The 112,479-nt window shown below is 64.6% G+C and carries 103 protein-coding genes and 2 tRNA genes (1 of these 105 only partly in view); 43 read left to right on the forward strand and 62 right to left on the reverse strand.

Annotated features, from left to right (window positions below; genetic code table 11):
• Window positions 1-298 precede the first annotated feature (298 nt).
• A complete protein-coding gene (serS, locus tag AC1DQK_RS00005) occupies window positions 299-1,576 on the reverse strand; it encodes a serine--tRNA ligase (RefSeq protein WP_477866099.1) in 1,278 nt (425 codons plus the stop codon).
• A 372-nt stretch (window positions 1,577-1,948) separates the two neighbouring features.
• On the opposite strand from serS, the gene AC1DQK_RS00010 reads away from it, so the two are divergent.
• On the forward strand, window positions 1,949-2,329 hold the full coding sequence (locus AC1DQK_RS00010; protein WP_477866101.1) for a preprotein translocase subunit YajC: 381 nt from the start codon (window positions 1,949-1,951) through the stop codon (window positions 2,327-2,329).
• A gap of 143 nt (window positions 2,330-2,472) precedes the next feature.
• The gene (gene dksA / locus AC1DQK_RS00015) at window positions 2,473-2,934 is read left to right on the forward strand and encodes an RNA polymerase-binding protein DksA (protein WP_477866103.1); all 462 of its coding nucleotides are present in this window, start codon (window positions 2,473-2,475) and stop codon (window positions 2,932-2,934) included.
• 132 nt (window positions 2,935-3,066) lie between these two features.
• Here the strand turns inward: dksA and AC1DQK_RS00020 are convergent, their stop codons facing one another.
• Window positions 3,067-3,264: a YdcH family protein gene (locus AC1DQK_RS00020; protein ID WP_477866105.1), complete on the reverse strand. Its 198-nt coding sequence runs from the start codon at window positions 3,262-3,264 to the stop codon at window positions 3,067-3,069.
• 220 nt (window positions 3,265-3,484) lie between these two features.
• On the opposite strand from AC1DQK_RS00020, the gene AC1DQK_RS00025 reads away from it, so the two are divergent.
• Window positions 3,485-3,640, forward strand: coding sequence for a YdcH family protein (locus AC1DQK_RS00025; RefSeq protein ID WP_477866943.1), 156 nt, complete (start codon window positions 3,485-3,487; stop codon window positions 3,638-3,640).
• A 25-nt stretch (window positions 3,641-3,665) separates the two neighbouring features.
• Here the strand turns inward: AC1DQK_RS00025 and AC1DQK_RS00030 are convergent, their stop codons facing one another.
• The 3 genes from AC1DQK_RS00030 to AC1DQK_RS00040 form a co-directional block, all read right to left on the reverse strand.
• Complete coding sequence (locus AC1DQK_RS00030) at window positions 3,666-4,055, reverse strand: PilZ domain-containing protein (RefSeq protein WP_477866107.1); 390 nt, start codon at window positions 4,053-4,055, stop codon at window positions 3,666-3,668.
• 106 nt (window positions 4,056-4,161) lie between these two features.
• Window positions 4,162-5,334, reverse strand: a complete 1,173-nt coding sequence (locus AC1DQK_RS00035; RefSeq protein ID WP_477866109.1) for an acetyl-CoA C-acetyltransferase — start codon at window positions 5,332-5,334, stop codon at window positions 4,162-4,164.
• 85 nt (window positions 5,335-5,419) lie between these two features.
• Window positions 5,420-6,412: an alpha/beta fold hydrolase gene (locus AC1DQK_RS00040; RefSeq protein WP_477866111.1), complete on the reverse strand. Its 993-nt coding sequence runs from the start codon at window positions 6,410-6,412 to the stop codon at window positions 5,420-5,422.
• Between the two features lie 94 nt (window positions 6,413-6,506).
• On the opposite strand from AC1DQK_RS00040, the gene phaR reads away from it, so the two are divergent.
• A complete protein-coding gene (phaR, locus tag AC1DQK_RS00045; RefSeq protein ID WP_477866945.1) occupies window positions 6,507-7,073 on the forward strand; it encodes a polyhydroxyalkanoate synthesis repressor PhaR in 567 nt (188 codons plus the stop codon).
• Window positions 7,074-7,192: 119 nt separating this feature from the next.
• On the opposite strand, the gene AC1DQK_RS00050 is transcribed toward phaR, so the two are convergent.
• Window positions 7,193-9,253, reverse strand: a complete 2,061-nt coding sequence (locus AC1DQK_RS00050) for a S46 family peptidase (RefSeq protein ID WP_477866113.1) — start codon at window positions 9,251-9,253, stop codon at window positions 7,193-7,195.
• Window positions 9,254-9,331: 78 nt separating this feature from the next.
• Here AC1DQK_RS00050 and parC point away from each other — a divergent pair, with 78 nt between their 5' ends.
• Together parC and AC1DQK_RS00060 are read left to right on the forward strand one after the other, a co-directional pair.
• The gene (parC, locus tag AC1DQK_RS00055) at window positions 9,332-11,581 is read left to right on the forward strand and encodes a DNA topoisomerase IV subunit A (protein WP_477866115.1); all 2,250 of its coding nucleotides are present in this window, start codon (window positions 9,332-9,334) and stop codon (window positions 11,579-11,581) included.
• 60 nt (window positions 11,582-11,641) lie between these two features.
• A complete protein-coding gene (locus tag AC1DQK_RS00060; protein WP_477866117.1) occupies window positions 11,642-13,426 on the forward strand; it encodes a putative bifunctional diguanylate cyclase/phosphodiesterase in 1,785 nt (594 codons plus the stop codon).
• Here the strand turns inward: AC1DQK_RS00060 and AC1DQK_RS00065 are convergent.
• The 4 genes from AC1DQK_RS00065 to AC1DQK_RS00080 form a co-directional block, all read right to left on the reverse strand.
• Window positions 13,402-14,607 carry a CCA tRNA nucleotidyltransferase gene (locus AC1DQK_RS00065; protein ID WP_477866119.1) on the reverse strand — a complete coding sequence of 402 codons (1,206 nt, stop codon included), beginning with the start codon at window positions 14,605-14,607 and terminating at the stop codon, window positions 13,402-13,404. The genes AC1DQK_RS00060 and AC1DQK_RS00065 overlap by 25 nt on opposite strands.
• Complete coding sequence (locus AC1DQK_RS00070; RefSeq protein WP_477866121.1) at window positions 14,604-15,215, reverse strand: CoA pyrophosphatase; 612 nt, start codon at window positions 15,213-15,215, stop codon at window positions 14,604-14,606. The genes AC1DQK_RS00065 and AC1DQK_RS00070 overlap by 4 nt, the downstream gene beginning before the upstream one ends.
• Window positions 15,212-15,778 carry a DUF1285 domain-containing protein gene (locus AC1DQK_RS00075; protein ID WP_477866123.1) on the reverse strand — a complete coding sequence of 189 codons (567 nt, stop codon included), beginning with the start codon at window positions 15,776-15,778 and terminating at the stop codon, window positions 15,212-15,214. Before AC1DQK_RS00075 ends, AC1DQK_RS00070 begins: the two co-directional genes overlap by 4 nt.
• A 75-nt stretch (window positions 15,779-15,853) precedes the next feature.
• The gene (locus tag AC1DQK_RS00080; protein WP_477866125.1) at window positions 15,854-16,399 is read right to left on the reverse strand and encodes a GNAT family N-acetyltransferase; all 546 of its coding nucleotides are present in this window, start codon (window positions 16,397-16,399) and stop codon (window positions 15,854-15,856) included.
• Window positions 16,400-16,633: 234 nt separating this feature from the next.
• On the opposite strand from AC1DQK_RS00080, the gene AC1DQK_RS00085 reads away from it, so the two are divergent.
• Together AC1DQK_RS00085 and AC1DQK_RS00090 are read left to right on the forward strand one after the other, a co-directional pair.
• Window positions 16,634-17,395, forward strand: coding sequence for an SDR family oxidoreductase (locus tag AC1DQK_RS00085; RefSeq protein WP_477866127.1), 762 nt, complete (start codon window positions 16,634-16,636; stop codon window positions 17,393-17,395).
• Window positions 17,395-17,793 (forward strand): dihydroneopterin aldolase, encoded by a 399-nt coding sequence (locus tag AC1DQK_RS00090; protein WP_477866129.1) that lies wholly within the window; start codon window positions 17,395-17,397, stop codon window positions 17,791-17,793. The genes AC1DQK_RS00085 and AC1DQK_RS00090 overlap by 1 nt, the downstream gene beginning before the upstream one ends.
• Before the next feature lie 38 nt (window positions 17,794-17,831).
• On the opposite strand, the gene AC1DQK_RS00095 is transcribed toward AC1DQK_RS00090, so the two are convergent.
• Window positions 17,832-18,719, reverse strand: a complete 888-nt coding sequence (locus tag AC1DQK_RS00095; RefSeq protein WP_477866131.1) for a hypothetical protein — start codon at window positions 18,717-18,719, stop codon at window positions 17,832-17,834.
• 246 nt (window positions 18,720-18,965) lie between these two features.
• On the opposite strand from AC1DQK_RS00095, the gene AC1DQK_RS00100 reads away from it, so the two are divergent.
• The 4 genes from AC1DQK_RS00100 (at window position 18,966) to AC1DQK_RS00115 (ending at window position 21,472) form a co-directional block, all read left to right on the forward strand.
• On the forward strand, window positions 18,966-19,610 hold the full coding sequence (locus AC1DQK_RS00100) for an energy transducer TonB (protein ID WP_477866133.1): 645 nt from the start codon (window positions 18,966-18,968) through the stop codon (window positions 19,608-19,610).
• A gap of 81 nt (window positions 19,611-19,691) precedes the next feature.
• The gene (locus tag AC1DQK_RS00105) at window positions 19,692-20,414 is read left to right on the forward strand and encodes a MotA/TolQ/ExbB proton channel family protein (protein WP_477866135.1); all 723 of its coding nucleotides are present in this window, start codon (window positions 19,692-19,694) and stop codon (window positions 20,412-20,414) included.
• Between the two features lie 122 nt (window positions 20,415-20,536).
• Window positions 20,537-21,019 (forward strand): ExbD/TolR family protein, encoded by a 483-nt coding sequence (locus AC1DQK_RS00110; protein ID WP_477866947.1) that lies wholly within the window; start codon window positions 20,537-20,539, stop codon window positions 21,017-21,019.
• A 24-nt stretch (window positions 21,020-21,043) separates the two neighbouring features.
• Window positions 21,044-21,472, forward strand: coding sequence for an ExbD/TolR family protein (locus tag AC1DQK_RS00115; RefSeq protein ID WP_477866137.1), 429 nt, complete (start codon window positions 21,044-21,046; stop codon window positions 21,470-21,472).
• Between the two features lie 92 nt (window positions 21,473-21,564).
• Here AC1DQK_RS00115 and AC1DQK_RS00120 read toward each other — a convergent pair whose 3' ends face one another.
• Window positions 21,565-22,551, reverse strand: a complete 987-nt coding sequence (locus AC1DQK_RS00120; protein ID WP_477866139.1) for an adenosine kinase — start codon at window positions 22,549-22,551, stop codon at window positions 21,565-21,567.
• A 114-nt stretch (window positions 22,552-22,665) separates the two neighbouring features.
• On the opposite strand from AC1DQK_RS00120, the gene AC1DQK_RS00125 reads away from it, so the two are divergent.
• Window positions 22,666-23,598 carry an XdhC family protein gene (locus AC1DQK_RS00125; RefSeq protein ID WP_477866141.1) on the forward strand — a complete coding sequence of 311 codons (933 nt, stop codon included), beginning with the start codon at window positions 22,666-22,668 and terminating at the stop codon, window positions 23,596-23,598.
• Window positions 23,595-24,170, forward strand: coding sequence for a nucleotidyltransferase family protein (locus AC1DQK_RS00130; protein WP_477866143.1), 576 nt, complete (start codon window positions 23,595-23,597; stop codon window positions 24,168-24,170). The genes AC1DQK_RS00125 and AC1DQK_RS00130 overlap by 4 nt, the downstream gene beginning before the upstream one ends.
• 10 nt (window positions 24,171-24,180) lie before the next feature.
• Here the strand turns inward: AC1DQK_RS00130 and AC1DQK_RS00135 are convergent, their stop codons facing one another.
• The 5 genes from AC1DQK_RS00135 to AC1DQK_RS00155 all read right to left on the reverse strand — a co-directional run bounded on the left by AC1DQK_RS00135 (window position 24,181) and on the right by AC1DQK_RS00155 (window position 31,804).
• The gene (locus AC1DQK_RS00135) at window positions 24,181-26,676 is read right to left on the reverse strand and encodes an ABC transporter permease (protein WP_477866145.1); all 2,496 of its coding nucleotides are present in this window, start codon (window positions 26,674-26,676) and stop codon (window positions 24,181-24,183) included.
• Window positions 26,673-27,359 (reverse strand): ABC transporter ATP-binding protein, encoded by a 687-nt coding sequence (locus AC1DQK_RS00140; RefSeq protein ID WP_477866949.1) that lies wholly within the window; start codon window positions 27,357-27,359, stop codon window positions 26,673-26,675. Before AC1DQK_RS00140 ends, AC1DQK_RS00135 begins: the two co-directional genes overlap by 4 nt.
• Window positions 27,360-27,492: 133 nt before the next feature.
• Entirely contained in the window at window positions 27,493-28,962 is a 1,470-nt protein-coding gene (sthA, locus tag AC1DQK_RS00145) for a Si-specific NAD(P)(+) transhydrogenase (RefSeq protein WP_477866147.1), read from the reverse strand.
• Window positions 28,963-29,168: 206 nt separating this feature from the next.
• Window positions 29,169-31,481 carry an ATP-dependent Clp protease ATP-binding subunit ClpA gene (gene clpA / locus AC1DQK_RS00150; protein ID WP_477866149.1) on the reverse strand — a complete coding sequence of 771 codons (2,313 nt, stop codon included), beginning with the start codon at window positions 31,479-31,481 and terminating at the stop codon, window positions 29,169-29,171.
• Window positions 31,482-31,606: 125 nt separating this feature from the next.
• A complete protein-coding gene (locus AC1DQK_RS00155) occupies window positions 31,607-31,804 on the reverse strand; it encodes a DUF1192 domain-containing protein (protein WP_477866151.1) in 198 nt (65 codons plus the stop codon).
• A gap of 82 nt (window positions 31,805-31,886) precedes the next feature.
• Here AC1DQK_RS00155 and AC1DQK_RS00160 point away from each other — a divergent pair, with 82 nt between their 5' ends.
• Window positions 31,887-32,897, forward strand: a complete 1,011-nt coding sequence (locus AC1DQK_RS00160; RefSeq protein ID WP_477866153.1) for an NAD(P)H-quinone oxidoreductase — start codon at window positions 31,887-31,889, stop codon at window positions 32,895-32,897.
• A 69-nt stretch (window positions 32,898-32,966) separates the two neighbouring features.
• Here the strand turns inward: AC1DQK_RS00160 and AC1DQK_RS00165 are convergent, their stop codons facing one another.
• The 7 genes from AC1DQK_RS00165 to AC1DQK_RS00195 all read right to left on the reverse strand — a co-directional run bounded on the left by AC1DQK_RS00165 (window position 32,967) and on the right by AC1DQK_RS00195 (window position 36,914).
• The gene (locus tag AC1DQK_RS00165; protein WP_477866155.1) at window positions 32,967-33,566 is read right to left on the reverse strand and encodes a DUF4142 domain-containing protein; all 600 of its coding nucleotides are present in this window, start codon (window positions 33,564-33,566) and stop codon (window positions 32,967-32,969) included.
• Between the two features lie 76 nt (window positions 33,567-33,642).
• The gene (locus AC1DQK_RS00170; RefSeq protein WP_477866157.1) at window positions 33,643-34,374 is read right to left on the reverse strand and encodes a DUF72 domain-containing protein; all 732 of its coding nucleotides are present in this window, start codon (window positions 34,372-34,374) and stop codon (window positions 33,643-33,645) included.
• Entirely contained in the window at window positions 34,371-34,568 is a 198-nt protein-coding gene (locus AC1DQK_RS00175; RefSeq protein ID WP_477866159.1) for a KTSC domain-containing protein, read from the reverse strand. Before AC1DQK_RS00175 ends, AC1DQK_RS00170 begins: the two co-directional genes overlap by 4 nt.
• A 24-nt stretch (window positions 34,569-34,592) precedes the next feature.
• Window positions 34,593-35,045: a DUF488 domain-containing protein gene (locus AC1DQK_RS00180; RefSeq protein ID WP_477866161.1), complete on the reverse strand. Its 453-nt coding sequence runs from the start codon at window positions 35,043-35,045 to the stop codon at window positions 34,593-34,595.
• Window positions 35,046-35,058: 13 nt separating this feature from the next.
• Window positions 35,059-35,247 (reverse strand): hypothetical protein, encoded by a 189-nt coding sequence (locus tag AC1DQK_RS00185; protein ID WP_477866163.1) that lies wholly within the window; start codon window positions 35,245-35,247, stop codon window positions 35,059-35,061.
• An 8-nt stretch (window positions 35,248-35,255) separates the two neighbouring features.
• Window positions 35,256-36,077: an alpha/beta fold hydrolase gene (locus AC1DQK_RS00190; protein ID WP_477866165.1), complete on the reverse strand. Its 822-nt coding sequence runs from the start codon at window positions 36,075-36,077 to the stop codon at window positions 35,256-35,258.
• An 81-nt stretch (window positions 36,078-36,158) separates the two neighbouring features.
• Window positions 36,159-36,914, reverse strand: coding sequence for a TSUP family transporter (locus AC1DQK_RS00195; RefSeq protein ID WP_477866167.1), 756 nt, complete (start codon window positions 36,912-36,914; stop codon window positions 36,159-36,161).
• Window positions 36,915-36,989: 75 nt separating this feature from the next.
• Between AC1DQK_RS00195 and tgt the strand changes: the two genes are divergently transcribed.
• The gene (gene tgt, locus AC1DQK_RS00200) at window positions 36,990-38,150 is read left to right on the forward strand and encodes a tRNA guanosine(34) transglycosylase Tgt (protein WP_477866171.1); all 1,161 of its coding nucleotides are present in this window, start codon (window positions 36,990-36,992) and stop codon (window positions 38,148-38,150) included.
• Between the two features lie 200 nt (window positions 38,151-38,350).
• Here the strand turns inward: tgt and AC1DQK_RS00205 are convergent.
• The 3 genes from AC1DQK_RS00205 to cpdR form a co-directional block, all read right to left on the reverse strand.
• Window positions 38,351-38,425, reverse strand: a tRNA-Val gene (locus AC1DQK_RS00205).
• A gap of 90 nt (window positions 38,426-38,515) precedes the next feature.
• Window positions 38,516-38,683: a hypothetical protein gene (locus tag AC1DQK_RS00210; RefSeq protein ID WP_477866173.1), complete on the reverse strand. Its 168-nt coding sequence runs from the start codon at window positions 38,681-38,683 to the stop codon at window positions 38,516-38,518.
• A gap of 145 nt (window positions 38,684-38,828) precedes the next feature.
• Window positions 38,829-39,203, reverse strand: coding sequence for a cell cycle two-component system response regulator CpdR (gene cpdR, locus AC1DQK_RS00215; protein WP_477866175.1), 375 nt, complete (start codon window positions 39,201-39,203; stop codon window positions 38,829-38,831).
• 162 nt (window positions 39,204-39,365) lie between these two features.
• Between cpdR and AC1DQK_RS00220 the strand changes: the two genes are divergently transcribed.
• Entirely contained in the window at window positions 39,366-40,226 is an 861-nt protein-coding gene (locus AC1DQK_RS00220) for an N-formylglutamate amidohydrolase (protein WP_477866177.1), read from the forward strand.
• A gap of 278 nt (window positions 40,227-40,504) precedes the next feature.
• Here the strand turns inward: AC1DQK_RS00220 and AC1DQK_RS00225 are convergent, their stop codons facing one another.
• The gene (locus AC1DQK_RS00225; RefSeq protein WP_477866179.1) at window positions 40,505-41,278 is read right to left on the reverse strand and encodes a SapC family protein; all 774 of its coding nucleotides are present in this window, start codon (window positions 41,276-41,278) and stop codon (window positions 40,505-40,507) included.
• A gap of 50 nt (window positions 41,279-41,328) precedes the next feature.
• The gene (locus AC1DQK_RS00230; RefSeq protein WP_477866181.1) at window positions 41,329-42,786 is read right to left on the reverse strand and encodes an FAD-binding oxidoreductase; all 1,458 of its coding nucleotides are present in this window, start codon (window positions 42,784-42,786) and stop codon (window positions 41,329-41,331) included.
• Window positions 42,787-42,913: 127 nt separating this feature from the next.
• Here AC1DQK_RS00230 and AC1DQK_RS00235 point away from each other — a divergent pair, with 127 nt between their 5' ends.
• Both AC1DQK_RS00235 and AC1DQK_RS00240 read left to right on the forward strand, forming a co-directional pair.
• Window positions 42,914-43,366: a hypothetical protein gene (locus AC1DQK_RS00235; protein WP_477866183.1), complete on the forward strand. Its 453-nt coding sequence runs from the start codon at window positions 42,914-42,916 to the stop codon at window positions 43,364-43,366.
• 97 nt (window positions 43,367-43,463) lie between these two features.
• Window positions 43,464-44,885, forward strand: coding sequence for a DEAD/DEAH box helicase (locus AC1DQK_RS00240; protein ID WP_477866185.1), 1,422 nt, complete (start codon window positions 43,464-43,466; stop codon window positions 44,883-44,885).
• Between the two features lie 235 nt (window positions 44,886-45,120).
• Here AC1DQK_RS00240 and AC1DQK_RS00245 read toward each other — a convergent pair whose 3' ends face one another.
• Complete coding sequence (locus tag AC1DQK_RS00245) at window positions 45,121-46,713, reverse strand: phospholipase D-like domain-containing protein (protein WP_477866187.1); 1,593 nt, start codon at window positions 46,711-46,713, stop codon at window positions 45,121-45,123.
• Window positions 46,714-47,014: 301 nt separating this feature from the next.
• On the opposite strand from AC1DQK_RS00245, the gene AC1DQK_RS00250 reads away from it, so the two are divergent.
• Entirely contained in the window at window positions 47,015-48,958 is a 1,944-nt protein-coding gene (locus AC1DQK_RS00250) for a hybrid sensor histidine kinase/response regulator (RefSeq protein ID WP_477866189.1), read from the forward strand.
• 23 nt (window positions 48,959-48,981) lie between these two features.
• Here AC1DQK_RS00250 and AC1DQK_RS00255 read toward each other — a convergent pair whose 3' ends face one another.
• The 4 genes from AC1DQK_RS00255 to AC1DQK_RS00270 are packed head-to-tail and all read right to left on the reverse strand — an operon-like array spanning window position 48,982 to window position 54,305.
• Window positions 48,982-50,133: a glycosyltransferase gene (locus AC1DQK_RS00255; RefSeq protein WP_477866191.1), complete on the reverse strand. Its 1,152-nt coding sequence runs from the start codon at window positions 50,131-50,133 to the stop codon at window positions 48,982-48,984.
• A 46-nt stretch (window positions 50,134-50,179) separates the two neighbouring features.
• Window positions 50,180-51,703, reverse strand: a complete 1,524-nt coding sequence (locus AC1DQK_RS00260) for a hypothetical protein (RefSeq protein WP_477866193.1) — start codon at window positions 51,701-51,703, stop codon at window positions 50,180-50,182.
• A gap of 2 nt (window positions 51,704-51,705) precedes the next feature.
• Window positions 51,706-52,845 (reverse strand): glycosyltransferase family 4 protein, encoded by a 1,140-nt coding sequence (locus AC1DQK_RS00265; protein ID WP_477866195.1) that lies wholly within the window; start codon window positions 52,843-52,845, stop codon window positions 51,706-51,708.
• Window positions 52,846-52,877: 32 nt separating this feature from the next.
• Window positions 52,878-54,305: an oligosaccharide flippase family protein gene (locus tag AC1DQK_RS00270; RefSeq protein WP_477866197.1), complete on the reverse strand. Its 1,428-nt coding sequence runs from the start codon at window positions 54,303-54,305 to the stop codon at window positions 52,878-52,880.
• Between the two features lie 396 nt (window positions 54,306-54,701).
• Between AC1DQK_RS00270 and AC1DQK_RS00275 the strand changes: the two genes are divergently transcribed.
• The 7 genes from AC1DQK_RS00275 (at window position 54,702) to AC1DQK_RS00305 (ending at window position 63,259) form a co-directional block, all read left to right on the forward strand.
• The gene (locus tag AC1DQK_RS00275; RefSeq protein WP_477866199.1) at window positions 54,702-55,220 is read left to right on the forward strand and encodes a DUF4402 domain-containing protein; all 519 of its coding nucleotides are present in this window, start codon (window positions 54,702-54,704) and stop codon (window positions 55,218-55,220) included.
• 157 nt (window positions 55,221-55,377) lie between these two features.
• Window positions 55,378-55,875 (forward strand): DUF4402 domain-containing protein, encoded by a 498-nt coding sequence (locus AC1DQK_RS00280; RefSeq protein WP_477866201.1) that lies wholly within the window; start codon window positions 55,378-55,380, stop codon window positions 55,873-55,875.
• Window positions 55,876-55,914: 39 nt separating this feature from the next.
• The gene (locus AC1DQK_RS00285) at window positions 55,915-56,859 is read left to right on the forward strand and encodes a fimbrial biogenesis chaperone (protein ID WP_477866203.1); all 945 of its coding nucleotides are present in this window, start codon (window positions 55,915-55,917) and stop codon (window positions 56,857-56,859) included.
• Window positions 56,860-56,960: 101 nt separating this feature from the next.
• Window positions 56,961-59,582, forward strand: a complete 2,622-nt coding sequence (locus tag AC1DQK_RS00290) for a hypothetical protein (protein ID WP_477866205.1) — start codon at window positions 56,961-56,963, stop codon at window positions 59,580-59,582.
• Window positions 59,572-60,588 carry a DUF4402 domain-containing protein gene (locus AC1DQK_RS00295; RefSeq protein ID WP_477866207.1) on the forward strand — a complete coding sequence of 339 codons (1,017 nt, stop codon included), beginning with the start codon at window positions 59,572-59,574 and terminating at the stop codon, window positions 60,586-60,588. Before AC1DQK_RS00290 ends, AC1DQK_RS00295 begins: the two co-directional genes overlap by 11 nt.
• Window positions 60,589-60,612: 24 nt before the next feature.
• Complete coding sequence (locus AC1DQK_RS00300) at window positions 60,613-61,197, forward strand: 2OG-Fe(II) oxygenase (protein ID WP_477866209.1); 585 nt, start codon at window positions 60,613-60,615, stop codon at window positions 61,195-61,197.
• Between the two features lie 931 nt (window positions 61,198-62,128).
• Complete coding sequence (locus AC1DQK_RS00305) at window positions 62,129-63,259, forward strand: lysozyme inhibitor LprI family protein (protein WP_477866211.1); 1,131 nt, start codon at window positions 62,129-62,131, stop codon at window positions 63,257-63,259.
• Window positions 63,260-63,557: 298 nt separating this feature from the next.
• Here AC1DQK_RS00305 and AC1DQK_RS00310 read toward each other — a convergent pair.
• The 4 genes from AC1DQK_RS00310 to dapB all read right to left on the reverse strand — a co-directional run bounded on the left by AC1DQK_RS00310 (window position 63,558) and on the right by dapB (window position 65,548).
• Window positions 63,558-63,634: transfer RNA gene (locus AC1DQK_RS00310), tRNA-Arg, on the reverse strand.
• Window positions 63,635-63,676: 42 nt separating this feature from the next.
• The gene (locus AC1DQK_RS00315) at window positions 63,677-64,063 is read right to left on the reverse strand and encodes a hypothetical protein (RefSeq protein WP_477866213.1); all 387 of its coding nucleotides are present in this window, start codon (window positions 64,061-64,063) and stop codon (window positions 63,677-63,679) included.
• Between the two features lie 55 nt (window positions 64,064-64,118).
• Window positions 64,119-64,793, reverse strand: coding sequence for an endonuclease III (gene nth / locus AC1DQK_RS00320; RefSeq protein ID WP_477866215.1), 675 nt, complete (start codon window positions 64,791-64,793; stop codon window positions 64,119-64,121).
• Window positions 64,790-65,548 carry a 4-hydroxy-tetrahydrodipicolinate reductase gene (dapB, locus tag AC1DQK_RS00325; RefSeq protein WP_477866951.1) on the reverse strand — a complete coding sequence of 253 codons (759 nt, stop codon included), beginning with the start codon at window positions 65,546-65,548 and terminating at the stop codon, window positions 64,790-64,792. Before dapB ends, nth begins: the two co-directional genes overlap by 4 nt.
• Before the next feature lie 108 nt (window positions 65,549-65,656).
• Here dapB and AC1DQK_RS00330 point away from each other — a divergent pair, with 108 nt between their 5' ends.
• A complete protein-coding gene (locus AC1DQK_RS00330; protein ID WP_477866217.1) occupies window positions 65,657-66,220 on the forward strand; it encodes a DUF922 domain-containing protein in 564 nt (187 codons plus the stop codon).
• Window positions 66,221-66,262: 42 nt separating this feature from the next.
• On the forward strand, window positions 66,263-66,967 hold the full coding sequence (locus tag AC1DQK_RS00335) for an NAD-dependent deacylase (RefSeq protein ID WP_477866219.1): 705 nt from the start codon (window positions 66,263-66,265) through the stop codon (window positions 66,965-66,967).
• A 22-nt stretch (window positions 66,968-66,989) separates the two neighbouring features.
• On the opposite strand, the gene era is transcribed toward AC1DQK_RS00335, so the two are convergent.
• Window positions 66,990-67,883, reverse strand: a complete 894-nt coding sequence (gene era / locus AC1DQK_RS00340) for a GTPase Era (protein WP_477866221.1) — start codon at window positions 67,881-67,883, stop codon at window positions 66,990-66,992.
• Window positions 67,883-68,548: a ribonuclease III gene (rnc, locus tag AC1DQK_RS00345; protein WP_477866223.1), complete on the reverse strand. Its 666-nt coding sequence runs from the start codon at window positions 68,546-68,548 to the stop codon at window positions 67,883-67,885. The genes era and rnc overlap by 1 nt, the downstream gene beginning before the upstream one ends.
• A 62-nt stretch (window positions 68,549-68,610) precedes the next feature.
• Between rnc and AC1DQK_RS00350 the strand changes: the two genes are divergently transcribed.
• Window positions 68,611-68,790: a DUF4169 family protein gene (locus AC1DQK_RS00350; protein ID WP_477866225.1), complete on the forward strand. Its 180-nt coding sequence runs from the start codon at window positions 68,611-68,613 to the stop codon at window positions 68,788-68,790.
• A gap of 3 nt (window positions 68,791-68,793) precedes the next feature.
• On the opposite strand, the gene AC1DQK_RS00355 is transcribed toward AC1DQK_RS00350, so the two are convergent.
• The 9 genes from AC1DQK_RS00355 to AC1DQK_RS00395 form a co-directional block, all read right to left on the reverse strand.
• A complete protein-coding gene (locus AC1DQK_RS00355) occupies window positions 68,794-69,072 on the reverse strand; it encodes a hypothetical protein (RefSeq protein ID WP_477866227.1) in 279 nt (92 codons plus the stop codon).
• 54 nt (window positions 69,073-69,126) lie between these two features.
• Window positions 69,127-69,525 carry a flagellar export chaperone FliS gene (locus tag AC1DQK_RS00360; RefSeq protein ID WP_477866229.1) on the reverse strand — a complete coding sequence of 133 codons (399 nt, stop codon included), beginning with the start codon at window positions 69,523-69,525 and terminating at the stop codon, window positions 69,127-69,129.
• A gap of 32 nt (window positions 69,526-69,557) precedes the next feature.
• Window positions 69,558-71,186, reverse strand: coding sequence for a flagellar filament capping protein FliD (gene fliD, locus AC1DQK_RS00365; protein WP_477866231.1), 1,629 nt, complete (start codon window positions 71,184-71,186; stop codon window positions 69,558-69,560).
• A 110-nt stretch (window positions 71,187-71,296) separates the two neighbouring features.
• The gene (flhB, locus tag AC1DQK_RS00370; RefSeq protein WP_477866233.1) at window positions 71,297-72,436 is read right to left on the reverse strand and encodes a flagellar type III secretion system protein FlhB; all 1,140 of its coding nucleotides are present in this window, start codon (window positions 72,434-72,436) and stop codon (window positions 71,297-71,299) included.
• 3 nt (window positions 72,437-72,439) lie between these two features.
• On the reverse strand, window positions 72,440-73,222 hold the full coding sequence (gene fliR, locus AC1DQK_RS00375; RefSeq protein WP_477866235.1) for a flagellar biosynthetic protein FliR: 783 nt from the start codon (window positions 73,220-73,222) through the stop codon (window positions 72,440-72,442).
• The gene (fliQ, locus tag AC1DQK_RS00380) at window positions 73,219-73,500 is read right to left on the reverse strand and encodes a flagellar biosynthesis protein FliQ (protein WP_477866237.1); all 282 of its coding nucleotides are present in this window, start codon (window positions 73,498-73,500) and stop codon (window positions 73,219-73,221) included. The genes fliR and fliQ overlap by 4 nt, the downstream gene beginning before the upstream one ends.
• Before the next feature lie 123 nt (window positions 73,501-73,623).
• Window positions 73,624-74,418 carry a flagellar type III secretion system pore protein FliP gene (fliP, locus tag AC1DQK_RS00385; protein ID WP_477866239.1) on the reverse strand — a complete coding sequence of 265 codons (795 nt, stop codon included), beginning with the start codon at window positions 74,416-74,418 and terminating at the stop codon, window positions 73,624-73,626.
• A 142-nt stretch (window positions 74,419-74,560) separates the two neighbouring features.
• Window positions 74,561-76,729: a primosomal protein N' gene (locus tag AC1DQK_RS00390; protein WP_477866241.1), complete on the reverse strand. Its 2,169-nt coding sequence runs from the start codon at window positions 76,727-76,729 to the stop codon at window positions 74,561-74,563.
• 10 nt (window positions 76,730-76,739) lie between these two features.
• Window positions 76,740-77,963: a hypothetical protein gene (locus tag AC1DQK_RS00395; RefSeq protein WP_477866243.1), complete on the reverse strand. Its 1,224-nt coding sequence runs from the start codon at window positions 77,961-77,963 to the stop codon at window positions 76,740-76,742.
• A gap of 167 nt (window positions 77,964-78,130) precedes the next feature.
• Between AC1DQK_RS00395 and fsa the strand changes: the two genes are divergently transcribed.
• From fsa to AC1DQK_RS00415, 4 genes are read left to right on the forward strand one after another with little or no spacing between them, the layout of a single operon-like run.
• Entirely contained in the window at window positions 78,131-78,784 is a 654-nt protein-coding gene (gene fsa / locus AC1DQK_RS00400) for a fructose-6-phosphate aldolase (protein ID WP_477866245.1), read from the forward strand.
• 50 nt (window positions 78,785-78,834) lie between these two features.
• Entirely contained in the window at window positions 78,835-79,395 is a 561-nt protein-coding gene (locus AC1DQK_RS00405) for a DUF484 family protein (protein WP_340313229.1), read from the forward strand.
• Window positions 79,380-80,306: a tyrosine recombinase XerC gene (locus AC1DQK_RS00410; protein ID WP_477866247.1), complete on the forward strand. Its 927-nt coding sequence runs from the start codon at window positions 79,380-79,382 to the stop codon at window positions 80,304-80,306. The genes AC1DQK_RS00405 and AC1DQK_RS00410 overlap by 16 nt, the downstream gene beginning before the upstream one ends.
• Before the next feature lie 4 nt (window positions 80,307-80,310).
• Complete coding sequence (locus AC1DQK_RS00415; protein WP_477866249.1) at window positions 80,311-80,829, forward strand: GNAT family N-acetyltransferase; 519 nt, start codon at window positions 80,311-80,313, stop codon at window positions 80,827-80,829.
• Between the two features lie 72 nt (window positions 80,830-80,901).
• Here the strand turns inward: AC1DQK_RS00415 and AC1DQK_RS00420 are convergent, their stop codons facing one another.
• The 9 genes from AC1DQK_RS00420 to AC1DQK_RS00460 all read right to left on the reverse strand — a co-directional run bounded on the left by AC1DQK_RS00420 (window position 80,902) and on the right by AC1DQK_RS00460 (window position 98,142).
• Window positions 80,902-84,930, reverse strand: a complete 4,029-nt coding sequence (locus tag AC1DQK_RS00420) for a multiheme c-type cytochrome (RefSeq protein WP_477866953.1) — start codon at window positions 84,928-84,930, stop codon at window positions 80,902-80,904.
• A gap of 35 nt (window positions 84,931-84,965) precedes the next feature.
• On the reverse strand, window positions 84,966-86,876 hold the full coding sequence (locus tag AC1DQK_RS00425) for a hypothetical protein (protein ID WP_477866251.1): 1,911 nt from the start codon (window positions 86,874-86,876) through the stop codon (window positions 84,966-84,968).
• Window positions 86,876-88,882, reverse strand: a complete 2,007-nt coding sequence (locus AC1DQK_RS00430; RefSeq protein WP_477866253.1) for a heme-binding protein — start codon at window positions 88,880-88,882, stop codon at window positions 86,876-86,878. Before AC1DQK_RS00430 ends, AC1DQK_RS00425 begins: the two co-directional genes overlap by 1 nt.
• Window positions 88,879-90,282, reverse strand: coding sequence for a multiheme c-type cytochrome (locus AC1DQK_RS00435; RefSeq protein ID WP_477866255.1), 1,404 nt, complete (start codon window positions 90,280-90,282; stop codon window positions 88,879-88,881). Before AC1DQK_RS00435 ends, AC1DQK_RS00430 begins: the two co-directional genes overlap by 4 nt.
• Window positions 90,283-90,397: 115 nt before the next feature.
• On the reverse strand, window positions 90,398-91,834 hold the full coding sequence (locus AC1DQK_RS00440) for an aldehyde dehydrogenase family protein (protein ID WP_477866257.1): 1,437 nt from the start codon (window positions 91,832-91,834) through the stop codon (window positions 90,398-90,400).
• A gap of 99 nt (window positions 91,835-91,933) precedes the next feature.
• The gene (locus tag AC1DQK_RS00445) at window positions 91,934-93,583 is read right to left on the reverse strand and encodes an acetolactate synthase large subunit (protein ID WP_477866259.1); all 1,650 of its coding nucleotides are present in this window, start codon (window positions 93,581-93,583) and stop codon (window positions 91,934-91,936) included.
• A gap of 127 nt (window positions 93,584-93,710) precedes the next feature.
• Window positions 93,711-95,243, reverse strand: coding sequence for a cysteine--tRNA ligase (gene cysS, locus AC1DQK_RS00450; RefSeq protein WP_477866261.1), 1,533 nt, complete (start codon window positions 95,241-95,243; stop codon window positions 93,711-93,713).
• Between the two features lie 132 nt (window positions 95,244-95,375).
• Window positions 95,376-96,074 (reverse strand): hypothetical protein, encoded by a 699-nt coding sequence (locus tag AC1DQK_RS00455; protein WP_477866263.1) that lies wholly within the window; start codon window positions 96,072-96,074, stop codon window positions 95,376-95,378.
• Between the two features lie 40 nt (window positions 96,075-96,114).
• Complete coding sequence (locus AC1DQK_RS00460) at window positions 96,115-98,142, reverse strand: CHASE2 domain-containing protein (RefSeq protein WP_477866265.1); 2,028 nt, start codon at window positions 98,140-98,142, stop codon at window positions 96,115-96,117.
• Window positions 98,143-98,270: 128 nt separating this feature from the next.
• Here AC1DQK_RS00460 and AC1DQK_RS00465 point away from each other — a divergent pair, with 128 nt between their 5' ends.
• From AC1DQK_RS00465 to ettA, 3 genes are all read left to right on the forward strand, one after another.
• Complete coding sequence (locus AC1DQK_RS00465) at window positions 98,271-99,602, forward strand: DNA recombination protein RmuC (protein WP_477866267.1); 1,332 nt, start codon at window positions 98,271-98,273, stop codon at window positions 99,600-99,602.
• A 200-nt stretch (window positions 99,603-99,802) separates the two neighbouring features.
• Complete coding sequence (locus AC1DQK_RS00470) at window positions 99,803-100,522, forward strand: glutathione S-transferase family protein (protein ID WP_477866269.1); 720 nt, start codon at window positions 99,803-99,805, stop codon at window positions 100,520-100,522.
• Between the two features lie 270 nt (window positions 100,523-100,792).
• Window positions 100,793-102,472, forward strand: a complete 1,680-nt coding sequence (gene ettA / locus AC1DQK_RS00475; RefSeq protein WP_477866271.1) for an energy-dependent translational throttle protein EttA — start codon at window positions 100,793-100,795, stop codon at window positions 102,470-102,472.
• A 46-nt stretch (window positions 102,473-102,518) separates the two neighbouring features.
• Here the strand turns inward: ettA and AC1DQK_RS00480 are convergent, their stop codons facing one another.
• A complete protein-coding gene (locus AC1DQK_RS00480) occupies window positions 102,519-102,926 on the reverse strand; it encodes a hypothetical protein (protein WP_477866273.1) in 408 nt (135 codons plus the stop codon).
• A 69-nt stretch (window positions 102,927-102,995) separates the two neighbouring features.
• A complete protein-coding gene (locus tag AC1DQK_RS00485; RefSeq protein WP_477866275.1) occupies window positions 102,996-103,628 on the reverse strand; it encodes a carbonic anhydrase in 633 nt (210 codons plus the stop codon).
• Window positions 103,629-103,694: 66 nt separating this feature from the next.
• On the opposite strand from AC1DQK_RS00485, the gene lipA reads away from it, so the two are divergent.
• Window positions 103,695-104,633 (forward strand): lipoyl synthase, encoded by a 939-nt coding sequence (lipA, locus tag AC1DQK_RS00490; protein ID WP_477866277.1) that lies wholly within the window; start codon window positions 103,695-103,697, stop codon window positions 104,631-104,633.
• Window position 104,634: 1 nt separating this feature from the next.
• The gene (locus AC1DQK_RS00495) at window positions 104,635-105,120 is read left to right on the forward strand and encodes a type II toxin-antitoxin system RatA family toxin (protein WP_477866279.1); all 486 of its coding nucleotides are present in this window, start codon (window positions 104,635-104,637) and stop codon (window positions 105,118-105,120) included.
• Here AC1DQK_RS00495 and AC1DQK_RS00500 read toward each other — a convergent pair.
• Both AC1DQK_RS00500 and AC1DQK_RS00505 read right to left on the reverse strand, forming a co-directional pair.
• Window positions 105,057-105,593 carry a CinA family protein gene (locus AC1DQK_RS00500; RefSeq protein WP_477866281.1) on the reverse strand — a complete coding sequence of 179 codons (537 nt, stop codon included), beginning with the start codon at window positions 105,591-105,593 and terminating at the stop codon, window positions 105,057-105,059. The genes AC1DQK_RS00495 and AC1DQK_RS00500 overlap by 64 nt on opposite strands.
• A gap of 17 nt (window positions 105,594-105,610) precedes the next feature.
• Window positions 105,611-106,756, reverse strand: a complete 1,146-nt coding sequence (locus AC1DQK_RS00505; RefSeq protein WP_477866283.1) for a bifunctional 2-C-methyl-D-erythritol 4-phosphate cytidylyltransferase/2-C-methyl-D-erythritol 2,4-cyclodiphosphate synthase — start codon at window positions 106,754-106,756, stop codon at window positions 105,611-105,613.
• 87 nt (window positions 106,757-106,843) lie between these two features.
• Here AC1DQK_RS00505 and dusB point away from each other — a divergent pair, with 87 nt between their 5' ends.
• The 4 genes from dusB to AC1DQK_RS00525 all read left to right on the forward strand — a co-directional run.
• Window positions 106,844-107,845: a tRNA dihydrouridine synthase DusB gene (gene dusB / locus AC1DQK_RS00510; protein WP_477866285.1), complete on the forward strand. Its 1,002-nt coding sequence runs from the start codon at window positions 106,844-106,846 to the stop codon at window positions 107,843-107,845.
• Window positions 107,821-108,942 carry a two-component system sensor histidine kinase NtrB gene (locus AC1DQK_RS00515; RefSeq protein WP_477866287.1) on the forward strand — a complete coding sequence of 374 codons (1,122 nt, stop codon included), beginning with the start codon at window positions 107,821-107,823 and terminating at the stop codon, window positions 108,940-108,942. Before dusB ends, AC1DQK_RS00515 begins: the two co-directional genes overlap by 25 nt.
• Window positions 108,939-110,396 carry a nitrogen regulation protein NR(I) gene (ntrC, locus tag AC1DQK_RS00520; RefSeq protein ID WP_477866289.1) on the forward strand — a complete coding sequence of 486 codons (1,458 nt, stop codon included), beginning with the start codon at window positions 108,939-108,941 and terminating at the stop codon, window positions 110,394-110,396. The genes AC1DQK_RS00515 and ntrC overlap by 4 nt, the downstream gene beginning before the upstream one ends.
• 92 nt (window positions 110,397-110,488) lie before the next feature.
• Window positions 110,489-112,479, forward strand: the 5' portion of a protein-coding gene (locus AC1DQK_RS00525) for a sensor histidine kinase (RefSeq protein WP_477866955.1). The gene runs 262 nt beyond the window's last position; the window shows 1,991 of its 2,253 coding nt (coding positions 1-1,991); the start codon lies at window positions 110,489-110,491; its stop codon lies beyond the right edge, outside the window.

Here is a 112,479-nt window from a genome sequence, read left to right on the forward strand (position 1 = left end):
GGCCAGGGGCCACCGGCGGCGGCTCGACCGGCGCCGCGGCAGGCGGCGGGCTGGCCGGCGGCGTCGGGCGCTGCTCGCGCGGCGGGGGTGCTGGCGGGGCCGGACGATCAGGGGCTGGAATACAGGCCGATGTGAGCATCAGCGCAATCAGCGCAGACGTGGTCGAGCAACGGTTCAGCAATGCCATGCCGACCTGTTAGCAGCCTTGGACCGGCTTGCCACCCCGCCGCGCCGCTGCCGTCACAAAAAGCATGGTGGATCAGGATCGCGACCGGAAAACCGACCGCCAGCGATAGCCTTATGCCGGCCGCAGCTCCGTAATTCCGGCCATATAGGGCTGCAGCACCTTGGGTATCCGTACCGATCCGTCCGCCTGCTGATAATTTTCCAGCACCGCGACCAGCGTGCGGCCGACCGCCAGCCCCGAGCCGTTGAGCGTATGCACGAAGCGGGTTCCCTTCGCTTCACCCGAGGGCCGGTAGCGGGCGTTCATCCGCCGTGCCTGGAAGTCGCCGCAATTCGAGATGCTGCTGATCTCGCGGTAACGCGCCTGTCCCGGCAGCCAGACCTCCAGATCGAAGGTCTTGCGCGCCGTAAAGCCCATGTCGCCGGTGCACAGCAACATTCGGCGATAGGGAAGCTCCAGTGCTTCCAGGATCGCCTCGGCCGCCTTGGTCATCTCCTCATGGATCGCTTCCGACTGCTCGGGGGCCGCGATCGCCACCAGCTCGACCTTTTCGAACTGATGCTGGCGGATCAGCCCGCGCGTATCGCGTCCTGCCGCGCCTGCTTCGGAGCGGAAGCACTGGGTCAGAGCGGTGAGTTTGAGCGGCAGTTCCGCCTCGCCGAGGATCTGCTCGCGCACCATGTTGGTGAGGCTCACTTCGGCGGTGGGAATGAGCCAGCGGCCATCGGTTGTCTGGAACAGGTCTTCTGCGAATTTGGGAAGCTGCCCGGTGCCGAACATCGCCTCGTCGCGCACCAGCAGCGGGGGGATGACTTCGGTGAAGCCGCGGGCGGTCTGGCAATCGAGCATGAACGCGCCCAACGCGCGCTGCAGCCGCGCCATGCCGCCTTTGAGAACGGCGAAGCGCGCGCCCGAGATCAGCGCGGCGGCTTCGAAATCGAGTCCGAGTGGTCCGGCGAAGTCGGGATGCTCGCGCGCAGCGAAGTCGAAGCTGGGCGGGATTCCCCAACGGTGCTGCTCGACATTGCCGTCCTCGTCGCTTCCTTCCGGAATGCCGTCGGCGGGCAGGTTGGGGATGGCCGCCAGCGCAGCGTTGAGCGCCTGCTCGACCTCGCTGCCCTCGGCCTCGAGAGCGGGCATCTTCTCCTTGAGGATGGCGACCTCGGCCATCAGCGCCGACGCGGTTGCCTCATCCTTCTGGGCCTTGGCCTGGCCGATCGCCTTCGATGCTTCGTTGCGGCGACCCTGGGCCGACTGCAACGCCGTGGCGATGGCGCGGCGGCGCTCGTCGAGCGCCAGCAGCGCGCCCGAGGCTGGCGCCGCGCCACGGCGGGCGAGAGCTGCGTCGAAGCTGGTGGGGTCGTCGCGGATCAGGCGGATATCATGCATTGCCGCCCTATGGCCTCGAAGCAATATCCGCGCAACCGCCACGGGAGCGGAACCGAAAGCGACAAGGCGGGTCGATGTTGCATGGCCTCGCGACAGCGAGTCGCACTCCGGCCTGCTTGCAGCGCATTTAATCGAAACGGGAGGGAACCTATCCTCGCGTGTCGCGTCACTTTGCATATGTGTCTCTCGAATCACATAAGGAGTATGGATGTGACATTACGAACGGCTTTTCTGGCTGCGGCATTGCTTGCGGGCGCGGCTGCGCCGGTCTTGGCACAGGCAACGAGTGCAGCGCCTGCCGCCGCGGCTACCGTGACGACTGGAGCAGCGGTAACCGATGCCAATGGCGGTGCGGTTGGTACGATCGCCTCGGTGAACGGCGACATCGCGGTAATCGATACCGGCACGGTGAAGGCGAGCGTCCCGACCTCATCCTTTGCCAAGGGTGACAAAGGCTTGCTGCTCGGCATGACCAAAGTCGAACTGGAGGCAGCCGCGCAGGGCGCGGTGGCAAGCCAGCAGCAGCAGTTTTTGGCTTCCTTGAAGCCGGGCACCGTCGTGACCGATCAGAATGGCGGCGCGGTCGGCACGATCGAGGCTGTCGAAGGTGATCTGGTGACTGTCGCCACGCCGAACGCTAAGGCCAAGCTGCCCAAGAGCGCGATCGCCGCCGGCCCGAAGGGCGCAGTGATCGGCATGACCCAGGCTCAGCTTGAAGCGGCCGCGAAAGGAGCAGGCTCTCCGGCCGGGTGATCGCGACTGACAGCCCTGAAAATTCGACGCCCGCACATAGCTCCGCGCTTGTGTGCGGGCGTGGCGCTGTCTATAGGCCCGCGGGCGGCAACCGTGACGGCTAAGGAGCCGGGCTGTAGCCGAACGATAGGGCGGAGAGTCGCATGGCATCGTCGCTGAGTGACGTGTATAATGGTCGGGAACCCGTGAACGTGGCTGCAGATCTCGACGGTTACAGGCCTTCACCCGACGAACCTTTCATGAATGACCGCCAGTTGGCGTATTTCAAGACCAAGCTGCTCGGCTGGAAGGATTCGATCCTCAAGGAATCGGCTGGCACGCTTCAGCAACTCCAGGTCGATTCGCTGCGGGAGCCCGATCTTACCGACCGTGCGTCGAGTGAAACCGACTGGTCGATCGAGCTCCGCACCCGTGATCGCCAGCGCAAGCTCATCTCGAAGATCGAGGCTGCGCTACGGCGTATCGAAGAGGGCGAATATGGCTATTGCGAAGTGACCGGGGAACCCATTTCCCTCGGCCGTCTCGAAGCCCGTCCAATCGCTACCATGACGGTCGAGGCGCAAGAGCGCCACGAGCGCAACGAAAAGGTCAGCCGCGAGGAGTGAACCCCTCGCCTGTTGTTCACCCGCCAAATTCTGGCGGCGAGGGCTTCCATTGCGAGTCGATATCCGGGCTGCGGACTTCCGGGCAGGCCACTGACGTCCCCAAATCGACCTGCCGCAGCGCGTTGCGACGATTCAGGCGATGATATCCGGGATCAGCATGTCCTCGAGCAAAGCGATCTCGTCCTTCAGCCGCAGCTTGCGCTTCTTGATACGGGCGATCTGGAGCTGATCGATCGCTGGGGCGGCCAGCAGCGCCTCGATCGCGGCGTCGAGGTCGCCATGCTCCTGCTTGAGGATTTCGATTCGTCGCGCAATGACTTCACTGTCCAATCGACTCGCTCCAAACCCATACCAAGCGAAATGATTCTAGCGGTATAGCGGGGCTGCGCTCAAGCCCGTCGAAAGCCGACGCGCCGCTGCGGAACCAGGATTCGCGCGTGCCGCGGCCAGTCGTGTTCAAGTTCGGACGAGGCTTTTTTTTGGACGAGACAGCCGCTCGGAATCATGTTTTATTGGAGAGCCCAGTCGGAGATGAAAGGAGACAGTCTTGATGTTGACTACCCATTCTTCCGCAATGCTCGCCAAGCACGCCGGCATTGAAGCCCGTATCGCGGCGGAGTCGCGACGGCCAGCGCCCGATACCGTGCTCATCAGCGAGCTGAAGAAGCAGAAACTCCGAATTAAAGAGGCGCTTGCCCGCCTCTGAACAACGCCAGCTCGGGGATTGAGGGTCAGTCGATCCTCAATCCAGGCCGGCGGACCTTCCCGATATCGACGATCTTGCGCAGATGCTCGTCCGGGGCAGCGGCGGTGGGTCGGCGCGCTTTTTTCGGATCGATGGCTTCGGCGAAGGTAATGCCGATTCGCCCGCCACGTACCCAGACGATCTCTCCCGAGACGATGCCGACACCGCGCAGGCCGACCTCGACGCTCGCGCCAAGGTCGTAATTCACCTGCGCGTCCGCCATCAGCCCGGTCGACGACAGATTGCGCACTCGAATCGATTGCGTCTGGCGCGCATAGTCGCCCGCCGCCTTGATTGTCCCCATCAGCAGCAGTGAATCGCGCTGCCGCGTCCGCTTGCCGGGCAGGGCGCCGTCCTGTTCGATGGCGTCGGACATGAATTTCCCTCGGTTGTAACAGACCGCGGGATTAGACACCCGATTGATTGACGGCGAGTTAAACAGGGCCGCTAGCCCCCGATTACCTTTCCGTGCCGGCTGCAGCCTACCGCTCGATGCACATGGCGATGCCCATGCCGCCGCCGATGCATAGCGTGACGAGGCCTTTCTTCGCATCCCGCCGTGCCATTTCGTAGAGGAGCGTCGTCAGCACCCGTGCGCCCGAGGCGCCGATCGGATGGCCGATCGCAATCGCCCCGCCGTTGACGTTGACGATATCGCTGTTCCAGCCGAGTTCCTTGCCAACGGCGAGCGCCTGGGCCGCGAACGCCTCATTGGCCTCGATCAGGTCGAGGTCCGACAGCTTCCATCCCGCCTTTTCCAGCGCGAGCTTCGACGCGGGTGCAGGGCCGATGCCCATGACCGACGGATCCACGCCGCAGGTAGCCCAGCTCGCGATCCGCCCGAGCACGGGGCTACCGCGCGCCGCCGCATCTTCGGCGGTCATCAATACCAGCGCGGCGGCGCCGTCATTGAGGCCACTGGCATTGGCTGCGGTGACGGTGCCGTCCTTCTTGAAGGCGGGCTTGAGGCCCGACATGGCGTCTATGGTCGCGCCGAGCCGGATATACTCGTCGCGGTCGACGATCGTCTCGCCTTTACGGCTTTTCACTGCGACGCCGGCGATTTCGTCATTGAACCGCCCTGCTGCCTGCGCGGCTTCGGCCTTGTTCTGGCTGCCCAACGAGAACTCATCCTGTTCGGCACGGCTGATCTGATATTTCTCGGCCAGGTTCTCTGCTGTTATGCCCATATGATAGCCGTTGAACACGTCCGTCAGGCCGTCATGGACCATCGTGTCGACCAGCGAGCTGTTGCCCAGCTTCGTCCCGGCGCGAAGATTCTGCGCGTGGGCGGATCGCGACATGCTCTCCTGGCCGCCAGCGACCACCACCCGCGCATCGCCGCAGCGGATCGACTGGGCCGCGAGCGCAACGGCACGGAGGCCCGATCCACAGACCTGGTTTATGCCGAATGCGGTTGCCTCCTTGGGGATGCCGGCGTTCATCGCCGCTTGCCGTGCCGGATTCTGACCCTGACCGGCCGTCAGCACCTGACCCAGGATGGCTTCCTGGACATCGATTCCCTCGACGCCGGCTTGCGCAAGCGCTGCCTGGATTGCGACACGGCCGAGTTCGTGGGCCGGCATCGTCGCGAATGCACCGAGGAAGCTGCCGACTGCAGTGCGCTTAGCACCCGTGATGACGATATCGCTCATTAGTCGCTCCTCTCATTTGTGCATGTGCGAATGGCCGGCATGAACCAAAGGTGCCTGTCGCACTGAATAATCCGCGCGTCTCCTATCAGGATTTTTGCACCTGCGAAAGCCATGTGACCAAACGGCTCCACAGCGAATCGGGGGCCTTGCGGCCCACGATCATTCCCACATGTCCCTCCGCCAGGGCGACCCGTTCGCCGCCGGCCCAGGCGCTTTCCGCCGGCGTAATCCGATCGGTGGTGGAGGCGATGTTGAGCACCGGCACATCGAGCGCAGCGGGATTGATGATGCGGCCGCCGATCCGCCACAGGCCGCGGCCGCTGACGTTCTTCACCATCAGGTCTTCCATCAATTCGCGGCCCGCGGCGAGCGACATGGGCGGGCCGTCATTGGCCCAGTCTTCGACCGCCACATAATTCTGCCCCTCCGCGCTTGAAGGGTCCTTGTCGGCGAAATTCTCGAATTTGGCGACGGTGCGGGCCGGATCGATCCGCCAGAAAATTTGCTGCAGGATCTCAGCGGGGAACAGGCCTAAGGCGCGGGCGACAGGTTCGGCGGCCGCCCACAATTGCTGCAGGTCGTTTCGCGTCTGCGAAGGGAAACCACAGAAATCCCAAGGCGCCGCAATAAGGACGAGCGCCTTTGGTGGCCTGAGCACGGCAGCGGCGATGCTCATCGTTCCGCCGAGGCAATATCCCGCCAGGGCGGCGTCATCGCCGATCATGTCGAGCGCAGGCAGGACATAGCGTTCGACATGCCCGCCTACATCGAGATCCCGTTCGTCAGCATCGGGACAGCCCCAGTCAAGCAGCACGGGGTTCAGGCCGCAGCCCGCGAGCCCGCGCATCATCGAGTTTTCCGTGGTCAGATCAAGGATATCCGAACCATTGATCAGGGAGGGAACGAACAGCACGGGCCGTCCTTGTGCGCCAAAGCTGCGCAGCGAGACCCGGCCTATCCGGCCGATAATGGTAGGCGCGGCCGTCCGCGGCGTCCGCGGGGCGGTCTGGTACGACTTCAGCCCGGCCAAGGCCCTGCGCATTCTCGTCACGTCGCCCGCGGTTTCGTTGCGCAACATGTCGAGGAACAGCGGAAGCGGGCGCGGCCTGTGTTGCAGCGCGGCATGATTCGATGCTATGCTGCACGTGGATTTGGTTGGCAGGTGGGGTATCATGGCGAAATCATCGGACGGTTCAGGTACGGTCATCATCAAGAAATACGCCAACCGCCGCCTATATAATACGGAAACTTCGAGCTACATTACGCTCGATCATCTCGCCGCGATGACACGCGAGGGGCGCGATTTCAAGGTAATCGATGCCAAGACCGAAGAGGACATTACCCATAATGTCCTGACCCAGATCATCATGGAAGAAGAAACCCGCGGCCAGACGATGCTGCCCGTCAGTTTTCTGCGTCAACTGATCTCGCTCTATGGCGACTCCATGCAATCGATGGTGCCGCAATATCTCGAAGCATCGATGGACGCGTTCCGCCGTAACCAGACCCAGTTCCGCCAGGCGATGGAAGGCGCGTTTGCCGGCGGTCCTTTCGCCGAGATCGCCAAGCGTAACATGGAGATGTTCGAAGCGGCCGCGAGCGCGTTCAAGCCGAAGGGTGGTGCCGCTGGCGCCGCGACGGCCCCCGGCACGCCGCCGCCCACGCAGCCGCGCAATGAGGTGGAGCAGCTCAAGGCCCAGCTCGCGGCCATGCAGGAACAGATCGACAGGCTCAAATAGCGGCAGCCACCCCAGGCGGGCGGGGCTGCACCGCGACAGGGATGACATCGGCAGAGAGCAGCCGGTCGCTGCCCGCGAGGCCCGGCCGCTGCGCTAGCCCGCCCGACGGAGGCGGGCGATCAGTGTCCGCGCAGTTCCTTCAGCAGCGCCGGCGCAGGATAGACTTTGGTGAGCGCTTCCTGGACTGCGCCGGTCGAGACCACGACCGTGCGGTTGACGCTGGCATCATAGCCATAGGCGCCCCCCAGCGAATGGATGTTGCCGTCGAAGGCAGCCCCGATCACCGAGCCATCCGCCGCGATCACCGGCGAGCCGGAATTCCCTCCGATGATGTCGTTGGTGGTGACGAAGTTGATGACGCGCATCTTGTCGATCCTGCTTTCGGCCGCCGCCCATTTTGGCGGAAGGTCGAACGGCACTGACCCAGTCGCCCGTTCGTAAAGACCCCCGAAGACCGTGCGATCGGGTACCGTCTGGCCCTGGTAGGTCCAGCCCTGCACCGAACCATAGCTGATCCGCAGCGTGAAGGTCGCATCGGGATAGATGGCATCGCCATAGGCCGCGAAGCGGGCGAGCGAGAGCCGCGACTGCGCCGCCGTGACCGGCGCGTCATATTCGGCGCGGTAGCGCTGCAGCACGGCGCGAGCATCGGCATCGGTTGCGAGGACGAACCTGATCAACGGGTCGTCCGAGGCCTGTACCGCCGCCAGTCCACCATCGAGCAACGCCTTGCGCACCGCCGGATCGGCCAGCTTGGTGCCCGATACCAGCCGCTTGGCCAGCGCCTCGGGAGATTCCTTGCCGAGCAGCCGCTTGACCGCTGGAGCGTCGACCGTCAGGTGCTCGCGCGCCTTGGATAGCCATGTTCCGATCTCGAGCTCTTCGAGCCAGGGATAGAAGGGGCGCTCGTCGATCAGTTCCTTTTCCAGCAGCGGAAGGCGTGCGTCGCCATATTCCGGCAGCCGGTCCGCATTGGGCTTGGCGCGTTCCTGTGCCGCTCGGACGATGCGGCGCGCGTCGTAGAGAAGGTCCGAGATGGTGGCCCGGCGTTCGAGCCAGGTATAATCGTCGTAGAAGGTGCGATAGGCGGCGACAGCGTTGGCGACCTCGCTCCAAGGATCGCCGACCTTGGCGTTCAGTGCGGGATCGGTGCCGACCTTCGCGCGCAATGCCTGTTCGCTGGCCGCGAGCTTTCCCGAGAAGCCGCTATCCAGCAGCGCCTGCCATTGACCATAATAGGCCTTGTAGCTGTTTTCGAAGCCGAACAGCTGGTCCGATCCGGTGCGCGCCTTTTCGTCGTCGGTCGCCATCGCGCTGATCAGCCGACCACGCAGCTCGGACAGCAGCAGCTCGGTCGCGGGGAGGGCGGTGTCGCGCTGGAAAGCCATCTGCGCCTGGGTGTAGAGCCGCTGCGTGCTGCCCGGATTGCCGACGACATAGGTCAGCTCGCCGGCCTTGGGCGCCTGCGCGTTCCACGTCAGATGCGCCTTGGTCGCTACCGGCTTGCCATTCTCGTACAGGCGCAGGAACGCGGCATCGACATCGTAGCGCGGGAAGTTGAAATTATCGGGATCGCCGCCGAAGAAGGCTGCCTGGAATTCCGGCGCATAGACCAGCCGCACATCGGAATATTTGCGGTAGCGGTAAAGCTTGTACTGCCCGCCGCCGAACAGGGTTACGACCTGGCAGCGCTCGCGCGCCGCATCGGTGCAGCTCTGTTTTTCGATCGTCGAGATCGCGGCGTCGCGCGCCTTGGTGAACTCCGCGCCGCTGGACGTGCCGATCGCGTTCTGGACTTCGGGGGTAACATCGCTGATCGACGTCACAATCTCCGCCTGCTGGCCCGGGCATTTCAGCTCCTTGGGCTTGTCGGCGGCGACGAAGCCGTTCTTCATCAGGTCGTTGCCCGCCGTCGACAGCGCCTGGGCGCAATCCACGACGCAATGGTTGTTGGTAAGCACCAGCCCCTGCAGCGAGACCACCGAGGCCGAGCATCCGCCGGTCAGCCGCACCGCCGATTGCCGGACCCGATCGAGCCACGCCTGATCCGGCGCGGTGCCATAGGCCGACTTCACTTTCGCGGCGGGAAAGGCATCGAAGGTCCACATGCCTTCGTCGGCATGCGCGGCGAAGGGGGAGAGGGCGATGATGGCGGTGGCCGCAAGCAGGCTATGACGCATGGAGTTGCTCCGTGATATCGATGTGCTCCTTATCGTCACGTCCTTGTCCGATTGCCAAGCCCACCCTAATACCCAGCCATGACCGATCTCGCCGAGTTGCCCGACGACAGCATCCGCAACACTCCTTTCGATAGTGCCCTATCCGATCGCTATCTCGTTTATGCGCTGTCGACGATCACCGCGCGTTCGCTGCCGGATGTTCGCGATGGGCTGAAACCGGTCCATCGCCGGCTGCTCTGGGCGATGCGGCTGCTGCGGCTCGATCCCGCGTCAGGCTACAAGAAATGCGCCCGCGTCGTTGGCGACGTGATCGGCAAATATCATCCGCACGGCGACCAGTCGGTCTACGACGCGATGGTCCGCCTCGCCCAGACTTTCTCGCTGCGCTATCCGCTGGTCGACGGGCAGGGCAATTTTGGCAATGTCGACGGGGATAATGCCGCGGCGATGCGCTACACCGAGGCGCGGCTGACAGCGGCGGCCGGCGAGCTGATGGCCGGCCTCGATGAAGGCACCGTCGATTTTCGCCCGACCTATAATGGCGAGGAGGAAGAGCCGGAGATCTTCCCGGGCCTGTTTCCCAACCTGCTCGCCAATGGCGCCAGCGGGATCGCGGTCGGCATGGCCACGTCAATCCCGCCGCACAACGTCGCCGAGCTCGTCGATGCCGCGGTGCATCTGATCGACAAGCCCGAGGCCGAGACGGCCGAGTTGATGCAGTTCGTGCAGGGCCCGGACTTCCCGACCGGTGGCGTGCTGGTCGACAGCGCTGCGTCGATCGCCGACGCCTATGCTAGCGGGCGCGGCGCATTCCGCGTTCGCGCGCTGATCGAGAAGGTCGACGAGAAGGGCGGTGGATGGCACCTCGTCGTCCAGCAGATCCCTTTCCAGGTTCAGAAGTCGAAGTTGATCGAGCAGATTGCTGAACTCATCAACGACAAGAAACTGCCGATCCTGGCAGACGTTCGTGACGAGAGCGACGAGAATATCCGCATCATCCTCGAGCCGCGCAGTCGCACTGTCGATGCCGGTATGTTGATGGAAAGCCTGTTCCGGCTCACCGACTTGGAGGTGCGCGTCCCGCTGAACCTCAACGTGCTGGATGAGAATCGCACGCCGGGCGTGATGAGTCTCAAGGCGGCGCTTGCTGCGTGGCTCAAGCACCAGTTCGACGTGCTGGTTCGCCGGTCCAGGCATCGGCTTGCGAAGATCGCCGATCGGATAGAGCTGCTAGACGGCTATCTCGTCGCCTATCTCAACCTCGATCGCGTGATCCAGATCATCCGCGAGGAGGACGAGCCCAAGCCGGTGATGATCGCCGAATTCGGGCTAAGCGATCGCCAGGCCGAGGCGATCCTGAACATGCGGCTGCGCAGCCTGCGACGGCTCGAGGAATATGAGATCAAGAAGGAGCGCGACACGCTCGATGCCGAGGGCAAGGGGCTGGAGGCGCTTATCGAGAGCCCCGCGCGCCAGCGGACCCGGATGAAGCGCGACCTGATCGCGTTGCGCGACCGCTATGGGCCCGACACCCCGCTGGGCGTGCGTAGGACGACTCTGTCGGAAGCGGGGCCGGCGCGCGAAATCCCGCTCGAGGCGATGGTCGAGCGTGAACCGGTGACGGTGATCCTGTCGCAGCGCGGCTGGATTCGGGCGATGAAGGGCCATGTCGATGATGCCGCGCTTGCAGCGGTGAAGTTCAAGGAGGGTGACGGTCCGGCCTATGCGGTCCGGGCGCAGACTACCGATCGTATCCTGCTCGCTACCGACCAGGGCCGCTTTTACACGCTGCCTGCCGACAGGTTGCCGGGTGGCCGCGGTTTCGGAGAACCGGTGCGCCTGTTCGCCGACGTGGAGGCCGATGGGCGGATCGCGGCACTGCTGGTGGCAAAGCCCGGGGTCGAGTTGCTGCTCGCCTCGGCCGAGGGCAAGGGCTTCGTCGTGGACATGGCCGACGTCACCGCCGAAACCCGCAAGGGCAAACAGGTCGTCAACCTGCGTGAGGGCGGGCGCCTCAAGGTGATCCACCAGATCGGCCAAGCTGACGATTATGTCGCCGCGATCGGCGACAATCGCAAGATGGTCGTATTTCCCTTGGCCGAACTGCCACGCATGTCGCGTGGCCAGGGCGTGACCATCCAGCGCTACAAGGATGGCGGGCTTTCCGATGCGATCAGCTTCAAACTGGACGCCGGACTGAGCTGGACAATGGGTGGTGACAGCGGGCGGACGCGGAGCGAAAGCGATCTCACCCCGTGGCGCGCGGCGCGTGGTGCTGCTGGGCGAATGCCGCCCATAGGATTTCCCCGAGACAATCGTTTCGGCTGAGACTGCTTCTAAGCCTTTCGAAAGAGTGCGTTAACCCTGCGCTGCTAATGCGGTCAGACCATGCGGGCGGCCAAAACCGAGATCATCAAGACTCCCGAGCGGATCGAAGACCGCTCGCCATTGTCTTCGCACATGCTGCCCGTGGCGCTGCAGGAACTGCTCGCTACGCCGCGGACAGCCGCGCAGCAGGAGTTCATCGATACGCTCCCGATCGCCATCGCACTGATCGGTCTGGTCGACAAAAAACCTTTGATCCTTGCAAGAAACGTCGCATTTCTGCAGCTTTCGCAACGCCGTGGGGGATTGCCGGAAGCTGATGCGGCGCTCGATCTCTGCGCCGGCATCGCCTTGCCGCTCATGGCCGAACTTGCCGCCTTCCTCCATTCGGACGAGCGCGACCGGTCGCTCGACATGCAGGAAGGCGACGGAATCAGCGGCCGTCATTTCGCGGTTCGGCTGTCGCGGCTGTCGGTCGGCGAATCACCTGTTCCCCGCTGCATCATATCGCTGATCGATCGCACCCAGCAGGTCGAAGGGGAGCGGTCGCTGCGTTCGCAGATGATGCGCGACAGCCTGACGGGGCTTCCCAATAGGGCAGCATTTGCCGAGCATGTCGAGCATTCGATGGCGAACTTCGAGGCCGAAGGTCGTCAGTTCGCGGTGCTGCTGATCGACCTCACTCGCTTCAGCCGGGTCAATGAGGGTGTCGGTTCGCTCGCAGGAGATGAACTGATCATCACCGTCGCGCGCAGGCTGATCTCCGCACTTCGCGCAGGCGACCTGCTGGCGCGTCTGGCCGGTGATGAGTTTGCGGTATTGCTCAGCGTGGCTGACGATTCGTCTGAGGCGATGCGCGCGGCCCGCCGCATGATGGCGTGTCTCTCGACTCCGATCCGCCTCGGCGATCTCGAGATCAAGATCGACTGCGCGGTCGGCGTTGCGATGATGTCCACGACGATCGAAACGGTCGAGGACCTGATCCGCAACGCCCAGTTCGCGATGAAGCGAGCCAAGCATTCTGGCCGTGCCGAGATCTATCAGGCTTGCGACAGCACGGCGGCACGCCAGCGCTTCAGCCTGGAAACCGAATTGCGCCGCGCGATCGAGCGTGATCAGCTCCAGCTGGCGTATCAGCCGCTGATCGACCTTCACAGCAGCCAGGTCATAGGGTTCGAGGCTCTAGCGCGGTGGGACCACCCCGAAAAGGGTTGGATCTCGCCGTCCGAGTTCATTCCGGTGGCCGAAGAGTCGGGGCTGATCGTTCCGCTTGGCCGCTGGGCGCTACGCGCGGCGACCCGTGCGCTCGCCGAATGGGACCGGAAGGCGGGCGCCCCGCTGGCTGTCCACATGGCGGTGAACGTCTCCGCGGTGCAGTTCCACCGCGACGATGTCGTTGCAGCAATCAATGCTGCGCTGATGGAGAGCGGAGTCGCTGGCAACCGGCTGAAAATCGAGCTGACCGAAAGCTGCATCGTCGGTGATCCGGATCGCATCGCCAATATTCTTCGCGCGATCCATGACCTCGACGTGTTGATCGCGATGGACGATTTCGGCACGGGCTATTCGAGCCTCGCCTATCTTCAGAAGCTGCCGATCGACGTGCTCAAGATCGATCGCAGCTTCATCGCGCCGATGCTGCACGATCGCGACTCTGTGGCTATCGTGCGCGCCGTACTGGGCCTCGCGTCCGCGCTCGGCATGACCACCACGGCGGAAGGTGTCGAAACCCAGGAACTGGTCGAGACGCTGATCGGGCTGGGCTGCGACGTGGCACAAGGCTATTATTTTGCGCGGCCGCTCAAGGCCGACGATGCCTATGCCTATCTCTCCGCCCGCAGGGCCTGACGGACTTCCTCGGCGGCGATAGCCGCGACGCGCGCATTGTCGGGAAATTGCTCTGCCATCCAGCGCCGTTCGATCGCTTGCAGCGTCGCCGCGACACCTGGACCGGCGCGCAACCCCATCGCGATGAGATCGCCGCCGCCGATCGGAAGGCGGGGTCGCACCCAGCCGCGCAGCTGATCCAGGCCGAGCTCGTCCAGATCACGATCGCTGCGCAGCAGGATGTCGCTCGCGACTTCGGGGCCGAACCGGTAGGCGAGGTTGCCTGGCGTGGTACCGTCGTCCGACACAGCCTGCTCGAGGCGCCGCGCGGCAGTCTTCGAGAGCTTGAGCCGGCGGGCGATCGACGAGGCGATCACGGCATCCTGCGGCAGTAGCGCCCCCAATCGCCGCAACGGATCGCCGGCCACGCCCGCCGCCAGCTCGCGCGCGGTCAATCGGGTCAGCCGGTCCACGCCTTGCCGATCGACCTCCGGGACGATCGGCCTGAGAATTCCATTGTCGACCATCAGCCGGACCGTAGGGGCGGGATTTTCGCCGCCGAGCAACTTGAGCAACTCGTCGGCAATGCGTTCACGGGAAAGCGCCATCAGGTCGTTGGCGCGGGCGATGCAAGCGGCCAATGCTGCGGGATCGGGGTCGCCGGCACCGAAGCGCTCATGGAAGCGAAACAGCCGCAGGATACGGAGATGATCCTCGGCGATCCTTTGCAGGGGATCGCCGATGAAGCGGACTAGTCGCTTGGCGAGATCGTCGAGGCCACCGAAATAATCGTAGACCGTACCGGTCTGCGGGTCCGCCGAGAGCGCGTTGATCGTGAAGTCGCGTCGCGCGGCGTCTTCGCGCCATTCGTCGGTGAAGGCCACGGTCGCGCGACGTCCGTCGGTGGCGACGTCGCGGCGCAGCGTCGTCACCTCGACGGGTCCGGAGGGCAGGAGGGCGGTGACCGTGCCATGGGCTATGCCGGTCGGGATCGGCTTGAACCCCGCGGCGGCAATTCGACGCATGCTTTCCTCCGGGAGGAGCCGGGTCGCGCAATCGATGTCCTTGACTGGCAGGCCCAGCAACGTGTCCCGCACGGCGCCGCCGACAAAGCGGACTAGCGCTTCGTCGCCACCCATCGCTGCTATGAGGGCGTCCAGCCCCGCATTGCGCCGCCATGCCGCATCCGGCAGCGATGTCATGACGGCGAGCCGATCGCAGCGCGCAGCCGTGGCGCGAAGTCCACGATCAGGCCGGCCGTGACACCCCAGATTCGTTCGTGCGGCCAATCGATCTCGTAATAATGGTGTTCGATACCGTTGAAGACGGTCGATTTTCGCAGATGACTTGCCTCCGCGAGCAGAATGTCCAGCGGCACTTCGAACAGCCCGGCCACCTCTGCTTCATGTGGCCGCAGCTCCAGGCCTTCCGGGATTACGGCTATCACCGGCGTTATGAGGTAGCCTGTCCTTGTCACATGCGATCGGGTGGTGCCGACGATCTCAACCTGCTCGGGGGGGAGGCCCACCTCTTCCCAAGCTTCGCGCAGCGCCGCCGCTATCGGGCCTTCGTCGTTCGGATCGATTCGTCCGCCCGGAAAAGCGACCTGCCCCGCATGCGCACGCAGCCCGGCATCGCGCACGGTCATCAGCACGCGCGGCTGCGGGGCATCGATGATCGGTACCAGCACGGCAGCGTGCGACAGAGATGAGAGATCCTGTACCTGCTCCCCGATCCAGCCCGGAGCATGGCCGTCGCGCTCCGGGTGGGCGGCCAGGCTGTAGCGCAGCCGATCGGCGAGACTGCTCACTGCGCCTCCAGAACGAAAAACTCGCCTGCGCTCCAGATGCCCACCGGCTCGCTGCTCTCGTCCAACGCAATGTTGGCCAGCTCATAATAGACGGGACGGGCGATCAGGGCATCGAGGCCTTTTCGTACCCGGACATAGGGATGCGGCCCATCCGAGCGTTCGACCACTCGAAGCGGGTGCTCGGCGTCGGCGATGACAAGATCCCCGGTGTTCAGCCGGAACGCCAGCCGGCGATCGGGACCGGCTCCCTCGGCCTTCATCTCCACGGCGACGAAGGGTGCGTCATCGACGAGGATCGACAGCTTCTCGGCGGGCGTGACCAGCACGTAGCTATCATCCGGTTCACGCCGCAATATCGTCGAGAACAGGCGCACCATCGCGGGCCGGCCGATCGGCGAGCCTTCGTGGAACCAGGTGCCATCGCTTGCGATTCGCATGTGGCTGTCGCCGCAATGAGCGGGGTGCCAGCGGTCCACCGGCGGCAGACGGTTTTCCGCGCCAAGTGCGGCGATGTCGCTCAGCGACAGGCCGGCCAGATCGGGTGGTGGATGGCTCTCGGGCATGTTGGGCGATGTGCCGTCAATCGCAGCCCTGCACAAGGGGGCGATCGCAACCGGCGATGGCGTTCCGGAGGCGGCCTATTGCGCGGTTCTCGCGGTTTTCTGCAAACCGGGCACTGGCCCATACCGAGGGCCGAGGGCCGCGTGGCTGGGCACGGTCTGGCCCGGGCGCAGCCGTGCCAGCAGCCGATCGCGATCGACTGGACCCGGCAGCGTCCAACCCCGCGTGTGACGCGCGGAGAAGCCGAAGAACCGGTCATAATAGATCGCGTCGCCGATCAGCATCATCGGCTCGCGATCGTCGGCGTCTGCACGGGCAAGAGCCGCTTCGACCAGCTTGCGCCCGATCCCGTCGCGCTGGCGGTCGGGATGAACCGCGACGGGCCCTACCAGGGTCAGTGGCGTTACGTCGCCATTGCTCTCGGTCAGTTGCACAGGCCAGCACTGGATCAATCCCGTCAGCACGCCATCCTCGATCGCCGCGAAGCTGAGTTCCGGGATCGGCTCGGCGGCGTCGCGCAGGCGGTAGGCAGTGCGCTGCCGGCGCCCGGGGCCGAAGGCGAGGTCGAGCAGGGCGTCGATATCGGAGGTGCTAACCGACGCAATGGGTACGAGCTTGATCAATGTAGCCGGGATCCTGGGTCTGACAGGGGCGGCGTTTAAGGTCCAAAGCCGGCCGCCGCAATAACGGTGATCGCGGCCCGGCAGAAGCAGGCCGCCGTTCCGGTGAGATCGTGTTTTCCCCATCTTCTGTGGATAGCTTGTGGATAAGCCCGGGAGAGCGGGCGCTTCGAAGCCGGATCATATCATGGTCGTTCGGCTTGCCCGATTTTCGGGCAGCGCCTATCGAATGCCACCATGACACCCGAGTTCGGCCCCCGCAGGACCGCGATCGTCACCGGTGCTGCAAGGCGGATCGGTGCGGAAATCGCCAAGGCGCTCTTCGCGGACCGCTGGGACATCTTGATCCATTACCGCGACTCGGAGGCAGAGGCGCAGGCGCTCGCCGCCAGTTTGCCCGGAGCGCGGACCGTTCAGGCTGACCTTGCCGCGGCCGACGGGGCCGAGCGCGTCATAGCAGCGCTGGAAGGCATGCCGCCGCCCGCCCTGCTGGTGAACAGCGCGTCGGCCTTCGTCTATGATGCGCTGGACGATTTCTCGATCGAGAACTGGGACATGCATATGGCCGCCAACGTGCGCGGACCGGCTCTGCTGTCGCGGGCATTCGCCGCAGTCGTGCCGGCAGGTGCGGGCGGACTGATCGTCAACATGCTGGATGCGAAGCTATCCCAGCCGAACCCCGACTTCTTCTCCTACACCGTTTCGAAGATGGCATTCGCCGGCTTCAGCGAATTGCTGGCCCGCAGCCTGGCCGGTCGAGGCATACGGGTGAATGCCATCGCACCGGCAGTCACGCTCGTCTCCGGTCCGCAAAGCCGGGAAAATTTCGAAATGGTTCATAGCATGAATGCGCTTGGGCGAGGCGTGGAGGTCGGCGAGATCGTCGCCGCTCTGCGATTCCTGATCGCGGTGCCGACGATCACTGGACAAACGATCACGCTCGACGGGGGGCAGCGCTTCCTGGGCCTGCCACGCGACGTCCAGTTCATGGAGCTCTGATGGATATTGCCTCGCTCGACGGCCTCGTGCCCGAACACCTGTTGCCGCGTACACGGCGGATCATATTGCGCGATTTGGCGGTGCCGGTGGATATCGGCTTTCACGATTTCGAAGTCGGCAACCCGCAGCGCGTGTTCGTTACCGTGGAGCTATGGCTGGACGACGACAGTTTTGCTGCGGTCGACGATGTCGCCGCTGCCTGGGATTACGACTTCCTCCGATCGGAGATTCTGCGGCTCGTGGAGGGCCGACGTTACAACCTGCAGGAAACGCTCGTTCGCGAAATTTATGCGCTGGTCGCGGCGCGCGCAGGAGTTCGGGGCCTGCGGATCGCGACAAGCAAGCCGGATGTATACCCCGACTGCAGGGCGGTGGGAGTGGAGCTGAGCTCCTTCTGATTCTCCCGAACATGCAGCAGCGCAGAGGGAGTAGCTCATCATTTTCCGATGGTTCGGTCGCAGGTGCCGAGCTGCTCCCGCACGAAGCCATAGTCCTCGCGGACTGCCGCGGCGTCTCCTTCCGACAGCGCTGCAACACTCGTATCGGGAAGGCGCGAAGGCAGGAAGCAGGCGAGCCGATACCACAGCAGGCTGTCCTTGGCCGGCGCGCGGGCGCTGTCATCGACCATTTCACCTAGCGCTACCGCCCATTGCGGCTGCTCCGCCGGGCGCCGCAGGATCGACAACGAGATCGGCCGGTTGTCCCGGGTGGTGAGAAAAATTTGAGATTCGCTTTCGCCGGGAATCGCACCGGGTACGTGGAAGGCGCTTCCGATCCCTGTGACGATCGGCGGCGCAGCGGGTGAAATTGCCTCCGTCAGGATCGCTCTAAGCCGCGATTCGTATGTTTGCGTCCAGTCGAGCTGTGAATAAGGCGAAGTGAGCCGGAGCTCGAGGGGGCGCCCGGGAACGCGGTCTGCGAACAGGATGAACCGGCCTTTCTTCAACTTTGGGGGCCTGCCTCCGGCATCGAGCGGTACATCGACGATATAACTGACCGTGCCGGGCATACCATCGACGCCCCGGAGAAGAATCATCGTGGTCGCCTGAACAAGAAATCGGGCTCGACCGGCAGCCAGTCCGGGCGCCAAGGCGCCTTTCAGTCGCTCCGATTTGACCACTGAAACACCTGCCACAATCGGCGCCGTCAATGCCAGATCGGCCAGGTCAACGTAGGAAAGGCCCGTATTTACGGGGCGGAAAGGCGATGCCGACGCGCTTGGCTGTGCCACTGCCGGCATGATTGGAAGCGCCACGCAAGCAGTCGCTAAAGCAAAGGCCATGCCAAAACTGGTCCGGCGGCGGCGGTCATCCAGCAGATCCATCAGTGCGATCCTCGTTTCCGCATGTTCACCCCTCTCAATAGCGGCGAAGCAGTGGGGGAGGAATGCCCGAAAACCAAGCTCCATGGCGTTTCGCTTATTGCGTCGGGCGAACTGTCGCGATAAGGACACACCTCCGCTAAATATCAAATCAAGTTGTGGCGGGTAGGGGCCGGGCACCAATGGATCGCCGTTGGTGAATTTCCGGCCTTTTGCAGGCTTATGGATTGGAGGGAGTGTCGTTCCTTAATGGCTTATGCTGATCAATCGATGAGCACCCGCAAGGCGGTGTCGATCGCGCTGGTGATTCTGCTTCATGCGATCATCGGGTACGCGTTCGTCACCGGGCTTGCGTATAACGTCGTCAAGAAGGTGGCTCGCGACCTGAAAACCTTTGACGTTGATGAAGAGGCTCCTCCGCCCCCGGATAAGCCGCCGCCCCCGCCCCCTGAAACGAAGATCGAGCCGCCGCCCGTCGTGGCGCCGCCGCCGATCGTTCAGGTGCAGGCGCCGGTCGCTCCGACTATCGTGAATGTTCCGGTCGCTCCGCCGCCGGTAATCCACGCAACTGCGCCGCCGGCTCCGCCGACCATCGCGCCCGTGCGTGCAACGCCGAAGGGGAACTTCCAGTCCCTGATGTCCACTGATGACTATCCTTCGGCTTCGCTGCGCGCGAACGAAGAGGGCACGGTGGCCTATAGGCTCGATGTCGGCGTCGACGGCAAGGTTACCGGATGTACGGTCACGTCCAGCAGCGGCTTCCCGCGGCTCGATCAGACGTCCTGCACGCTGCTCCAGCGGCGTGGGCGGTTCAATCCGGGCAAGGACTCGTCGGGCAACCCGACCACGAGCGTGTACAATGGTCGGTTCACCTGGAGAATTCCGAAGGATTGACCTTCCGGCGGAGCGGGTCCTCGCGACCGGCTCCGCCTGACACCCATTGCAGAGACAGTTTCAGAGAAGGAAATTCAGTTTATGGCTACTCCCGCAGCCGCAGGTTCCAACCCCTATGGCCTCATGGCCGCTCTCGAGCAGGGCGGTACGATTGCATGGACGGTTTTCATCATCCTCGTCGTGATGTCGGCGGCGTCCTGGTACATCATGTTTACGAAGCTGCTCGAGCAGCAGAAGATCCTGAACCAGGGCAAGCGCGCCCGCGCCACCTTCTGGACCGCGCCCAGCCTGCGCGACGGCCAGGCTAAGCTCGAGAAGAACTCGGCCTATCGCCAGATCGTCGACGACGGCCTGATCGCGCAGGACCAACACACCAAGCTGACCGACCCGGTCGATCAGCATGAATGGCTGACCGGTTCGCTCAGCCGCAGCCAGGCACTGGTAAACTCGAAGCTCGGCAATGGCCTCGCGGTTCTCGCGACGGTCGGTTCGACCTCGCCGTTCATTGGCCTGTTCGGTACCGTTATCGGTATTTACCGTGCGCTCATCAAGATTGGTGCTGCCGGTCAGGCTTCGATCGACGCCGTCGCCGGTCCGGTCGGTGAGGCTCTGATCATGACCGCGCTCGGTCTCGCCGTGGCCGTTCCGGCCGTCCTCGGCTACAACTGGCTGATCCGCCGCAACAAGGTGGTTGCAGAGCAACTGGCGGCCTTCTCGACCGATCTCCATGGCTACATGGTGTCGGCCGGTGCGGTGAAGCCCGCCACGAAGGCGGCTGCTCCGGCGCCTGCCGTCAAGAAGTAATCGGCGGACGGACGGCGGCGGGCGCACGCTGCGCCCGCCCCGTTCCCGAGGAAGTTATGGCCCGGAAACGGCGCGACGCGCCGATGCTCCGATACGCCGCCAAGTAGATAGGATTTGTGCCGATGGCCATGAGTGCGGGCCCCGCCGAAAACGACGCCCCGATGTCGGACATCAACACGACGCCGCTCGTCGACGTCATGCTGGTGCTTCTGATCATCTTTCTGATCACGGTTCCGGTCGTGATCCAGACCGTTCCCGTCAAGTTGCCCAATGTGGTGTTCGAGCCCACGACGACCAAGCCGGAAAATGTCGCACTGACCGTGCGCGCTTCCCCGAGCGGTGCCTGCCAGGTTTACTGGGGCCAGACCCCCGTGACCGCTCAGGAACTGATCGATCGTGCCGTCGTGAAGCTGCGCAAGGAAATCGATCGCCAGGGTGGTCCCAATGCCCCCGGTCTCGAATTGCCTGAGGTCCACATTCGCGGTGATATCAACACGCCCTATCGTTGCATCGGGGGCGCCGTGTACAACATGCAGCGCGCTGGATTCACCCGCGTCGGCTTCATTTCCGAGCCGCCGGCGGGCATGGTCCACGAGCGTATCTGATCTCGCTTTCGAGGAGTTTTAGTCATGGCAATGGCCGCAAGTACGACCGAAGGCGAGCCTATGATGGACATCAACACCACGCCGTTGATCGACGTGATGTTGGTGCTGCTGATCATGTTCATCATTACCATCCCGATCCAGACCCACGCTGTGAAGCTCGATCTGCCGGTCAATGACAACAACAGCAATCCTCCACCGGTCGATCCGGTGAAGAACAAGGTTGTGGTCACGCCGACCGGTGAGATTCTCTGGAATGGCAGCCCGATCGATCTGGTCCGGCTTCGGCAATATCTGGACATCACGCAGACGATGAACCCGATCCCCGAGCTGCATCTGCAACCCGATGCGCAGGCACGATATGTGCTGGTGGACCAGGTCTTGGCCGTCACCAAGCGTGCGCAGGTCGAGAAGATGGGTTTCGTCGGTAACGAAGCTTATGGCGGCGCCTTCTAAGGCCGCTGCAACAGTCTGAACAAGGAAAGGGCGGCCTCTCCGGGCCGCCCTTTTTGTTGGATGCTGTCGATGCCGACGCGGCGAGTGACGGCTCAGGCCAGTCCGGCATATTCCCGCAGCGGTGTTTCCGGACGGGCGCCGAAGTGCGAGATCACCTCGGCCGCCGCCAGGCCGGCGATGCGGGCGCATTCGCCGAGCGGCAGATCCCGGGTCAGCCCGTAGAGAAAGCCTGCGGCATAGAGGTCGCCCGCGCCTGTCGTGTCGACCACGCGCGCGACCGACGCGGCCGAGCTGCTGATCCGATCGGTGCCGCGCACCACCACCGAACCCTGGGCGCCGAGCGTGATCGCTGCAAGATCGACCATCCCGCTCACTTCGGCCAGCGCTGCCTCGATGTCATCGGTTTCGAACAGCGCCAGCAACTCCGCCTCATTCGCGAACAATATGTCGACTCGGTTTGCGACGAGATCGAGGAACGCCTCGCGATGCCGCATCACGCAGAAGGCGTCCGACAGCGAGAGCGCCACCTTCCGGCCCGCGTCATGGGCGATGTCGGCGGCACGGTGGAACGCGTCCTTCGCGTGCGGCTCGTCGTATAGATAGCCTTCGAGATAGGTGATCCTGGCGGAGGCGACCAGCGCCTCGTCGATGTCTGCCGCGGTCAGGTTCACGCAGGCACCGAGATAGGTGTTCATCGTCCGCTCGGCATCCGAGGTGACGAAGATGATGCAACGTGCCGTGGCGGGCCCGTCCGAGGCCATCGCGGTCGTGAAGCGCACGCCTCCGGCCAGCAGGTCGTGCCGGTAGGCCGCACCCAGTTCGTCGTCGCGCAGCTTGCCGATATAGCCGCAGGCCGCGCCTAGGGATCCCAGGCCCGCAATGGTGTTGCCGGCCGATCCGCCCGACGCGCGGGTGGCCGGGCCCATCGCGGCATAGAGCCGCTCGGCGGTGGGCTCGTCGATCAGGGTCATTCCGCCCTTGGCAAGCTGGTGCTGGTCGAGGAAATCGTCCTCGGCATGGGCGATCAGGTCGATGATCGCATTGCCGATCCCGACGACGTCGAGGGTCGCTTCGGTCATTATGTGCCCCTGCGCTGGGCGGGTGCGCCCGTGAAGAAATTGTGGCAAAGCCGGCTGCTCCATGCCGCGCGCGATCCGCGCGGGCAAGTCCAACTATGACTGAATGGCCGCCTCATGCTCGACGAACTCGGTGATCTCCTGTGCAAGGCCCGCGCCTGGGTCGGGGAGGGCCACGGCGTCGCGATCGCTACCGTCATCGAAACATGGGGATCGGCGCCGCGGCCGCGCGGCTCCCATGCGATCATCCGGGACGACGGATTGTTCGAGGGCTCGGTCAGCGGCGGATGCGTCGAAGGGGATGTCATCGTCGCGGCCCGGGCGCTGATCCGGTCGGGCGGGGGGCATGAACGGCACGACTATGGCGTACAGGGTGACAATGCCTGGGCCTTCGGCCTCGCCTGCGGCGGCAAGATTTCGGTCCTGATCCAGACGATCGACGCCGAGCATTATCCGCCCGGGCTGCTCGATCGCATCATCGCGCAACGCGGGCAGGGGCTCGGCCTTGCCGTCACCACCGACCTTGCCAACGGCACCAGCATCGAGACGTCTGCCGCGCGCGAGGCGAGCTACGTCAATCATTATCCTCCGCCGCTGCGCATGATGATCGTCGGCGCCGTGCATGTCGGCCAGAAGCTGGTGCCTCTGGCCCGGCAACTCGGCTATCATGTGCAATTGGTCGATCCGCGTGACAGCTTCGCCGCCGCGAGCCGCTTCGCCGACATCGAGATAGACACACGCTGGCCGGACGAGGCGTTCGCCGAATGGAGGCCTGACGCAGGTACCGCGGTGATCACGCTGACGCATGACGCCAAGATCGATGATCCTGCGCTGGCGGCCGCGCTGCGCAGCAATGCCTTCTACATTGCAGCGCTCGGCTCTCGGCGCACTCATGCGGCGAGGCTCGAGCGGCTCGCAGCGCTGGGCTTCGCGCCCGAGCTGCTCGCCCGCATAGATGGGCCGGCCGGGCTCGCGATCGGCGCGGCGACCCCTGCCGAGATCGCGCTATCGATCCTGGCGGGCGCGACGGCGGCGTTGCGCGGCGCGTGACGGTTGGCGCAATCCTCCTCGCGGCAGGGAGCGCGCGGCGGATGGGCGAGAACAAGCTGCTCGCGGATCTTGGCGGCAAGCCGCTCATCCTCCATGCCTGCGAGGCGATCGCCGCAGCCGGGCTGGGCGAACCGATCGTCGCGGTCGCGCCCGGCAGCAGGGTTGCGGCGCTGCTCGAGCGGCGGGCAGTAATCGTCGAGGCCGCCGATCACGCGCTCGGCATGGGCTGTTCTCTGGCGGCGGCGGCCCGCGTCGCACCACCTCACTGGCTGGCGGTGCTAGTCTGTCTCGGCGACATGCCCTTCGTTCGCGCGTCTACGCTGATCGCGATCGCGCAACGAGCATCGGCCGCTGCTATTGTCCGGCCATGCTACCAGCAGCGGCCCGGCAACCCCGTCCTGTGGGGACGACGGCATTTTGGCGAACTGGCGGGGTTGACCGGCGACCAGGGTGGGCGGGCGCTGTTCGCGCGCCATCCGGTGACGTTGCTGGATTGCGATGACCCAGGCGTGGAGATCGATGTCGATACGCCCGAGGCGCTGGAGCGGGCGCGGCGACTCTTCGCTGCATGACGAGTCCGGGTCAGAGCGTCCGTAACGCCGCCGCCGGCCGCGCCGCCAAGACGGGCAAGGACCCGAGCATGCCGATGCCCAGCGTGCCCGTCGCGCCGGCTGCCAACGTCGCCAGCACCACGCCCCAGTCTGGCGCCCAGCGAAGCTCGAAAATGCCGGTGACGATGGACCAGCCGGCCGCCGTGCCCGCCGCAAGCGCGAGCCCCGCGACGATGACGGAGAGCAGGGCATATTCGATAGCCTGCGCCGCGAGGATCTGGCGCCGGCTCGCGCCAAGCAGCTTGAGCAGGACGGCGTCGTAGAGACGAGCGCGTCGTGACGCGGCGATCGCGCCCATCAGCACTGCGACGCCTGCAGCCAGCGTCACCGATGCGACTGCCCGAATCGCCATCGCGAGTTGTCCAAACACCTGCGATAGCTGGTCGACGACGTCCTTGACGCGAATCAGCGACGCCGAAGGGAAAGCAGCGATGACCGCCTTGTTGATCGCCGCCTCGTGCGCATCGGGCAGGGTGATGGTCGCCATATAGCTGTGGGGCGCCGCTTCGAGCGTGCCCGGGGCGAAGACGATGCCGAAATTGAAGCCCATCGTCTCCCAATTCACCCGGCGGATGGAGGCGATCTTCGCATCGATCTCCACCCCGAGCACCGACAGCCTCATCGCATCGCCGGGCTTGAGGGCGAGAGCCTTGGCCGCCTGCTCCTCGATCGAGACGAGAGGGGGGCCGGCATAGTCGGCCGGCCACCATTTGCCCGCGACGATCTCATTGCCCTGCGGCAGTACCGAGGCATAGGTGAGGCCGCGGTCGCCGTTCAGGATCCAGGCCCCCTTGGGCACCGGTTTCATGTCGGCGACGCGGACGCCGCGCACTGCCACCACCGACCCGCGCAATGATGGCACGCTGGTGATCTGAGCGTCGGGCGCCTTGGAATGGACGGTGCGGCGGAACCGGTCGATCCCGTCGGTGGGCACGTCCAGTACGAAGAAGTTCGGTGCTGTCGCCGGGATGGTGCGCTCGATCTGGTTGGCGAGGTTGGTCTGCAGCACCGCGAGCATCACGAACAAGGTGAGGCCGAGGCCGAGCGCCACGATGAGCCGATCGGTCTGCGCCGCGGGCCTGTGCAGATTGGCGATGGCGAGGCGGAGCAGCGGCCGCCGAGGACGCGGAACAGCACGCGCGCCGCGGCGAACGAGCCACCCTATCCCGCCGAGCAGCGCGAAAACGGCGACGGTGCCCGCAAGAAAGCCGGCGCTGAGCAGGGGATCGCGGGCCGTGCCGATCGCGAGCGCCGCGATACCCGCGCCTGCGCCGGCCATGGGCGCCAGGACCGTCCAGCGGGGAAGGCCGAAGGGCTCGACCCGTGCCCTGAAGATCGCCGCGGGGCTGACCTGTCCTGCCCGGGCAAGCGGGGCGAGGCTGAAGAGCAAGGCGGCCAGCAGGCCATAGCCGGCGCTGACCAGCAGCGGCAGCGGGAAGAGTGTGAAATGCGGCTCGACGGGCAGCGCATCGCCGGCAATCTTGCCGACGAGCGCAGGGACGGCCGCGCCGGCCACCAGTCCTGCGACGACCGCGCCGGCTGCGACCAGGGCGATCTGGATCAGGTAGATGCGGAAGATGATGCGCGAGGACGCGCCGAGGATCTTCAGGGTCGCGATCCCCGGTCGCCGTTGGTCGAGCCAGGACGAGACTCCATTGCCGACCCCGATGCCGGCGACGATCAGCGCGGTCAGACCGACGAGGGTGAGGAATTGCCTGAGCTGCTCGACGGTACGCCGCAGCCCGCGCGCGGCATTGCTGCGATCCGTCACTTCCCAATTGGCGTCGTGAAATCGGTCGTCAAGCCGCTCGGCGATCGCATGCGCATCCTGATTGCCGGCAAGGCGGATGCGGTAACGGGTGGTGAAAAGGCTGCCGGGCTGGACCAGCCTGGTCGCTCCAAGCCCTTGCTGCGACAGCAGGATCGTTGGTCCAAGGGTGAAGCCCTCGCCGACCCGGTCGGGTTCGTCGACGATTAGGCCGATCACGCGCAGGCTCGTGTCGCCGACGTGGATGCGGTCGCCAAGGCGGACAGACAGCCGCTCGGCGAGTTCGGGGGCTATGGCGACATCGAGCCCGGCGGGACGGGGGCGCAACGCCCCCGGTGCTAGCTTGAGCGCGCCGTAGAGCGGCCAGCGATCATCGACACCCTTCAGTTCGGCGAGCACCGACGCCTCGGCATCGAGGCGCGACGCCATCGCCCGCATGCGAATGCTGGCCGAGACGATTCCGACCCGGCCAAATGCTGTGCGCTCGACGGGCGTCGCCTCGCGCTGGGCAACTCGCATTTCGATGTCGCCGCCCAATATCTCCTGGCCGCGGGCGTCAAGCTCGGCGGTGATCGCCTCGCCGAGGCTGCCCACGCCGGCCAGCCCGGCAACGCCCAGAAACAGGCATATGATCAGCAGGCGCAGCCCTCGCAAGCCGCCGCGCATCTCGCGCAGCGCCAGCCTCCAGGCGATGGTCATGCGGCCGACCGGTCGGATATGATCTGCCCGTCGCGCATCTCGACGACGCGGCGACAGCGTTTGGCGAGTTCGGGATCATGGGTGATCACCAGCAGCGTGGCGCCCGTTTCGCGCTGGCGATCGAACAGCAGGTCCATGATCCCCGCGCCGGTCGCCGCGTCGAGATTGCCGGTGGGCTCATCCGCGAACAGGATTACGGGGCGGGGCGCGGTCGCCCTGGCGATGGCGACGCGCTGCTGCTCACCGCCTGACAGCTGGGCCGGATAATGGTCGAGCCGATGGCCCAGGCCGACTGCCTCGAGCTCCGCGCGTGCCCATGCAAAGGCATCGGCTTCGCCGGCGAGCTCAAGTGGAACGGCGACATTCTCCAGCGCGGTCATTGTCGGCAACAGATGAAAGGCCTGCAGGATAATGCCGATCCGTCCGCGCCGCGCGGCGGCGAGGCCATCCTCGTCGAGACGCGTGAAATCGAGACCTGCCACGCTGATGCTGCCAGCGTCGGCCCGCTCCAGTCCTGACAGGATCGCCATCAGCGATGACTTGCCCGAGCCCGACGGGCCAAGCAGCGCGACCGTTTCACCGCTGCCGATAGCGAGATCGATGCTTTTCAGGATCTCGACCCGCGCCGACCCCTTGCCTAGCGCGAGACGAAGGGCGCTGGCGTCGATGATGGGTGATGTCATGCCGGCGAAGCGATCCTGTTCGTTGCTGTACTGCAACATGAGGATCGTCGGCGGCACTATCAATGGGTGAGGCGAGGCTTCGCGACGATTCCGGCCAGTCGACCGGCGGCGAGATCGAGGAATCCGGGAAAGCTCAGGCGGCCTTGGGTCCCTGGACCGCTATACGCTGCAACTCCGGTAGCGCTCGCTCAAGCGCGGTCTGGTGCGTGTCGTCGCAGCGCGGCATGCGGTTCCAGGCGTCGAGGGCCGCAATTTTGTACGCCTCCGCGAGCGTTGGATAATTGAACGTGTTCTCGACGAAATAGTCGAGCGTTCCGCCGAGGTTGAGCACCGCCTGGCCGATGTGGATCAGTTCCGTCGCGCTTTCGCCGATGATGTGGACACCGAGCAGGCGGCGGTCCTCGAGCGCGAAGACCATCTTCATCATGCCCGCCTGCATGCCCATGATATGGCCGCGCGATGTCTCGCGGAACCGCGCGATGCCGCATTCATAGGGGATACCGCGGTCGCGCACTTCCTGCTCGGACAGGCCGACCGTGGAAATCTCGGGCACTGCGTAGATGCCATAGGGGAAATAAGCGGGGGCGGGTGGCATGGGCGCGCCAAAGGCGTGACAGGCGGCGATGCGGCCCTGCTCCATCGATGTGGAGGCAAGGCTGGGGAAGCCGATCACGTCTCCGGCGGCATAGATATGCGGAACGTCGGTCTGGAGCGTGACCGGGTCGACGGTCAACCGGCCGCGGCTGTCGGCTTCGAGACCGCAATTCTCCAGCCCCAGCGCACCGGTCGCGCCGATGCGTCCCGCCGCATAGAGCAGCATTTCCGAACGAATACGGCGGCCATCGTCGAGCACCGAGATCGGCCAGCCCTGGCCGTCGACCTCGACCCGCTCGACCTTGGAACCGAGCCGGATCGTCATGCCGCGGTCGCGCAACTGGTGGACGAAGTCGTCGATTATCTCGCGGTCCACGAAATCGAGGAAGGTTTCGCGGGGTTCTATCAGCGTGACCGGCACGTCGAGCGCCGAGAAGATGGTGGCATATTCGATGCCGATCACGCCGGCACCGATCACGGTCAGGCTGCGCGGCACGCGCGGGTTTGCGATCAGGCTGTCGCTGTCTAGAATGGTGCTGTCGTTGAACGGTATCGAAGCGGGGCGATAGGGATTGGTCCCCACAGCGATCAGCACGCGCTCGGCTTCGAAGATGTGGACGTCGCCCCTCGGCCCCGTCACGGCGATCTCGTGCGGGCTACGGAATTGGGCCGCACCCTCGACCGTCCGCACGCCGTTACGGGTGAACTGATGCTCGAGCACGTCGATTTCGTGCTCCAGCGTCATCTTCAGGCGGGCATTGAGGTCTTTGCCCTGAATGTCCTTCTTGACGCGATAGGCCCGGCCGTAAAAACCCCGCTCGCGCCAGCCAGTCAGATTCAACACGGTTTCGCGCAGCGTCTTCGACGGGATGGTGCCGGTGTGCACCGACACTCCGCCAACCCGAAAGCGGTTCTCGACGACCAGGGTCGACTTGCCCAGCTTCGCAGCCTGGATAGCGGCGCGGCGTCCCGCCGGCCCGCTGCCAATGACGATCAGTTCGTAACGCATCACATCCCCCAGATTGACCCGTGCTCGCGAGTCCGACGTCCTCTCTTACGCCCGGAGCCTTGAAAACATGGTTAACGCCCGGTCTGAGGCAGTAACGACCGAGCTTGATGGGACATCCGCGGAAATGATGGCCGGGAGAATGAATGAGCCCAAAGCGAAAGGCCCGCCTCTTTCGAGACGGGCCTTTCCTCAGCCAGGCTGAACGATCACACTTTGAGCTTGGGCTTGGTGCCACCCTTTTTCGGGCGCTTCGGTGCCGCCGGGACGAGCTCGAACGACAGCGCGAAGTCCTTCAACTTCACCTTGACCTCGCCGCCATGGACCAGCTTGCCGAAGAGCAATTCCTCGGCCAGCGGCTGCTTGATCTTTTCCTGGATCAGGCGGCCCATCGGCCGAGCGCCGTAGAGCTTGTCATAGCCCTTGTTGGTGAGCCAGGTCTTGGCCTCCTCGTCGAGGCTGATGTGGACGTCGCGGTCCGCCAGTTGCAGTTCGAGCTGGAGGATGAACTTCTCGACGACCCGCGAAACGACCTCGGGCGGCAGATAGCCGAACGGCACAATCGCATCGAGGCGGTTGCGGAACTCCGGCGTGAACATCTTCTTGACCGCTTCCTCGTCCTCGCCCTCGCGGGTGAGGTTGCCGAAGCCCACCGTCTCGCGCGCCATGTCGGACGCACCGGCGTTGGTGGTCATGATCAGGATGGTGTTGCGGAAGTCCACCGTCTTGCCGTGGTGATCGGTCAGCTTGCCGTTATCCATCACCTGCAGCAGGATGTTGAACAGGTCCGGATGCGCCTTTTCGATCTCGTCGAGCAGCAGCACGCAATGCGGATGCTGGTCAACGGCATCGGTCAGAAGGCCGCCCTGGTCATAGCCGACATAGCCCGGAGGGGCGCCGATCAGGCGGCTGACCGAATGCCGCTCCATATATTCCGACATGTCGAAGCGCTGCAACGGAATGCCCAGGATCGATGCCAGCTGGCGCGCGACTTCCGTCTTGCCGACGCCGGTCGGGCCGGAGAACAGATAGTTGCCGATCGGCTTGTCCGGATCGCGCAGCCCCGCGCGGCTGAGCTTGATCGCCGAGGAGAGGATCTCGATCGCCTTGTCCTGGCCGAACACGACGCGCTTGAGATCGGTCTCGAGCGAACCGAGCGTCTTCTTGTCGTCGGTCGAGACCGACTTCGCCGGTATGCGCGCCATCGTCGCGATCACGGCCTCGATCTCCTTGGGCGTGATCACCTTCTTGCGCTTGGCCGGCGGCACCAGCATCTGCGAAGCGCCGACCTCATCGATCACGTCGATCGCCTTGTCGGGCTGCTTGCGGTCGTTGATGTAGCGCGACGAAAGCTCCACCGCGGCCTTGATGGCATCGGGCGTGTATTTGACGTGGTGATGCTCCTCGAACGCGGTGCGCAGGCCGGTGATGATCTTGATCGTGTCCTCGATCGTCGGCTCGTTCACATCAATCTTCTGGAAGCGCCGCAGCAGCGCGCGGTCCTTCTCGAAATGGTTGCGGAACTCCTTGTAGGTGGTCGAGCCGATGCAGCGGATCGTGCCGCCCGACAGCGCCGGCTTGAGCAGGTTGGAGGCATCCATTGCGCCGCCCGATGTTGCGCCCGCGCCGATCACCGTGTGGATCTCATCGATGAACAGCACCGCATGGGGCAGCTTTTCGAGCTCGGTGACGACCTGCTTGAGGCGCTCCTCGAAATCGCCGCGATAGCGGGTGCCGGCGAGCAGCGCGCCCATGTCCAGCGAGTAGATCACCGCCGGCAACAGCACCTCGGGAACGTCGCCCTCGACGATCTTGCGCGCGAGCCCTTCCGCGATTGCGGTCTTGCCGACGCCGGGATCACCCACATAGAGCGGGTTGTTCTTCGAGCGGCGGCACAGGATCTGGACGGTGCGATCGACCTCGGGGCCGCGGCCGATCAGCGGATCGACCTTCCCGTTCTTGGCCTTCTCGTTGAGGTTGACGCAGAACTGCTTGAGCGCGCTTTCCCCCTTCTTGCCGTCCGCCTTGGCCTGGCTCTTTTCCTCTTCGGCGCCCTTCACTTCGCGTTGCTCCGTGGGTTGTCCGGCCTTGCCGACTCCGTGGCTGATGAAGCTGACCGCGTCGAGGCGGCTCATGTCCTGCTGCTGCAGGAAGAAGACGGCATAGCTTTCGCGCTCGCTGAACAGGGCGACGAGCACATTGGCGCCCGTCACCTCCTCGCGGCCGGAGGACTGGACATGGAGGATGGCGCGCTGGACGACACGCTGGAAACCGCTGGTCGGCGAGGGATCGGTCTCACCCTCGACCTTGAGGGCGTCGAGTTCGGTATCGAGATAGTTGGTGACGGCGTTGCGAAGCTCGGAGAGGTCGACGCCGCAGGCAATCATCACCTTCGAGGCATGCTCGTCGGCGATCAGGGCGAGCAGCAGATGCTCCAGCGTCGCATATTCATGGCGCCGGCTGCTGGCAGCGCTCAGCGCGTTGTGCAGCGTCTGTTCGAGTTCGCGGGCGAATGAAGGCATGGTTATCTTACTCCGTGCGGCATGGACCGAGCCATGCCGGTAGCCTATATGTCGGGTGCCCAGGCCCGTTCATCAAGAACCAGCCTCTGTCGAGACAGCGGGACGCCGACCTCGACAGCGCGCCTTCATCGCTTGAATAGGCTTTCAGCTGTTGCGCGATGGTTAACGGCTTTTTTAATTTTTTCGCGACAGCGGGCAATTTCGGTATCGAGCGCGGCGATCCGGACTTCGAGTTCGTCCACCGACAGGTGATCGATATCCTGCCGGATGAGTTGCTGCACCGGGTCGTCGGGGCGCTTGGCGAAAAGATCGTCGGGCTCCATGGGCACAGCGTTGACCGCTGCGGGGCGCATGTCAATAAACCCTTCGGTGGACGGCCGGTGCCACGCGAAAAAGAGGGGCTAGATGGCCGAAATTCCCGATTGGATGACGGCGATCGACCCCGCGGACAAGGGCGGCCCGGAGATTCTGCTTCCGGTTCGCCGGCCCGTGCCACAACCGGGCACGGGCCAATTGTTGATTCGCGTGGCAGCCGCAGGGGTAAACCGGCCGGATATTGCCCAGCGGATCGGCGCCTATCCGCCGCCTCCCGGTGCGCCGACCATCCCCGGCCTCGAAGTCGCGGGCGAGGTCGTTGCCCTGGGGGAGGGGACCCAGCGGGAGCTGCTCGGCCAGCCGGTCTGCGCGCTCCTCGCGGGTGGCGGCTATGCCGAATATGCCGTCGCCGACGCCGGGCTGTGCCTGCCGGTGCCGAACACCCTGTCGATGATCGAAGCGGCGGCGATTCCAGAGACGCTGTTCACGGTGTGGAGCAACCTGTTCGAGCGCGCTTATGTAGGCGAGGGGGATCAGGTGTTGATCCACGGCGGCACCAGCGGAATCGGCACCATGGCGATCCTGCTCGGTCGGATCTTCCAGGTGCAGGTCATCGTTACCGTCGGTTCGGACGAGAAATGTGCCGCGGCGCTGAAGCTGGGGGCCGCCCACGCGATCAACTATCGCTCGCAGGATTTCGTCGAGGAGGTTCGGCTCATCACCGGCGGGCGAGGCGTCGATGCGGTGCTGGACATGGTCGGCGGCGACTATCTGCCGCGCAACATCGCTTGCCTCGCGGAGGATGGCCGGCACGTCTCCATTGCGGTGCTCCGGGGCGCCAAGGCCGAGATCCCGATCTGGAAGGTCATGCAGAAGAGGCTGACCCTCACCGGATCGACGCTGCGGCCGCGCAGCGTGGAATTCAAGACGCTGGTGGCGAGCGAAATCGCATCGGTGGTGTGGCCGCATGTCGAGGAGGGACGGTTAAAGCCGATCATCGACGCCACTTTTCCGCTAGCCGAGGCCGCGGCTGCGCATCGGCGCATGGACGAGGATCATATCGGGAAAGTGGTGCTGGAGGTGGGCCCGGCTATGCGGTGAACGACCCCTTCCGCTCGCGCGGCTGACACAAGGCGGGCCGGGCAACGGATTGCCCGGCCCTTCGCGTCTTTACTTGTCCAGCATCTTCGCATGATCGAGATGCTTCTGGACGGTCGGGGCGATTTCCGCCGCTACGGCCTTCAGCGACGGCGTGTCACCACGTTCGGCATAATCGCGCATCATCGCCAACGTGGTCTGGTGCGCCGCGACCTGCCCGTCGATATAGGCCTCGTCGAAGTCAGCGCCCTTCTTCTTGCCCAGTTCTGCGAGATCCTCGTTCTGATCCTCGGTCAGCGCGGGATCGGGGGTAATGGCCGGACTGGCCTTCCCCGCGGCAGCCTTGATCTTGCTCGTCGAGTCCGTATGCGCCTTGATCATCTCGGCGGCAAAGTCCTTGACCTCCTTAGAGGTGGCGTTGGCCTGCGCCAGCTTTGACGTCGCGATCTCGAAGGCGTCCGACTTGGCCGCGGTGTTGGCGAAGTCCATGCCGTTCGGGGTGGGCGACATCGCCTGCTTCACGTCCACCATCGCATTCGAAGCCATTGCGCCTGCGCTATCGGCGGTTTCGCTGGCGCTATTGGCGGCGCCCTGCGCGGCCTGCTCGGATTTGTTGCAGCCCGCTAGGCTGAGCGCCAACACACCGACAGTCGCGACTAATATATGTTTCATGGGTCTCTCCTCCGTGGCGGACGGGCTAAACGACCCAAGGTCGACGGCGTTCCGGGACCGTGCCGAACGAGCAGGCTCAGCCCTGCTCGGCCTTGATCCGGGCGAACATCAGCGCATCGCCGATTGCCGCCATGGCTGCGGTGTTATCGAAGATGCACCAGCTGTCGCAGGCCGAGCCCGCGCGGAGCGTGGCGGCATAGCCGCGCAGCCGACCCTCGCCATAGGCCGACCGATAGATGACCGGTGATCCGTGCAGTCGGAAATAGCGCAGCCCGGGCCAGCCGCCGGGATCGGACGCCTCCGGCACCCGGGCCGGATCGGCGGCGACACGCGCGACGCGGCGCTCGGCCAGCGATGCTTCGGCTTCGGGCGTGAACCAGCTGGCGTGGCGCGGCTCCCAGGCGATCGGCGCTGCGATAGCCGCCCGGAGAGCCGCGAGGAATGCATTCGCGACCCCTGCGTGGAAGGCAAGCTTGGGCGGGAGCTGCACCAGCACCGCGCCCAGCTTTTCGCCAAGGCCTGCTATCTGATCGGCGAACGTCTCGATATGGCGCTCGGAATCGACCAAGCGGAGCTGGTGGGTGATCTGTTTCGGAAGCTTGACTGAAAAGCGAAACCCGGGCGGCACGGTTTCAGCCCATCGACGATAGGTGTCGAAGCGGTGCGGGCGGTGGAAACTGCTGTTGATCTCGACCGCGTTGAACCGCGCGCCGTAGCGTTCGAGATGCGACCCGCCGTGCGGGAATTCGGATCGATCCCGCGATGCGATCGACCAGCCTGCGGTGCCGACGAAGATGCGCCCGGTCATGTCTCGCGCGTGAAGCGGAAATGGTCCCGGATGCGCGCGTTGAAGAATTGCCCCTTGGATCTGGCGCTGCGCATCGCCTCGACCAGCGTGGCGGGGACGTCATGATAGCTGTAGCGCCGTCCCGTCACGAACTGGACGTCGAGCCGGCGGCTGGGCTCGTCATAATCGAAACGGCGGATGACGCTGGAAGGCATGGGGCGGGAACGCGCAGTTCGCGGTCAGGCTCCTGGGCCGCTGCCGTCAACGAACAGATGGACCACATCGGCCTCGGGCATGGCCGATTCTACCAACAGGGTGCGGTGGCAGCAGGCCGGGTCGCGTTCGAAGCAGAGCAGCGCGGTCGGGCGTTCCTGCGCGAGATCGCGGAGCTGCGCCGCCTGCACCATCGCCTCGGGCAGATCGAGTTGCGCCGAATATATCCGCCGCAATGTGTCGAGATCGTGCTTGCGCGCCGCTTCGCGGCCTTCCGGCGGGGTGCCGAGCGCCTTCAGGCCGACATAGTCGATGCCGGCCTCGCGGAGGCCGGCGGCGAGGATGTTCTTCGAGAAGCCCGGTCGACGCGACAGCGGGACCGCACGAACGTCGGCAAGCAGCTTCACCCCGGCGAGTCTCAGGCGCTCGACCAGCTCCGACTGGGTCGCCCCTTCATAGCCGATCGTGAAGATGCGCATCGGCGCGGTCGCTTCAGCTCTTGTTGTTGCGGTTCGCGTAGAGCAGCGCCGCCACGATCGCTGCCGAGCCCACGCCGATAGCGGCGCCCACGACGGCGGTCTTCTTGGTAATCTTGGGTGCCTGCTTGCCCTTGTTTTCCTTTACGGGTCCGGGCGTACTGCTGTCGTTCAACGCGATCTCTCCTGCTGTCTGGTCCGTCATATTCGGCGCTAACGGGTGAGGAAAGCAAGAAGGTCCATGTTGAGTCGTTCCGGCGCCGTGGCGAATAGCCCATGGGGTTCGCCTTCATATTCGAGCAGCGTGGCATGCGGAATTGCTTTCGCGGCGGCGCGCCCTGTCGGGTCGATCGGCACCGTCTTGTCAGCGGTGCCATGGATGATGAGGGTCGGCACGGTGAAGGCGGCCAGATCGGGCCGGAAATCGGTGGTGCCGAAGGCATCGATGCATTCGATCGTCGCCTTGGGGCTGGCCATGATCGCCAGCATGAAAGTCCAGTCGAGAAGCTCCTTGCTGACCGGATGGGAGGCAAGGCCGGCACCGTAGAACGCCTTGGCGAAGCTCCCGAGGAAGGCGAAGCGGTCCTTGCGGATATCGCGCTTCATCTCGGCGAAGACGCTGTATTCGATGCCCTCGGGATTATCTTCCTCCTTGAGCAGATAGGGGACAACCGAGCTGACGAGCGCCACCTTGGCGACGCGTCCGACGCCGTATCTGGACAGGTAGCGCGCGATCTCGCCGCCGCCCATCGAGAAGCCGACCAGCGTCGCCTGCTGCAGGTCCCGCTTTTCCAAGATGTCGGCGAGATCGTCGGCGAATCTGTCGTAATCATAGCCATTTGCGGGGTGGCTGGAATGGCCGAACCCGCGCCTGTCATAGGCAATCACGCGGTAGCCGGCCTCGAGCAATGCAACCGTCTGATATTCCCACATGTCGCCGCTCAACGGCCAGCCATGGATCAGCACCACCGGCTCGCCGGAGCCCAGATCCTTGACATGCAGGGTCGAACCGTCGCGCGCGGATAGGGTGCTCATTATGGGCGTCTCCTCTGGGAAGGCCGTTAAACCCGGCGACCATCGAGAGGTTCCGAGGGGCCCTGCACGGCTTGACCGGGCTCAGTTCAGGGCATTCCACAGCAGCTTGATAGTCAGCACGACGGAGATCGTTACCAGCACCGGGCGGATCACCCTGGCGCCGAACCGCATCGCCATGTGAGATCCGGTATAGGCTCCGGAGGCGGAGCCGATCGCCATGCAAAGCCCGAGCAGCATGAAGGTATGGCCGCCGAGCAGGAAGACGATCAGGCTGCCGATGTTGCTGGCGAAGTTGAATGCCTTGGTGTGCGCGGTCGCGCGGATTAGTCCGAGGCCACGCAGCGACACCAATGTGGTGGCGAAGAAGCTGCCGGTACCCGGGCCGAAGAAGCCGTCGTAGAAGCCGATCGCTCCGCCGATGGGGAGGTAGCCCCTGGCACTGAGCCGGTGATGCGCATCCTCGTCGGACATCCGAGGGCTGAGCAGGACATAGGCCGCGACCGCGATCAACAGGCCGGGAACGATCAGGTTCAATATGTCGGTCTCGATCGACTGGACGACATGCGCGCCGATCGCCGACAGGATCAGGATCACCAGCACCTGCGGCCAATAGGTCCGCCAGTCGATCATGTTCTTCCGGCTGAAGCTGAACGTGGCCGTGCCCGAACTGAAGCTCGATTGGAGCTTGTTGGTGGCCAGGGCCGGAATGGGCGGGAGTCCGGCCGCCAGCATGGCGGGCACGGTGAGCAGCCCGCCGCCGCCGGCAATGGCGTCGATGACGCCCGCTGTGAAGGCTACGGCGGTCAGCAGCAGATAAATTTCGGGCGCAAGATGCATAGCCGCGCCCGTGCCGCATGCCATCGGGCCGTGCAAGCCTTGGCAGTGCGCAGCGGCGTCTTTATGGGCGTGCCGATGACGCTCCCCCGCTTCCGGTTTTCGATCGCCGCCACCGACGGCAAGGCCCGTGCAGGCACCATAGCCATGCAGCGCGGCGAGATCCGAACCCCGGCTTTCATGCCGGTGGGAACCGCTGCGACCGTCAAGGCAATGAAACCGGCCGATGTTCGCGCGACCGGCGCCGACATCATCCTGGGCAATACCTATCACCTGATGCTGCGCCCGGGCGCCGAGCGGGTCGCGCGGCTGGGCGGGCTGCATCGATTCATGCGATGGGATCGCCCCATCCTGACCGACAGCGGCGGCTATCAGGTGATGAGCCTGTCCGCCCTGACCAAGCGCAGCGAAGAAGGCGTCGCCTTCAAGAGCCATCTCGACGGATCGGCCCATATGCTGAGCCCGGAGCGCTCGATCGAGATACAGCGCCTGCTCGGTTCCGATATCGTCATGGCGTTCGACGAACTGGTGCCGACCACGGCCACCCTGCAGCAGCAGGGCGAGGCGATGGAGCGCTCGATGCGCTGGGCCAGGCGTTCGCGCGCGGCCTTCGATGCGAGCGGCGACCATGCCGGGCGTGCGGCCCTGTTCGGTATCCAGCAAGGGGCGCTGGACGAAAGGCTGCGCAAGGCATCGGCCGACGCGCTGCTGGACATCGGTTTCGACGGCTATGCGGTCGGCGGGCTTGCGGTTGGCGAGGGCCAGGAGGCGATGTTCGCTACGCTCGATTTCGCGCCGGGCCAGCTCGATCCCGCCAAACCGCGCTACCTGATGGGCGTGGGCAAGCCCGACGACATCGTCGGTGCTGTAGAGCGTGGCATCGACATGTTCGATTGTGTTCTGCCGACCCGATCGGGTCGCAACGGCCAGGCCTTTACCCGCGCCGGGCCGATCAACCTGCGCAACGCGAGGTTCGGCGAGGACCAGCGCCCGCTCGACGAGGCCTGCGCCTGCCCGGTTTGCACGCAGTTCAGCCGCGCCTATATCCACCACCTGATCCGCGCCGGCGAGATCCTCGGCGCGATGCTGATGACCGAGCATAATCTGAGCTTCTATCAGGCGCTGATGAGCGACCTGCGCACGGCGATCGCGGAAAGCCGGCTGACCGCCTTCGCGGACCATTTCCGGACGGCCTATCGCGGTACCAACATGGTGAACGAAACGCCAAGCATGGTTTAACCGAATCCCAACGGGATACGGATATAACTATCTGCAGGGACGGGAGAAGTTCCGACACTGTGTAAAAGTTGTTTTGCGTAACCTGGGCGTTCCGGGGATGATCTCGATCGTCCCCGGACCAGTCGCTGCAGCTTGCTTCGCAGTGAGGGAAGGGCGTCTCCGAAGAGACGCCCTTGTCCATGCATTCAGCCTGAGGTGAATGGTGGGCGTGGCAAGGATTGAACTTGCGACCCCTGCGATGTCAACACAGTGCTCTACCACTGAGCTACACGCCCAACGCGGCGGTCACTAGCCGAGGCCAGGCGGCCACGCAACCCCAGCCAAGAGCTTTTTGCTAGCGGCCGGGATACAGGCCGCGATCATGCTCAGCGTTGACGGCCTGGCCCGTCTCCAAGCCCGATGATTGCCTTCGCCGAATAGAGAATGGACAGTTGCTGATGCGCAGCCGAGGCGGACGGATGTCTGGCCTGGATGGCTGCGATGGCCTCCTCCCTGGCGCGGGTCAGCAGATAGGCGGTTTCGGTGTCGAGCATATGCCGTCCTTCGTGGTCGCAAGACCGCGTGGAGGGATGGACCTTGCCACGTGATGACCAATATGGAGCAGCGCGGCGGTCCGTGCCGCTAATGGGCGGCGCAGAGAAGCTTGGTGGTCGGAGCGTCAGGCGAGGCTAACGGCGATCAGATTCCGGTCGCGGATCCGATCTGGAACATCCGGTCGACCTCGAGCACGAGGTCGCGGAGATGGAAGGGCTTGGAGAGGACCTTGGCATCGGGCGGGGTTGCGCCTGATTTCAGCGTCACAGCGGCAAAGCCGGTGATGAACATGACGCGCATCCCTGGTGCGATGACATTGGCGCGCTGGGCCAGCTCTATCCCGTCCATCTCCGGCATGACGATGTCGGTGAGCAGCAGGTCGAAGCTCTCGCTTTCGAGCAATGGCAGCGCGGCGGTGCCACGGTCGACGCTCGTCACCGAATAGCCGGTGCGTTCGAGGGCGCGCGCGAGATATTCGCGCATCGAATCGTCGTCCTCAGCCAGAAGTATTCGGATCATAGCCCTGATCGCATCCCGCAGCCGGCACCATGCCGGTGAAGTCCCGCCTTTATGCGTCAATCGCTTAACAAATTCCAGCCAGAGTACGAAATATCGACTCAAGCCGCCGCCAGCCTGCCACGGCCGTTGCGTGGCGCGGATTGGGTCCCTAGCACTAACTGGATGCACGAAGAACCCGCCTTCTCGATCGTTGGACCTGCAGTGCCGCGCTCTCCAGTGCTGCTGGCGGTGCCGCACGCGGGCCGCAACTATCCGGGCTGGCTGCTGGATCAGGCCCGGGTTCCGCTCGAACGGCTTCGCGCTCTCGAAGATCGCCATGCAGAATGCCTCGTCGATCAGGCGGTGACGGAAGGAGCGACCGCGGTCATCGCGCGGATCGCGCGCGCTGCGATCGATCTCAATCGCGATCCGCGCGAGATCGATCCCGCGATGATCGACGGCAGCATCGCAGGCGGTCCGCTACTGCTTAGCGGCAAGGTGCGCGCCGGCCTCGGTCTTTTCCCGCGCCGGCTGCCCGCTTACGGCGAATTGTGGCGCCGGCCAATGTCAGTGGAAGAGGCCGCTCAACGGATCGCCTACGCGCACGAACCATATCATCGGGTGATCGCCGAGCGGCTGAAGGCGACGCGCGATATCTTCGGCGTGGCGGTGCTGATCGATTGCCATTCGATGCCGCCGCTGCCAGTGCGGCAGGCAGGCGGACCCGTCAGGCTGGTGATCGGTGATCGCTTCGGTGCCGGGGCGACGGCGGCCGTGGTCGACGTGGCGCTCGCGGTCATCGAAGGGGCCGGGCTGCGCGCGGCGCGCAATCATCCCTATGCCGGTGGGTACACGATCGATCGGCATGGCCGCCCACGCCAAAATATCCATGCGATCCAGATCGAATATGATCGATCGCTATATCTCGACGCTACGCTGAACGCGCCCACCGCCAATCTGGAAGGGTGCGGGGAGTTGCTGGCGACGATCGCCGCGGAGATCGGTGCGTTGTTCAGCGATGGGCTGCCGATCGCCGCGGAATGACGACCCCTATCGGGGTTCATTAGCCCTGTTGCAGTTCATTGCGGCGGTCTGCGGCGGAGCAGGGCCTAAATGAAAAGAACCACCTCGTGCATATGCACGAGGTGGCCAAGGTTCAGGGAGGAACGCATCCCGAGGGATGCGCAGTACGGGGCCGCGAAAGGGGGACACGACCACCGCACAAAAGCAAGATAGGCCGCTTCCCTTACGGTTTCAAGGACAGTTCGTCGCTATCGGGAAAATTCCTTATAAGCACGACGTTTACCGCGACCTCGGCCGTTTTAGACAGTCGTCTCGAGGGTCGGCTGCGGCATCTTGCCCTGCTGCATTTGCATCGAGAACACATCGCGGATGAGGGCAAGCGAGAACAGGTGGGCGTGGATCAGCGGGAGCAGGCCGCTCTGGAGCATCTTGCGCAGGACGTCGCCGCGCAATTCCTTGAGCTTTTCCTCGGAGACGATCTGGAAACCGCGATAGACGAAAGGCTGCTGGTTTTCGATCTCGATCGTGACCTCGCCGTCGATCAACAGCTTGTTCTGGATCAGTTCCTCCATGAACATGCCGGTGCGCATGCCCGCCTGCTCGAACTGTTCGCAGAAGGCGAGCGTGTTCTTGGTTGCCTCGGCCGGCTCATTGCCCTCGAACAGCGGCAGGCCTTCCTCGAACTCCCCAATCACGCCCGAGCTGCTGTCGAAGCACAGGGACAGGTCGTCGCTGCCTTCGCGCAGGCGTGCCAGCATGAACGGGTAACGGCGGACATAGGCAGGAATATAGAGGTCGCGAGTCGGGACGCCCTGCTCGTCCGTGAAGACGTTCACGCCCTCGTTGAGGCCGAACAGCGCAAGCGGGACGGGTTGTGGCCCCGCCGAGAAGACAATCGGATAGTGGCGCTGCGCGAGGATGAACTCCTCCACGGTCAGCGGAACAGCATGTGCCTGCGCAAAAAACGGCGCGCCCTCGATCGACTTGGCTTTCCAGGTCGCGTGGGTCTGGCTCGAAAGCGGCTGCAGATCATTGTAGAAAAGGGGCAGGGCGTTGGCCGGGGCGCTCGCCATGAGGGCATCTCCTGAAAATATTTTAGGGCCGCGAGGCCGTAGAATGCCGCCTATTGGGCCTTATCGCCGGAAGCAAGCGGAACAAGCTTTCCGGGGTTCATGATCCCGAGCGGATCGAGCGCCTGCTTGATCGCGCGTAGCGCCCCGAGGCGAACCGGGTCGGTCAGCCGCGCGAATTCGGCGAGCTTTGCCTGGCCGATGCCGTGCTCCGCCGATAGCGATCCGCCGGCTGCGGCGACGAGGTCATGGATCATGGCACTTGCAGCCGCGCCATGCTGGGCGATCCATGCGGGCCGATTCGCAGTCTCGGGGGGCAGCAGGTTGAAATGGATGTTGCCGTCGCCCAGGTGGCCGAAGGCAATGATCCGTGACCCCGGGAAGCGTGCCTCGACCTGCTGGCGCTCGCGCTCGAGGAAGTCGGGCATATCCGACACCGGCACCGATATGTCATGCTTGACCGACGGGCCGTCGATCTTCTCGGCCTCGGAGATCGACTCGCGCAGCGCCCAGAGCGCATCGGCCTGCGTCTCGCTGGCGGCGATCGTTGCGTCTAGCACCAGGCCCGCATCGATTGCCGCTGCAAGCACGCCCTCGAGCGCTTCGACTGGGTCGAACCCAGCCTGCGCGCCGACAGCTTCGACCAATATATTCCACGGACAGGGCTCGGCGAGCGGCGCCCGCGTGCCGGGGATCTTTTCGAGCACCAGCGCGAGCGCATTGGCGGGCACCAGCTCGAAGCTTTCGACGGCCTCCCCGGTGCGCTCCTCGAGCTGTCGCAGCAGCGTGAGGGCGGCGTGCGGGTTGGCGATGCCGGCCCAGGCGACAGCGCGGGACGCCGGGGCCGGCACCAGCCGCAGGGCTGCGGCCGTGATGACGCCCAGCGTTCCCTCGGCGCCGGTCAGCAACTGGCGCAGGTCGTAGCCGCGGTTATCCTTTCGCAGGGTGGCGAGGCCGTCGAACAGCGACCCGTCCGGCAGAATTGCCTCGATTCCCAACACGAGTGCGCGCATCGGGCCGAATCGCAGCACCTGGGTGCCGCCGGCGTTGGTGGAAACCAGTCCGCCCACCGTCGCCGAACCCTTGGCGGCTAGCGATAGCGGAAATCGACGCCTGATCGTGCCGGCAGCATCATGGAGATCGGACAGGATCACGCCCGCCTCGGCGACGGCGGTGTTGTCGTCTGAGGATAGCGACCGGATCCGGTTCATGCGCCGCAGCGATAACAGCAGCGCCGATCCGTCGGCCGACGGCGTCGCGCCCGCAACCGTGCCGGTGTTTCCGCCCTGGGGCACCAGTGCCACCCGTGCTTCGGCGGCCAGGCGGACGATGCCCGCCACCTGCTCGGTGGTGGCTGGGGCAAGCAGGGCGGGGCTGTCGCCATGATAGCGCTCGCGCCAGTCGGTAAGCCAGGGAGCGATCAGGTCGCGGTCGGTGACGAAGCCTTGCGGCCCGAGCAGAGCAGCGAGCTTGTCGAGCAGCGCCCGATCCGGGAAGTTGAGGCCGGCCATGACGGGAACATAGTGCAGGCCCCACGCGATTTGCCAGTTAATCCGCTGTTCAAGCGATTGCGCAGAAGGACGATGAGGTTAGGGTGACCTCGAAAGCGGGGCCTGCACAAGGGTGGAACATTCGATCGTGAAGCTGGGCCGTCTGCCGCGACTAATGTCCGTCGGTATTCCATTGGCGTTGCTGCTGCTCGTCGGCTCGGGAGCCAGTGCCAGGGAAGATGCGCACCCGATTCAACTCGCGCAGCTTACCATCGAGCAGTCGCTTATCGTGCGGGTGCCGCGCCGGGTACCGCCCAAGCCGCTCAAGTGGAAATCGAAGAAGGGCCCCAAATGCGTTCCGATGGCCGCGATCGCAGGCGCGGCGGTCGTCGCCGATGACGCGATCGACCTGGCGTTGCGCGGCGGCCAGCGGTTGCGCGCGCATTTTTCGTCCAGCTGCCCGGCGCTCGATTATTATTCCGGCTTCTATATCCTGCCCACCGAAGACGGCAATATCTGCGCCGATCGCGATGTGATCAGGACGCGCGCCGGCGGGCAATGCGAGATACTGCGTTTCCGAAAGCTCGTTCCGGACAAATGAGGCCCTGATACCGGCCATATACCTTGACAAATTGTGGCTTCGCGCCCAAGCGCGGCGGTTCGAGCGGGGCTTCGCGCCGCCTATTTCCGGATATATTATGTCGTTTGCCGACCTCGGCCTTTCCGATGAACTCCTCCGCGCCGTGTCGGAGTCCGGCTACACCGAGCCGACCCCCATTCAGTCGCAGGCGATCCCACCTGTCCTGATGATGAAGGACCTCATCGGCATCGCCCAGACGGGAACGGGCAAGACCGCCAGTTTCGTGCTGCCGATGATAGACATCCTGGCGCATGGCCGCAGCCGCGCCCGCATGCCGCGCTCGCTGATTCTCGAACCGACCCGCGAGCTCGCGGCGCAGGTTGCTGAGAACTTTGAAAAATACGGTAAATATCATAAGCTTAGCATGGCTTTGTTGATAGGTGGCGTAAACATGGGCGAGCAGGTTGCGGCGCTCGAAAAAGGTGTCGATGTTCTGATCGCGACACCGGGTCGGCTGATGGACCTGTTCCAGCGCGGCAAGATCCTGCTGACCGGTTGCAGCATGCTGGTCATCGACGAGGCCGACCGCATGCTCGACATGGGCTTCATTCCCGATATCGAGGAAATCTGCACGAAGCTGCCGGCCCAGCGGCAGACGCTGCTCTTTTCGGCGACGATGCCGGCGCCGATCAAGAAATTGGCCGACAAGTTCCTGTCGAACCCGAAGCAGATCGAAGTATCCCGTCCCGCCAGCGCCAATCTGTCGATCGACCAGGCGCTGGTCGAGACGTCCAGCCGCGCCAAGCGCGATGTCCTGCGCGATCTGCTCAAGGTCGAGGACGTCACGAGCGCGCTGGTCTTCTCCAACCGCAAGACGACGGTGCGCGACCTGGCACAGAGCCTCGCACGCTATGGTTTCCGGGCGGGGCAGATCCATGGCGACATGGAACAGCCCGAGCGCCTGCGCGAGCTCGATCGCTTCAAGGCCGGCGAGATCAACATCCTCGTCGCCTCCGACGTCGCGGCCCGCGGGCTCGACATCAAGGGCGTCAGCCATGTCTTCAACTTCGACGTGCCCTGGCATCCCGACGACTATGTCCATCGGATCGGCCGGACTGGCCGCGGCGGGGCGACCGGCAAGGCGATCACCCTCGTCACGCCCGAAGATGCCGAAGCGGTCGAGGCGATCGAGAAGCTGACCGGCCACAGGATCGCCCGGAGCGGCGGCGCGAAGCCGGCCGCTCCCGCCGAAAACGCCGAGAGCGGCACCGAAGCCGCCACCGAAGCACGGCCGGCCCGCGGCCGCGGGCGGCGCGAGCGCGCTCCGGCACCGGCAGGAGCCACGGCAGCTGCGGCTGCACCACGCGAAGCTCGCGAACCGCGCCGCGAACGGCCTTCGCAGGAAGCACCGCGCGCGCCGCATCCTGCGCGCGCTACCGGGGCCGGGGATCGCCGCCCGCGCCGCGAGGATCGCGACGACGGCCCCGACGAAGGTTGGAACGGTCCGGTGCCGAGCTTCCTCGAGGTAAGGCTGGGCTAGAGTGATTTCGAGGCAGGTGGAATCATCTGCCGGCTCGGAAATCACGGAAAACGAACAAAATCTAGGCTCGATCCGGTTCAATCTGAACGGGATCGAGTCTAGATCCGATCTCGTCCCGACCGAACCTGATCGATTCCCGCTCCCATTGATTTACCGCTACTTTCGACTCTTCGGGTGATCTCATCCGGCTGGAAACGGCCATAGCTGAACTATTCTCTCCGCTGGAGGGGCGGTTTCATTCTCCATGGCCTCGCGCAGTCTCCCAAAGCTCGCGGAACTTGCGCCGCCAACGCCCGCGGTTGCGCTCACGGCGAGCGCGCCGGCGCATCCGCACTTCCTCGAACAGCTGACGGGTGCCACGACGCAGAAAGCCGCGGAAGAGGCCGCGGCTCGACAAGGGTTCCCAGCGTTCGTCGACGGATTCGGGGTCGAGCAGTTCGCTGGTGCCGATCGACAATGTCGTATTGCTCCATTCGCCGGGCTCGAACGGCACGAGCGTCTTGCCCTCGCCACGCAGGCACTCGACGGTACCGATGAGCGATCCTGTCCGTTCGAACGCCGAGCGGACGATCTCCGGAGTGGTGCCGAGATGCTCGGCCATCAATCTTTCGCGCAGGCCGCGGATTGCCGGGTCTGGCGTGTCGCCGGAAAGGCCCCCCAGCGCGATATCGCATTCGCTATCGAGCCCCATAGAGCGATTATTCATGTTGGATGAGCCGACCCGGAGGATGACGTCATCGACGATCATCAGCTTCGAGTGGACATAGATCGGCTTTCCGGCGGCTGTTACCGGCGTGTAGATCTGGAATCGGTCATGGGTGTCGAGTTCCGCCAGCGTAAAGAAGAGCGCCGCCCGCGCGCTGCCCATCACCGCCTCCTGCAGCCAGCCATCGGCGCTGATCGGATTGACGATCACGATTTCCGGGCCGTCCTTCTCCACCAGCCGATGCGCCAGGGCCTCGGCAATCCGGCGCGACGCGAAATACTGGTTGTCCGCATAGATGAAGCGGCGCGCGGCAGCGATCATGTCGATATAGAGCTGCTCGATCTCGCGAACCTCGTCGACCCCTTCGGCCTTGGGGACGGTGCGGGCGATCGCGACATCCTGGTCGCGGAGGAGCGGTTCGACCTGCTCGGGCCATAGGTGGCCGTGGCGGTTGGGGGATGGCAGTTGGCGGCCCGTCGCCCGCCGCCAGCGCTCCCGCGCCAGTTCTCCAAGCGACGCGGCGGCGTCGCCTTCTATCATCGAGGCCGTGTCATGCCACGGCATATAAGGTTTGCCGCCGGGCAGCCGCCGCCGCGGATCGTCGTCGCGATGCTCCGCTGTGTCCCAGCGATCGGATGTCATGTCGATGCCGCCGCACAGCGCAATGCTGTCGTCGATCACCAGGATCTTCTGGTGATGGGTGGCGCCGATCGGATGGCTGCTGTCGAAGCGGATCGAGACATGCCGGGACATCCGCCACCGGGCGAGGGTGAACACGGAGAGCCCGCGCGCCAGGAGCTTGATGAACCCCATGTTCCAGATCAGCAGGTTGATGCGCAGATCCGGCCGTTCGCGGGACAGCCAGGGGATGAACTGGGCGAGGCAATTGGGCGCCTCGCCATCACCGTCTTCGGGATCCAGCAGGATCCGCGGATCGACATCCCAGCCGACGAGGATGATCTGTTCGCGCGCCCGCAGCATCGCATCGCGCGCTATCCGGAAATAATCGGCGGCATCGACGATCACGGCGATCCTGGTCGCGCGGTCTATCCGCCAGCAATTGGATCCGGTCTGGAAGACCCCGTTGGACAGGTCCCGCGCGCGATCGATCTCACATCCCATTTTGGCCCCGTAACAGTCCGTTCGGGACGCTAACGCTCCGTCGGTCGTTTCGTTGCTGCTGGCGCCCGATGATGGTTTCGGCGATGCTTGCGGGGAAGATAATCATTGGCTGACGGTCTCCCTATATCGCTGCGCCACAGGCGGCGACAACAAACCGCCACGGCCACGCGCCGGAGGGGCCGCAGTCGCCACGGGGGCCAGCGGAGTTCGTATTGGCGCGTTGGCTGGAACAGGTGTGCCGACCGCGCGTTGGGCGGCAATTCATAAGAATTCTTCGGGTGCTGAATTGAAATTGGGGGTTATGAAAAAACACGAGCGATGGGCGGACTCTCTCACGGAAGACGGCCGCTACCGCCTCCTTGTCGATTCGATTACAGACTACGCGATCTACATGCTCGACATCACGGGCGAGGTCATCAACTGGAACGCCGGGGCGCAGCGCCTGAAGGGTTATACGGCGGACGAGATCGTCGGCCGGAACTTCGCATGTTTCTATCGCAGCGAGGACCAGAAGGAGGGACTGCCCGCCAGGGCATTGGCAATCGCCGCAGCCGAAGGAAAGTTCGAGACCGAGGGGTGGCGCGTCCGCAAGGACCGTTCGACTTTCTGGGCGCACGTCGTCATCGACCCGGTGATGAATGACATCGGAGAGGTGATCGGCTTCGCCAAGATCACACGCGATCTGAGCGAGCGAGCGGAAGCCCAGAAGATACTCCGGCGCAGCGAGGAACAGTTCAGGCTGCTGGTCCAGAGCGTTACCGACTATGCCATCTTCATGCTCGACGCGCAGGGCTATGTATCCAGCTGGAACGCGGGCGCGGAGCGGATCAAGGGCTATACGCCGGGCGAGATCATGGGTGAGCATTTCTCCCGCTTCTATTCGGCGGATGATCGAGCCTCGGGCGAGCCGCAACGCGCGCTGGCCGCGGCGGAACATGAGGGGCGCTTTTCCAAGGAAGGCTGGCGCTATCGCAAGGATGGTTCGCGTTTCTGGGCTAGCGTCGTCATCGACCCGATCCGGAACGACGATGGCGACCTGATCGGCTTCGCGAAGATAACCCGCGACCTGACCGAGCGCGAGGAAGCCCAGCGTGAACTGGAGAACGCGCGCGAAGCGCTGTTTCACGCCCAGAAGATGGAGGCGATCGGGCAACTCACCGGCGGTGTCGCCCATGATTTCAACAATCTGCTGATGGCGACGCTCAGCAGCCTCGAACTTCTTCGTAAGCGGGTGGCCAACGATCCGCAGGCGCTACGGCTGCTCGACAATGCAGTGCAGGGCGCCCGGCGTGGCGCGAGTCTGACCCAGCGGATGCTCGCCTTCGCACGTCGACAGGACTTGAAGCCGGTGCGGGTCGAGATCCCGGTGCTCGTCCGCGGCATGACGGACCTCATAAACCGGTCACTCGGACCGTCGATCAACGTCGAAACCCGCTTTCCGCTGAGTCTGGACGCGGTGACTGTCGATATCAACCAGCTCGAGATGGCACTGCTGAACCTGGTGGTGAATGCCCGCGATGCGATGCCCCACGGCGGTGACATCACTATCGCGGCAGAGGAGAGGGTGGTCGGTCATGGCGGCAAGGACGGGCTCGATGCCGGGCGATATGTAAGCCTGGGCGTCACCGACAACGGCGAGGGCATGGACGGCGAAACGCTCGCGAAGGCGATGGAGCCATTCTTTACCACCAAGGGAGTCGGCAAGGGCACCGGGCTCGGCCTGTCGATGGTGCACGGGCTGGCCGAACAGTCCGGCGGCCGTTTCTTCCTCGAGAGCGAACCCGGAAAGGGCACCACGGCTGCCTTGTGGCTGCCGATCGCCCAATCCGGCACCCTGCCTTCGGAACCGATAGCCGACGCGATCCCACCTTCCGGCACGCGGCCGTTGACGGTGCTGGCGGTTGACGATGACGGGCTGGTGCTGATGAACACCGTCGCCCTGCTCGAGGATATGGGCCATCGGGTGTTCGAGGCGAGTTCGGGCGATGAGGCGCTGGCGATCTTCGAGCGCGAGCCGGATATCGACCTGGTGATCACCGACCAGGCGATGCCGAACATGACCGGCGTGCAATTCGCGGAGCGGGCAATGTCGCAACGGCCTGGAGTTCCGTTCATCCTTGCCACAGGCTATGGCGAGCTGCCGCCGGACGCGGACCCGGCGATGCGCAAGCTCGGCAAGCCCTTCTCCCAAGTCGATCTGGAACGGGCGGTCTCGGAAGCGTTCAGCGCTTCAGCCGCGGCCTGATCTTCGGTCCGCGTTCGTCGAAGTCACTTGGCGATGGCATAGATCCGTTTGCGCGGGCGCCGCCAGACGAGGCTCGTCGCGGCCGAGAAGTTGAACACCGCGCCCATGATCGCACCGACCAGGCCGGCCACCGACCAGTTGCCGACCTGGCGGATGGCGATTTCGGCGACACCGACATTGGCGAGCGCCCCGAAGCTGCAGACCAGGCAGAACAATATCAGGCCGGCGAGGAATGAAAGGCCGGTGAGCCGCCGATCGCGATAGGTGAACTCGTTGTTCATGATGAAGTTCGACACCATCGCGACGCCAATCGCGGTGATCTGGGCGGCGAGGAATTCGAAGCCCATCAGCTTCACGCTGTTGAGCACGAACAGGTGGACCGCGAGACCTATGCCGCCGACGATGCTGAACAGCGCGAAGCGCGGCGGGATCATTCCGTGGGTAAGCTTTTCGATGATCAGGAACAGAAACTCGGCCAGCACCATGACGCTGATCTTGCTTTCACCCGCCTGGCGGGTGCGGAAGACATAGGGGACTTCCTCGATCTTGAGCGGGGCGTGGGAAGAGCTGATGATGTCGAGCAGGATCTTATAGCCTTGTTGCGACAGATCGTAGATCACGCTGGCAAACACCTCGCGGCGCACCATGAAGAAGCCGCTCATCGGATCGCTGGTCTGGTTCCCCACCAGCATGCAGGCCATCCTCGTCGCGAAGTCGCTCATCCTTGCGCGCTTGGCGTCCCAGTCGCCGATTCCGCCGCCATCGGCATATCGGGTGGCTACGACGATGTCGGCGTTGGTGGCGACAAGCTTCTCGAACATCGCGCGCAGGATGCGCTCGTCATGCTGGAAATCGGCGTCCATGACCGCAATGGCACCGCCATTGGCCACCAGCGCGCCCTCGATCACGGCCGAGGCGAGGCCGCGCCTGCCGACCCGCCGCAGGCAGCGCAGGCGTGGTTCGTCGCGGGCAAGCTTGGATACTTCGCTGAATGTCTGGTCCGGGCTGTCGTCGTCGACAACGATCATCTCCCAGGGGGTGTCGCCCAGTGCTTCGCGGATGCTATCCAGCAGCGGGGCGATGTTGCTGCGCTCGTTATAAGTCGGGATGATGATCGATATATCAGGCGCGGCCAGTCGTTCTTTCGGCGCCTGTTGCCCCTCGATCAAGCTCATTGCCGCCCCCTGACTCTACTTGCCCGGTCGACCGGCTAGCAGAGAATCACCGCGGCTGTCGAACGATGGCGTAGAGGATGCTGCGGTCATCGGCCCACACCGGACGCAGCCATGGCAGGGTCGGGCGGTTCGCCCGGTCGACGCCGAGCAGCCAGAGATGATCGAAGGTCGCGCGCGGGATCGATGCTACCCGATCGGCGAGCAGGGGTTCGGGCCGATCGCAGCCGGGCAGGCGGACCTGTTCGCCGCTGTGATAGGCGAAGGCGCGGGGAATCGAGGGGCCGACGGCAACCAGCTGTGCGCCTGGCATATCGAACTGGTCGTTCACGAAAGCGTCGCGCCGCACGATCGCCATGCTGGGCAGGTGGACGATGCGCGGTACGCTCCAGCCGCGCGGGCAGGGCGGAGCGACGAGGGCGACGACCCGCGCGCCCCTGGGGATATATGGCAACGCCTGCAGGTAGCGTTGATGATCCTGTGCGTAGCGGAAGAAGCTGTAGGTCGTGGCGCCGGTCCGCGCGGCGACGAAGGCGAAGGCAAGCAATGCGACGAGAGAGGCGGCGCGGCGACCCCAGGCCGGTCGAGGCACCAGCGCGATGATGCCGATCGCCAGCATCAACGGGGCGATCCGCATGTCGCCATAGATCAGCCCATGGAAGGCATAGGGAATGAAGACGTAGAAACCGGCCATGACCAGGAAGACGATCAGCAGCCTGCGATTCATTCGGGTCACGCCGATCAGCCCGAGCAGGACCAGCGCGGCACAGCCCAGCGCGGATAGCCCATCCCATTGCACCCAGCGGTCGCGCAGGGCGCTCTCGATCCAGCCCCACTTGTTCAGTATGTCGAGATAGGCCGATGTCTCGCCCTGATTGTCGCCGCTCCGCCATGCCACGATGAAGATCAGCGGCAGCGCCAGCAACATGCATTCGAGAAACACGGCGCGCACCATCGCCAGCGTGAACCGCCAGCTGGTCACGTGTCGGTGGAGCGCATTCCCCACGACCAGCAGGCCGAAGACCACCCAGCCGAAGATATGGGCGAAATAGATGGCAACGCTGCCGAGCAGGATCAGCAGCCGCCATGTCATCGGCCGTTCGAGCCGCTGGTACCGCAGCACCAGTCCAAAGCCGACGAGCGCCAGCGCGGCCCCCAGCGAGAAGTTGATGAAGCCATAGTGGAAGGAATAGCCGTAGATCAGCGGTAGGGCGAATGGCGTCGAAGCCGGTACCTCGCCGTGCGCCTCGCTGGCGATCAGCAGGAGCCCGGCGGCGGAGATCATCGGTATCAGGATGACAACCAGCTTGGCGGCATGTTCCACGCCCAGCAGGGGCTGCAGCAACAGCACGGCCACGTCGACGCCGAGATTGCCTACCGGCATCCAGTGGATCGAGAAGATCCCGGCGAGGGTCGGCGCGCCGGCCATGCCTGCCTGGATGCGGAAGCGGCCGAGGTGGGTGGGCATGTCGTCCAGCGGCGGTACTGCCGGCCACAGTAGCGGCGCCGCCATCAGCAGCAGCAGCAGCGCGATATAGACCCTGCTCGACCACCAGTGCACAGGCTTGTCCATCGTCAACCTCTGACGGCTTGCAGCAGTCGTTCGGCTGCCTGCGCCCAGCCATGCGCGCGGGCGTGGGCGAGCCCGCCCGCCGCGAGCATGTCGCGATAGGCCGTGTCGGCAAGCAGGCGGCGGAGCGCGGCCGCGATCACCTCCGGATCCTGTCCATCGACCGACAGCCCGGTCTCGCCGTCGATAATGGCATCGGTGGCCCCGCCGGCGCGTCCTCCGATCACCGCCTTGCCGCAGGCATTGGCCTCCAGGAAGATCAGTCCGAACCCTTCGGTGTCGCCATCGGCAAGGGTTCGGTTCGGCATCGCGAAGAAGCTGCACGACCGATAGAGTCCACCGAGTTCGGCGTCGCTGACACCGCCCATGAACGCGATCCTGTCACCCATGCCAGTCCGCTCGGCTTGCACCTTCAAGGCGGATTCCTCCGGCCCCGTTCCCGCAATCTTCAGTTTGACCCCCGGGAACTCCCCTGCCACCAGCGCGAAGGCGTCGATCAGCCGGTCGAAGCCCTTGCGTTGGATCAGGCGGCCGACGCCCAGGATGAATGGCTCGGCGGCCGTGCCGGGCGTGAAGCGATCGAGATCGACGCCGGACGTGACGAGCCTGATCCGCTCCGGCGCGACGCCGAAGTCCGAAACCAGGCGATCCCGCGTAAAGCTGGAAACCGCGAGAACCACGTCGCTCGACCGGAGTGCCGGGCCGCGCAGTCGTGCGAGCCGGTTATAGCTGGTCTGCACCACCTCCTCGCCATGGGTGTACATCACCACCCGCCAGGGCGTGAGGATGCCAAGCAGGATGGCGAGCCAGCCGAGCCCCTGGAGCTCGCCGATCACCACGGTCTTTGCGCCGGTCCGGACCGCCTCGCACAGTACGGCGACAAATACGAAGGCCATCACCGGCAGATCGATCAGGATAAGATCCAGCAGGCCGATCCGCCGCCGCAGATGCTCGATCCGCGGCGGACGCAACCAGGCGATCCGGCGGATGGGATAGGGCTTCGACGCATCGCTTTCCGCCCAACCCGGAATCGGCTTTGCCATGTCCGGGTCCCGCCAGGCGCTCAGCACATGGATATGCGGCACCGCATGCCGCGCCATCCGGTCATACACCGTCGGCGTTCCCCCGATCAGGGGCGGGATCATGTTCGTGACCAGCAGGATGGGCGGACCGACGCTCAATGCCGCACGACCTTCCACAGCGCCTTGATCACAGCGCGCTGGAAAACGAACACGGCACCGAGCCATGCCACTGCCAGCAGAGCCGCTGCCTCCACCACTGCGGGAATCGGGTTGGCGGGGATGCCGCCGCCGCGCCCGATATCGATCGCGATGCCGGCCGCACCGACCACCGAGCAGATCGCGATGACGGGCATCAGGCTCGCCACTATTTCGCGCAGGGAAAACAGCTTGAGGCGCGTGCCCAGCCTGATCGCCGCAGCGGCATAGACGAGAGAGACCCCGATCGTGCCGATCGCCACCAGTTCGATATGCGTCCAGCTGAGCAGAGCAAGCATGAGGACCCTGGCGGCCTGTTCGGCAAGACCGAGGAAGAACAGCGCCCTGGTTTGCCCCAGGCCGTTGAGCGACGCGTTCAGCACGACGAACTGGCCGGTGATCGCAGCCGCCAGGCACAGCCACGGCGCCGGAGCGATCGAGGCCTGCCACTGCCAGCCGTAGAGGCCGATCAGGATCGGCGCGGACTGCGTGGCGATTCCGACCAGGACCGGCGAGAAGATGCAGCCGAACAGCCGCATGCGCAGCAGCAGCGTGGAACGCGCATCGATGCCGCTGCGCAGCTCATGTGCGACCAGCGGCGAGAGAATGCTCAGTACCGGCGGCGCCGCATAGTTCCACAGCATCCGCGGGAGCATCTCGGCGCGGTCGAGCAGGGCCGCGGGCGCGATCCCCAGCGCTCTCCCGACGAACAGCTCGTTGAGGCGCGGACCGAACTGGCCGAGTAGAGTGCCGCCGAGCACCCAGCCGGCGAAGGCCGAGATCCTGCGCCACTGCGTGAGCGAGGGGCGGAACATGAATAAGGGAGGGCGACTCAGGATCGAGATGGTCAGGCCGACGACGCCGGTAACCAGCGCGGCATAAGCCATGGACAGGCTGCCCCAACCGTTCAGCGCAAGCGCCACCGCCGTGGCTGCGCCGGTGGCGCTGCCCGCCAGCGTCGCAGCCATGATCGCCTTGAAGCGGAGCGCCCGCGTGAGCAGGCCATGCGCGAGTACCTGGTACGGCGCGAGAAGATAGGTGATGCAGACGATGCGCAGGATGTCGGCGATCATGGGCTCGCGGTAGAAGGCGGCGATCAGCGGGGCGGCTGCAAAGATAAGCCCCGCAAAAGCGACGCTGGCGACCATGGCGAGGCCGAGAGCGGTGCGAACCTGGCACTCGTCCAGATCGGGTGCGGCGATCAGGAACATGTTGACCCCGGCGGTGCGCAGGGTCTGCGCAACGACAACCGCCGCGAGCGCAATCGAATAAGCCCCGATCTCATGGGGCGAGAGCAGGCGGGCGACGATGAGGCTGGCGGTAAAATCGATCGCGAACTGGACGATCGTCTGCACGCCGACGATCCGCGCCATGGCGCTGCCGCTCATGCTCAACCGATGACGCCCCTTTTCATTGCCCCAGGAGGCGACGCTACAACGTCGCCCCGCATTGGGGAAGGCGGGTTGCGCGGGGGCGGAGCAGCAATTGCCGTACAAGTCGATCCGGTCTCCCAGCCCAAAGGTTCGGCAAACCGCTGCCGAAACAAGTTGCTGATCTTTCTAGATATCTAGGATTTTCTATCGATTTTCCCGATTCAGTACTCCCCGGCAGGCATGAATTCGTAAAAAATTCCTTATCGAGTTGAGGCTGCCGTGCTAGATATCGGCTCGAAGGTGGCGGTTTTTGGGGAAGAACTCGCACCGGGGGAAGCGTCCAGCTCAGGCATCAATTTATCCTGGCGCTTCTCAACTAGTTGTAGTTGCATCAATTTGTTGGGGGATATCATGAATAATTTCAGCAAGATTCTTGCGGCGGTCCTGATGGTCGGCGCTTCTGCTCCTGTGCTCGCGCAGTCTACGGACACCGAGACCACCACCGGATCAGTAACGATCATCCGCGGCATCAGCCTGACCAAGGTGACCGACCTTTCGTTCGGAACGGTCATCCGACCGTCGACTGGCAGCGGCACAGTAACGATGGGCGTTGGGAGTGACACACCCGTCGTGACCGGCACCGGAGCCTCGCTGCTGGCTTCGTCGAGCCATGCGCGCGCATCCTACACCGCTGCGGGTGAAGGAAATCAGGCTTACACGATCACCGTTCCACCGACCTTCGACATGGGCGGCATCACCGTGACGCTGACCTCTTCGCTGAGCTCGACGGGCAGCTTCTCGGGATCGCTGGGCAGCGCGGGAAGCCTCGTGGGTGGTCCGCTCTATGTCGGCGGTAGCTTCGCGATCACCAGTGGGATGGCGACGGGCCTCTACACGGGTACTTTCGATACGACGATCCAATACAACTAAGTCCCTTAAGGCTTTGGGGGTATAAGCGTCCGACGGCTGTCATGCCGTCGGCGTTGTGGGGAGTCATATGGGCCGATTGTGCCTCTGGTCATTGCGGTATGCGCTGCTGGCTTCGCTGTCGGCAGACGCTGCCCCGCTTTGGGCCGTTTCCTCCGTCTTGACGAGCGCGAGCGCGTCTATCCTTGCGCCGGGTTCGGCGGTTGCTCAGCAGCAGACTGTTATCGGTGCGGTGACGCTGCCGCTGACGACCAATATCGGCATCACCGCCGGCGGTATGAGCCTGCCCTTGCCGCAAGGTCTTGCCGGTATCGGCCGGGTCAGGATCGGTACGGAATCCGGGCTGCGCGACATTGCCCGCGTGGTCAGTCGGGCGGGATTGCAGCAGGCGAGTTTCACCATTATCGGTGACAAGGATCAGGTTATCTCGATTGCCGTGCCTTCCGCGATTTCGTTGTCGCGGCTGAGCGGCGAAGGGGAAGTTGCGTTCAACCCCGCCATGAACCTGGCGGGGTTGGCCAGAGAGAGCCGGTTGACGGCTTCGGCCGATGGTATGGGTGAGCTTGCCTTTGATGTCGGCGGTCGGGTGCAACCGTCGCCTTCCGCCACCGCAGGTGATTATGCGGGCATATTGAAAGTTACCATTCAATATAACTGATTATGGCCGCCGCCGCACAGCTCGGGACGATGTAGAGATATGGGTTTGACCGGCATGAAAGCTGCGCCTCGCGCGCTCTGCCAATTGCGAAACGCCGTACTGGTCGCCGGTGGCGCCATGCTCTTCGCGGTTTCCGCGGGAGTGTCGGCGCAGGGCGTCCCCGGTGGCAGCGCGGTTGCCACGTCTCCTGGAGCGAGCGTCAATCTGACGCCGAAGCGCGTTACCTTCGACCGGCCGGGTAAATCGGCAACGGTCTCCATCGCCAGCACCGGCGGCACAGGCGGCTTCGACGTCGAGATGATCGACCGCGTGATGCTTCCAGACGGCCAGATCGTGCCGCTGTCGCAGGCAAAGGGTCCGGAGGCGGCTCGGCTCAAATCTGCCAAGCCCTATCTGGTCCTGACGCCGCGCCGCATCCGTATGACGCCCGGCGTCGGCCAGGCGATCCGCATCCGCGCGGCAGCGACCACCACGCTGGCGCCGGGTGAATATCGCACCCACCTTACGGTGACCGGCATTCCGCCCGCCGATACCGGGCTGACCGCTGAACAGGCGGCCGCCCAGAGCGAGGGCAGGCTCGCCTTCCGGATCAATTCCGTCCTGGCGATCTCGATCCCAGTCATCCTGCGGGTCGGACCAATCGATGTCCGCGCCGCTATCGAGCATCCGGCGATCGATTTCGAGGATATTTCGACTGATGGCCGTGCCAAGCCGGTGCGGACGGCGGTCTTGAAGTTCGACCTGGTCAGGCAGGGGGCCAACTCGCTGTTCGGCGACATTGAGGTCAGGGGAAGCAAGAAGCAGGGGGACGTGCCGATCGGCGCAGTGCGCGGGATCGGCGTTTATCCGGAGATCGAGCGGCGACAGGTCAGGATCGTCCTCACGCGGATTCCCGCGTCGGGCGAGCAGATCGATGTGCAATTCCGCGACGATGATACCGCACCGGGTGCGATCCTCAGCAAGGCTTCTCTCGCCGCACCGTGAGCCGGCCGCCGCATGCGGCGGTCCTGTATCTGTTAGTTGCTTCGGTATCATTCCCTGCAAACGCCCAAACGACAGACATCGGAGCGATAGCGCCCGCAGCCGTGGCGCAACCGACGCCCGGGTTGCTCACCGACGATAATCTGCTGCTGGTCGAGGTGATGCTCGATCAGCTCAGCCTGACCGACTCGCTGGGGGCCTATGACAGCGCCGAGGGGCTGCTCATTCCGATCGGAGAGCTGTCGCGGCTGCTCGACGTCGATCTCACCGTCCAGCTTGGCGAACGCCGGATCGTGGGGACGATCGGCGAGGCGCGGCGTCCGGTTCTGGTCGATGTGGCGAGCGGCATCATACGCGTGGCGGCGACCAGCCAGCCGCTGTCGCCAGGCGATATCGTCGTCGGCGCCAATGAAATCTATGTGCGGGCGGCGCTGCTCGAGAAGATCCTGCCGGTTCGTGCCACCTATGACGGCGCCGCGCTGCGGCTCACGCTTGCGGCGCTGGAAGCACTGCCGATCCAGTCGCGGCTCGCCCGGCTCAAGAACATGCGGGGCCTGAAGGGCGACGGCGGGGGTGGCGAGGATGTCTACCGGATAACATCAGCCGCGGCGCTGGCCACCCTGCCAAGTTTCGACGTTTCGCTAGAAGGCGGGGGGCAGAAGCGGACTCCGCATACGCCTTATCGGTATGACGTTCGCGCCGGTGGCGATCTGCTGTTCAGCAACTTCCAGGGCTATGTTGGTTCGGACCAGGCCGGGAAGCCCGTCACGGCACGGGCCCTGCTCGAGCGCCGGGATGCCGGCGGCAATGCACTGGGCCCGCTGGGGCTGACGCGGGTGGCCGTGGGCGACACATTCACGCCGGCGCTATCGCTGGGTCCGCGGAGCCTTGGCGGACGCGGCATCTCCTTCAGCTCCGCGGCGCTCAGCCAGCAGAGCGTGTTCGGCCGCATCGACCTGCGCGGCGAGTTGCCGCTCGGCTATGATGTCGAGCTCTACGTCAACGACGTGCTTCGCAGCGGGCAGGCAACGCCTGTGCAGGGCCGCTACGAGTTCCGCGACGTGCCGCTGATCCGCGGTATCAACATCATCCGGATCGTCGCCTATGGACCGCGCGGCGAGCGATCCGAAGAAGTCCGCGTGGTCAATGTCGGCGGCGGCCAGCTGGAAAAAGGCCAATTCGTTCTCGATTTTGGTGCTGCTCAGCAGGAAAAGTCGCTGATCAATCTCAGCAGCCAGGAGTCTGGCGCGATCACCTCGCCGGGTGTCGGCGATCTGCGCGTGGCCTTGAACCTGCTTTATGGCCTGACGGAAACCCTGACCCTCGCGGGCGGCGTCGCCAACTATTCGCCGACCGGGCTCGGCGAGCGCCGCCTCGTCACGGCCGGCATTCGAACTTCGCTTCGCGGTATCGCCACGCAGATCGACGCAGCGCGCGACGACCGCGGCGGCGGTGGCCTGGCGCTGGCGCTGGCGGGTGAACTGGCCGGGGTGTCGGCGGTGGTCCGCCATTCGGAATATCGCCGGGGGTTCGTGGATGAAACGGTGCCGCGCGGAAGCAGCGGCCTGGCGCTGGCGCGATCGAGTGCGCTCGACATGGACCTCCAACTGAAGGCGTGGAAGGACTTCGGCCTTCCGGTTTCCATGCGGGTTTCGCGAGACCAGTTTGCCAATGGCGACCTGAGCTGGAACGGCCTGGTCAGGGCATCGAGCCCCGTCGGCGGCATCTACCTGTCGACCGGGCTCGATTTCGAACGTCTGGACCCGGCGGGCGTCAGCCCGACCAACCGCTTGTCCGGAATCGTCAGCGCATCATCCTTTGCGATGTTCAAATGGCAGCTGCGCGCCAATGTCGATTATACGGTGCTGCCCGTCACCGCATTTCGAGGCATATCGTTGACCGCGGATCGCGACCTTTCTGAAAAGACGGCCCTCCGGCTCGGCGCAGGCCACAGCTTTGCGGGCGAAAGTGCGACTACGCTCCAGATGGCCGCCACCAGGCGCTTCGGTTTTGCCGATATGGCGCTGTCGGCAGAATATAGCGCCCCGCACAGCGACTGGCGGATTGGGCTGCAGCTGGCCTTCAGCCTTGTACGCAGTCCCCTCGGCGGAGGTTATGCGCTGCAGCGGCCAGGGGCTGCTTCAGGCGGCAACATGGCGCTGCAGGCCTTCCTCGACCAGAACGGCAATGGCCGCTTCGACAAGGATGAGGCGCCGGTAGCGGGTGTCGTCATGTCGGGCTCCGCAGGCGATATCGTCACCGACGCCAAGGGGAGGGGGCTCGTCACCGGGCTCGGCTATGGCAGCGTCGCGCAGGTTCGCACCAATCTGGACAATGTCGCGCTCGACAATGTCGCCGCACCGCCGTCAGTGATCGAATTCACACCGCGGGCAGGCACGGTTGCTGTAGTGTCCTATCCCATACAGGCAAAGGGCGAGGTGATGGTCACCATCTTCGTCCGGCGCGGCGAGAAGAGGGTGGGGCTGTCGGCGGTGATGTTGCGCGCGGTGAACGACAAGGGCGAGGCGCGCGAAGCCGTCACCGAATATGATGGCAGCGTGCTGTTCGATTCGCTGCGGCCTGGCACCTACAGGCTCGAACTCGTCGATGCGCAGGCGCAGCGGCTGAAGATGCGGCTCGAAAAGCCGGTAAGCTTCGCCATCGCAAGCGAGGGCGGCGCGGCACCCGACGTCCAGGCCATGGTGGCGTTCGACGATGCCCGTTAGGCGCATCCCATGCATTGGCGGCCTGTTATCGTCCGTCGCGCTGCTGGCGGTCGCGCCTGCTCCTGCCCCGGCCCAGACCTACACGGTCGACTCGATCACCGCTCCGGCATTTGGAACGCTGGTCGCCGCGACGACCGGCCCGACTACCTATAGCAACAACGGCGTCGTGGCCGTCTCTTCGGGAAGCGGGGTGGTCTATTCAGGCCCGGTGACCCGCGGGGCTGTGACGATCCGCTGTGTCGACGGCAGCGGAAATCCCCGCCGGTGCAACAATGCGGCCAACTTCGCACGGGTGACGGTCGGTACGAGCGGCACAACCAGCGGCCGCGCCCTGGCGATCTCCAACTTCACCGCGGTGAGCGGCACGGGCACGGTGGGATCGGGGACCAGCAGCGGCGCATCGCTCGACTTCTCGTTTTCGGGATGGTCGGCGGCCGGCACGCGCACCTTCTTCCTGGACGTCAACCTGCCGATCAACGGCGACAATGGCGGCGGGACGACCGGTGCCGCGAGTTCCGGCTTCTATGTCCGCGTCGCCAAGGATCCGACGGTTCCGGTGACGGGGCTCACAGCATCCGCTACCGCAACCGTGCGCCGGTCGCTCCAGGTCAACAAGCTGACGGATCTGAGCTTTGGGACGATCATCCGCCCTCCCAGCGGATCGGGAACCGTCACCATTGCGACCGGCGGCGGTCGATCGCTCGGCGGCGCGGTGCCTCCCATCGGCATGACCGGGGTTGGCACCCAATATCTGTTCGGTGCCGCAACCTACACGCTCAAGGGGGAGCCTGGCACCGCCTTCACCCTGACCGTTCCCGCGAGTGTCGATCTGCTCGGGCCCTCCAACCATCTTCTCATCCCGCTGACCGCAAATATATCGGGGTCTCTCAGCATGGACGTCTCAGGATCCATGGCGCTCAATATAGGAGGCGTCGTGACCATCTCGAGCAGCACCAACACCGGCTTGTACAGCCAGACGTTCAACGTCTCCGTGGTCTACAACTAAGGCGGCACGGAGGAGGCGCGGATCGTGGAGAAGCGGGATACAGGTTCGGCGCTCATCCACCGTTTCGACGGAGCGCTGGATCCGGCGATCTGCCGGAGGCTGTGCGATCTGATCCGCAGCCATGCGGCTCGAGACCAGGGTGCACGCGATGCCGCGAAGCTGCCATGGCACGACAGCGATACTTATAGCTTCGATCACTGGCACGACCAGGAACTCCGCAAGCTGATCGGCGCCTATCGGATCATGGTCTGCCAGCTGCTGGCTCTGAGCTTGCGTACGATCGTCTTCCCGCACTTCACCGATCTGGTGCTGTGGCGCCCCGGCAAGAAAATGGCCGAGCACAAGGATGACGGCTACGAAGCCGATGGCGACACGCTGAGCTGCCGCCACTTCACGTCGGTCACTTATTGCAACGATGGCTATGGCGGCGGCGAAACCTTCGTCCGCAACGAGCATGGCGGCCATTATGCAAGCACGCCGCAATGCGGCACGCTCATTTTTTTCCCGAGCGACGAGCGATGCGCCCATGGCGTCAACGAGGTGGTCGGCCAGGACCGGATCACGCTGAGCACCTGGTTCACGCGTGACGCGAGCTTCTATCGAGCCTAGCGATTCCAGTCGGATGGAATCATCGACTCGCAGACCGCGGTAAAACAACAGTCTGGGCGGCCGCCCGGCGCGACCGGGTCGAGAGCCGCTTAGCCTCGATCCCGCTCGCCGGGCATGTCGGCAGGCTCTCGTGCGACGAGCTGGAATGGAGATGCATCAGGAGGAGTACCGATTTCGATCGGTATCCCCATGAAAAACAGCTCTCTTCCCATCTCTGCAAGACGAGGAGCATCCATCTCATGCCCTAGCCGCAAGAGTTCGATAACGTCCGCGCGAACAACCCACTTTCCACCTTCTATACCGGCTCTACGCCAAGCGGTGACCGCGCGCTCCATGTTCTTCGCTATCATTGGACTGATTTACCCATGATTGGATTAACCTCAGTGAAACGACAGGATCGTATCTGTTTCGGTAGTTAATATTGTAAGTCGGCGTGCCCGCCGGTTTCTTCCTGGAGAGCCGGTCCGTTCAATCGCTCCAGGCGAGTGACGCGCACGGTCGCGCAGCGCCTGCATCTGCGGACGACACGCACGGGATTATGAGTAGCCAGGCGTTTCGCCCAGCGATGTATGCCCCAATGGCAAAGGAAGCTCACGACAATGCTCCATTCCACCCAAAGCGAGTGCGTCTGTTATGAGCGCGGGGATTAATATCCGGTGGCGCGCCGGTTCATCGAAGGCTCATCCGTCCCGTCCGCGAAGACTGTGTTGTAATGTATCAGGCCGCGCGATCACCTGGTTGGATCATCCGAATAAGGGAGGGCGAAGGCTGGCTATCCGTTGATCCAGATGAGGGCATCGATCGTATAGACGGCGGCAGCCCCGAATATCGGCCCAGCTATGTTGATGATCCTCCTGCCTCCGGATGGGCTGACCCCGGAACAACCGAGCGGCTCCGGCGCTTGTGACGCACGATCCGAATGGAGATATGTGTGGCCGGCATTCATCTCGGTATCGCAGTGACGACCATGGCGGCATTGCTCGCGGGCTGCGACCGTCAGCCCAGCGAGGCGCGCGCTCCAGGAGGCGCGGAAACGGCGGTTCCGGAAAAGCTGCGTCGGATCTGCTCCAGCGAGCAAAGCCATGCGCGGCTGAAGGCTTATATATTCAGCGAAGCGCTGCGGGTCGGCCACCGCAAAATCGGCACCTTCGATCGGTTCGCCCGAGGAACTGTAGTGCGGGTGGAGCGGCCTGGCGTGAATTTCCACGACCCGCAATTCGAAATCACAGTGTGCAGGGGAAGGATGATTCTCGAAGTCCCGGCTGGCACGGAACAAGCCTTTGATGGCCGACGGCAACTCGTCGCCGATATCAACTATGCGGCACGGGCTGCCCCCGATGGCAGTGGGCTCATCGACCGCGTGGCGGGAGCGGCACCGATCATAGACCTGTTGGCGCGGGCCGATCTGCCAGGATCCGTCCCCGCCGCTCCCGCAAATGCCCCGTCGCCGCCGCGGCGCGATGCCGCTCCGGAACCAGCAAGCGCCGTCGAGAAGGTCGAGCGGCCACCGGAGAAAGCCGGAAGCAAGGCCGCCGCCAAGCAGTCGCCGGTCCGTGGGGAGGCGTCAAAGGACCGGAAAACAGAGAAAAAGGCCGAGAGAAAAGGGGAAAGGGAGAAGGACAAAGAAAGGAAAAAGGCAAAGGACAAGGCAGGGGACACGCCAAAGGACATGGCGGTAATCGTCAAGCCGAGCTTCCCATGCCGTTATGCCCGGTCCGATGTCGAGAAGATGATCTGTGCTACCCCCGAGCTGGCAAGACTCGATCGGCAGATGGCGTCGCGATATGAGGACGCGCACGCCGCGGTCGATGCCAAGGGGAAGCGCAAGCTTCAGCGATCGCGGGAGGATTTCATCAAGGATCGCGACCGCTGTCGTGATGCCGAATGCGTCGGGGACATCTACCGCGGCAGGATCGACGAGATCGAGGATATCGAGCGGGACCGCTCCTCGCAGGCGAAGGCGCGCCGTTTCAGCGTTGGGCGTGTGTTAAAGGGGATCGGCCATACGCTCGGCGTAAAACCGTCGAACCACCGCGATGCCGATAATGCCACCAGCCAGTAGGGTAGGGCGCCCAATTCAGTCGCCTGACCGGCCCCGTTTCAGACGAAGGAGGCTCTCTGCAGCCAGTTCAATGGTCGCCGCTCCGACGACAAGGGCGACGGCGCTCCAGATGACCAGCTTGCGCGGAGCCTTCCGTGCAATCGAAGTGACCGTACCCAGTCCACGCATGACATCTCCCCCAGCGGCCCCTCGTTCGGACTCATGGAGATATGCGGTGAACTCGGCAAGTGACAAGATCCTGCCGCAAGCAGCCGGGCTGGCTGGCCATGCCCGACTTCTCAGGCCCGCTTGGTCCGATTGGCGCACCCGAAGGGATTCGAACCCCTGGCCTCTGCCTTCGGAGGGCAGCGCTCTATCCAGCTGAGCTACGGGTGCGTCGCCGCTGCGCTTAGCAAAGCGATCTGACCGCCGCTAGGCTTATTTGGGTGCGCCGCTGATCGGCTGGAACTTGCCCAGGCCGCAGCTCGCGCCGCTCATGAGCGGCGCGCTGTGCAGGACGGTGATGATGTCCACCGAGCAGAGCTGCGACAGCGAGGTCTTGTAGCTGAACTTCTCCTCGAAGCCGAGCTGCGGGCAGCTGTTCGGCAGGGTGTTACGATACACCTTCCTGCCGTCCATGTAGAAATCGATGGTGCGGTCGTCGCGCACGCGTGTGTTGCGTATCGAGTGGAGCGGGATGCAGTCGACGGCGTCGCCGACCGGCCTGATCTTCGCTTCCTGCTCGGGTCTCAGCGGCCGGGCGTCCGCCGATATGCCTAATGCCGCCGCCATCAGCGCGATTGCGCCTGCCATGTTCCTGGTCATCGCCTTCTCCTCTCGCCGGAGTCGGTCTGTCTCGCGGGCTGTCGTCCGGCTGCTGTTATACGCTTTCCACGGCTGGTTGGTTGCCCCTTAGCCTGGGCGGCGGTGTCTTCGGCTTATAGGCGCACAGGTCGATGACCGGGCAGCGCCAGCATTCGGGCTTGCGGGCTTTGCAGATATAGCGGCCATGCAGGATAAGCCAGTGATGGGCATGCGAACGGAAGGGCTGGGGGGTGACCTTTTCCAGCTTGAGCTCGACCTGGAGGACATTCTTGCCCGGTGCGAGTCCGGTGCGGTTCGAAACCCGGAAGATGTGGGTATCCACAGCGATGGTCTCGGCGCCGAAGGCGACGTTCATCACCACATTGGCGGTCTTGCGCCCGACGCCTGGCAGCTGCTCCAGCGCCTCGCGGGCCTGCGGTACTTCGCCACCATGGCGATCCATCAGGATCTGCGATAGGGCGATCACATTCTTGGCCTTGGTATTGAACAGGCCGATCGTCTTGATGTGCTCCTTGAGCCCGGCTTCGCCGAGATCGAGCATCTGCTGCGGCGTCGTTACCTTGACGAACAGCGGACCGGTCGCCTTGTTGACCCCGATGTCGGTCGCCTGCGCGGACAGCGCCACCGCGACGAGCAGCGTATAGGGGTTCACATAATGGAGTTCAGTCTCCGGTGCCGGATCGCTCTCGGCCAGCCGGCGATAGAACTCGAAGATATCGGCCTTCTTCATAGGCCGAGGACATCGCCCATCGCATAGCGCCCGGCGGGCCTGCCCTTCATCCACAGGCAGGCCTTGACCGCGCCACGTGCGAAGATAGCGCGGTTTTCCGCCCGGTGGCCGAGTTCTATCCGCTCGCTTTCGCCAGCGAACACGACCATGTGATCGCCCGCGACCGATCCGCCGCGCAACGAGGCGTAGCCGATCGTGCCCTGTTCGCGCGGTTTGTCGTTGCCATGGCCGATCCGGTCGTAGCGGCTGAGATCGGCGAGGGTAGAGCCACGGCCCTCGGCAGCCGCCGCGCCGAGCAGCAACGCGGTGCCGGAAGGCGCATCCACCTTGTGACGATGGTGCATCTCGACGATCTCGATGTCCCAGTCGCTGCCGAGCCGGCTGGCCGCTTCCTTGACGAGATGGGCGAGCAGATTGACCCCGAGCGAGGTGTTCGCCGACTGCAGGACCGACAGACCGCGCGCGGCGGCCTCGTCGATCAGCCTGTGATGTTCGGGCTGCAGCCCTGTGGTGCCGACGACCAGCGGTACCTTCGCCGCGAGCGCCGCTTCGAGATGGCCGGCAAGCGCGGCCGGCGCCGAGAAATCGACGAGGACCTCGCTGGCGGCCGCAAGCGAAGCGGTGTCCAGATAGGGACCATGGACGGCGCCCTGCAGATCGACCCCCCCGGCCACGGTCGCGCCGAGGTCGGCCGCTACATCGGCGATCGCGCGGCCCATCCGCCCATTTGCGCCCAAAATGCCGATGATCGCCATATCCATGCCCCATTCACTCTATCGCGCGCTTCATGGCCGCGCAGGCAGGGCGACGCAAGCGCTTCACATCGGGAGCCGGCGACGCCACACTGTGGCTGGAGGACGTTGATGGTGTGCAGGAGTTTGTTCATCTTCGGGATCGGGCTGGCGCTTGCATCGCCGCTGTCCGCTGCCGAACCGTCGCCGTTCCAGGGCATTCCACGGCTCAAGTTCGAATATTATGATGTCGAAGGCCGGACGCCCGCCGAGATCTATGCCTCGATGCGCGCACGGGCTCCGCGCAGTGGCGATGGGGAAGGCATGGCCCGGACCGCCTGGAGCATCAAGGTGGGCTGGCGAGAATCGCGCAGCGGATCGCGGTGCTTGGTTGCCTCCCCCCAGGCTATCCTCTCGATCACCATATTGCTGCCCAGGCTCGTGACCAGGTCTGTCACGCCGCAGGGCCTCGCTTTCTGGCGCCGTAGCCGGCAGGGTCTCGAGATTCACGAAGCCGGCCATGCCCGCATCGCTTATGATCATCGCGGCGATTTCGAGGTGGCGGCGCGCGATGCCGGTTGCGACTCGATCAGCAGGCTTGCGCAGCAGACCCAGGCCCGCGTCGCCGCGCTGCAGGAGGCATATGATCGCGAAACCCGCCACGGCATGACGCAAATTCCTGCCGCTGCTCCGTAACACCGGCTGTCGGTGCGCGCGCGCGCGCGCTATCATGCCGAAATGAACGACTTTCAAAGCATCGTAGTCCTCACCGGTGCCGGCCTTTCCGCGGAAAGCGGCCTCAACACGTTCCGCGGCCCTGGCGGTCTTTGGGAAGGTCATCGCGTCGAGGATATCTGCACGCCCGAGGCGCTGGTGCGGAACCGTGATATGGTGCTCGATTTCTATGATCAGCGGCGGTTGGCACTCGGTTCGGTTGCGCCCAATCCGGCCCATCAGGCGCTGGCGCGGCTCGATCGCGAATGGTCTGGCGATCTGCTGATCGTTACCCAGAATGTCGACGATCTGCACGAGCGCGCGGGCGCGCAGCGGTTGCTTCACATGCATGGCGAACTGATGTCCGCGCTGTGCGAAGCGTGCGGCGTGCGTGCCACCTACGGCGGGGCGATGCTGGACGGCACCGAATGCGGCGCCTGTGGAGCCGTCGACGCGCTACGGCCCGACATCGTCTTCTTCGGCGAAATGCCCTATGAAATGGACTTGATTGATCGCGAACTGCGACACGCGGATCTGTTCGTATCGATCGGGACTTCGGGTGCGGTCTATCCGGCCGCGGGCTTCGTGCAGACGGCGCGGCACATCGGAGCGCAGACTCTCGAACTCAACCTCGAGCCATCGGCAGGGAGCTATTTCTTCCACGAAAGCCGAATGGGGCCCGCGAGCCAGCTGGTGCCGCAATGGGTGGACGAGCTGTTAGGCGCTTGATTGGCGACGTCGGCTGCTTGCGTCACTCCACCCAGTCTAGCCCGATCTCGCGGTAGAGCCCGCGATCTTCTTCCCACTTCTCGGAAACCTTGACGTGCAGGAACAGGTGGACCTTGCGGTCGAGCAGCCGTTCGAGCTCGGTGCGCGAGCGCGAGCCGATTTCCTTGAGCCGCGCGCCGCGCTTGCCGAGCACGATGGCTTTCTGGGTATCGCGCGCAACCAGGATCTGCTGGTGAATGGCCACCGAGCCATCCTTGCGCTCGTCATATTTCTCGGTCTCGACTGCCGATGCATAGGGCAGCTCGGCATGGAGCTGGTGGTAGAGCTGTTCGCGGGTCACCTCGGCGGCCAACATCCGGTCGGTCGCGTCGGAAACCTGTTCCTCGGGGAAGTGCCACGGCCCCTCGGGCATGCGTTCGGCCAGCGCCCTGCGCAGGTCGTCGACGCCGTCGCCGGTGCTGGCCGAGATCATGAAGATTGCTTCCGGTGACAGCTTTTCCTGCAGCCTTGTGGCGATCTCGAGCAGCTTACCCTTGTCGGCGATGTCGACCTTGTTGAGCACGAGCAGCTTGGGCTCGTGCCGCGCCGCGAGCGTGTCGAGCAGTTCGGCGATCTTGTGGGTGACGCCGGTCTTGGCATCGATCACCAGCGCGATCAGGTCGGCGTCCTGCGCACCGCTCCAGGCGGCCGCCACCATCGCGCGATCGAGGCGACGGCGGGGCGCGAAGATACCGGGGGTGTCGACCAGCAATATCTGGCTCTCGCCGGCGATGGCGACGCCGATCAGCCGGGTGCGGGTGGTCTGCGCCTTGGCGCTGACGATCGCGACCTTCTGGCCGACCAGCGCGTTGACGAGGGTGGACTTGCCGGCGTTCGGGGCGCCGACGACGGCGACGAAGCCGCAGCGTTCGGTCATTATAATTTCTCCAGCAAGGCCTTGGCGGCGGCGGTTTCGGCTTCCTGCTTCGACGCGCCCTCGGCGCTTGCCTCGGCTTTGCCCGGGATTGCGACGGTGACGGTGAAGCGCGGGGCATGATGCGGCCCGGTGCGCGCCCCGGTGGTGTAAACCGGCGGGCGGCAACGGTTGGCGGCGGCCCATTCCTGGAGCGCCGACTTCGGATGTTTCGGCGCCTGACCCTGACCGGTCACCCGCTCGGCCCAGGCGCGGCGGACGAATTCCTGCGCGGCGACAAGTCCGCCTTCGACGAAAAGTGCGCCGATCAGCGCCTCGACGACATCGCCGAGCACATTGTCGCTGTCGACGGCGCCATCGTCGCGGGCCTGCTTGCCGAGCTTGAGGTGGGTCGCGACGCCGATCTCGCGCCCGATCTCGGCACAGGCCTCGCGGCTGACGATCGCATTGAGCCGTCGCGACAGCTTGCCCTCGGGCTCGTCGGGAAACAGCATATACAGCCAGTCCGCCGCGATCAGCCCGAGCACGCGATCACCGAGAAATTCGAGCCGCTCATAATGCACCGGGCCATGGCTGCCATGGGTCAGCGCGCGCTTGAACAGCGCCACGTCCCGGGGGCTATGCCCGAGGGTCGATTCGATCCAGCCGCGGAGAGCGTCGTCATTCATCGGCGCGCTCCTAGCGGATCGAGGGGATTGCGTCACCTGCGGCGCGCGGGCAGAATCAAGGGATGGGTGACCTGGTCAATCTCAACAAGGCGCGCAAGGCGAAGGGCAAGCTCGACAAGCGCGTCGCGGCGGAGGCCAATCGCGCGAAATTCGGGCGAACCAAGGCCGAGAAGGATAGGGACAAGGCCGAAGCGCAAAGGGCGGCCAGGCTGCTGGACGGCGCCAAGCTGGAGAGAGACTGAGCCCTATCGCGCCAGAGCCATCATCGTGGCGAGCGCTGTCGCGCTGCCACCCCACAGCAGGATAGCAATGCCGACGAAGCGGATCAGCGCACGGCGACGCTCCGCGGGATCGGCGATGAAGCTTTCGACGGCGCGATCGGCCAGCATCTGCTGGAGTGCATGAGCCGGAGAGGGGACATGTTCGGCGACAATGTCGGCGCTGAATGCCACGACACGGCCTTTTGTGCGCCGTTCCTTGAAGGGGGCGGCTTCGCCTGCGGACTTGTGGTTGAACAGCGCCATGATCGTCTCCTGCAGCCGCATGATGCGGCCGGCAGCGTTAACAGTCCCTAAAGATCAGCCGATCTGTTCCCAGGCATCGACGATCCCCGCCAGCAGGTCACGGGCTCGTTCCACCATGGCGGGATCGTCGCCGCGTCCGCCCTCCTGGATCAGCCGGCGCGCCTCGCGATAGACCCGCGCCAGGTTTATGGCGATTTCGCCGCCGTTGCGGAAGTCGAGGCTGGTTTCCAGCGCAAGGAGGATCGTCGAGCTGCGGGCCTGCTTGTCGATCGTCTTGGCGCGATTGCCGGCCCGCTGCGCGGCCAGCATGATCTCGATCGCCTTCATCAGTTCTTCGAACAATATGCCGATCAGCCGGTGCGGCGACGCGCCTTCGACCTGGCTCTCGATATCGACGGCCTGGTAGCGCAGCCTCGCCCCCCCCATCGCGCCATAGCCGTTGTTCATGAACATGCCTTATTCTCTCTTCTTCGTCGGGTTCGAGATCAATTGCTGCCGTTGGTCCACAGCTTCACCTGCTGGGTGAGGTAGCTCTGGGTCGAGCTGTAGGCGAGCAGCGCCGACTGCATCCGTGTGAACTGCTTCGTCAGCTGGTCGCGATAGGCGGTGTCCTTGGTCGTCAGCTTCTCCTTGGAGTCGCTGATCGCCGCCTTCTCGTTCTCGAGCTTCTTCTGCGAGGTGGTGAGCTGGCCTGAACTTGCGGTCATTTCGTTCTTGATCGCGTCGAGCGCGCCCTGAAGGCCCATGTCGATGGTGATCTTGGCGCTAGTGACCGGGCCGAGCACGTCGAACGACAGGCCGACCGCCGCCGATACGAAGGAGGCGGTGACTCCCGTCGGGCCGAGCGGCAGGGTATAGCCGCCGTCGAGCGTCGCGGAAGCGTTGGTGCCGCTACTGCCGGGCGTCGCATTGGTGACGGTGTAGATGCCGCCCTTCACCTTGCCCACGGCGTTGGTGATCTTGATCAGGGCGTTGTCGCTGCGCTGGCCGGGGTTGAACATCGCCTCGATCGCGCTCGGGTTCGCCGTCATCGCCGTCGACAGCTTCGCGCTGTCGAGCACAAGGCTTCCGTCGCGGCTGGTCGATACGCCGATTTCCGCCAAGGTGGTGGGGCTGCCGTCGGTGGCATAGGTGAGCTTGGTCGAGGTAAGCGTGCCGAGCCGCTGAACGAGCGCGCGCAGGCCGGCATCGCCGCGGAGCGATCCGGTTGTGCCGGTCATCCCGGTCAGCGTCGTCTTCATCTCGTTATAGGCAGAGACGAAATCGCCCACCGCCTGCTTGATCGCATCGACCGGTTGGCTGGATCCGATCGAGATGCTGGTGCCGGGTGCGGCCGAGACCAGGTCGATCTTCACCCCTTCGATCACGTCGGTGAAGCTGTTGCTCCCCTTGGTGACGGCCACCCCATCCACGGTCAGCTCGGCGTTCTGCGCCTCCTGCTGGAGCGTCAGGCCGGTGATGTTGTCGGGATCATAGGTGGTCGGATCATAGACGAAGCGGCCCAACTCGGCGGCGTTGCCGCTCGTCATGGTCAGCGAAAAAGCATTGGTCGTACCGGTTGTGCCCTTGACGACAAGCCGCGCACCCGACGCATCGACGACGGTGCTGGCGGTCACGCCCAGGCCGGAATCCTTGATCGCCTTGGCCAGGCCGGCAAGCGAATTGTTTGTCGCATCGATGGTGATCGTCTTGGTCTGGCTGCCGACCTTCAGGCTGAGCGTGCCGAGCCCGACGGCCGTTGCAGCGGAGAGCAGCGGGGCGGCCGTCATCGTCTGCGCGGCGGCGAGCTTGCCGACCTTGATCGTGGCGGACAGCCCGTTGAGTCGCGCGCCAGCGATGGCGCTGACATTGACGATCGCGCTGTTGGAACTGGTGGGCTGGGTGAACAGCGTGCCGCCCGATACCAGGCTCGACAGCGATGACGAGAAGGAACCGATCGAATTGACTGCGGTCGCGAGGTCGGAGATTTTGCTGGTGTTTGCGCTCTCGCGCGTGGTCAGAGCCTTCTGCTTGTCGGCGATCGCGGCCGTCGCGAGCTGGTCGACGAGCGAACCCGTATCGATGCTGGACGCTCCCAGCGCCGTGAGAATCGAAGATCCGACCGACGTGACCATCTGAAACACCATCCTGCTGCTGCCGGTAACGGCGCACCCGAAGGCGCATTTAGCGGGACAAGTCCTTTCATTTCCCTAACGGACGCTAACCCTGTTCATGGCGCCGAGGATTAGACGACGGTCTGGCCATCCTCATCGAACCGCGCGCCGGTCGGCACCTCGATGTCGGGCTGGACGATTCCCTCCGCCATCGCGCGGTCGAGATTGAACACGAAGGCAAGGATCGCCGCGACCGCGATGAACAGGTCATCGCGGATCATCTGCCCCGAACGGCTGGTATAATAGATCGCGCGCGTGAGCTGCGGATATTGCAGCAACGGCACTTCGAGTTCTGCGGCAAGCTCGCGGATCGCATCGGCGGTGGCGCCGCGTCCGCGGGCGAGGACGATCGGCGCGGCGTCATACCCGGGTTTGTAGCGCAGGGCGACGGCGAAATGGGTGGGGTTGGTGAGAACCACGGTGGCCTCAATCACGGCCTTGCGCGCCGAGCCCTTTGCCATCTGCATCTGCTTCTGGCGAATCGCCGCTTTCATTTCGGGCGAGCCCTCGGTCTGCTTGCTCTCGTCCTTGATCTCCTGCTTGGACATCCGGAGCCTTTTCGCCCGCTGGAAGATCTGTGCGGGAACGTCAGCGCCGGCGACGATCGCCAGCGCCATCGTCATTACCAGGACCGCGAAGATGAAGGTCGATCCGAGATGATTGAGCGCGGTGCGCATATCCTGCTGCCCCATGGTCACGATGGCAGCGACCTGGTCCATCAGCAGCCAGTAGCCGACCGCGCCGAGCGCGATGATCTTGAGCAGCGACTTGCCCAGCTCGATCAGCCCCTGCATGCCGAAGATGCGCTTGAGCCCCGCCGCCGGGTTGAGCTTGCCCGGATTGAAGCTGATCGCCGACCAGCGGAAGCCGAGCGACCCGAGCATCGCGGGCGCCGCGATCGCCGCTGCCATGGTCAGTGCGAACAGCAGGATGATCGGCATGGCGATCGTGGCGACGGTGGAGAACACCGCGCCGAGCGGATCGAAATCCTGGATGGCACTGCTGTCGAACGACAGTGCGTTCGACAGCATCTGCTTGAGCGCCGCGATCAGCCAGGGGCCGGCCATCGCGATCCAGACGGCACCGACAATCATCACCAATGCGGTGCCAAGCTCCTTGGATTGCAGGACATCACCTTTGTCGGTGGCATCCTGCCGGCGCTTCGCGGTCGGCGCTTCGGTTTTCTCGTCGTCCTCGGGACCCTCGGCCACCGCCTATTTCCCCGCGGCCAGCAGCCGGGCCTCGGCCAGTCCACGCTGGATCGCTGCGGTGATGCCGTCGGCCATGACCGGCGCGGCTATCGCCATCAGCACCAGCCCGGCCATGAGCGTGGCAGGCAATCCGACCGAGAAGATATTCATCTGCGGTGCCGAGCGCGCCAGCATCGCCATCACCAACTGGACGAGAATGATCGCGAAGCCCACCGGCAGCGCGATAGCGAGCCCGGCGGCGAACAGGTCGCCGCCAAACAACACCAGGCCTTGCACGCTCTTCGCCCCGAGCCACGCCTCGCCCGGCGGCAGCGCGTGATAGCTTTCGACGATGATCGCAGCGAGCTGGAGATGGCCGCCGGTCGACAGGAACAGGAAGACCGCCATCAAGGACAGGAACTGGCTGACCGCGGGGCTTGGGGCTCCGCTCGCGGGATCGACCATCGCGGCAAAGCCCAGGCCCATGGCGTTGCCGATCACCTCGCCTGCGACCATCGCGGCGGAAAAACCGATCTGGACGGCAAAACCCAGCGCCAGTCCGGCCAGCACCTCGCCAGCGACCAGCACGAAGCCGGCAACCGAGACGACCCCGCCCACCGGCAATACGAAGGGCGTATTGGCCAGCGCCGGCACTCCGATCGCCAGCGCCACGACCGCACGAAGCTGCAGCGGAACCTGCGGCGCGCCAAACACCGGGGCGGCGATGAAAGCGGCACCAGGCCGGATCATCGCGATCATCCAGAGCCAGAGCTGGGTTTCCACCCCGGCCAGGCCTTGGGGTATCATCTCAGCATGTCCGGAATCCGCGCGAACATCTCGCGGGTGAAATCGGCGAGCAGCATCATGATCGCGCCACCGAACAGGGCCAGCGCAATGCCGACGACGATCAGCTTGGGCACGAAGCTCAGCGTCTGCTCGTTGATCGAGGTCGCCGCCTGGATCATGCCCAGGATGATGCCGGCGACGAGGGCCGGGATCAGGATCGGCGCCGATGCGAGCGCAAGGATCCACATCGCCTGCTGGGCGATGCCGATGAAATAGTCGGGGGAGCCGGCGCTATCCATGCGCGCGCCCCATCGACCCACCATTCGTCATCCCAGCGAAAGCTGGGATCTCCCTTGTCTCTGGCGATGGACAAGGCAAAGAGATCCCAGCTTTCGCTGGGATGACGGGCGAGAAGGCGCCCCTCACGTCGCGAAGCTCCCCGCCAGCGAGCCCATAGTCAGTGCCCATCCGTCGACAAGAACGAACAATAACAGTTTGAATGGCATGGAGATTATCGCCGGAGACAGCATCATCATGCCGAGCGACATCAAGGTCGACGCGACCACCAGGTCGATCACCAGGAACGGCAGGAATATCAGGAAGCCGATCTGGAACGCCGTCTTCAACTCGCTCGTGACATAAGCCGGCAGCAGGATGGAGAAGGGAATGTCGGCCGCGCGGGCGAAGCGCGGTGCCTTGGCGAGATCAGCGAACAGCTTCAGGTCGGTCTGACGGGTCTGGAGGACCATGAACCGGTGCAACACCGTGCCGCTGCGGGTGATCGCCTCCTCCATCGTGATCTGCCCGGCGCCATAGGGTTTGAAGGCATTGGCGTTGATCTGGTCGATCGACGGCCGCATGATGAACAGCGACAGGAACAACGCCAGGCCGACCAGCACCTGGTTCGGCGGCGTCTGCTGCAGGCCTAGCGCCTGGCGCAGCAGCGACAGCACGATGATGATCCGGGTGAAGCTGGTCATCATCAGCACCAGCGACGGCAGCACCGTCAGCAGGCTCATCAGCACCAGGATCTGCAACGACAGCGACAGCGGCCGGCCATCCCCCGAGATCGTCGTCATTGCCCGGTCGAGCGCGCCGGTCTGCGCCGGCCCTGCGGTGGAGGCGATGGCGGGATCGGCGATCAGGAGAGCCGTGAACAGCAGTACTGCGATAGCCAGAATCGATCGGATGGTGATGCGGCGCCCCCCTGTCATCATGGGGTTTCAGCACTTGGGCAGGTTAACTTCAAGCGCTTCGTCCTCTTCTCTTCGTCATTCCGGCGAAAGCTGGAATCTCAGTTCCCTTGTGCGGACGAGAAAGGCAGCGAGATCCCAGCTTCCGCTGGGATGACGATGAAAGTCAAAGGAAGCTGTAGGGATCGACATCCACCGCCACGCGCACGCCGCGCGGCCACTCCAGCGGGCCGAGCCAGTCCCTTATGACCTGCTGGACGTCGAGCGAGCGCCGTGCGTGAACCAGCAGCCTCTGCCGGTGCCGTCCGCGCAGCATCGCCAGCGGGGCGGGGGCCGGGCCATAGACGTGCATGCCCTCCACTGCGGGCGAGGTGCGGCCGATCAGTCGCGCCGTGACAGCGGCTTCATCCAGCTTTTCCGAAGACACTATGATCGCGGCATAGCGGCCGAACGGCGGCGCTTCGGCCATCTTCCGCGCTTCGGTCTCAGCTGCGTAAAAGCTCTGCGCATCGCCGGACAGCAACGCCTGGATCACCGGCGCCTTGGGGGCGTGGGTCTGGATATAGACATGGCCCGGCTTCGCACCTCGGCCTGCGCGGCCCGCCACCTGGGAGATCTGCTGGAAGCTGCGTTCGGCGGCGCGGAGATCGCCACCGGAAAGGCCCAGGTCGGCGTCGATCACCCCGACCAGCGTCAGCTCGGGAAAATGATAGCCCTTGGTGACGAGCTGGGTGCCGACGACCACGTCGATATCACCCGCGTCCATCCGCTCGACGAACTCGGCGGCGCGCACTGGCGTCGACAAGGTGTCGGACGTGGCGATAGCGATGCGCGCTTCGGGGAACAGAGCCGTCACTTCGTCGGCGATCCGCTCGACGCCGGGGCCGCACGCCACCAGGCTATCCTCGTCCTTGCATTCGGGGCATTGCGCGGGCGGCGGCATGCTGTGCCCGCAATGATGGCATTGCAGCCGGCTGAGCAGGCGATGCTCGACCATCCATGCGGTGCAGTTCGGGCATTGGAAGCGATGCCCGCAGGTTCGGCACAGCGTCAGCGGTGCGTAGCCGCGGCGGTTGAGGAAGAGCAGGCTCTGCTCGCCCTTTTCCAGCCGGTCCTGCATCGCGCGCACGAGCGACGGCGCCAGCCAGCGGCCGCGCGGCGGTGGCTCGGCGAGCAGATCGACCGCGTCGATCTGTGGCATCTCGGCGCCGCCGTGGCGTGAGGCCAGCTTGAGTTCGGTATAGCGTCCGATCGCCGCCTGTTGCCGGGTCTCGATCGCCGGGGTGGCCGAGGCGAGCACGATCGGGATTGTTTCCAGCTTGGCGCGCATCACCGCCACGTCGCGGGCATGATAGAGGACCCCGTCCTCCTGCTTGAAGCTGGCTTCATGCGCCTCGTCGACGACGATCAGGCCAAGATTGCGGTACGGCAGGAATAGCGCGGAGCGCGCCCCGACCACCACCTGCGCCTCGCCATTGGCGATACCCCGCCAGGCGCGCCGCCGCTGCGACTGGCGGAGTTCGCTGTGCCAGGCGACCGGCAAATGGCCGAAACGCGCTTCGAACCGCTTCAGGAAGGGCTCGGTCAGCGCGATTTCGGGCAGCAGCACCAGCGTCTGCCGGCCTAGGCGAAGCGCCTCGGCGATCGCCTCGAAATAGACTTCGGTCTTGCCGGATCCCGTGACGCCGTCGAGCAGGAAGGGATGAAAGTCGGCCGCCCGCACCGCATCGGCCAGCAGGCCGGCGGCAAGCTGCTGCTCATCCGACAGAATAGGCACGTCGTGGTCGGCATCGGGCGACGGCCAAGGCGTGTCGATCGATACCGTCACCGCCTCGATCGCCCCGGATTTGACCAGGCCGCGGATCACTGCGTCGGAGACGTCGGCGATGGTGGCCAGTTCGCGGATCAGCCCCTGGCGTTGGCCGATCCGGTCGAGCGCCTGTTCACGCTGCGGCGTCACCCTGCCGGGCCGCTCGCCGGTCAGGCGATATTCGGTGATGGTGCGCGCGCCGTCGAGCGCGCKCGACGACGGCAGGGCCATCCGCAACACCGCCGCGGGCGGCGCCAGATAATAGTCGGCGGTCCATTCGATCAGCCGGCGCAGCGGCGCGGCGATCGGCGGCACGTCATAGACGCCGAGCAGCGGCCGCAGCCGGTTGTCGCCGACCTGGTCGGCCGACGGCAGCGTCTCTTCCTCCCAGACGACGCCTACCATCTGGCGTGGCCCCAGCGGCGCGAGGACGATGCTGCCGGGCGTGACGACATGCTCCCGATCGACGCGATAATCGAGCGGGCCAAGGGCAGGATTGACGAGAAGCACATGGGCACGAGCCATGCGACCGTGCTTAGGGGGAGGGCCTCAGGGCTGCAACTCTTCCGCCCGCCAGCTGCCGCGCCGGGGACGATTTCGATGCCGGCTCGGCGATCATTTCGGCCAATATATGTGCGGCGCGCTCGCAGGCGCCATCGATCTCGCCGAACGCCCGCCGCACCGCCGCTTGCTGGCGCTCGATCATGCCGGGATGTTCGGCAACAGCACTGTCGATCGCCCGCATCAGGTGTTCCGCCCGCACGGCGACTTTGCCGAGATGCCAACCGGCATAGCGGGGATCATCTTCCCAATCGACGCCATGCGCGTTGACGAACGCCACTGGCCGCGGCTCCACCAGAAACTCGTATAGCTGGCTCGACATGTCGCCCAGATAGATGTCGGCCATGCGCATATAGCTCATGTCGATCAGCCGATCCGAATCAAGATCGACGATGACACGGCCGGGCTCGCCCAGTGCGCCCCAACTGGCGCGATCATCCGACGTCATGTTTTCGGCGATACGGATATGCGGTGCTAAGACGAGATTGTAGCGGCCATCTTTCCGGATCGTCTCTACCACCGTTCTCGCCACGTCGATCGACGATATGGCGCGATCGAAATGGGGATTATAGACGATGGTCAGCCGATCATTGTCGAACAGCCGAGCGTCGCAGCGGACATAGTGGCGCAGGTAGTCGAGCTTCACATAGCCACCGGCCTTCAGGCGCGCCGGATCGACATGCCGCAGTTCTATAGCGCGTTCGATATCTTTCTCGCCCGGCACGACGATCAGGTCGAAGGCCTTCAGCCTCCGCTCGGATGAAGGCGCGCGGTCCCCAGCGCCGTGGCGGAAGTGGATCATGCGGGCGCGCGTGACGTGCAGGATGCGCAGCCAGGCCGAGGTCCGCTCCGGCGTTACGATGGCGGCTGCCGACGACAGCCGGCGTGCGAGGCTGCAGAGCAGCGCGAGCTTCACGAGGCTATGGCGCCTGAACAGCGCGGCCAGGCGGTGGCCCCATCGGGGCGGATCGACCACCTCGATCGCCATGTCAGGTGAATTCAACCGGTCGCGGACGTCCGCCAGCAGTTGCCCGACATGAGCGTCGGCGGCGATGCAGGTGACAGCAGTGCCGGGGGCGATCCGGCTCAACATGGCGGCGACGGGCGCCAGGTGAAACAGCTGATGCGCTCCGCCGAGGAACAACATCACCACATTCTTCTCTGCCGAAAGCGAGGCTTGTGGGTGTTGGGGTGCCATTGTCAGGCCATTGCTAACTTGGGTGAACTCCGGCGTGAGGTTCGATATGCCCGGGCGCAACACTCCTGCAGCCGCTTTTGTTCCGGGAGTGCCGGACAGTCCCTAGGCGGATGCGCCAGCCGCCGTTATAGGCGGGCGCAAAGATCGATATAGCCAAGGGGCGCCCCATGAAATTCTTCGTCGATACCGCCGACACTGCCGAAATCGCCGATATGGCTGCGACCGGTCTGGTCGATGGCGTGACTACCAACCCATCGCTGATCGCGAAGTCGGGCCGCAAATTCGTGGAAGTGATCGCCGAGATTTGCGGCCTGGTGTCCGGCCCCGTGTCGGCTGAGGTCGTGGCGCTCGATCATGCTACGATGATGCGCGAAGCCGAACTGCTGCGGAAGATCGCGGACAATGTCTGCATCAAGGTGCCATTGACGATCGACGGCCTCAAGACCTGCAAGGCGCTGTCGGACGACGGCACGATGGTCAACGTCACGCTGTGCTTTTCGGCGAACCAGGCGTTGCTCGCCGGCAAGGCGGGCGCTTCGTTCATCTCGCCGTTCGTCGGCCGGCATGACGATATCGGCTTCGACGGCATGGGCCTGATTGCCGACATCCGCCAGATCTATGACAATTACGACTTCGGCACGGAGATCCTGGTCGCCAGCGTGCGCCACCCGATCCACGTCCTCGAGTCCGCGAAGATAGGCGCCGATGTGATGACCGCGCCGCCGGCCGTGATCCGCTCGCTGTTCAATCATCCGCTGACCGAAAAAGGCATTGCCGGCTTCATGGCCGACTGGGCCAAGACCGGGCAAAGCATCCTCTGAGCGCAAACAAACGAATTGTGCGTTAACCATTGGACGCTAAACTGCCGTCCATGGGAAGCGTGATCGATTTCGAAGGCGGTGCGATGGCCTCGCTGAGGCGGCGCATGGCCGAAGTCGAGGAGGCGAATCAGGACCTGATCGCTTTTGCCCGCGGCCATTCCGGCGCTGTTTCCTCGATCCATTCGGCCGTGCTCGCCGCGACCGAGGCCGACGGCCTCGATCACCTGATCCATATCGTCACCCAGCTGTGGCCCGATCTGCTCGGGCTGGATGCGGTTTCGGTCGCGCTGTTCGTCGGCGACAAGGGATTGCGAGCGGATGCGTCTGGCATGCAGTTCGTCGAGCGGCGAATCATCGAGCGGTCGATCGCGGACATCCAGGGCGTAGTGATGCGCGGCGTGGAGCGCGGCCATCCGCTGTTCGGCCCGGCTTCCGAGCTTATTCGCGCCGAGGCGCTGGTGCGCCTCCCGTCCGAGCCACCGCTTCCCGGCGGCGTGGTCGCGCTGGGCCAGCGCCGGCCGCAGGGTTTCGATACCCGTGCGGGTTCCGAATTGCTGGGCTTCCTCGGGGCGATGCTTTCGCGCATGATAGGGCGGTGGTTGCTGCCCTGACACTGGATGATCATCCCGCCCGCACGCTTGCCGTGGATTGGGCGGATCATCTGCGCCGCGACCGGCGTCGCTCCGAACATACCATAAGAGCCTATCTTGCGACGGCGCATCGATTGATTGCCTTCATCGGCCGGCATCGCGGTGTCCCGGTGGATGGCAAGCTGCTGGCGCATCTCGAGCGCGGCGACATTCGGGGCTATCTCGCCGAGCGGCGCGCGGAGGGACTGGCCAATGTCTCCGCCGCGCGAGAATTGTCGGCGGTTCGCACCTTCCTCGACTATGTCGCCGTTCGCGAGGGCGCAGCCAAACCGGTCAAGGTCAAGGGGCCGCGCATCAAGCGCGGCGTACCGCGCCCGATCTCGCCCGACGATGTCAGCGCAATCACTGAAGATGCCGCGGATTCGGCCGCCGAACCTTGGATCGCCGCGCGCGACGAGGCTGTGCTGCTGCTGCTCTACGGAGCGGGGCTGCGGATCGGCGAGGCGATGGCGCTGACCGGCGACATAATGCCGCTGGGGGACAGGTTGATGGTGACCGGCAAACGGGCCAAGACGCGGGTGGTGCCGATGCTCGAACCCGTCCGGATCGCGATCGAGCGCTATGTGGCCTTATCGCCCTATGGCGCGGCGCGCGGCGAGATATTGTTTCGCGGTGCACGCGGTGGCCCACTGGCGCCCGAGCTTATCCGCCGCGCGGTGCAGGCGGCGCGGGGGCGGCTCGGCCTGAGTGAGCGGACCACGCCCCATGCGCTGCGGCACAGTTTCGCCACCCACCTGCTGGGACGCGGCGCCGACCTGCGATCGCTGCAGGAATTGCTCGGCCATGCCAGCCTGTCGTCGACCCAGGTCTACACCGGTGTCGATTCCGCGCACCTGATGGACGTCTATCGCAATGCCCACCCGAGAGCCTGAAGGGATGAAGTTGTCCTTGACGATACGCCGTGCCAGCCACGCCGATCTGGCGGAGCTCCACCTGCTGGTCGAACGCGCCTATCGCGGCGATGAGGCCAAGGCTGGCTGGACGCATGAGGCTGACATCATCCTGGAGGGTCAGCGAACCAGCCACGACATCCTGGCCGCCACCATCGACGATGATAATGAGCGGCTGCTGGTGGCAGTTGATGGCGATCGCCTGGCCGGCTGCGTCCAGGTCAGTGACCGCGAATATGGCACCGCCTATCTCGGACTGCTGACTGTCGATCCGCAGCTGCAGACGCGCGGACTGGGCAAGATGCTGATCGCTGCGGCCGAGACGACCGCGGTTGCGGCGTTCGAGGCGCATCTGATGGAGATGACCGTGATCTCCCAGCGTTCCGAGCTGATCGCCTATTATGAGCGGCGTGGATATCGGAAGACAGGCGAACGGCGCCCCTTCCCGATCGAGATGGATCCCCCGCTCGAAATGGTGGTGCTGGAGAAGGCGCTCGACGCCTGAGTCGCTTTCGCATGGCATGAACAGGGCCCGGCCTCCGCCGGGTGCAGTGATCTGCCATCCAAGAATATCAGGCTATTTCCGTCCCGGTACCCAGTCCGCGAAGGTCGCCGTGTCGCTGACCTTCCAAGGTTCGCCGCGGGAGTTGAGGAACAGGCGTTCCATTTCGCTGCGCTTGAACGGGCGTGATCCCACACGGCCGAAGATCGCGATCTGGTTGCCGCTCTCGTCCACCGCACGGTCGCGGTCGAGGCCTTTCGACAGCGCGAGCGCGGGCGAGGGGGTGCGGGCCCAGGCAATCAGCTCGGGCTTGGGCGCGGGCGCGAAGCCGTAGAAATTGGGCTGGCTGGCGGGCGAGGTGAGTTGGATCACCTTGAGGCCGTTGCGGCCGTCGGCGACATAGGCGAACAGCGACGCATTGGTGGTGCCGACGATCACGTCCTCGGCGTCGTTGAGCCTGCCGTCGAACGTCACCTTCTGGTAAACCACCGGCTTCAGTGGCCGCGTCACGTTGACGATCACCAGGCCATCCTGCTTGGCGGCCACATAGGCGTAGGTCCGCGCGACATAGACGCGCTGGGCATTGGCGATCGGCACCGTCGCCGAAGGAATCAGAACCGGCCGGTCGAGATGGGTCACGTCGAGCAGCTGCAGTCCCTCGGCGGTGGTCACCCACAGGTAGCGGAACTGCAGCGCCGAGGCGCGGGCATCGCGCAGCGGCACCGTCGCCGCCAGCCTGGGATGCTTGGGGTCACTGATATCGACCACCACCAGGCCGACATCGGCCGTGATATAGGCATAGTTGCCGCCCAGCGTGATGTGGCGCGCGCCGGCGAGGATGTTGTTCTCATTCCAGGTGACGGTGCGCTTGAGGAAGTTGTTGCGGGGCTCGCCGTCGGACAGCGTCTCGACGTTGACGACGATCAGGCCTTCGACCGAGTCCGTGACGAAGGCGTAGCGATAGATTTCGCCCATCTTCTGCTCTTCGTTCTCGGGATAATATTTGATGATGTGATCATTGCGCTCGGTCGAGATATTCTGGTCGGTCGGCAAAGCCATGCAGGTCGCGTTGGTGCTGCCGACATGATCGTCCTGGCCCAGCGGCGAAAAGGGCGCGGTGAGGATGCGCTGCGAGGTGCCCTTGTTGGCGATCGACGCCACGTCATAGACGCGGAAGCCGCCTTTGCCTTCGGCCACGAAGAAATATTCGCCGCGCAGCTGCACGCAGCGTGCAGCACCGTCGGTGGCATGATGGGTGTTGGCGAACTCCTCGACGGCGTCGGGCTCGCCCGATCCGTTCTTTCCGAAACGCGTGCCACGCACCCATTCGATCAGCTCGCGGCCATGGTCCAGATGCTGCTTGTACCAGTCCGGATAGGCATATTTGTGGAGATAGGAGCCGATCACGGCCTGCGGTTCGCTCCACTCGGTGACGCGGATCGCCTCGATGCCCTTCTCCAACCCCGTCCAGGCATTCATGCCGACAAAGTTGACGAAGTTGGTGCCGAGCAGATTGAGCTGCGCCATGATCGCGTTGTTGTCGTCGTCCACCGACAGGTGGCAGTCGGTGCACTTCTTGGTCTCGGTCTTGCGGACCGTGTGCGGGAAATGCGGCGCGAAGGCCTGGCTCGAGAAGCCGGCCGACGATAGCGGCGGCTGCTGGATGTAGATGCGCTCGCGGTTCAGGTTGGTCGACGACAGCACCAGCGCCGACGTCGATCGCACCGGCGCGATGATGTTGCCCTTGGTGGTCTGGTGGATGCCGAGCTGGAACATTTCGTCGCGCGCGACCTGCGGATTATAGGTCGCGAAGTTGCGGGTCTCGATGCCGTCATATTTGTGACTGCTGGTCTTCCAGTTGGCCTCGATCGGCAGATGGCAGCCACCGCACGACGTGGTCCACGACAGGTGGCATGTGAAGCAGGCCATCTTGTCGACATTATGCGCCCGGTCCTCGGGCGCGACGCCCGGTCCCCAGTCGAATTTGCCGGTTTCGACGCCGGCCTTGCCCATCAGCTTGGAGCGGGCCGCCAGCGGATTGAAATGGGCGCTGTCGCGGTCGACCGATTCCTTGACCAGCGAAACCTTCCATTCGAGCCTGGGATCGACGATCGAGCGCTGGATCAGCGCGCGCTCGCCATTGGCGTCGACCGTCCATTCGAAGCGGCGGCGGCCATCCGAATTGCGGAGCAGCGAGAGGTCGGTGCCGCCGGGACGAGCGGCCGGCCCGGACGTGCGCAGCGTCGGGAAGGCGTCGGGGGTGCCGTGGCAGTCCTTGCACCCGATCTCCACCGCATTGGCGACTTCGCCGTAGATCAGGCCATTGCCATGGCTGTCCTGCGCGAAATGGCAGTCGGCGCACTGCAGGCCCTTTTCGGCGTGAATGTCCATCATGTGGACCGCCTTGCCCTTCTGCTCGCCGACGGGAGCGAACTCAGGCATGCCGTTCTTGCGGAACTTCTCGGCATCGTCGGGCGAGACGATCTTGCCCTCCGCGTCGAGCAGGTTGCCCTCGCGGTCGCGCTTGTAGATCGCCCGGAAGTTCCAGCCATGGCCGTGATAATCGGCGAACTGCGTGTCCTTGGCCTTCGGGTTTACGTCGTCATAGACGTTGCGCAGGAAATCGAGGTCGGACCATTTGCCGATAGCGGCGGCAGCCTCGGGGTTGCGCTGCTGGACGGCATGTCGCTCGGCGATCGTCGGGTTCTTCTGATGCTCGGGCCACATCAGCGGCGCGTCGGACTCATAGTCCCACATCGTGTAGCCGAGATAGGAATTCAGGAAAATGTTGGGCTGGTGCATGTGGCAATTCATGCACTGCGCTGTCGGGATCGCCTTGGTGAAGGCGTGCTGGATCGGGTGACCCTTTTCCTTCATCGCGCCGATCGGATGCTGCGGCACGCCCTCGGCGCCATGTGCGGCCTTGTCGGCATGGGCATTGACGTCGTCGTGGCCGCGGCCATGCCCGTCGTCCTTTGGCTCCAGCTTGTCCTTGATCGTCGGATCGACCGTCGCGGTCTGCCCGTCGCGGCCATATTGGGCGTAGATCAGGCTGTGGGTGGGCTCGCGGTCGTTCGCATAGACGACGTGGCAGGATGCGCAGCCCGAATTGCGATAGTCGCCGGGCTGGTCGTTGGTGCCCATGAACCAGGTGAACGGGTCGTTCAGACGGGTCTTGTGGATGTTGAGGACCGGGATCGCGACGCGCAGGCCGGTGCCGGGGCCGCGGTTCGACTGTTTCAGGTCGGGACGGCCCGGCTCCTCGAGGCGCTGGATGCTGCCGGTCGAGTTGGGCAGGCCGATTTCGGCGAAGCCGCTGTTGATGGTGCGTCCGCCGCGCTCGAACACGCGGAAGATGTCGCCGGGCGGGATCACGTGCCAGGTCGGCAGCGGGTACATTACCGGCAGCGCCCCGCGCGCCTTCTGCTCGGGCGTGACAGTGCCGGGAGGGCTGCCAGGCGACTTGATCTGCGCAGGCTCGCCCTTGGCGGTATAGGCTTCGCCGAACACATAGTTCTTGTAGGGAACGATGCCGTTATTGTAGGCGCCGCCGCCCCACAGCATCGCGCCGGTGGCCATCAACGATCGCTCCGACGCCTGGATGATCTCCAGGTGGCAGGCCCCGCAGGCCTGCCGCGCTACGCGGTAGTCGGACGGATTGACGAAGCGGATATATTCGGGCGCTTCCTTGTTCAACAAGGTGTAGCTGCGCTTGGGGTTGGCCGACGATGGCCAGTTCCAGGCGTGGGGATATTTCGGCAGGACATGCGCCTTGTCGCGGGTGCGGACATAGGCGGCGTCGGTCGCCTTCAGGCCAGCATCGACGCTGACCGTGGCGTCGCCGCCATGGCAATCGACGCAACCGAGCACGACCGCTTCGGTACCGTGCATCGTCTTGCGATCGGATGCGGTGTGACAGGAGATGCAGCCGACGCTCTTGCCGTCGGCGTCGCTCCATTCCTGGGTGCGTGGCGCATCGGCCACCTTGACGTAGGTGCGCGCAACGGGCTTCTCCCCTTCGGACGCGGGGGCAGGCGAGGGCACCGAGACGAGGAAGGTGACGGCCGCCGCCAGCGCCATAGCGCCACGGGCCGCCCACCGCATCGTCCGCATCGATCCCAAAGCCCCCATCGACATCCTCAGTAGGTCAAGATCACGTTGAACAGCACCGAATAATATCGGTCGTCACCGCGAGAATTCGTAACGAGATCGGCAAAGCCCTTGCCGGGATCGAACACCGCGCCCGAGAGCCGGACGATGGCGTTTTGCACCATGCTCGGCCGCCAGATGAGCGCGCTCGACAAATCCCAGCCCAGTGATTTCGGAATGCTGCCCTCGGTGCGCAGCTCGCGCAGCACAGCGGTGTTTGCAAACCAGAGATGGTTGATGTTGGTCGACAGGCGCAGCTGCGGCAGGATGTCGAAGTCCGCTCCGACGCCGAGCAGCATCGTGCCCGGATTGTTGAAGTTGGACTGGCCTTCTTCCTTCGACGTGCGAAGATCGTTCAATATGCCATTGCGCTGGCTGAGCGCGACGTTGACGCCGCCGCCGGCGAAGGGGACGCCCTGGCGGATATAATAGCTGGTGTCGGCGCCGGCAAAAATCGGGTTTTCGAAGATTGCGTCGAAGCCGGTTTCCTTGTTGTCCTTTGCCTTGCGATCGCCACTGGCGTAGAGGCCGGACAGCTTCACGCGCACCCAGTCTATATCGTAGCTGAGTTCGGCTGCCCCGAAAAAGGCGCGGATCTTGGCGGGCTTCGACGTGAAGAAGCTGTTCCGGTCTTCGCCGAACACGCCATAGACGCTCGACGAGATGTTGAAGCGCTTGATCCGCCCGTCGAGGCTGTAGCCGAGATAGAAGGCGTCATATTCCCGCGGCCGCTGATCGCCGAGCAGCGCCGGGCGCACCGGGAAGCCGTTATGGTCGAGATCGCGGTCCTTCTCGCGGTTGATGTTCGCGGTGAAGGAGGCGAGGGACGTCAGGCCTGGCAGCGGGAAATCCTGCACGAAGACGTTGGTGTGGAAGATGTAGTCGTCGCGCGGCTTGCGGGTGACGTCGTTCAGCCCGCTATTGGTGTCCTTGTCGAGGCGCCAGATCAACTCGATATTATACTGGTAGCGATTATTGTCGCGATTGCCGAACCAGCGGATGCCTAACTGGTTGTCCTGAAACAGGAACCCCCGAAAATCGGCCTGGAAGGGCTGGATGCCGATGCGCAGCGAGTCGAAGTCAAAGCGATCCGAGCGATTGCCCATATGCTTGTCGACGAAGAACTCCTGGACGCCCAGGAAGGCATCGGTGCGGTGGCTGGGCTTGGACGAGCGGACGTTGAGGACGCGGCGTTCCTCGACGTTCACATAGTTGATGTTGTAGGCCAGCGCGATCTTATACTCGATGTCCGGCGGCTTGTAGGCGGTCGAGCCCTTGGTGAGGCCCGCGCCCAGGATGAAGGTCTGGGCGGCGACGAGGCTGCGTTGACGACCGAACTGGCCGATCGCTCCCGGATAGTCGCTGGTCTGGTCTGCCACGGGTGTCGGGAAGGAGCGCGGCTCCAGGATCGTATCCGAGATCGCGTTCAGGGCGAAGAACCAGTCGTCGCCTGTGATCGGCAGGAAGAACGGTTTCTTGTCGAGCTGGATCGGCCGGTCGGCCTTCAGGCTGTTCTGGTGATAGGGATCGAACTGCGAATGGCAGACATTTTGCAGGCCGACGAAATTCTTGTCGGGGCACAACGCCTTGGCCAGCCGCCAGCGATCGGGGATCGGGAACTCGTCGGTCGGGAAGGCCTCCGGCGGCGGTGCCGAGACGGCGCCGACATTGTTCTGCACCACCGGCGGCGGAAGCTTCTCGACATAGCCAGGGCGGCGGCGGCCATCGATGGAGCTGTCCTCCACCGTTGCGGCGGGAGCGGTGGCCGGCACGGTCAGAACGCTGGGATCGCTGGCTGCGCCAATCGTAGCGGGCTCCGGCGCAGGTGCCGCAGCTTCATCCGGTGCTGCGGCTGCCAAGGCGACCGCGTGCAGGATGAGAGAGGAGAGCGCGGCTGCCATTATTTGCCGTCGCACACGACTTGTTCGGAGGTGTCGAGGAACGGCGCGAAAGGACAGTTCACATAGCGCAGCCGAACGCCGGCACCGACGTTCACGACCAGCTGGTCGGCCCGAATCGCGGTCGGCGCATGGCCGATGCCGCCGACGCGCTGCCCGCCGTTGAAGAGGCCGAGGAACGAGATCATGTCGTCCTGGTCGATGCCGTCGCCCGAGATGCCGATCGCCCCGACCAGCGTGCTGCCGCGATAGATGGGCGAGGCGCCGGGGAAGATCTGGATGCCGTTTTGCAGCCGGTTCTGGGCCTTGCCGGGCACATCGGGATTGAAGGTGCAGCGCTGGCGCGTGTCGGTCGACGAAGCGCCGAGCACGAAGCCGAGATGCTCGGCGAGATTGTTGAGGATCAGCGCGCTCTGCAGTCCGGTCGAGAAGGGGCTCCACTGGCTGAAGGGACGCGAGAGCGGGCCATTGGCACGCGAGGTTTCGCCATCGGGGAAGAAGGGCCGGGCGATATTGCCGATCGAACGGTCCGCGAACGCGGTCTTGCCAGTCAGCGCTGCGGGATCGTTGAAGAAGGTGCGGGTCTTGCCGACGAAGCCCTGGACATCCGCGCTGCTGTTGCCCAGCAGATCGGACGCGGCGCTGGGCCCGGAGAAGAATGCAACCGTTCGGGCCTTCTGTACCGACACGTCGGTTCCGAACACCGGCGCATCGGGCGAGCGCGCAACGCCGAGAATGCTGCCATCGGTATCGACCAGCGAGATCGTGACCTGGGCAGGGCTGTCGAGCGGCTTGCGGATCTGCGCGCGCGCGCGGCTCATGATCTTGAAGGCTTCCTCGAGCACTGCCTTCACTTCGGCCTGGCTCAATGGCGTGCCGACGCGCGCGCCATCGGTGCCGCCGCGCAAGGGATAGCGATTTGCGCCGGAGCCGTCCGTGAGGATGAACGCGTCGACATTGTCGATCGTATTGCCTGAACTCCGCTCCGCTGCGGTGGCGGCCCGATAGCCGGAGGCTTCGCTGCCATAGGCATGGCCCGCCAAGACGGTCGGGGTCGATCCCTGCGCGTAATAGCCGGGGATCGAGACGAGCGAACCCACCGTGCCGTTCAGGGCAGAGAAGGCGCGAGCGTTGGCCGGCGCCGATTTCAGCTTCGAAGGATCGGCATCGTTATAGCGCAGTTGGACGACGACATTGATGTTGTTCGCGCGAATCGCGTCCGGCGCGTCGAAGCCGACCGTGCCCGCGGTCGCGATATATTCGTCATCGTCGCTGTCGAAATCGTCGATATTGGGATCATAGCCATAAAGCCCGTCAGCCATGACGCCGATACCGCCGACAACGACTCCATTCTTGTAGAGCGGGAAGCCGCCCGGATCAGCGGCCAGCCCCAATGGCGAGCGCTTCGGCCCGATGAAGGCAGACGCGCCGCCAGCCTGAAGATAGCGCTGATTGAAATCCGAGCAGGGCAGCTGGCTGAACTGCACGCCGAACAGCGGACCGCCCGCCAGCTGGTTGTCGCCCGGCGGGAAATGCTCCTGGACGATGAAGCTCGCCGTTCGGGTCGAGAAGGCGTTGCCGGACGAGGAGAGATAGGCGCCGGTGATCGCCTTGGCGATGGCGCCAGCGGCGAGCGGGTTGGCTGCGGCGGAGCCGGCTACGACGAGACCCTCGACATCGGTCGGCGTTACCGCGCGATGGGTGGTCTTGATGGTAAGCGTCGTCGGGGCGCCATTCATCTGGAACACGGAGAGGACGTTGCCCACCCGGTCCACCACCGCGATCACTGCGGGCTTGTTGCGTGCGGCTGCCTCCTCGATCGCCTGTGCCATCACCTTCTGCACGTCAGCCGCGGTCAGCGCTTCCTGCGGCGGAACTGCGAATACGGCGGTCTGGGACGGGGTAGAGGGCGTGGAAGGGGTCGAGCTTCCGCTGCCACCGCCGCCACAGGAGGTGAGTACGAAGGCGACAGTGGTAAGGATCGCTACAGCACGCGAAGCAAAAGTCATTTGAGAGCCCTTATCGACGCTGCTGCCTGACTCAGCGCCGCCCGGAAATCTGCGGGGCGATAGGCATTGCTATTGCCGACCGCCTTGTAAGCCCGATCGATAGCGCCGCGTGCGTTGCGCGCGCTGTCTTCGCTGACATAGCCCTGGTGGACGAGGGCGTTGACCAGGGTATCGATCGCCATCACGGCCTGCGCCGATCCTTCATAGTCGGTGAAGCGTGGCGAGATGGCGCTGCCGGCGATGCTGTCGATGATCGCGAAGGTTTCGGCTCGACCCAACGCGCTGTTGCCGATCGCGTCGGCCAGGGCATTGGCCGACGCGCCCAGCGTGCGGGCCGCTGCCACCGCCGCCGGGCGGTCCTTCGCAAGTGCGGCGTGGAAGGCGCGCGAGTCGGCGTCGAACCGTGCAGCCATGCCCGGTGCGGCTATCTTCGCCGCCGCCGAGAGCATGATGATATTCTCGTCGTTGAAGGCCGGCATGCCCGACGGAATGGGTCGACCCGGATTGGCGACCCAGGTGGCGCGACCAGCGGGGCCGTCGACGATCTGGCGATGGCAGGTCTGGCAATCGAAGAAGTATATCTCCGGAAATACGCCTTGGGTACCGAGCCGCGGATTGGCGAACAGCGTTGTCGCGCGGCTGACCGCCGTTGCCTGGCCCATCGCCCATAGCTGGACATTGTTGGTGCGGCGCTTGCGCTGGAGATAGTCGGCGTCCTCGTCATGGTGCTGCTGGAGCGCCGAGAAGAGATCGAGCTCGAACGAAACCCGGGGATGGCCGGCGGCCATGATGCGGTGCGAGACGAACTGCCCGGGTCGATCGCTGCCGAAATGGCAATCGAGGCATTTCTCGGCGCGTGAGCGGGGCTGATCGAGCGGATACATCCCCCTCGCGACGTTGGATGCATGCGTCTGGCCCACGGCATAATGGCTCGACAGCCATTTCTGCGCGCCGCCATGGCAGCCCTCGCAGCCGACGCCATCTTCGACATGCCAGCGGGACCCCTTGCCAGCATAAGCGGGATCGGCGTGACAGCCCAGGCATTCGCCCGCAGAGGTAGCGGAACCCAGGCCGAGCTTGGCGGCGATCGCCTGGCCGCGAGCCGATCCAAGCACCGCGAAGGCCCGGCTATGCGAACCGCCCTGGCTGGAGGCGTCCTGCCAATGCAGGATCTCATCCTGGCGCACGACCTTGCCGGTGGGCTCGCTGCGACCGTGGCAGGTCGAACCCGAACAGGAGGCGACGCCGACATGGGCATTGGCGGACGCAGCAGAAGCCGACGACGCGGCTGCGCGGTCGGCCGTGCTCGTCAGAGCAAGGATGAGAAGGGCACAGCCGACGAGTGCGGCACCGACGATGCCGCAGACAAAGGACAGCCCGCCCGAGACTTTTCCCCCCAATTCGGCGCTCCCTAAATGCCGATCCCTATTCGCGACTGGACGCTTGCCCCGGCGTCACCGCTCCGGAAGTTTATATCCCTCTTTAGCGTCGCAAGTGCAATCATTCAAAAGCTTATCAAGCGCTTCGACGACGAATCACGAGATTGCGAATCTCGGTCATGTCTTCCATCGCGAACTTGATGCCTTCGCGGCCGAGACCTGAATCCTTCACGCCGCCATAGGGCATGTTGTCGACGCGATAGCTCGGCACGTCATTGACGACGACGCCGCCGACATCGAGATCGTCCCAGGCGTCCAGAATCTTGAAGATGTCGCGCGTGAAAATGCCGGCCTGCAGCCCGAACTTGGAGTCGTTGACGATCTTCAGCGCCTCGTGCCAGTCGCTGAATCTCATCAGGAAAGCGGCCGGACCAAAGGCTTCCTCGCGATTGAGCTTGGTGTCGGGATCGACATTTTCCAGCAGCGTCGCCTCGAGCATCGCGCCCTCGCGCTTGCCGCCGCACAGCAGGGTCGCGCCCTTGCCGACGGCCTCCTGGATCCAGTTGTCGAGGCGCTGGGCTTCCTTCACGTCGATCATCGGGCCGACGAAAGTCTTTTCGTCATGCGGGTTGCCGGCAATCAGCGTCCTGGTCTTGGCCACCAGTTTGGCCTTGAAGGCGTCATAGACCGCATCGTGAACCAGGATGCGCTGCACGCCGATGCACGACTGGCCCGACTGGTAGAAGGCGCCGAACACGGTTCGCGTCACGGCGTCGTCAAGATCGGCATCGGCGTCGATCACCACCGCGGCATTGCCGCCGAGTTCGAGCACGACCTTCTTCTTGCCCGCCCGCGCCTTGAGATCCCAGCCCACGTCCGGAGAGCCGGTGAACGACAGCAGCTTGAGCCGATCGTCGGTGGTGAACAGGTCGGCCCCGTCACGCGCCGCAGGCAGGATCGAGAAGGCGCCCTTCGGCAGGTTGGTCTCGGCCAGTACCTCGCCCATGATGATCGCGCCGAGCGGCGTGCGGCTCGCCGGTTTCATCACGAATGGGCAGCCGACCGCGATCGCCGGCGCAATCTTGTGCGCGGCGAGGTTGAGCGGGAAGTTGAACGGCGAGATGAAGGAACAAGGGCCGATCGGCACCCGCTTCCACATCCCCTGATAACCCTTTGCTCGGGGCGCGATATCGAGCGGTTGGACTTCGCCCGTCATCCGCACCGATTCCTCGGCGGCGATGCGGAAGGTATCGATCAGGCGGCCCACCTCGCCACGCGAATCATTGATCGGCTTGCCGGCCTCGATGCACAGCGCATAGGCAAGCTCGTCCTTGCGCTCGGTGAAGCGATCGACGCAGTGCTGCAGCACCGCCTGGCGCTCGTAGCTCGCCATCTTCGCCATCGGCTCGGCGGCCTTGACCGCCCATTCGATGCCCTTCTCGATCGTCTTGGCATCGGCCAGCGCGACAAGCGTCGCCACCTCGCCGGTGAATTTGTCTGTCACCTTGAGATCAGTGTTCGGCTGCTGTGCCTCATTCGCGAGGTAGAGCGGGTAGGTATCCTGGAGTTTCATGGTCGGGTCGTCCAATTGTTCGTCCCCGCAAAAGTGGGGATCCATATGCTCGAAAGCCAGAGGTTATGGATCCCCGCCTTCGCGGGGATGAGGAGAGACCTAAACCTTCTTGCTGAGATCCTTGATGTCCTTGTTCAGGATCTGGTCGTTTTCCGAATAATCGACGGGGCAGTCGATCAGGTGAACGCCAGGCGTGTCGAGGCAATGCTTGAGCAATTTCGTCAGATGCTCGGAGCTTTCCACCCGATGGCCGATCGCGCCGTAGCTTTCGGCATATTTGACGAAATCGGGGTTGTCGTAGGTCAGGCCCCAATCGGCAAAGCCCATGTTCGCCTGCTTCCAGCGGATCATGCCGTAGGACGAATCGTTGAGGATCAGCACGGTGATGTTGAGCTTGAGGCGAACCGCCGTCTCCATCTCCTGGCTGTTCATCATGAAGCCGCCATCGCCGCAGATCGCCATGACCTTGCGGTCCGGATAGACCATGGCCGACGCCATCGCCGACGGCAGACCGGCGCCCATCGTCGCGAGCGCGTTGTCGAGCAGCACGGTGTTCGCCTGCCGCGCCGGATAGTTGCGCGCGAACCAGATCTTGTAGACGCCGTTGTCGAGGCAGATGATTCCGCTCGGCGGCACCGCCTCGCGGATCTCGCGCACCAGGAACGGCGGAAAGATCGGGAAGCGGGCATCCTTGTCGAGCGACGCGGTGTGGTCGACCTCGGCCTGGCGCGCCTTCATCATGAAGTCGAAGTTCCACGCGCCGGACGGCACGATGTCTTCCTTGATCTGCCAGATCGCATTGGCGATGTCGCCGATCACTTCGATGTGCGGGAAATAGACCGGATCGACCGACGCGGTGTTGGTGCTGACGTGGATGACCTCGCAGCCGCCCTGTTTCATGAAGAAGGGTGGCTTTTCGATCACGTCATGGCCGACGTTGATGATCAGATCGGCATGCTCGATCGAGCGGTGCACGAAGTCACCGGCCGACAGCGCGGCGCAGCCGAGGAACTTCGGATGGGTCTCGTCGATCGTGCCCTTGCCCAGCTGGGTGGTGACGAAGGGGATGCCGGTCTTCTCGATGAACTGGAGCAGCATGCGGCTGGTCATCGTGCGGTTGGCGCCTGCGCCGACCACGAGGACCGGCGACTTCGCGGCTTCGATCTTCTTGACCGCGGCGCGAACCGACTTCGGATCGGCGGTCGGGCGGCGAACCAGGCTGCGCTTCAGCGGGACGCTATCGGTATGCTCGTCGGCGATGTCCTCGGGGAACTCGATGTGGGTCGCACCCGGCTTCTCTTCCTCGGCGAGGCGGAAGGCTTCGCGCACGCGGCTCGGGATGTTGTCCGACGAGGCCAGCTGATGGGTGTATTTGGTGATCGGGCGCATCATGTCGACGACGTCGAGGATCTGGAAGCGGCCCTGCTTGGATTTCTTGATCGGCTTCTGGCCGGTCACCATCAGGATCGGCATGCCGCCCAGGAAGGCATAGGCGGCCGCGGTGACGAAATTCGTGGCGCCCGGCCCTAGCGTCGCCATGCAGACACCGGTCTTGCCGGTGTGGCGGCCATAGGTCGCGGCCATGAAGCCGGCGCCCTGTTCGTGGCGGGTAAGGATGAGCTTGATCTTCTTGGAGCGCGACAGGCTGTCGAGCATGTCGAGATTTTCTTCCCCTGGAACGCCGAAGATATATTCGCAGCCTTCTTCCTCAAGGCACTGGATAAACAAATCGGATGCTTTGGTCGCCATGCTGTGCTCCCCCTGTTTGCGCCGCGCCCCTGTTGCGGTTCTGCAAGATCGGCGATTGCTATGTCATTTCGGCGACGGGGGACAGGGTTTTTTACGATCCGTTGCGGATTGATTCCGCACGATTGTTTCAGAGATCGAGAATCCAGTCCCACTGCATCGCACCTGCTCCATCCATTACTGCGACGCCACATTCCGCGAGTTCATCACGGATGCTGTCCGACGCGGCATAGTCCTTCGCAGCACGTGCCTGCTGCCGCGCCGCGATGCGGGTTTCGATCGTGGCTTCGTCGATTTTCGCATCCGCCGGGCGCAGCCGGAGGTCGACTCGGCCGGTCGTCAGCAGCGCCAACCCCAGCGCCATGTCCATGCTCGCGACGAGGCGCAGTTTCTCTTCCGCCGCGATGGCCTTGTCGGCGAGCGCCTGCTCGAGCAGCGGCAGCGCCTGTGGCACCATCAGGTCGTTCGAGAGCGCCGTATCGAACTGCGCCAGCAGCGCCTGCGCCCGGGCGCCCAGCCCGGCTTCTATGACGGAGCGCTGATAGGCCGCCGAAGCGCCCTTGCTCGCGCCCGCTTCGTCGATCAGGCGCAGCCAGTCGGGCGTGCCTGCCTGGCTGCGCACCTGCTCGGTCGCGATGATCAGCCGGGTCAGCCGGGTCAATGCCGCCGCCAGCGCCTCCGCCGAGAATTCCAGTTCGGACCGGTAATGCGCGGACAGGCAAAGCAAGCGATAGGCGAGGGGATGCACGCCCTTTTCCGCAACGCCGGCAAGGGTCGCGAAGCCGCCCTTGGATTTCGACATCTTTCCGCCGCGGTCCACCAGGAAGTTGTTGTGCATCCAGAAATTGGCGCCAGTCCGCTCGGTGCCGGTAAATGCCTGGTTCTGGGCGATCTCGTTGCAATGATGGATCTCCCGGTGGTCGATGCCGCCGGTATGGATATCGAACTGGGTGCCGAGATATTTCATGCTCATCACCGAGCATTCGAGATGCCAGCCGGGCGCGCCGGGACCCCAGGGCGACAGCCATTCCATCTGGCGCTGCTCGCCGGCCGCCGATCGCCGCCATAGCGCGAAATCGGCCGGATTGCGCTTGCCTTCGACCTCCACGATGCGGCCGATCGTCTCGTCGGGACGGGCGCCGGCGAGGCGGCCGTAATCGGGCACCTTTGACGTGTCGAAGTACAGGCCGCTGTCGAGTTCGTAGCTTGCGCCTGCGTCTTCGATGTCGCGGGCGAATGCGATCATGTCCTGGATATGATCGGTAGCCACGCTCCACAGCGTCGGCGCGATGATGTTGAGGGCCTTCAGATCCGCCTTGAATGCATCGGTATAAAAGGCTGCAATTTCCCAGATCGTCTTGGAAGCGCGCGCGGCGGCGGCCTCCATCTTGTCGTCACCCTCGTCGGCATCCGAGGTCAGGTGGCCGACATCGGTGATGTTGATGACATGATTGACCGGCCAGCCCTTCCAGTTGAGCGCGCGGCGCAGGGTGTCGGTGAACACATAGGCGCGCAGATTGCCCAGATGCGCGAAGTTATAGACGGTCGGGCCGCAGCTGTAGAGCCGCACCATGGCGGGATCGACCGGCTCGAACGCGCGCATCGCGCGTGTCAGGCTGTCGAAAAGGATCAGCGGGGAGCCGGCGGGAGCGGTGTCGGTCATGCGCGCTTCCATAGGCGATAACTGCGGAGGCTCCAGAGGGATTTTGCTGCGACCTCGTCACGCCGGCGGGGATATGAAACGACAGGGGCCGGCGGATCGCTCCGCCAGCCCCTTCGGTCGATTGGCGAGCGATCAGCCCTTCGGATTGCCGTCCGGCAAGGCGACGGTCTGGATCAGCAGGTCCAGCTGTGCGTTGCAGCCTGCCTTGATCAGCGACTGGGCCATGTCCTCGAGCCCGGCGGTGGTGGGCTTCACCACGACGAACTTGAGCGATGTCGGTGCTTTTGCGCCTTCCCAGCTGAGCTTGTACTGGCCGCCGTCGGCAACCGGGACGCTTGCCGGCCACAGCGCTGCCGACTGGCCGGCGGCGAGATCGATCGTGCCCGATGCGCCCGCACCCGAGACGGTTACTGTCACCGGCTTCTCGGCATCGTGCCGCCATACCGTCACGGTCGAGGTGTCGGCGACGCACATGTTCGAACTGCGCGTGAGATCGACATACCAGACGTTGGGATTGCGGCCGCCGGTCTTGTCGGCACCGCTGACGCTGCGCACGGCTCCGATCCGGGCGCGGCGCTCGCCGCCGCCGGAGACCAGCGCATTGAGCGTCGACCCGGTGGTGGCAGCCGCGGTTGCGGTCGCGGTTGCGCTGAATGTGCCGGGGCCGCTCAGCGTGCGCGTGCCTTTGCCGTCGAGCAGCACGATAGAGTCGCCCGCTTTCAGGACGATCTTCGCGTTGTCGGGTATCGCCTTGCCCGCGGGGTAGGCCTTTGCCGACGGTCCGGCCGATCGCACGACCAGCGGCGCCGCGACGGCGGTTCCAGCCAGCATCAGGCCCATCATTGCCGCGACTGCAGCGCGCGGCCGGTTTTTATTTATCCAGAGCACTATACCCTCCTGGTCCAACCTCACGAAGTCGCTCTACCAGATTAGCGAGCGCTTTATCATCAGGATTCGTTACAGCCATTTGTTCGAACTCGGCCAATACCGTGACATCACCATCGTCGAATCTACGCAGCGTGTCTGTGAACTGTTGCACAGCTTCGGCGGAAAAATGTGGAACCGGCTCGAAGATGATCATCGGCGTCGATCGACCCGACACAGCGATGCGGCCCATCGGCCTGAAACAGGCCATTGTCGACTTCTCAACCACCGTGTCGCTCACCAGCGTCTTGGTTTTGAGATATTTGTTCGCGCCTTCCAGCCGCGACGCCGTATTCATGGAGTCGCCTAGCGCAGTGTACTGGATGCGCCCCTCACCGCCGAAATTGCCGACGATCGCCTCGCCCCGGTGGACACCGACGCGGGTGACGCCGATCGGCGGTACCCCTTCGGGCGCATCACGCCGGAACTGCTCACCCGCCTCGTACATCGCGATCGCGCATTTCACGGCGCGGTCGGCATCGTCGGGCCGGCTGATCGGCGCGCCCCAGAAGGCGACGATGGCATCGCCGACAAACTTGTCGATCGTGCCGCCATATTCGAGAACCGTCTCCGACAGAACGTCGAGATATCTGTTGAGCAGGAAGGCGACCATTTCGGGCTCGATCTGGTGGCTGAGCTTTGTGAAGCCCTCGAGATCGCTGAACAGCGCGAATATCTCGCGCTTCTCGCCGTGGAGCTGGAGCCGCTCAGGGTTCTTCATGATGTCCGCGGCGATGTCGCGCGGCAGATATTTGCCGAGCGCCGATTGTGCGAAGTTGCGCTGCTCCGAACCGATGCCGCGGGCCGCTGTGCCGACCGCCGAATAGGCGAAGATCCAGCCGATCAGCCAGCCAAACACCGGCAGCCCCTGGGTGTCCACATTGTTGAACTGCCAGATGAACGGCACCGCCACCACGCCCGCCGCCTGGATCAGCAGCATCAGGCTCAGCTTCCAGATCTTCATGTTGGACACCGCGGTCAGCGCGCCCAGCATCACGACCCCGATCGCGATAAGCCAGATGCCCCACGCCGGGATCTTGTTCGGCGTGACATTGTCGAGCATCTGCGCGAGCAGCGTGGCGTGGATCTCCAGGCCGATCGTGGTCTCGCCCTTCTGGATGCGCGAGGCCGGGGTGATGAACTGGTCGACATCGGGGATGTCGCCGCCGATCATGATGTAGCGGCCCTCGATCTGGGGTTTGAAAGCCTCGATCAGATCGGGGTTGGCGATCACCTCGATCGGGAATTTGTCGAACACCGGCCGATCCTCGAACTTCGGCAGCCGGTAGCGGATCGATCCGGTATAGTCGCGAAACCGCTCGAAGCCGCCGGTCAGCGAATTGGCCATCAGCGGCGGCAGCTCGCGGGGCTGGTTCGGCCAGCTGCGCATCACCCCGTCATCATCGGCGAGCAGGCGGATGCTGGTCGGATGGACGTTGCCGGGCTTCGTCTGCTTCAGGAAGTCGCGCAGGAAAGTTTCCTGGTCGAGCGTCATGAAAGTCTTGTTGGTCGCGTTCGATGCGAAGCCCAGATAGGTCGGCGTCTTCATCGTCCTGAAGGCGTCGATCAGTACCTGGTCTTCGGGCGTGGGCTGATCGACGAGAATATCGATGCCAATCGCCTTGGGCTGCATCTTGTCGAGCGCGAGCAGGCCCTTGGCCAGCATCGCGCGATCCAGCGGCGAACGGCGTCCGGTCAGGCGGAGCGTGTCCTCGGTGAAGGTCACCATCGCGATACGCGGGTCGGTCTCGACGCGCGGCGATGCGAGCAGCAGGCGAACGTCGAACAGTGCGCGCTCGGCGTCCTTGGCCAACATCATGTTCCAGCTGTAGCGGGCGAAGGCGAGGCCAAGAATCAGGAACATGGCAGTGACGACGAGGCGGGTCGTGCCGATCTGCTTGAGCAGCTTGCGCAGCGCCGGCCAGAATCTGTGCCAGCGCGCCGCCATTGACGCACCCCCGACGCTGTCCGGCATCCCCATCCCCCTAAACGCAACCCCCACTCGATATTAGTGGCTGCGCCGGATATGGGAAGCGCCGAGTTGCGCTTGCATTCGCGGCCGAGGCACGGCACGGTTCGCTATCTGTTCCAGGGATTTGCTCGATGTCATCGCTCGCCGCGCTCGCACTTCCGCTCTGTCTGCTCCTGGGACTCGCGCTCGGATGGTTCGCGCGCGGGCGGATGCAGGCGGCCGGCACCGCCGAAGCGGCAGATCTGCGCAGGATGCTCGAAACGGCGCGCGATGCGCTCAACCGCTCCGAGATCGAGCGATCCGGGCTTGTGGCCGAACGACAGGCGCGGGCCGAGGCGTTCGAGGCGCAACTGCGAGGACTCCAGGAGGCGAAGGAGCAATTGTCCGCCCAGTTCGCCGACGTGGGCGGAAAACTGCTCGACGTGGCCCAGCGCCAGTTTCTCGAACGCGCCGACCAGCGATTCCACCAGGCGGGCGAGAAGAGCGAAGCGCAGCTCAAGGCCTTGCTGACGCCGGTCGAATCGACGCTGAAACGCTATGAGGAGGGGCTGCAGCGGGTCGAGAAGGAGCGGGTCGATAGCTATGCCGGCTTGCGTGAGGCCGTCGACCAGGTGCGGGTCGGCCAGGGGCAGGTCCGCGACGAGGCCGCCAAGCTGGTCAATGCGCTGCGCGCCAGCCCCAAGGCGCGTGGGCGCTGGGGCGAGCAGTCGCTGCGCAACGTGCTCGAACAGGCCGGGCTATCGCCTTATGCCGATTTCGCGACCGAGGTTTCGGTCGATACCGAGGACGGACGGTTGCGGCCGGACGTGGTGGTGCGCCTGCCCGGCGGCCGCAAGCTTATCATCGACGCCAAATGCTCGTTCAACGCCTATATGGATGCCAGCGAGCAGGTCGACGAGGCGTTGCGCCTGACCTTCCTGAAGGCGCATGCGGCGGCCCTGCGGACGCACGCCAGCCAGCTGGGCCAGAAAAGCTATTGGGATCGCTTCGGCGATGCGGCCGATTATGTCGTCATGTATATTCCCGGCGAACATTTCCTGTCGGCAGCGATGGAACAGGACGCCGGGCTGTGGGACTGGGCGCATGAACGCCGGGTGCTGATCGCGACGCCGATCAACCTGGTCGCGCTGGCCCGCACCGTGGCGAGCGTCTGGCGACAGGAAAAGATGGCCGACGAAGCGCGGCAGATCGGCCAACTCGGCAAGGAAATGTTCGAGCGGCTATCGGTCGCGGCGACGCACCTCAAGCGCGTCGGCGGCGGCCTCAACAGCGCTGTCGAGAACTACAACAAATTCGTGGCGAGCTTCGAGGGCCGCGTGCTGGTGACGGGTCGCAAATTCCGCGACCTCAACATCGAGACCGGTGGCAAGGAGATGGAGGAGATGCCGGCGATCGAGACGCGCGCGAGCGAACCGGTGGCCGACCTGTTGGCGGGGCCTGAGCAGATGGCAAAGCTCAACTGAATCCCATCCGCGGAGCCGCGATCGGCCGCCACCTGGCGGGGCCTGCTGCTGATCGAGGTCTGAAGGCGCAGGGCCTCGCCGCGGTTGAACGCAGCCGAGCGACCCGAATTGCGTGGAGCGGCTGACCTCTTGGCAGCTGCTATTGCCAGATAGGACATTGATCCCCAATTGGGCGCGACAGCAACCGCGCGGAGCATGCCATGGCCGACCTTTCCCAATTTCCGATCACGCAGCGTTGGCCGGCCGCGCACCCCGACCGTATACAGCTCTATTCGCTCAATACGCCAAATGGGGTGAAGGTCGCGATCATGCTCGAGGAAACCGGGCTGCCCTATGAGGCGCATCTGGTGGATATCCTCGACAACCAGAGCCACACTCCCGAATTCCTCTCGCTCAATCCGAACGGCAAGATCCCGGCGATCATCGATCCCGACGGTCCCGGCGGCAAGCCGATGGCGCTGTCCGAGTCGGGCGCGATCCTGATCTATCTCTCGGACAAGACCGGCCGCTTCATTCCGGCCGATCCGGTGCTGCGCTATGAGACGATCCAATGGGTGTTCTTTCAGAATGCCGGCATCGGGCCGATGTTCGGACAGGTCGGATTCTTTCACAAATTTGCCGGTAAGGCCTTCGAGGACAAGCGTCCCCTGGAGCGCTATGTCAACGAGGCGAAGCGCCTGCTCGGCGTGCTCGACAAGCGCCTCGATGGCCGCGGCTGGATCATGGGCGACGATTACGGCATTGCCGACATCTCGACGCTTGGATGGGTTCGCAACCTCATCACCTTCTACGAGGCGCGCGATCTGGTTGAGTTCGATAGGTTGAAATATGTGCCGGGCTGGCTTGAACGCGGCCTGGCTCGTCCGGCGGTGCAGCGTGGCCTGGAAATCCCCAAGCGCGACTCGCCGCGCTCCCAATAGGGAACTTCGAATCCTTCGATTCGGACATTGGAGAAGCCCAGCGCCTTGGAGCCTCTCCACCGCCCAGTTGCGGGCGCAGGCGCAATCTGGGCGGAAAGAGGCGAGGCAAGCAGCGTGGGGAGGCGGCGCCCGGAGCGAGACGCGCGATCTTCGATAATTTCGTCATGATCTTGAAGCTTGCCAGCGGCTCGCCATTTGCCAATCGTCCAGCCGTCGGTTAGTGGCGGCGGCACATTTCCAGCCTTGATCATCCCATGAGGTCCGCGCCCGATGGCCGTGCAATATAGTTTCGTGATGAAGGGTCTCACCAAGACCTTCCCCGGTGCGAACAAACCGCTGTTCAACAATATCCACCTGCAGTTCCTGCCGGGCACCAAGATTGCGATCATCGGCGTCAACGGCGCCGGCAAGTCGACCTTGATGAAGGTCATGGCCGGCATGGACACCGAATATGTCGGCGAGGCCTGGGCTGCCGAGGGCCTGACGGTGGGCTATCTGGCGCAGGAGCCGCAACTCGACGCATCCAAGACGGTCAAGCAGAACGTCATGGACGGCGTCCGTCCGGTCGCCGACATGATCGATCGCTTCAACGCGATCTCGGCCGAGATGGGCGATCCGAAGGACGATACCGATTTCGACGCGCTGATGGAGGAAATGGGCGTCCTTCAGGAAAAGATCGACGCAGCCGACGGCTGGACGCTCGACAACCAGCTCGAGATCGCGATGGAAGCGCTGCGCTGCCCACCCGGCGACCTGCCGGTGACCGACCTGTCGGGCGGCGAGAAGCGCCGCGTCGCACTATGCCGCCTGCTGCTCGAAAAGCCCGATATCCTGCTGCTCGACGAGCCGACCAACCATCTCGACGCCGAGAGCGTGGCGTGGTTGGAACAGCATCTGATCGATTATGCCGGCAACGTCATCCTAGTTACCCACGATCGCTACTTCCTCGACAATGTCGTGGGCTGGGTGCTCGAACTCGATCGCGGCCGCGGCATCCCGTATGAAGGCAATTATTCCTCCTGGCTCGACTCGAAGTCGAAGCGGATGGAGCAGGAAGAGCGCGAGGACGCCGGCCGCCAGAAGGCGATCAAGGAAGAGCTCGAATGGATCCGGCAGAGCCCCAAGGCGCGCCAGACCAAGTCCAAGGCGCGTATCCGGGCGTTCGACGAGCTGGTCGAAAAGCAGAACAACCGCGCGCCCGGCAAGTCGCAGATCGTCATCCAGACCCCAGAGCGCCTTGGCGGCAAGGTCATCGAGGCCCAGGGTCTGACCAAGAGCTACGGCGACAAGGAACTCATCAAGGGGCTCGATTTCACCCTCCCGCCCGGCGGTATCGTCGGCGTGATCGGCCCTAACGGTGCCGGCAAGACCACGCTGTTCCGCCTGATCACGGGTCAGGAAACCCCAGATTCGGGCTCGATCGACATCGGGCCGACGGTGAAGCTCGGTTTCGTGGACCAGAGCCGGGACGCGCTCGATCCCAAGAAGAATGTCTGGGAGGAAGTCTCCGAGGGACATGACATCATGACCGTCGGCAAGTTCGAGATGTCGACCCGCGCCTATGTGGGTGCATTCAATTTCAAGGGTCCTGACCAGCAGAAGAAGGTGGGCCAGCTTTCGGGTGGCGAACGCAATCGCGTCCATATGGCGAAGATGCTTCGCAAGGGCGGCAATGTGCTGCTGCTCGACGAGCCGACCAATGACCTCGACGTCGAGACCCTGCGCGCGCTTGAAGACGCCCTCGAAAATTTCGCGGGCTGTGCGGTGGTGATCAGCCATGATCGCTTCTTCCTCGATCGGCTCGCGACGCACATCCTGGCGTTCGAGGGCAATGGCCACGTCGAATGGTTCGAAGGCAATTTCGAGAGCTATGAGGAAGACAAGCGCCGACGGCTCGGCGACGCCGCCGACCGGGCGAGTGCGGGCACGTACAAGAAGCTGACGCGCTAAGCTCCGTCGGGACCGTCATTCCGCAAGACCGGAATGACGGTCCGGCTTACATATATTTCATCGGATCGGGGGTCGGCAAATCGCAGGCGCTCTTATAGCCCTTCTTGCATTCGGCCACCTGCGCCCGCCAGTCTCGCATCGCCATTGCATAAGCTTCCTGCTGGCGGATGAAGGTGGCGTCGGTCGAGAGAACCTCGCGATGATGGTCGCGCAGCGCCTGCTCATAAGCAGCCTTGTCGGCCTCATATTGCGCCTGGTTGGCATCATTCTGCGCCGCGACGGCGGATTGCGCCTGGATCACCGCGGTGCCGACCTGATTGTTCAGCGCCTTGGTCTGGGGAACTTCGCGGGCGTCGGCTGCCTGATGGGCCGCGTCGTTCTTGTTGCTCATCTGCGCGGCAAGCGGAGCGACCGCGATCAGCGCGGTGATGGCCAGGATGGAACGGGCGAACATGCTAAGCTCCTTTGAAAACACGGAGCCATAACGATCGATGTCCGGGCGCGTTCCCGATTGGTGGCCGCCCTATGCGGGCGAGAACCTGCCGCTTGCCTCGTCGAGCAGGTGCAACTGGCCGGTGGCGACGGCAAAATAGGCGCCGTGGATGCGCAGCCTGCCGGCCTGTTCCCGGACAGGGATGCAAGGGAAGGTACGAAGATTCGCGATCGATACCTTCACCGCTTCGAACTCCATCGCGCGGATCGCTTCCTCGCCCTGTCCATGCTTCGCCACGACGCGCTCGCGAGCCTCGTCGAGCATCGACATCCATTCGGCGATGAAGCCGCCTTCACCGGGCGCGCTGTGCTCGAACCGCTGGGTGAGCGCCGCCGCGCAGCCGCCGCAGCTCTGGTGGCCCAGCACGACGATCTCCGGAATCTCGAGCTGCGTCACTGCGAACTCAAGCGCCGCGGACACGCCGTGGCGGCCGGGCGTGGTTTCGAAGGGCGGCACCATGTTGGCGACGTTGCGAACCATGAACAGCTCGCCGGGCGATGTGTCGAAAATGATCGTGGGATCAACCCGGCTGTCCGAGCAGGCGATCACCATCAGCTTGGGGTTCTGCGCCTCGGCAAGCTCGCTCCAGCGCGCCCGCTGCTGCTGCCAGCCATTTTCCTTGAAGCGGTGGTAACCATCGAGGAGTGCTGCGAAGTCGGTCATGGGCAGCGCCCTAATCATGGTCGCGGGGGCTGGCAAGTGGTCGGCACATGGCTTATCTGGCTTGCCATGAGCGACCCCCTCCAGAACCCCGCCGCGCTGCGGCCCCGCAAGCCCGACTGGATTCGCGTGAAGGCGCCGATGGGGAAGGCGTTCAACGATACGAGAGCGCTGATGCGCCGCCTGAACCTCGCGACCGTATGCGAGGAGGCCGCGTGCCCGAATATCGGTGAGTGCTGGACCAAGAAGCATGCGACGGTGATGATCCTGGGGGACACATGCACCCGGGCCTGCGCATTCTGCAACGTCAAGACCGGCATGCCGCGCGCGGTCGACCTGTCCGAGCCGCAGCATGTCGCAGATGCGGCAGCCGAACTCGGTCTCGAGCACATCGTCGTCACGTCGGTGGATCGCGACGACCTCGCCGATGGCGGGGCATCGCAGTTCGTCAGGGTGATCGAGGCACTGCGCCGCACCACGCCGACCACCACGATCGAGATCCTGACCCCCGACTTTCGCAACAAGGCGGATGCGGCGATCGAAGCCATCGTTGCAGCACGTCCCGACGTCTACAACCACAATCTGGAGACGGTGCCGAGGTTGTATCCGACGATTCGCCCCGGTGCGCGCTATTATGCGTCGCTGCGCCTCCTGGAGACGGTCAAGCGGCTCGATCCGACGATCTTCACCAAATCCGGGATCATGGTGGGTCTCGGCGAGGAGCGGCTCGAAGTTCATCAGGTGATGGACGATATGCGTTCGGCCGGCATCGACTTCCTGACGATGGGTCAATATCTCCAGCCGACCCCCAAGCACGCCAAGGTGATCGACTTCGTGCCTCCCAAGACGTTCGAGGCCTATGCCGCGATTGCGCGAGCGAAGGGCTTCCTGCTGGTCGCCGCGACGCCGCTGAGTCGGTCGAGCTATCACGCCGGCGATGATTTCGCGAAGCTGCGCGATGCACGCAACGCCGAACTGGCGCGCAAGGCACCTGTTCCGGTCGCCTGACATGCCGCGTCATAGCGAGACCCGCACGCTGCCCTACACGCCCGATCAAATGTACGATCTGGTTGCCGACGTGTCGTCCTATGACGAGTTCCTGCCGTGGATTTCGGCGGTACGAATTCGCTCGAACAGCGAGAGCGAGATGGTCGCGGATCTGATGGTGGGCTTCAAGGCGCTCCGCGAAAAGTTCACCTCGAAGGTGACCAAGCACAGGCCATCGGCGATCCATGTCGATTATGTCGAAGGGCCGCTCAAATATCTCCGGAACGACTGGAAGTTCACCAGCGACGGGCATGGCGGCACGATCGTTGATTTCACGATCGAGTTTGAGTTCAAGTCGCGCCTGTTCGAGATGGTTGCGGGCCAGGTGTTCGATCGCACGCTCAGGATGATGATCGGCGCGTTCGAGGATCGCGCCGCCAAGCTCTATGCGTCCTCGGCGAGGGTCGCCCCCGGCATCAGCAGTTCGAGCGCGCACAGCGCGGCCTGAAGCCGCACGCCGCCACGGCCGAGATCGCCGAAGTGGCGCTTGTCGGCGACGATATCCTCCGCGTCGCCGCCCCTGCGCGCCTGACCGAATACGACCGTGCCGACCGGCTTCTTGTCGCTGCCCCCGCCGGGGCCAGCCACCCCGGTGATCGCCACGGCGATGTCGGCGCCGCTCTGCTCGAGCGCTCCCCGTGCCATCGCCCAGGCGACGGCGATCGATACCGCGCCGAAAGTCTCGATCAGTTCGACCGACACGCCCAGCATCGAGATCTTGGCCTCGTTCGAATAGGTGACCAGCGACGCGCCCAACACGTCCGATGAGCCCGGAATCTCTGTCAGCGCCGCCGCGACCAGCCCGCCGGTGCAGCTTTCCGCAAGCGCGATCTTTCGGCCCTCGGCGCGATTGGCGTCGATCACGCGACGGGCAGCATCGAGGAGCTCGGAGGGCAGGATGGTGTCTTGATGCTGTGGCACGATATGTCCCTGATACTCTAGATTTGCGGCACGCGCACGGTGACAATCGCCTGTGCCGCGATGCCCTCGCGCCGGCCGGTGAAGCCCAATTGCTCCGTGGTCGTCGCCTTTATGCTGACCTGGCCGACCGTCAGCCCGAGCATCTCCGCGATCCGACCGCGCATAGCATCGCGGTGCGGCCCGATTTTCGGAGCCTCGCAGATGATCGTCACGTCGACATGATCGATGATTCCGTGGCGATCCGCGATCAGGTCGCGCGCATGGGTCAGGAAAATCTCGGACGCCGCGCCGCGCCATTGCGGGTCGGATGGCGGAAAATGGCTGCCGATATCGCCCGCTGCGATGGTTCCGAGCAACGCGTCGACCAAGGCGTGGATCGCCACATCGGCGTCGCTGTGGCCTGCAAGGGCCTGGTCGTGCGCTATCGTGATGCCGCCGAGCTGCACCGCGTCGCCGGGTGCAAAGCCGTGAACGTCGAAGCCGAGCCCGGTGCGGCTGATCATCCGTGCGCGTTCGGCGCGCACGAAGTCGGCAGGCAGGGTCAGTTTTTCGAGCATTGGATCACCTTCGACGAGGGCGACATCGAGACCGTGGGCGCGCGCGACCTGGGCGTCATCGGTCGCCTCCCGGCTAGCATCCCACGCATGGTGCGCGGCGAGAATCGCATGCCGGCGGAAGGCCTGGGGGGTCTGGATACGGTTGAGCCCGGCGCGCGCGACGGCGTCTCCGAGCATCGCATCCCCCCGAGCCAGGGTGTCGACGACCGGCAGCGCCGGCACCGCGCCGTCGGCACGATCCAGCGCGTCGAGCAGGCGATCGATGACTATTGCACGCAGGAAGGGGCGGGCGGCGTCATGGATGAGCACGATATCCGAATCGATCGACTCGAGCCCGGCGATGACGGAGTCGCGGCGCAGCGCGCCGCCGATGACGGCCTCCGGAAGAACGCGGCTGCCTATCGCCTCGTCATAAAGGAAGCGCTGATCCTCGCCGATCACCACCTGGACGCTGTCGATCGCGGGATGGCCGGCCAGCGCGTCGATCGCATGTGCCAGCACTGACTGGCCTGCGACGGCGATATATTGCTTCGGCACGGCTCCGCCGACGCGCATGCCCTGGCCGGCGGCGACGATCAGCCCGGCGATGCGATTTCTCCCCGACATGGCCGCGGGGCTTAGCCGACGCCGTGCTTGCCCGCCAGCCGCTTTGCGGCTAGAGGCGGTGCCGCTTTTTTAGGCAATATGGCTCTGATGACTCCTAGGCTTCGCCCCATCGATATCGGTTCCGTGCGGATCGATACGCCCGTCATTCTCGCGCCGATGACCGGGGTGAGCGACCTGCCGTTCCGGAAGGTCGTGCGGCGCTATGGGTCGGGCCTGAACGTCACCGAGATGATCGCCAGCCAGGCCGCGATCCGCGAGACGCGCCAGTCGGTGCAGAAGGCGCTGTGGGATCCGGCCGAGGAACCGGTGTCGATGCAACTCGTCGGCTGTACGCCGAGGGAAATGGGCGAGGCCGCGCGGCTCAGCCAGGATCGCGGCGCCGCGATCATCGACATCAACATGGGTTGCCCGGTGCGCAAGGTCGTCAACGGCGATGCCGGCTCGGCGCTGATGCGGACCCCTGAACTCGCGGTCGAGATCGTCAAGGCGACCGTGAAGGCCGTCGACGTACCGGTGACGCTGAAGATGCGGATGGGCTGGGATCATGACAGCCTCAACGCGCCTGAACTGGCCCGCATCGCGGAGGATGTCGGCGTGCGGATGATCACCGTCCATGGCCGCACCCGCTGCCAGATGTATAAGGGCTCGGCCGACTGGGCGTTCATCCGGCGGGTCAAGGATGCAGTGTCGATCCCGGTGATCGTGAACGGCGACATCTGTTCGATCGACGATGCCGTGACGGCGCTGGACCAGTCGGGTGCCGATGGCCTGATGATCGGCCGCGGCGCCTATGGCCGCCCGTGGCTGCTGGCGCAGGTGATGCAATATCTGCAAAGCGGCGAAGTCCGGCCAGATCCTTCGCTTGAAGAGCAATATCATGTAATCACAGCGCATTATCATGAAATGCTCGAATTGTACGGCAAGGATGTTGGCGTCAACATGGCGCGGAAGCATATCGGTTGGTACACGAAGGGCCTGCCCGGATCGGCCGATTTCCGCAACAAGGTGAACCAGGAGCCGCAGGCCGAGGCGGTTCTTGCGATGCTCCGCGAATATTATGCGCCATGGCTCTCCCGGGCGGCAGCCTGATCCGCTTCGCCTGGCGGGGACCCGCGGCCGACAGGCCGACCGACTCTCCGTCTCCAGCAGAGATCATGGCGGTGATGGCGACGGCGGTGATGGTCATCGATCCCGAGGGCCGGGTGATCGAGATCAACGCCGCCTGCGAGTCGCTTCTGAACCTCAGCCGTACCCAGATCGTCGGCCGCGCGATCTTCGATGCGATCGGCCATCCGCTGACGACGATGCCCAGCGATGCCCCATTCGCAGCTTATGACGTCGACATCACCCTGCCGGATCGGCGGCGGATGCGGGTCGACCTGATGGTTGCGCCGCTGCCAGACCGGCTTGGTTGGCGTGCTGTCTCGATCCATGGACATGCCCGCAGCGCACTCGGCGCCCGATCGATCGATCGTGAGGGCGGCACCCGCACTGCCGTGGCGGCCGCGGCGATGCTCGCGCATGAGGTCAAGAACCCGCTGTCCGCCGTTCGCGGTGCCGCACAGCTGCTCGAAACAACCTGCGACGAGGAGTCGCGCGGGCTCACCCGGCTGATCCGCGAGGAGGTGGACCGGGTCGCCGCGCTCATCGACCGCATGCAGGGTTTCACCGATACACGGCCCATCGAGATGGCTCCGCAGAACATCCATGCGATCCTCGGTCATGCTCGCGAGGTCGCGCTCAAGGGCTTTGCGCGTGGCCGGACGATCCGCGAAGTCTATGACCCGTCCTTGCCCGCGGTGCTCGGCCACCGCGATTCGCTGGTCCAGATCCTCATCAACCTGCTCAAGAACGCGGCCGAGGCGATGACCGACAGCGAAGGGACGATCACCCTGACCACCGCCTATCGCCATGGCGTGTCGATGCGCCGCGCGGATGGCGACGCGCGCCAGCCGCTGCCCATCGAACTCTGCGTGATCGACGATGGCCCAGGCGCGCCCGAGGAGATCGAGGGCCACCTGTTCGATCCGTTCGTCACGACCAAGCGCACCGGCAGCGGGCTGGGGCTGGCGCTGGTCGAGAAGCTGGTGTCCGATCAGGGGGGCATCATCGAATATGCGCGCGAAGGCACGCCACCCAAGACGGTGTTTCGTCTGTTGCTGCCGCGCGCCCGGGTGACGGCATGACCACGCTCGGGGGCAGGGTGCTCGTCGTCGACGACGATGCCGCGATCCGCACCGTCGTCCGGGAGGCCCTGCGCCGAGCCGGCTATGTCGTGGAGACGGCGGCCTCGGTCGCCGAACAGCGCCGCCTGTTCGCCAGCTTCAATCCCCAGGTGCTCGTCACCGACGTCGTCCTTCCCGACGGCAATGGCCTCGACGTGATTCCGGAGGTGCTAGAAAAAAATCCCGGCCTTCCGATCATCGTCCTGTCTGCGCAGAACACCTTTACCACCGCGTTGCGCGCGACCGAGCAGGGCGCGTTCGACTATCTGCCGAAGCCGTTCGATCTCGGCGAACTGACCCGTGCGGTGGCCGATGCACTGGCCGCGCGGATGAGCAGCGGCAGCGCGCTGCGCGTTACCGAGGCCGCCGAGGACCTGCCGCTGATCGGCCGTTCGCCGCCGATGCAGGAAGTCTATCGGACGATCGCCCGCGTCGTCGCCAATGATCTGACCGTCCTCGTGCTCGGCGAGTCCGGCACCGGCAAGGAACTGGTGGCCCGCGCGGTCCACGATTTCGGGCCGCGCAGTTCGGCACCGTTCGTGGCGATCAACATGGCGGCGATCCCGCGCGAACTGATCGAGTCCGAGCTTTTCGGGCACGAGCGCGGCGCCTTCACCGGCGCCCAGGCACGCACCGCCGGCCGATTCGAACAGGCCCAGGGCGGCACGCTGTTTCTCGACGAGATCGGGGACATGCCGATGGAGGCGCAGACCCGGCTGCTGCGCGTCCTCCAGGCGGGCGAGTTCACGACGGTCGGCGGCACCCGCTCGATCCGCGCCGATGTCCGCATCATCGCCGCGACTCATAAGGATCTGCCGCGGCTGATAGCCGATGGCGGCTTTCGCGAAGATCTCTATTACCGGCTCAACGTCGTGCCGATCCGCTTGCCGGCGCTGCGCCAGCGCGGCGAGGACATCGGCGAGCTGGCGCGCTATTTCCTGGAGCGGGCAGCGGCCGACGGACTGCCGCGCAAGGCGCTCGATCCGGGCGCGATCACCCGTCTCATGCAGCATGGCTGGCCCGGCAATGTCCGCGAGCTCGAAAATCTCATGCGCCGCCTGGCCGTGTTGAGCCGCGAGGACGTGATCACGGCGGCGCTCGTCGAGCAGCAATTCCAGCAGCCGGCGATGATCGACACCGGGCCCATGGTCAGCGGCAATGGCGGCGGACTGGCGGACGCGGTCGAGCAGCATCTCGCCCGCTATTTCGCTACTTTCGGCCGCGACCTGCCCCCCGACGGGCTCTATGACCGCGTGCTGGCGGAGGTGGAGCGGCCGCTGCTCGAGCTTAGCATGGCGGCGTCGAAGGGAAACCAGTTGCGCGCGGCGCGGCTGCTGGGGATTAATCGCAACACTTTGCGCAAGAAGCTGACCGATCTGTCGATCGACGCGGTGGCGGCTCGCCGAGGCGACTGAGTCGGCCTCAATGGTCGAAATGACGTGCCGGGACGACCAGTTGCCGGTTTACTGTGTTCCAGAAGCCACGCTCTTGTGGTATTCTGGTCACGATGGCGGCTTTGGGACTCGCATATAAGCGTTTGCAGCGACGGGCGGCGGCAGCGTTGCGGCCTCGCCGCCTGATCCCCCTCCTGGAAATCGCGGTGCCTGTCGCGGCGCTGCTCATCTTCGTCGCCAGCTATCGCATCGTCACAGCCAGCGATAAGCCCGAGGTGCCGATCTCGCCATCGGTGGCGGCAGCGCTGCTGGGTGCCAACCTCATCGCGTTCATGGGCCTCATGGTGCTTGTCGCACGCCGCGTGGCCCAACATCGGGCCGCGCGGTCGGAACTCGGCGGCAAGGCGCGGCTGCATGTCCGGCTCGTCGCCTTCTTCTCGTTGATCGCCACCGTTCCGACGCTGCTCGTCGTCATCTTCGCATCGCTGCTGTTCCAGGTCGGCACCCAGTTCTGGTTCTCGGACAAGGCTCGCGTGGTGCTGAAAAGCTCTGAGAGCGTTGCCCGCGCCTATGTCACCGAGAGCAAGGAACGGCTGCTGGGCGACATATTGGCAATGTCCGGAGACCTGCGCGGGGCGCTGACGGCAACGACGGTCGACGATCCGCGTTTCGCACCGTTCTTTGCGCGGCAGGTGGCATATCGCGGTCTGTCGGAGTCTGCCATCATCAGCATCGACCGTGACGGCACGCCCCAGCTGATCGCACTCGCAAATCTCGACAAGCGACCGCTCGACAAGCGGCTGCCGCCGGCTACGCTGCCTTTCCTGCAAGGCGGCCAGCCGCGCGTCACGGCCGAATCGGGCGACCGGATCGAGGGGACGATCCTGCTCGATTCCGCGAGCCGGACCTATCTCTACATCTCGCGCCAATCCAACCGCGACGTGCTGTCCCAGGCGGCACGCGCCCGTTCCGCGCTGGGCGACTATATCGCGACGGTGGATCGCGCTCGCGCGCTCCAGCTACGCTTCAATATCCTGCTGATGATCATGTCGCTGCTGATCTTCGGCATAGCCATCTGGGTGGCGATGACGGTCGCGGACAGGCTGGTGCGCCCCGTCAACGAACTGGTCGCGGCGGCGCGGCGCGTGGCCGCCGGCGACTTGTCTGCGCGGGTCCATAGCGCCCCCACGCCCGACGAGATCGGCACGCTCGGCAGTGCCTTCAATCGCATGACGCGCAAGCTGGGCGAGCAGACCGGCGCGCTCGTCGCCGCGAACAGCCAGCTCGAAAGCCGCAGCGCGTTCATCGAGGCGGTTCTTTCGGGCGTCACCGCGGGAGTCATCTCGGTCGATCGCGCGCGCCACATCACGCTGGTCAATCCGTCGGCCGTCGCCCTGCTCAACCTCGAGCAGATGGTGGAGGGCGTGGCGCTCGCCGATATCTCGCCCGAACTCGATCATGTCATCGACAGCGGCGACCGCGAAGTGGTCGTCCAGGTCGTCGTCGATGGCGAGCCGCGAACGCTGGCGGTGCGGTGCGTGGCGGCAGAGGGCGCGCATGTGCTGACGTTCGACGACATCACCCAGCGTCTCGCCGACCAGCGCCGCGCCGCCTGGGCGGATGTCGCCCGCCGCATTGCCCACGAGATCAAGAATCCGCTCACTCCGATCCAGCTTGCGGCCGAGCGGCTGCAACGCCGTTATGGCAATGAAGTGCAGTCGGACCCCGGCGTGTTCGAGCGGCTCACCGCGACGATCATCCGACAGGTCGGCGACATGCGCCGCATCGTCGATGAATTCTCGTCCTTCGCGCGCATGCCGAAGCCGGCCTTTCGCGCCGAGGCGGTGGTGGACATCGCGCGCCAGTCGCTGTTCCTGCACGAGGTGGCGCATCCTGCCATCAGCTTCAGCCTGGACAGCGAGGGGCTCGCACCCACGATGGTGTGCGATCGCCGCCAGCTGGGCCAGGCGCTCACCAACCTCGTCAAAAATGCGGTCGAGGCGATCGAGGAAAATCCTGCCCAGCAGGCGCCGGGGGTGATCGCGATGACGATCCGCGCCGACGACCGGCGGCTGCGCATCCTGCTGGCCGACAATGGCCCCGG

It is taken from the genome of Rhizorhabdus sp. P4_G5, assembly GCF_056401065.1.

What these genes read in the sequence shown, in the direction of transcription:
- phaR (WP_477866945.1), top strand. Translation starts at nt 6,507, where the DNA reads ATGGCGAAATCATCGGACGGTTCAGGTACGGTCATCATCAAGAAATAC.
- AC1DQK_RS00030 (WP_477866107.1), bottom strand. Translation starts at nt 4,055, where the DNA reads ATGTCCGACGCCATCGAACAGGACGGCGCCCTGCCCGGCAAGCGGACG.
- AC1DQK_RS00040 (WP_477866111.1), bottom strand. Translation starts at nt 6,412, where the DNA reads ATGTTGCGCAACGAAACCGCGGGCGACGTGACGAGAATGCGCAGGGCC.
- tgt (WP_477866171.1), top strand. Translation starts at nt 36,990, where the DNA reads ATGACGCTCCCCCGCTTCCGGTTTTCGATCGCCGCCACCGACGGCAAG.
- AC1DQK_RS00220 (WP_477866177.1), top strand. Translation starts at nt 39,366, where the DNA reads ATGCACGAAGAACCCGCCTTCTCGATCGTTGGACCTGCAGTGCCGCGC.
- AC1DQK_RS00315 (WP_477866213.1), bottom strand. Translation starts at nt 64,063, where the DNA reads ATGACCAGGAACATGGCAGGCGCAATCGCGCTGATGGCGGCGGCATTA.
- AC1DQK_RS00350 (WP_477866225.1), top strand. Translation starts at nt 68,611, where the DNA reads ATGGGTGACCTGGTCAATCTCAACAAGGCGCGCAAGGCGAAGGGCAAG.
- AC1DQK_RS00440 (WP_477866257.1), bottom strand. Translation starts at nt 91,834, where the DNA reads ATGAAACTCCAGGATACCTACCCGCTCTACCTCGCGAATGAGGCACAG.
- AC1DQK_RS00125 (WP_477866141.1), top strand. Translation starts at nt 22,666, where the DNA reads ATGCTCGACGAACTCGGTGATCTCCTGTGCAAGGCCCGCGCCTGGGTC.
- fliD (WP_477866231.1), bottom strand. Translation starts at nt 71,186, where the DNA reads ATGGTCACGTCGGTCGGATCTTCGATTCTCACGGCGCTGGGAGCGTCC.
- AC1DQK_RS00515 (WP_477866287.1), top strand. Translation starts at nt 107,821, where the DNA reads ATGGCTCTCCCGGGCGGCAGCCTGATCCGCTTCGCCTGGCGGGGACCC.
- serS (WP_477866099.1), bottom strand. Translation starts at nt 1,576, where the DNA reads ATGCATGATATCCGCCTGATCCGCGACGACCCCACCAGCTTCGACGCA.
- AC1DQK_RS00230 (WP_477866181.1), bottom strand. Translation starts at nt 42,786, where the DNA reads ATGGCCGGCCTCAACTTCCCGGATCGGGCGCTGCTCGACAAGCTCGCT.
- AC1DQK_RS00085 (WP_477866127.1), top strand. Translation starts at nt 16,634, where the DNA reads ATGACACCCGAGTTCGGCCCCCGCAGGACCGCGATCGTCACCGGTGCT.
- AC1DQK_RS00035 (WP_477866109.1), bottom strand. Translation starts at nt 5,334, where the DNA reads ATGAGCGATATCGTCATCACGGGTGCTAAGCGCACTGCAGTCGGCAGC.
- AC1DQK_RS00485 (WP_477866275.1), bottom strand. Translation starts at nt 103,628, where the DNA reads ATGACCGACTTCGCAGCACTCCTCGATGGTTACCACCGCTTCAAGGAA.
- AC1DQK_RS00465 (WP_477866267.1), top strand. Translation starts at nt 98,271, where the DNA reads ATGTCATCGCTCGCCGCGCTCGCACTTCCGCTCTGTCTGCTCCTGGGA.
- cysS (WP_477866261.1), bottom strand. Translation starts at nt 95,243, where the DNA reads ATGACCGACACCGCTCCCGCCGGCTCCCCGCTGATCCTTTTCGACAGC.
- fliR (WP_477866235.1), bottom strand. Translation starts at nt 73,222, where the DNA reads ATGATACCCCAAGGCCTGGCCGGGGTGGAAACCCAGCTCTGGCTCTGG.
- AC1DQK_RS00050 (WP_477866113.1), bottom strand. Translation starts at nt 9,253, where the DNA reads ATGCGTCATAGCCTGCTTGCGGCCACCGCCATCATCGCCCTCTCCCCC.
- AC1DQK_RS00065 (WP_477866119.1), bottom strand. Translation starts at nt 14,607, where the DNA reads ATGACATCGCTGCCGGATGCGGCATGGCGGCGCAATGCGGGGCTGGAC.
- lipA (WP_477866277.1), top strand. Translation starts at nt 103,695, where the DNA reads ATGAGCGACCCCCTCCAGAACCCCGCCGCGCTGCGGCCCCGCAAGCCC.
- AC1DQK_RS00355 (WP_477866227.1), bottom strand. Translation starts at nt 69,072, where the DNA reads ATGGCGCTGTTCAACCACAAGTCCGCAGGCGAAGCCGCCCCCTTCAAG.
- AC1DQK_RS00275 (WP_477866199.1), top strand. Translation starts at nt 54,702, where the DNA reads ATGAATAATTTCAGCAAGATTCTTGCGGCGGTCCTGATGGTCGGCGCT.
- sthA (WP_477866147.1), bottom strand. Translation starts at nt 28,962, where the DNA reads ATGCGTTACGAACTGATCGTCATTGGCAGCGGGCCGGCGGGACGCCGC.
- fsa (WP_477866245.1), top strand. Translation starts at nt 78,131, where the DNA reads ATGAAATTCTTCGTCGATACCGCCGACACTGCCGAAATCGCCGATATG.
- AC1DQK_RS00170 (WP_477866157.1), bottom strand. Translation starts at nt 34,374, where the DNA reads ATGACCGGGCGCATCTTCGTCGGCACCGCAGGCTGGTCGATCGCATCG.
- AC1DQK_RS00240 (WP_477866185.1), top strand. Translation starts at nt 43,464, where the DNA reads ATGTCGTTTGCCGACCTCGGCCTTTCCGATGAACTCCTCCGCGCCGTG.
- AC1DQK_RS00270 (WP_477866197.1), bottom strand. Translation starts at nt 54,305, where the DNA reads ATGAGCGGCAGCGCCATGGCGCGGATCGTCGGCGTGCAGACGATCGTC.
- AC1DQK_RS00250 (WP_477866189.1), top strand. Translation starts at nt 47,015, where the DNA reads ATGAAAAAACACGAGCGATGGGCGGACTCTCTCACGGAAGACGGCCGC.
- era (WP_477866221.1), bottom strand. Translation starts at nt 67,883, where the DNA reads ATGACCGAACGCTGCGGCTTCGTCGCCGTCGTCGGCGCCCCGAACGCC.
- AC1DQK_RS00260 (WP_477866193.1), bottom strand. Translation starts at nt 51,703, where the DNA reads ATGGACAAGCCTGTGCACTGGTGGTCGAGCAGGGTCTATATCGCGCTG.
- AC1DQK_RS00155 (WP_477866151.1), bottom strand. Translation starts at nt 31,804, where the DNA reads ATGGAGCCCGACGATCTTTTCGCCAAGCGCCCCGACGACCCGGTGCAG.
- AC1DQK_RS00095 (WP_477866131.1), bottom strand. Translation starts at nt 18,719, where the DNA reads ATGGATCTGCTGGATGACCGCCGCCGCCGGACCAGTTTTGGCATGGCC.
- AC1DQK_RS00420 (WP_477866953.1), bottom strand. Translation starts at nt 84,930, where the DNA reads ATGCGGTGGGCGGCCCGTGGCGCTATGGCGCTGGCGGCGGCCGTCACC.
- AC1DQK_RS00140 (WP_477866949.1), bottom strand. Translation starts at nt 27,359, where the DNA reads ATGACATCACCCATCATCGACGCCAGCGCCCTTCGTCTCGCGCTAGGC.
- AC1DQK_RS00025 (WP_477866943.1), top strand. Translation starts at nt 3,485, where the DNA reads ATGTTGACTACCCATTCTTCCGCAATGCTCGCCAAGCACGCCGGCATT.
- AC1DQK_RS00160 (WP_477866153.1), top strand. Translation starts at nt 31,887, where the DNA reads ATGGCCGAAATTCCCGATTGGATGACGGCGATCGACCCCGCGGACAAG.
- AC1DQK_RS00110 (WP_477866947.1), top strand. Translation starts at nt 20,537, where the DNA reads ATGGCCATGAGTGCGGGCCCCGCCGAAAACGACGCCCCGATGTCGGAC.
- AC1DQK_RS00395 (WP_477866243.1), bottom strand. Translation starts at nt 77,963, where the DNA reads ATGGCACCCCAACACCCACAAGCCTCGCTTTCGGCAGAGAAGAATGTG.
- AC1DQK_RS00495 (WP_477866279.1), top strand. Translation starts at nt 104,635, where the DNA reads ATGCCGCGTCATAGCGAGACCCGCACGCTGCCCTACACGCCCGATCAA.
- fliQ (WP_477866237.1), bottom strand. Translation starts at nt 73,500, where the DNA reads ATGGATAGCGCCGGCTCCCCCGACTATTTCATCGGCATCGCCCAGCAG.
- AC1DQK_RS00105 (WP_477866135.1), top strand. Translation starts at nt 19,692, where the DNA reads ATGGCTACTCCCGCAGCCGCAGGTTCCAACCCCTATGGCCTCATGGCC.
- cpdR (WP_477866175.1), bottom strand. Translation starts at nt 39,203, where the DNA reads ATGATCCGAATACTTCTGGCTGAGGACGACGATTCGATGCGCGAATAT.
- AC1DQK_RS00225 (WP_477866179.1), bottom strand. Translation starts at nt 41,278, where the DNA reads ATGGCGAGCGCCCCGGCCAACGCCCTGCCCCTTTTCTACAATGATCTG.
- AC1DQK_RS00415 (WP_477866249.1), top strand. Translation starts at nt 80,311, where the DNA reads ATGAAGTTGTCCTTGACGATACGCCGTGCCAGCCACGCCGATCTGGCG.
- AC1DQK_RS00100 (WP_477866133.1), top strand. Translation starts at nt 18,966, where the DNA reads ATGGCTTATGCTGATCAATCGATGAGCACCCGCAAGGCGGTGTCGATC.
- dusB (WP_477866285.1), top strand. Translation starts at nt 106,844, where the DNA reads ATGACTCCTAGGCTTCGCCCCATCGATATCGGTTCCGTGCGGATCGAT.
- nth (WP_477866215.1), bottom strand. Translation starts at nt 64,793, where the DNA reads ATGAAGAAGGCCGATATCTTCGAGTTCTATCGCCGGCTGGCCGAGAGC.
- AC1DQK_RS00075 (WP_477866123.1), bottom strand. Translation starts at nt 15,778, where the DNA reads ATGCCCGAGAGCCATCCACCACCCGATCTGGCCGGCCTGTCGCTGAGC.
- AC1DQK_RS00330 (WP_477866217.1), top strand. Translation starts at nt 65,657, where the DNA reads ATGGTGTGCAGGAGTTTGTTCATCTTCGGGATCGGGCTGGCGCTTGCA.
- AC1DQK_RS00425 (WP_477866251.1), bottom strand. Translation starts at nt 86,876, where the DNA reads ATGGCAGCCGCGCTCTCCTCTCTCATCCTGCACGCGGTCGCCTTGGCA.
- fliP (WP_477866239.1), bottom strand. Translation starts at nt 74,418, where the DNA reads ATGATGACAGGGGGGCGCCGCATCACCATCCGATCGATTCTGGCTATC.
- ettA (WP_477866271.1), top strand. Translation starts at nt 100,793, where the DNA reads ATGGCCGTGCAATATAGTTTCGTGATGAAGGGTCTCACCAAGACCTTC.
- AC1DQK_RS00460 (WP_477866265.1), bottom strand. Translation starts at nt 98,142, where the DNA reads ATGCCGGACAGCGTCGGGGGTGCGTCAATGGCGGCGCGCTGGCACAGA.
- AC1DQK_RS00430 (WP_477866253.1), bottom strand. Translation starts at nt 88,882, where the DNA reads ATGACTTTTGCTTCGCGTGCTGTAGCGATCCTTACCACTGTCGCCTTC.
- clpA (WP_477866149.1), bottom strand. Translation starts at nt 31,481, where the DNA reads ATGCCTTCATTCGCCCGCGAACTCGAACAGACGCTGCACAACGCGCTG.
- dapB (WP_477866951.1), bottom strand. Translation starts at nt 65,548, where the DNA reads ATGGCGATCATCGGCATTTTGGGCGCAAATGGGCGGATGGGCCGCGCG.
- AC1DQK_RS00185 (WP_477866163.1), bottom strand. Translation starts at nt 35,247, where the DNA reads ATGACGGACCAGACAGCAGGAGAGATCGCGTTGAACGACAGCAGTACG.
- AC1DQK_RS00135 (WP_477866145.1), bottom strand. Translation starts at nt 26,676, where the DNA reads ATGACCATCGCCTGGAGGCTGGCGCTGCGCGAGATGCGCGGCGGCTTG.
- AC1DQK_RS00245 (WP_477866187.1), bottom strand. Translation starts at nt 46,713, where the DNA reads ATGGGATGTGAGATCGATCGCGCGCGGGACCTGTCCAACGGGGTCTTC.
- AC1DQK_RS00470 (WP_477866269.1), top strand. Translation starts at nt 99,803, where the DNA reads ATGGCCGACCTTTCCCAATTTCCGATCACGCAGCGTTGGCCGGCCGCG.
- AC1DQK_RS00190 (WP_477866165.1), bottom strand. Translation starts at nt 36,077, where the DNA reads ATGAGCACCCTATCCGCGCGCGACGGTTCGACCCTGCATGTCAAGGAT.
- dksA (WP_477866103.1), top strand. Translation starts at nt 2,473, where the DNA reads ATGGCATCGTCGCTGAGTGACGTGTATAATGGTCGGGAACCCGTGAAC.
- AC1DQK_RS00335 (WP_477866219.1), top strand. Translation starts at nt 66,263, where the DNA reads ATGAACGACTTTCAAAGCATCGTAGTCCTCACCGGTGCCGGCCTTTCC.
- AC1DQK_RS00480 (WP_477866273.1), bottom strand. Translation starts at nt 102,926, where the DNA reads ATGTTCGCCCGTTCCATCCTGGCCATCACCGCGCTGATCGCGGTCGCT.
- AC1DQK_RS00210 (WP_477866173.1), bottom strand. Translation starts at nt 38,683, where the DNA reads ATGCTCGACACCGAAACCGCCTATCTGCTGACCCGCGCCAGGGAGGAG.
- AC1DQK_RS00180 (WP_477866161.1), bottom strand. Translation starts at nt 35,045, where the DNA reads ATGCGCATCTTCACGATCGGCTATGAAGGGGCGACCCAGTCGGAGCTG.
- AC1DQK_RS00165 (WP_477866155.1), bottom strand. Translation starts at nt 33,566, where the DNA reads ATGAAACATATATTAGTCGCGACTGTCGGTGTGTTGGCGCTCAGCCTA.
- ntrC (WP_477866289.1), top strand. Translation starts at nt 108,939, where the DNA reads ATGACCACGCTCGGGGGCAGGGTGCTCGTCGTCGACGACGATGCCGCG.
- rnc (WP_477866223.1), bottom strand. Translation starts at nt 68,548, where the DNA reads ATGAATGACGACGCTCTCCGCGGCTGGATCGAATCGACCCTCGGGCAT.
- AC1DQK_RS00060 (WP_477866117.1), top strand. Translation starts at nt 11,642, where the DNA reads ATGCGGGCGGCCAAAACCGAGATCATCAAGACTCCCGAGCGGATCGAA.
- AC1DQK_RS00175 (WP_477866159.1), bottom strand. Translation starts at nt 34,568, where the DNA reads ATGCCTTCCAGCGTCATCCGCCGTTTCGATTATGACGAGCCCAGCCGC.
- AC1DQK_RS00455 (WP_477866263.1), bottom strand. Translation starts at nt 96,074, where the DNA reads ATGCTGGCTGGAACCGCCGTCGCGGCGCCGCTGGTCGTGCGATCGGCC.
- parC (WP_477866115.1), top strand. Translation starts at nt 9,332, where the DNA reads ATGACCGATCTCGCCGAGTTGCCCGACGACAGCATCCGCAACACTCCT.
- AC1DQK_RS00505 (WP_477866283.1), bottom strand. Translation starts at nt 106,756, where the DNA reads ATGTCGGGGAGAAATCGCATCGCCGGGCTGATCGTCGCCGCCGGCCAG.
- AC1DQK_RS00120 (WP_477866139.1), bottom strand. Translation starts at nt 22,551, where the DNA reads ATGACCGAAGCGACCCTCGACGTCGTCGGGATCGGCAATGCGATCATC.
- AC1DQK_RS00255 (WP_477866191.1), bottom strand. Translation starts at nt 50,133, where the DNA reads ATGAGCTTGATCGAGGGGCAACAGGCGCCGAAAGAACGACTGGCCGCG.
- AC1DQK_RS00445 (WP_477866259.1), bottom strand. Translation starts at nt 93,583, where the DNA reads ATGGCGACCAAAGCATCCGATTTGTTTATCCAGTGCCTTGAGGAAGAA.
- AC1DQK_RS00360 (WP_477866229.1), bottom strand. Translation starts at nt 69,525, where the DNA reads ATGTTCATGAACAACGGCTATGGCGCGATGGGGGGGGCGAGGCTGCGC.
- AC1DQK_RS00405 (WP_340313229.1), top strand. Translation starts at nt 78,835, where the DNA reads ATGGGAAGCGTGATCGATTTCGAAGGCGGTGCGATGGCCTCGCTGAGG.
- AC1DQK_RS00115 (WP_477866137.1), top strand. Translation starts at nt 21,044, where the DNA reads ATGGCAATGGCCGCAAGTACGACCGAAGGCGAGCCTATGATGGACATC.
- AC1DQK_RS00265 (WP_477866195.1), bottom strand. Translation starts at nt 52,845, where the DNA reads ATGATCCCGCCCCTGATCGGGGGAACGCCGACGGTGTATGACCGGATG.
- AC1DQK_RS00285 (WP_477866203.1), top strand. Translation starts at nt 55,915, where the DNA reads ATGGGTTTGACCGGCATGAAAGCTGCGCCTCGCGCGCTCTGCCAATTG.
- AC1DQK_RS00295 (WP_477866207.1), top strand. Translation starts at nt 59,572, where the DNA reads ATGCCCGTTAGGCGCATCCCATGCATTGGCGGCCTGTTATCGTCCGTC.
- AC1DQK_RS00195 (WP_477866167.1), bottom strand. Translation starts at nt 36,914, where the DNA reads ATGCATCTTGCGCCCGAAATTTATCTGCTGCTGACCGCCGTAGCCTTC.
- AC1DQK_RS00090 (WP_477866129.1), top strand. Translation starts at nt 17,395, where the DNA reads ATGGATATTGCCTCGCTCGACGGCCTCGTGCCCGAACACCTGTTGCCG.